The sequence below is a fragment of the Streptomyces sp. NPDC003284 genome, from assembly GCF_053589675.1.
The window spans coordinates 455,979-569,273 of sequence record NZ_JBSFSI010000002.1 but is presented as its reverse complement, the minus strand read 5'-3'; the positions used below and the strand labels follow the sequence as shown (position 1 = coordinate 569,273).

Annotated in this window: 99 protein-coding genes, 2 pseudogenes and 1 riboswitch (2 of these 102 running past the window's edge); of the genes and pseudogenes, 57 read left to right on the top strand and 44 right to left on the bottom strand. The window is 73.3% G+C overall.

Annotated features, from left to right (window positions below):
* The 5 genes from ACWDYF_RS06035 to ACWDYF_RS06015 all read right to left on the bottom strand — a co-directional run.
* Window positions 1–987, bottom strand: partial view of a hypothetical protein gene (locus tag ACWDYF_RS06035; RefSeq protein ID WP_389466898.1) — the 5' portion only. Its footprint begins 204 nt before the window's first position; the window shows 987 of its 1,191 coding nt (coding positions 1–987); it begins with the start codon at window positions 985–987; its stop codon lies off the left edge, out of view.
* 31 nt (window positions 988–1,018) lie between these two features.
* Window positions 1,019–2,056, bottom strand: a complete 1,038-nt coding sequence (locus ACWDYF_RS06030; RefSeq protein WP_381743707.1) for a C40 family peptidase — start codon at window positions 2,054–2,056, stop codon at window positions 1,019–1,021.
* Between the two features lie 258 nt (window positions 2,057–2,314).
* Window positions 2,315–3,349, bottom strand: coding sequence for a C40 family peptidase (locus ACWDYF_RS06025; RefSeq protein WP_381743706.1), 1,035 nt, complete (start codon window positions 3,347–3,349; stop codon window positions 2,315–2,317).
* 291 nt (window positions 3,350–3,640) lie between these two features.
* Window positions 3,641–4,990, bottom strand: a complete 1,350-nt coding sequence (locus tag ACWDYF_RS06020; RefSeq protein ID WP_381743705.1) for an NYN domain-containing protein — start codon at window positions 4,988–4,990, stop codon at window positions 3,641–3,643.
* Between the two features lie 60 nt (window positions 4,991–5,050).
* Window positions 5,051–5,290, bottom strand: a complete 240-nt coding sequence (locus ACWDYF_RS06015) for a hypothetical protein (RefSeq protein ID WP_018567422.1) — start codon at window positions 5,288–5,290, stop codon at window positions 5,051–5,053.
* Between the two features lie 154 nt (window positions 5,291–5,444).
* On the opposite strand from ACWDYF_RS06015, the gene ACWDYF_RS06010 reads away from it, so the two are divergent.
* Together ACWDYF_RS06010 and ACWDYF_RS06005 are read left to right on the top strand one after the other, a co-directional pair.
* Entirely contained in the window at window positions 5,445–6,197 is a 753-nt protein-coding gene (locus ACWDYF_RS06010; protein WP_389466901.1) for a rhomboid family intramembrane serine protease, read from the top strand.
* Window positions 6,194–6,475, top strand: a complete 282-nt coding sequence (locus ACWDYF_RS06005) for an Lrp/AsnC family transcriptional regulator (protein ID WP_018567420.1) — start codon at window positions 6,194–6,196, stop codon at window positions 6,473–6,475. The genes ACWDYF_RS06010 and ACWDYF_RS06005 overlap by 4 nt, the downstream gene beginning before the upstream one ends.
* A 36-nt stretch (window positions 6,476–6,511) precedes the next feature.
* Here ACWDYF_RS06005 and ACWDYF_RS06000 read toward each other — a convergent pair whose 3' ends face one another.
* The 6 genes from ACWDYF_RS06000 to ctaE form a co-directional block, all read right to left on the bottom strand.
* Window positions 6,512–7,873 (bottom strand): aminotransferase class V-fold PLP-dependent enzyme, encoded by a 1,362-nt coding sequence (locus ACWDYF_RS06000; RefSeq protein WP_381743703.1) that lies wholly within the window; start codon window positions 7,871–7,873, stop codon window positions 6,512–6,514.
* Window positions 7,874–8,057: 184 nt separating this feature from the next.
* A riboswitch (SAM riboswitch) is annotated at window positions 8,058–8,174 on the bottom strand.
* A gap of 104 nt (window positions 8,175–8,278) precedes the next feature.
* Complete coding sequence (gene trpD / locus ACWDYF_RS05995; RefSeq protein ID WP_381743702.1) at window positions 8,279–9,343, bottom strand: anthranilate phosphoribosyltransferase; 1,065 nt, start codon at window positions 9,341–9,343, stop codon at window positions 8,279–8,281.
* Between the two features lie 161 nt (window positions 9,344–9,504).
* Window positions 9,505–11,145 carry a cytochrome bc1 complex cytochrome b subunit gene (qcrB, locus tag ACWDYF_RS05990; RefSeq protein WP_381743701.1) on the bottom strand — a complete coding sequence of 547 codons (1,641 nt, stop codon included), beginning with the start codon at window positions 11,143–11,145 and terminating at the stop codon, window positions 9,505–9,507.
* Window positions 11,142–12,200, bottom strand: coding sequence for a cytochrome bc1 complex Rieske iron-sulfur subunit (gene qcrA / locus ACWDYF_RS05985; protein ID WP_381743700.1), 1,059 nt, complete (start codon window positions 12,198–12,200; stop codon window positions 11,142–11,144). The genes qcrB and qcrA overlap by 4 nt, the downstream gene beginning before the upstream one ends.
* Window positions 12,197–13,006, bottom strand: coding sequence for a cytochrome bc1 complex diheme cytochrome c subunit (gene qcrC, locus ACWDYF_RS05980; RefSeq protein ID WP_389466906.1), 810 nt, complete (start codon window positions 13,004–13,006; stop codon window positions 12,197–12,199). The genes qcrA and qcrC overlap by 4 nt, the downstream gene beginning before the upstream one ends.
* A 62-nt stretch (window positions 13,007–13,068) precedes the next feature.
* Window positions 13,069–13,689: an aa3-type cytochrome oxidase subunit III gene (ctaE, locus tag ACWDYF_RS05975; protein WP_026252473.1), complete on the bottom strand. Its 621-nt coding sequence runs from the start codon at window positions 13,687–13,689 to the stop codon at window positions 13,069–13,071.
* Window positions 13,690–13,890: 201 nt separating this feature from the next.
* Between ctaE and ACWDYF_RS05970 the strand changes: the two genes are divergently transcribed.
* A complete protein-coding gene (locus ACWDYF_RS05970; protein ID WP_381743698.1) occupies window positions 13,891–14,289 on the top strand; it encodes a response regulator in 399 nt (132 codons plus the stop codon).
* A gap of 64 nt (window positions 14,290–14,353) precedes the next feature.
* Here ACWDYF_RS05970 and ACWDYF_RS05965 read toward each other — a convergent pair whose 3' ends face one another.
* From ACWDYF_RS05965 to ctaC, 4 genes are all read right to left on the bottom strand, one after another.
* Window positions 14,354–15,625, bottom strand: a complete 1,272-nt coding sequence (locus tag ACWDYF_RS05965; protein WP_018567412.1) for a L,D-transpeptidase — start codon at window positions 15,623–15,625, stop codon at window positions 14,354–14,356.
* Window positions 15,626–15,757: 132 nt separating this feature from the next.
* Entirely contained in the window at window positions 15,758–16,156 is a 399-nt protein-coding gene (locus ACWDYF_RS05960; protein WP_018567411.1) for a cytochrome c oxidase subunit 4, read from the bottom strand.
* Window positions 16,153–17,898: an aa3-type cytochrome oxidase subunit I gene (ctaD, locus tag ACWDYF_RS05955; protein ID WP_018567410.1), complete on the bottom strand. Its 1,746-nt coding sequence runs from the start codon at window positions 17,896–17,898 to the stop codon at window positions 16,153–16,155. The genes ACWDYF_RS05960 and ctaD overlap by 4 nt, the downstream gene beginning before the upstream one ends.
* Window positions 17,895–18,854, bottom strand: coding sequence for an aa3-type cytochrome oxidase subunit II (gene ctaC, locus ACWDYF_RS05950; protein WP_018567409.1), 960 nt, complete (start codon window positions 18,852–18,854; stop codon window positions 17,895–17,897). Before ctaC ends, ctaD begins: the two co-directional genes overlap by 4 nt.
* A gap of 521 nt (window positions 18,855–19,375) precedes the next feature.
* On the opposite strand from ctaC, the gene ACWDYF_RS05945 reads away from it, so the two are divergent.
* Window positions 19,376–20,800 carry a cysteine desulfurase/sulfurtransferase TusA family protein gene (locus ACWDYF_RS05945; RefSeq protein ID WP_389466910.1) on the top strand — a complete coding sequence of 475 codons (1,425 nt, stop codon included), beginning with the start codon at window positions 19,376–19,378 and terminating at the stop codon, window positions 20,798–20,800.
* Between the two features lie 62 nt (window positions 20,801–20,862).
* Here ACWDYF_RS05945 and ACWDYF_RS05940 read toward each other — a convergent pair whose 3' ends face one another.
* Window positions 20,863–21,837, bottom strand: a complete 975-nt coding sequence (locus tag ACWDYF_RS05940; protein WP_381743696.1) for a carbohydrate kinase family protein — start codon at window positions 21,835–21,837, stop codon at window positions 20,863–20,865.
* A 131-nt stretch (window positions 21,838–21,968) separates the two neighbouring features.
* Between ACWDYF_RS05940 and ACWDYF_RS05935 the strand changes: the two genes are divergently transcribed.
* The gene (locus ACWDYF_RS05935) at window positions 21,969–22,214 is read left to right on the top strand and encodes a hypothetical protein (protein WP_037893496.1); all 246 of its coding nucleotides are present in this window, start codon (window positions 21,969–21,971) and stop codon (window positions 22,212–22,214) included.
* Window positions 22,215–22,441: 227 nt separating this feature from the next.
* Window positions 22,442–24,190 carry a hypothetical protein gene (locus tag ACWDYF_RS05930; RefSeq protein WP_389466914.1) on the top strand — a complete coding sequence of 583 codons (1,749 nt, stop codon included), beginning with the start codon at window positions 22,442–22,444 and terminating at the stop codon, window positions 24,188–24,190.
* Between the two features lie 118 nt (window positions 24,191–24,308).
* Here ACWDYF_RS05930 and erpA read toward each other — a convergent pair whose 3' ends face one another.
* Entirely contained in the window at window positions 24,309–24,665 is a 357-nt protein-coding gene (gene erpA, locus ACWDYF_RS05925) for an iron-sulfur cluster insertion protein ErpA (protein WP_018567404.1), read from the bottom strand.
* 284 nt (window positions 24,666–24,949) lie between these two features.
* Here erpA and nadA point away from each other — a divergent pair, with 284 nt between their 5' ends.
* The gene (nadA, locus tag ACWDYF_RS05920) at window positions 24,950–26,134 is read left to right on the top strand and encodes a quinolinate synthase NadA (protein ID WP_389466916.1); all 1,185 of its coding nucleotides are present in this window, start codon (window positions 24,950–24,952) and stop codon (window positions 26,132–26,134) included.
* A 262-nt stretch (window positions 26,135–26,396) separates the two neighbouring features.
* Window positions 26,397–28,991, top strand: a complete 2,595-nt coding sequence (locus tag ACWDYF_RS05915) for a GmrSD restriction endonuclease domain-containing protein (protein ID WP_389466918.1) — start codon at window positions 26,397–26,399, stop codon at window positions 28,989–28,991.
* A gap of 149 nt (window positions 28,992–29,140) precedes the next feature.
* Here the strand turns inward: ACWDYF_RS05915 and ACWDYF_RS05910 are convergent, their stop codons facing one another.
* Complete coding sequence (locus ACWDYF_RS05910; protein WP_389466921.1) at window positions 29,141–29,920, bottom strand: alpha/beta fold hydrolase; 780 nt, start codon at window positions 29,918–29,920, stop codon at window positions 29,141–29,143.
* 158 nt (window positions 29,921–30,078) lie between these two features.
* Between ACWDYF_RS05910 and ACWDYF_RS05905 the strand changes: the two genes are divergently transcribed.
* Window positions 30,079–30,474, top strand: a complete 396-nt coding sequence (locus ACWDYF_RS05905) for a winged helix-turn-helix transcriptional regulator (RefSeq protein ID WP_381743690.1) — start codon at window positions 30,079–30,081, stop codon at window positions 30,472–30,474.
* Window positions 30,475–30,583: 109 nt separating this feature from the next.
* Here the strand turns inward: ACWDYF_RS05905 and ACWDYF_RS05900 are convergent, their stop codons facing one another.
* The 5 genes from ACWDYF_RS05900 to ACWDYF_RS05880 form a co-directional block, all read right to left on the bottom strand.
* Window positions 30,584–33,715: an efflux RND transporter permease subunit gene (locus tag ACWDYF_RS05900; protein WP_389466924.1), complete on the bottom strand. Its 3,132-nt coding sequence runs from the start codon at window positions 33,713–33,715 to the stop codon at window positions 30,584–30,586.
* Between the two features lie 202 nt (window positions 33,716–33,917).
* Window positions 33,918–34,601, bottom strand: coding sequence for a response regulator (locus ACWDYF_RS05895; protein WP_018567398.1), 684 nt, complete (start codon window positions 34,599–34,601; stop codon window positions 33,918–33,920).
* Window positions 34,598–35,947: a sensor histidine kinase gene (locus tag ACWDYF_RS05890; protein WP_389466927.1), complete on the bottom strand. Its 1,350-nt coding sequence runs from the start codon at window positions 35,945–35,947 to the stop codon at window positions 34,598–34,600. Before ACWDYF_RS05890 ends, ACWDYF_RS05895 begins: the two co-directional genes overlap by 4 nt.
* A gap of 359 nt (window positions 35,948–36,306) precedes the next feature.
* A complete protein-coding gene (pspAA, locus tag ACWDYF_RS05885; protein ID WP_018567396.1) occupies window positions 36,307–36,585 on the bottom strand; it encodes a PspA-associated protein PspAA in 279 nt (92 codons plus the stop codon).
* A gap of 37 nt (window positions 36,586–36,622) precedes the next feature.
* Window positions 36,623–37,426: a PspA/IM30 family protein gene (locus ACWDYF_RS05880; protein WP_381743688.1), complete on the bottom strand. Its 804-nt coding sequence runs from the start codon at window positions 37,424–37,426 to the stop codon at window positions 36,623–36,625.
* 254 nt (window positions 37,427–37,680) lie between these two features.
* Between ACWDYF_RS05880 and ACWDYF_RS05875 the strand changes: the two genes are divergently transcribed.
* The 3 genes from ACWDYF_RS05875 (at window position 37,681) to ACWDYF_RS05865 (ending at window position 40,356) form a co-directional block, all read left to right on the top strand.
* Window positions 37,681–38,310, top strand: a complete 630-nt coding sequence (locus ACWDYF_RS05875; protein WP_389466930.1) for a DUF3043 domain-containing protein — start codon at window positions 37,681–37,683, stop codon at window positions 38,308–38,310.
* Window positions 38,311–38,390: 80 nt separating this feature from the next.
* Window positions 38,391–39,095 carry a class I SAM-dependent methyltransferase gene (locus ACWDYF_RS05870; RefSeq protein WP_389466996.1) on the top strand — a complete coding sequence of 235 codons (705 nt, stop codon included), beginning with the start codon at window positions 38,391–38,393 and terminating at the stop codon, window positions 39,093–39,095.
* Between the two features lie 208 nt (window positions 39,096–39,303).
* On the top strand, window positions 39,304–40,356 hold the full coding sequence (locus tag ACWDYF_RS05865; protein ID WP_389467001.1) for a S1C family serine protease: 1,053 nt from the start codon (window positions 39,304–39,306) through the stop codon (window positions 40,354–40,356).
* Between the two features lie 127 nt (window positions 40,357–40,483).
* On the opposite strand, the gene ACWDYF_RS05860 is transcribed toward ACWDYF_RS05865, so the two are convergent.
* Window positions 40,484–40,702, bottom strand: coding sequence for a hypothetical protein (locus ACWDYF_RS05860; RefSeq protein WP_018567391.1), 219 nt, complete (start codon window positions 40,700–40,702; stop codon window positions 40,484–40,486).
* Between the two features lie 174 nt (window positions 40,703–40,876).
* Here ACWDYF_RS05860 and ACWDYF_RS05855 point away from each other — a divergent pair, with 174 nt between their 5' ends.
* On the top strand, window positions 40,877–42,088 hold the full coding sequence (locus ACWDYF_RS05855) for a bifunctional adenosylcobinamide kinase/adenosylcobinamide-phosphate guanylyltransferase (protein WP_389466933.1): 1,212 nt from the start codon (window positions 40,877–40,879) through the stop codon (window positions 42,086–42,088).
* A 52-nt stretch (window positions 42,089–42,140) separates the two neighbouring features.
* On the opposite strand, the gene ACWDYF_RS05850 is transcribed toward ACWDYF_RS05855, so the two are convergent.
* Entirely contained in the window at window positions 42,141–43,232 is a 1,092-nt protein-coding gene (locus tag ACWDYF_RS05850) for a class I SAM-dependent methyltransferase (protein ID WP_389466935.1), read from the bottom strand.
* 265 nt (window positions 43,233–43,497) lie between these two features.
* On the opposite strand from ACWDYF_RS05850, the gene cobT reads away from it, so the two are divergent.
* The 3 genes from cobT (at window position 43,498) to ACWDYF_RS05835 (ending at window position 47,685) form a co-directional block, all read left to right on the top strand.
* On the top strand, window positions 43,498–44,637 hold the full coding sequence (gene cobT, locus ACWDYF_RS05845) for a nicotinate-nucleotide--dimethylbenzimidazole phosphoribosyltransferase (protein WP_389466937.1): 1,140 nt from the start codon (window positions 43,498–43,500) through the stop codon (window positions 44,635–44,637).
* Between the two features lie 107 nt (window positions 44,638–44,744).
* Window positions 44,745–46,574, top strand: coding sequence for a phosphatidylglycerol lysyltransferase domain-containing protein (locus tag ACWDYF_RS05840; protein ID WP_389466939.1), 1,830 nt, complete (start codon window positions 44,745–44,747; stop codon window positions 46,572–46,574).
* A gap of 91 nt (window positions 46,575–46,665) precedes the next feature.
* A complete protein-coding gene (locus tag ACWDYF_RS05835) occupies window positions 46,666–47,685 on the top strand; it encodes a hypothetical protein (protein WP_389466942.1) in 1,020 nt (339 codons plus the stop codon).
* Between the two features lie 578 nt (window positions 47,686–48,263).
* Here ACWDYF_RS05835 and ACWDYF_RS05830 read toward each other — a convergent pair.
* Window positions 48,264–49,019 (bottom strand): annotated as a pseudogene (locus ACWDYF_RS05830) (hypothetical protein); the annotation flags it as partial.
* Between the two features lie 79 nt (window positions 49,020–49,098).
* Between ACWDYF_RS05830 and ACWDYF_RS05825 the strand changes: the two are divergent.
* Both ACWDYF_RS05825 and ACWDYF_RS05820 read left to right on the top strand, forming a co-directional pair.
* Complete coding sequence (locus ACWDYF_RS05825) at window positions 49,099–49,932, top strand: adenosylcobinamide-GDP ribazoletransferase (protein ID WP_389466945.1); 834 nt, start codon at window positions 49,099–49,101, stop codon at window positions 49,930–49,932.
* 113 nt (window positions 49,933–50,045) lie between these two features.
* The gene (locus tag ACWDYF_RS05820; protein WP_389466947.1) at window positions 50,046–50,816 is read left to right on the top strand and encodes an RDD family protein; all 771 of its coding nucleotides are present in this window, start codon (window positions 50,046–50,048) and stop codon (window positions 50,814–50,816) included.
* Here ACWDYF_RS05820 and ACWDYF_RS05815 read toward each other — a convergent pair.
* Entirely contained in the window at window positions 50,776–51,228 is a 453-nt protein-coding gene (locus ACWDYF_RS05815; RefSeq protein ID WP_389466950.1) for an endo alpha-1,4 polygalactosaminidase, read from the bottom strand. The genes ACWDYF_RS05820 and ACWDYF_RS05815 overlap by 41 nt on opposite strands.
* 233 nt (window positions 51,229–51,461) lie before the next feature.
* On the opposite strand from ACWDYF_RS05815, the gene ACWDYF_RS05810 reads away from it, so the two are divergent.
* The 7 genes from ACWDYF_RS05810 (at window position 51,462) to ACWDYF_RS05780 (ending at window position 62,163) form a co-directional block, all read left to right on the top strand.
* Window positions 51,462–52,997 carry a leucyl aminopeptidase gene (locus ACWDYF_RS05810; RefSeq protein ID WP_389466953.1) on the top strand — a complete coding sequence of 512 codons (1,536 nt, stop codon included), beginning with the start codon at window positions 51,462–51,464 and terminating at the stop codon, window positions 52,995–52,997.
* A 268-nt stretch (window positions 52,998–53,265) separates the two neighbouring features.
* A complete protein-coding gene (gene lpdA, locus ACWDYF_RS05805; RefSeq protein WP_018567381.1) occupies window positions 53,266–54,654 on the top strand; it encodes a dihydrolipoyl dehydrogenase in 1,389 nt (462 codons plus the stop codon).
* 61 nt (window positions 54,655–54,715) lie between these two features.
* A complete protein-coding gene (sucB, locus tag ACWDYF_RS05800; protein ID WP_389466956.1) occupies window positions 54,716–56,512 on the top strand; it encodes a 2-oxoglutarate dehydrogenase, E2 component, dihydrolipoamide succinyltransferase in 1,797 nt (598 codons plus the stop codon).
* A 219-nt stretch (window positions 56,513–56,731) separates the two neighbouring features.
* Window positions 56,732–57,355: a GntR family transcriptional regulator gene (locus ACWDYF_RS05795; protein WP_018567379.1), complete on the top strand. Its 624-nt coding sequence runs from the start codon at window positions 56,732–56,734 to the stop codon at window positions 57,353–57,355.
* Window positions 57,356–57,616: 261 nt separating this feature from the next.
* Window positions 57,617–60,319, top strand: a complete 2,703-nt coding sequence (gene aceE / locus ACWDYF_RS05790) for a pyruvate dehydrogenase (acetyl-transferring), homodimeric type (protein WP_381743671.1) — start codon at window positions 57,617–57,619, stop codon at window positions 60,317–60,319.
* Window positions 60,320–60,461: 142 nt separating this feature from the next.
* Window positions 60,462–61,559 (top strand): helix-turn-helix transcriptional regulator, encoded by a 1,098-nt coding sequence (locus ACWDYF_RS05785; RefSeq protein WP_389466960.1) that lies wholly within the window; start codon window positions 60,462–60,464, stop codon window positions 61,557–61,559.
* An 85-nt stretch (window positions 61,560–61,644) separates the two neighbouring features.
* On the top strand, window positions 61,645–62,163 hold the full coding sequence (locus ACWDYF_RS05780) for a DUF4240 domain-containing protein (RefSeq protein ID WP_018567376.1): 519 nt from the start codon (window positions 61,645–61,647) through the stop codon (window positions 62,161–62,163).
* A gap of 96 nt (window positions 62,164–62,259) precedes the next feature.
* Here ACWDYF_RS05780 and ACWDYF_RS05775 read toward each other — a convergent pair whose 3' ends face one another.
* The gene (locus tag ACWDYF_RS05775) at window positions 62,260–63,078 is read right to left on the bottom strand and encodes a peptidoglycan recognition protein family protein (RefSeq protein ID WP_389466963.1); all 819 of its coding nucleotides are present in this window, start codon (window positions 63,076–63,078) and stop codon (window positions 62,260–62,262) included.
* Between the two features lie 356 nt (window positions 63,079–63,434).
* Between ACWDYF_RS05775 and ACWDYF_RS05770 the strand changes: the two genes are divergently transcribed.
* A complete protein-coding gene (locus ACWDYF_RS05770; protein WP_381743667.1) occupies window positions 63,435–64,628 on the top strand; it encodes a MarP family serine protease in 1,194 nt (397 codons plus the stop codon).
* 20 nt (window positions 64,629–64,648) lie between these two features.
* Here ACWDYF_RS05770 and ACWDYF_RS05765 read toward each other — a convergent pair whose 3' ends face one another.
* Window positions 64,649–65,215 (bottom strand): GNAT family N-acetyltransferase, encoded by a 567-nt coding sequence (locus ACWDYF_RS05765; RefSeq protein ID WP_389466966.1) that lies wholly within the window; start codon window positions 65,213–65,215, stop codon window positions 64,649–64,651.
* A 94-nt stretch (window positions 65,216–65,309) separates the two neighbouring features.
* On the opposite strand from ACWDYF_RS05765, the gene ACWDYF_RS05760 reads away from it, so the two are divergent.
* Both ACWDYF_RS05760 and ACWDYF_RS05755 read left to right on the top strand, forming a co-directional pair.
* Entirely contained in the window at window positions 65,310–66,206 is an 897-nt protein-coding gene (locus ACWDYF_RS05760) for a TIGR01777 family oxidoreductase (RefSeq protein WP_389466969.1), read from the top strand.
* A gap of 207 nt (window positions 66,207–66,413) precedes the next feature.
* Entirely contained in the window at window positions 66,414–67,895 is a 1,482-nt protein-coding gene (locus tag ACWDYF_RS05755) for an NAD(P)/FAD-dependent oxidoreductase (protein ID WP_389466974.1), read from the top strand.
* Between the two features lie 849 nt (window positions 67,896–68,744).
* Here ACWDYF_RS05755 and ACWDYF_RS05750 read toward each other — a convergent pair.
* Entirely contained in the window at window positions 68,745–70,283 is a 1,539-nt protein-coding gene (locus ACWDYF_RS05750; protein ID WP_389466979.1) for a regulator, read from the bottom strand.
* Between the two features lie 244 nt (window positions 70,284–70,527).
* On the opposite strand from ACWDYF_RS05750, the gene lipB reads away from it, so the two are divergent.
* The 4 genes from lipB to ACWDYF_RS05730 all read left to right on the top strand — a co-directional run bounded on the left by lipB (window position 70,528) and on the right by ACWDYF_RS05730 (window position 73,761).
* A complete protein-coding gene (gene lipB, locus ACWDYF_RS05745; RefSeq protein ID WP_381743658.1) occupies window positions 70,528–71,328 on the top strand; it encodes a lipoyl(octanoyl) transferase LipB in 801 nt (266 codons plus the stop codon).
* 141 nt (window positions 71,329–71,469) lie between these two features.
* A complete protein-coding gene (gene lipA, locus ACWDYF_RS05740) occupies window positions 71,470–72,435 on the top strand; it encodes a lipoyl synthase (protein ID WP_018567368.1) in 966 nt (321 codons plus the stop codon).
* A gap of 294 nt (window positions 72,436–72,729) precedes the next feature.
* Window positions 72,730–72,930 (top strand): SCO2195 family GlnR-regulated protein, encoded by a 201-nt coding sequence (locus tag ACWDYF_RS05735; protein ID WP_018567367.1) that lies wholly within the window; start codon window positions 72,730–72,732, stop codon window positions 72,928–72,930.
* Window positions 72,931–73,056: 126 nt separating this feature from the next.
* On the top strand, window positions 73,057–73,761 hold the full coding sequence (locus tag ACWDYF_RS05730; protein ID WP_389466982.1) for a DUF4191 domain-containing protein: 705 nt from the start codon (window positions 73,057–73,059) through the stop codon (window positions 73,759–73,761).
* Between the two features lie 111 nt (window positions 73,762–73,872).
* Here the strand turns inward: ACWDYF_RS05730 and ACWDYF_RS05725 are convergent, their stop codons facing one another.
* Window positions 73,873–74,340, bottom strand: a complete 468-nt coding sequence (locus ACWDYF_RS05725) for an RDD family protein (protein WP_078509958.1) — start codon at window positions 74,338–74,340, stop codon at window positions 73,873–73,875.
* 207 nt (window positions 74,341–74,547) lie between these two features.
* Between ACWDYF_RS05725 and glnA the strand changes: the two genes are divergently transcribed.
* Complete coding sequence (gene glnA / locus ACWDYF_RS05720) at window positions 74,548–75,957, top strand: type I glutamate--ammonia ligase (RefSeq protein WP_018567364.1); 1,410 nt, start codon at window positions 74,548–74,550, stop codon at window positions 75,955–75,957.
* A gap of 139 nt (window positions 75,958–76,096) precedes the next feature.
* Here glnA and ACWDYF_RS05715 read toward each other — a convergent pair whose 3' ends face one another.
* Window positions 76,097–76,366: a hypothetical protein gene (locus ACWDYF_RS05715; RefSeq protein WP_381743655.1), complete on the bottom strand. Its 270-nt coding sequence runs from the start codon at window positions 76,364–76,366 to the stop codon at window positions 76,097–76,099.
* Window positions 76,367–76,617: 251 nt separating this feature from the next.
* Here ACWDYF_RS05715 and ACWDYF_RS05710 point away from each other — a divergent pair, with 251 nt between their 5' ends.
* The 4 genes from ACWDYF_RS05710 (at window position 76,618) to ACWDYF_RS05695 (ending at window position 80,223) form a co-directional block, all read left to right on the top strand.
* Window positions 76,618–76,872, top strand: a complete 255-nt coding sequence (locus ACWDYF_RS05710; RefSeq protein WP_381743653.1) for an SCO2583/SCO2584 N-terminal domain-containing protein — start codon at window positions 76,618–76,620, stop codon at window positions 76,870–76,872.
* A gap of 87 nt (window positions 76,873–76,959) precedes the next feature.
* Entirely contained in the window at window positions 76,960–77,883 is a 924-nt protein-coding gene (gene htpX / locus ACWDYF_RS05705; RefSeq protein ID WP_381743651.1) for a zinc metalloprotease HtpX, read from the top strand.
* 2 nt (window positions 77,884–77,885) lie between these two features.
* Window positions 77,886–78,470, top strand: coding sequence for a PspA-associated protein PspAB (pspAB, locus tag ACWDYF_RS05700; protein WP_018567360.1), 585 nt, complete (start codon window positions 77,886–77,888; stop codon window positions 78,468–78,470).
* Window positions 78,471–78,489: 19 nt separating this feature from the next.
* Window positions 78,490–80,223: an alpha/beta fold hydrolase gene (locus tag ACWDYF_RS05695; RefSeq protein WP_389473933.1), complete on the top strand. Its 1,734-nt coding sequence runs from the start codon at window positions 78,490–78,492 to the stop codon at window positions 80,221–80,223.
* A gap of 50 nt (window positions 80,224–80,273) precedes the next feature.
* Here the strand turns inward: ACWDYF_RS05695 and ACWDYF_RS05690 are convergent, their stop codons facing one another.
* Window positions 80,274–80,591 (bottom strand): hypothetical protein, encoded by a 318-nt coding sequence (locus ACWDYF_RS05690; protein ID WP_389473935.1) that lies wholly within the window; start codon window positions 80,589–80,591, stop codon window positions 80,274–80,276.
* Between the two features lie 203 nt (window positions 80,592–80,794).
* Complete coding sequence (locus ACWDYF_RS05685; RefSeq protein WP_389473937.1) at window positions 80,795–81,685, bottom strand: polysaccharide deacetylase family protein; 891 nt, start codon at window positions 81,683–81,685, stop codon at window positions 80,795–80,797.
* 154 nt (window positions 81,686–81,839) lie between these two features.
* On the opposite strand from ACWDYF_RS05685, the gene ACWDYF_RS05680 reads away from it, so the two are divergent.
* The 7 genes from ACWDYF_RS05680 (at window position 81,840) to ACWDYF_RS05650 (ending at window position 87,576) form a co-directional block, all read left to right on the top strand.
* Window positions 81,840–82,202 carry an arsenate reductase family protein gene (locus ACWDYF_RS05680; RefSeq protein WP_064532721.1) on the top strand — a complete coding sequence of 121 codons (363 nt, stop codon included), beginning with the start codon at window positions 81,840–81,842 and terminating at the stop codon, window positions 82,200–82,202.
* Between the two features lie 206 nt (window positions 82,203–82,408).
* Window positions 82,409–83,437, top strand: coding sequence for a glutamine synthetase (gene glnII, locus ACWDYF_RS05675; RefSeq protein ID WP_382852384.1), 1,029 nt, complete (start codon window positions 82,409–82,411; stop codon window positions 83,435–83,437).
* Window positions 83,438–83,648: 211 nt separating this feature from the next.
* Window positions 83,649–83,792, top strand: coding sequence for a hypothetical protein (locus ACWDYF_RS05670; protein ID WP_158679335.1), 144 nt, complete (start codon window positions 83,649–83,651; stop codon window positions 83,790–83,792).
* 6 nt (window positions 83,793–83,798) lie between these two features.
* Entirely contained in the window at window positions 83,799–84,440 is a 642-nt protein-coding gene (locus ACWDYF_RS05665; RefSeq protein WP_389473940.1) for a winged helix-turn-helix domain-containing protein, read from the top strand.
* Between the two features lie 109 nt (window positions 84,441–84,549).
* Window positions 84,550–85,560, top strand: a complete 1,011-nt coding sequence (locus ACWDYF_RS05660; RefSeq protein WP_389473942.1) for an SDR family oxidoreductase — start codon at window positions 84,550–84,552, stop codon at window positions 85,558–85,560.
* Window positions 85,561–85,645: 85 nt separating this feature from the next.
* The gene (locus ACWDYF_RS05655; protein WP_389473944.1) at window positions 85,646–86,938 is read left to right on the top strand and encodes a sensor histidine kinase; all 1,293 of its coding nucleotides are present in this window, start codon (window positions 85,646–85,648) and stop codon (window positions 86,936–86,938) included.
* Complete coding sequence (locus ACWDYF_RS05650; RefSeq protein ID WP_037893464.1) at window positions 86,923–87,576, top strand: response regulator transcription factor; 654 nt, start codon at window positions 86,923–86,925, stop codon at window positions 87,574–87,576. Before ACWDYF_RS05655 ends, ACWDYF_RS05650 begins: the two co-directional genes overlap by 16 nt.
* Window positions 87,577–87,610: 34 nt before the next feature.
* Here the strand turns inward: ACWDYF_RS05650 and ACWDYF_RS05645 are convergent, their stop codons facing one another.
* Window positions 87,611–88,732 (bottom strand): epoxide hydrolase family protein, encoded by a 1,122-nt coding sequence (locus tag ACWDYF_RS05645; protein WP_389473946.1) that lies wholly within the window; start codon window positions 88,730–88,732, stop codon window positions 87,611–87,613.
* An 88-nt stretch (window positions 88,733–88,820) separates the two neighbouring features.
* Complete coding sequence (locus ACWDYF_RS05640) at window positions 88,821–90,266, bottom strand: MFS transporter (protein WP_389473948.1); 1,446 nt, start codon at window positions 90,264–90,266, stop codon at window positions 88,821–88,823.
* Between the two features lie 51 nt (window positions 90,267–90,317).
* Here ACWDYF_RS05640 and ACWDYF_RS05635 point away from each other — a divergent pair, with 51 nt between their 5' ends.
* The 6 genes from ACWDYF_RS05635 to ACWDYF_RS05610 all read left to right on the top strand — a co-directional run bounded on the left by ACWDYF_RS05635 (window position 90,318) and on the right by ACWDYF_RS05610 (window position 96,395).
* Window positions 90,318–90,902, top strand: a complete 585-nt coding sequence (locus tag ACWDYF_RS05635) for a CGNR zinc finger domain-containing protein (RefSeq protein WP_381743631.1) — start codon at window positions 90,318–90,320, stop codon at window positions 90,900–90,902.
* A 148-nt stretch (window positions 90,903–91,050) separates the two neighbouring features.
* A complete protein-coding gene (locus tag ACWDYF_RS05630; protein ID WP_389473951.1) occupies window positions 91,051–91,551 on the top strand; it encodes a tetratricopeptide repeat protein in 501 nt (166 codons plus the stop codon).
* Between the two features lie 46 nt (window positions 91,552–91,597).
* A complete protein-coding gene (locus tag ACWDYF_RS05625; protein ID WP_381743628.1) occupies window positions 91,598–93,517 on the top strand; it encodes a hypothetical protein in 1,920 nt (639 codons plus the stop codon).
* Between the two features lie 131 nt (window positions 93,518–93,648).
* On the top strand, window positions 93,649–94,536 hold the full coding sequence (locus ACWDYF_RS05620; RefSeq protein ID WP_026252462.1) for a metal-dependent hydrolase: 888 nt from the start codon (window positions 93,649–93,651) through the stop codon (window positions 94,534–94,536).
* A complete protein-coding gene (locus ACWDYF_RS05615) occupies window positions 94,533–95,600 on the top strand; it encodes a PDR/VanB family oxidoreductase (RefSeq protein ID WP_389473953.1) in 1,068 nt (355 codons plus the stop codon). Before ACWDYF_RS05620 ends, ACWDYF_RS05615 begins: the two co-directional genes overlap by 4 nt.
* A gap of 105 nt (window positions 95,601–95,705) precedes the next feature.
* The gene (locus ACWDYF_RS05610; protein WP_389473955.1) at window positions 95,706–96,395 is read left to right on the top strand and encodes a TetR/AcrR family transcriptional regulator; all 690 of its coding nucleotides are present in this window, start codon (window positions 95,706–95,708) and stop codon (window positions 96,393–96,395) included.
* Window positions 96,396–96,423: 28 nt separating this feature from the next.
* Here ACWDYF_RS05610 and ACWDYF_RS05605 read toward each other — a convergent pair whose 3' ends face one another.
* Together ACWDYF_RS05605 and pulA are read right to left on the bottom strand one after the other, a co-directional pair.
* Complete coding sequence (locus ACWDYF_RS05605; RefSeq protein WP_381743622.1) at window positions 96,424–96,786, bottom strand: 5-carboxymethyl-2-hydroxymuconate Delta-isomerase; 363 nt, start codon at window positions 96,784–96,786, stop codon at window positions 96,424–96,426.
* Between the two features lie 34 nt (window positions 96,787–96,820).
* Entirely contained in the window at window positions 96,821–99,562 is a 2,742-nt protein-coding gene (gene pulA / locus ACWDYF_RS05600; RefSeq protein ID WP_389474005.1) for a pullulanase-type alpha-1,6-glucosidase, read from the bottom strand.
* A gap of 428 nt (window positions 99,563–99,990) precedes the next feature.
* On the opposite strand from pulA, the gene ACWDYF_RS05595 reads away from it, so the two are divergent.
* From ACWDYF_RS05595 to ACWDYF_RS05570, 6 genes are all read left to right on the top strand, one after another.
* Window positions 99,991–101,280 (top strand): extracellular solute-binding protein, encoded by a 1,290-nt coding sequence (locus tag ACWDYF_RS05595; RefSeq protein ID WP_381743620.1) that lies wholly within the window; start codon window positions 99,991–99,993, stop codon window positions 101,278–101,280.
* A 161-nt stretch (window positions 101,281–101,441) separates the two neighbouring features.
* A complete protein-coding gene (locus ACWDYF_RS05590) occupies window positions 101,442–102,440 on the top strand; it encodes a carbohydrate ABC transporter permease (protein WP_381743618.1) in 999 nt (332 codons plus the stop codon).
* A gap of 12 nt (window positions 102,441–102,452) precedes the next feature.
* The gene (locus ACWDYF_RS05585; RefSeq protein WP_381743617.1) at window positions 102,453–103,367 is read left to right on the top strand and encodes a sugar ABC transporter permease; all 915 of its coding nucleotides are present in this window, start codon (window positions 102,453–102,455) and stop codon (window positions 103,365–103,367) included.
* Window positions 103,368–103,444: 77 nt separating this feature from the next.
* Complete coding sequence (locus tag ACWDYF_RS05580) at window positions 103,445–105,106, top strand: glycoside hydrolase family 13 protein (RefSeq protein WP_389473959.1); 1,662 nt, start codon at window positions 103,445–103,447, stop codon at window positions 105,104–105,106.
* 25 nt (window positions 105,107–105,131) lie between these two features.
* Window positions 105,132–106,160 (top strand): LacI family DNA-binding transcriptional regulator, encoded by a 1,029-nt coding sequence (locus ACWDYF_RS05575; RefSeq protein ID WP_018567338.1) that lies wholly within the window; start codon window positions 105,132–105,134, stop codon window positions 106,158–106,160.
* Between the two features lie 122 nt (window positions 106,161–106,282).
* On the top strand, window positions 106,283–107,158 hold the full coding sequence (locus tag ACWDYF_RS05570) for a phosphatase PAP2 family protein (RefSeq protein ID WP_389473963.1): 876 nt from the start codon (window positions 106,283–106,285) through the stop codon (window positions 107,156–107,158).
* Window positions 107,159–107,164: 6 nt separating this feature from the next.
* Here ACWDYF_RS05570 and ACWDYF_RS05565 read toward each other — a convergent pair whose 3' ends face one another.
* The 3 genes from ACWDYF_RS05565 to ACWDYF_RS05555 all read right to left on the bottom strand — a co-directional run bounded on the left by ACWDYF_RS05565 (window position 107,165) and on the right by ACWDYF_RS05555 (window position 111,288).
* A complete protein-coding gene (locus tag ACWDYF_RS05565) occupies window positions 107,165–110,161 on the bottom strand; it encodes a bifunctional [glutamine synthetase] adenylyltransferase/[glutamine synthetase]-adenylyl-L-tyrosine phosphorylase (protein WP_389473966.1) in 2,997 nt (998 codons plus the stop codon).
* Between the two features lie 167 nt (window positions 110,162–110,328).
* On the bottom strand, window positions 110,329–110,847 hold the full coding sequence (locus ACWDYF_RS05560) for a P-loop NTPase family protein (protein ID WP_389473969.1): 519 nt from the start codon (window positions 110,845–110,847) through the stop codon (window positions 110,329–110,331).
* 9 nt (window positions 110,848–110,856) lie between these two features.
* Window positions 110,857–111,288, bottom strand: coding sequence for an Imm10 family immunity protein (locus ACWDYF_RS05555; protein ID WP_389473971.1), 432 nt, complete (start codon window positions 111,286–111,288; stop codon window positions 110,857–110,859).
* An 89-nt stretch (window positions 111,289–111,377) separates the two neighbouring features.
* Here ACWDYF_RS05555 and ACWDYF_RS05550 point away from each other — a divergent pair, with 89 nt between their 5' ends.
* Complete coding sequence (locus ACWDYF_RS05550; protein WP_389473973.1) at window positions 111,378–111,650, top strand: hypothetical protein; 273 nt, start codon at window positions 111,378–111,380, stop codon at window positions 111,648–111,650.
* A 17-nt stretch (window positions 111,651–111,667) separates the two neighbouring features.
* On the opposite strand, the pseudogene ACWDYF_RS05545 reads toward ACWDYF_RS05550, so the two are convergent.
* The 3 genes and pseudogenes from ACWDYF_RS05545 to ACWDYF_RS05535 all read right to left on the bottom strand — a co-directional run.
* Window positions 111,668–111,925: pseudogene (locus tag ACWDYF_RS05545) on the bottom strand (UTRA domain-containing protein); the annotation flags it as partial.
* Between the two features lie 140 nt (window positions 111,926–112,065).
* Window positions 112,066–112,629: a ricin-type beta-trefoil lectin domain protein gene (locus ACWDYF_RS05540; protein WP_381743606.1), complete on the bottom strand. Its 564-nt coding sequence runs from the start codon at window positions 112,627–112,629 to the stop codon at window positions 112,066–112,068.
* Between the two features lie 183 nt (window positions 112,630–112,812).
* Window positions 112,813–113,295: the 3' end of an NB-ARC domain-containing protein gene (locus ACWDYF_RS05535; protein ID WP_389473975.1), read on the bottom strand. Its footprint extends 1,173 nt past the window's final position; 483 of the gene's 1,656 nt are visible here — the last part of the coding sequence; its start codon lies off the right edge, out of view — the gene reads right to left on this strand; its stop codon occupies window positions 112,813–112,815.

The following is a 113,295-nucleotide window of genomic DNA, read 5'->3' as shown; positions in this document are numbered from 1 at the left end:
GGCGAGGCGGGTGGAGTCCTCGGCGAAGCCGAAGTCCTTGTCGGTGGGCAGCGCGGCGGGGACGTGCCCGTCGGCCACGGCGTGCTGGAGTTCCGGCGCGGCCTGCTCGGGGGTGCGCCCGGAGTCGCGGTAGCCGACCCAGTCGGCGTAGCCCTCGGAGAGCCACAGCGGGGTGGCGGCGTCGGTGTGGGCGCGGGTGGCGACATGGGTGGTCTCGTGGGTGAGCACGACCTGCCGGCCCAGCGGGCCCAGCAGGCTGTACGCGTCGGGGTTGACGACGACCCGGTCGGCGGGGGCCCGCCCGCTGCCCCCGGCCTCGCCGGTGGTGACGGCGGCGATGCCCCGGTAGTCGTCGGCGGGCGAGCCGAGCAACGCGGCCATGGCGTCCAGCGAGCCGGGGACCAGGACGACCACCCGGCGGCTCCAGTCGGTGCCCCAGGCGTCCGACACGGCGGGCACCGCGTGGTCGGCGAGGGAGGCGTAGTCGCGCAGCGAGCGCGTGCTCTGCCCGACGCCGAGGACGATGCTGCTGCGGCCCCGGGCCACACCCACGGTGCCCTGGTCCCACAGCTGCTGCGCCGCGTCGCGCGCCGGACGCTCGGAGTCGACGTACCACGCGCCGTCGGCGGCGGTGGACAGGGTCAGGGTGCGGCCGACGATGACGGGGGCGGTGTCGTAGCCGGTCACCCGGTAGCTCAGCTCGGCGTCGGCGGTGGCCGTGGCGCCGCTGCGGCGCACCGCGGTCACGCGGTAGGACCAGGCGGTGAACGGCACGGACCGCAGCCGGGTGTACGGGGTGCGGGTGCCGGTGGTGGCGTAGGCCGCCGCGTCGTGGTGGAGGACCGCCGCCGCGCGGGTGTCGAGCAGGTGCTGCACCTGCGCGCGGGCGGTGTCGGCGGCGCTCGGCCCGCCGCACGCCGTCAGCGAGGCGAGCAGCAGGCACGCCGCCGCCACCGCTCGTCCCCGTACCCGTCCGCGCCCGGCCATTGCCCGATCGTACGGCGGCGCCGGGGCGCCGTCAGACCCTGGTGACCGACGAGATCGGCAGCATGTTCACGGGGTCGTAGCGCACCGGGGCGCCCGGGTGCGGGGCGTGGATCACCCGGCCGCCGCCGACGTACATGGCCACGTGGCTGGCGTCGGAGCGGTAGACGACGAGGTCGCCGGGCCGGGCCTGGGAGAGCGGGATCTGCCGCCCGGCGTAGCGCTGCTCCTGCGAGGTGCGCGGCAGATGCACCCCGGCCTGTGCGTACGCCCACTGCATGAGGCCCGAACAGTCGAAGCCGGAGGGGCCGTTGGCGCCCCACACATAGGGGCGGCCGAGCGCGGAGCGGGCGGCGGCGAGGGCGGCGGCGGCGCGTCCGGAGGCGGCCGGACCGGCGTCGGGCCCGGACAGGAGGTCGTCGCGGCCGGAGCGGGAGACGCTGGTGTAGGCGTCGCGCTCGGCGCGGGTGAGGGAGTTCAGCAGCCGCCGGGCCTGGGCCAGTTTGCGTTCCACGGTGTGCTTGTGGGCGGCGACGGCGGTGCGGCTCTTCTCCAGTTCGGCGAGGGCGGCGGTGGCCTCGGCGCGCTGCTGGGCGAGCGAGCGCAGCGCCTGGCGCAGCGCCTGGAGTTCACCGGCCTGGTGCGCGCCGATCCGGTCCAGGGTGCTCGCCCGGTCCAGGTACTCGGCCGGGTCGCGGGAGAACAGCAGCGCCAGGGACGGGTCGATGCCGCCGGAGCGGTACTGCGCACCGGCCACCGAACCGATCGACTCGCGCAGGGTGTTGACGCGCTGCTGCCGGCGGGCGATGCGGTCCTGGGCGTCGTGCACCTGGCGGCGCAGCGCGTCGGCGTGTTCGTCGGCCCGGTCGTAGTCCTCGGTCGCCTTCTCCGCCTCGTGGTAGAGGCGGTCCACCTCGGCCCGGGTCCCGCCGTGCGGTGCGGCGGCGGCCGGGGCGGCGGCCGGCAGCGCGCCCAGGGCCGCGGCGGCGGCGGACAGCACGGTGACGGCGGCACGGGCGGCACCGGTGCCCCGGTCGGGACCGGACGGTGCAAGACGGCGATGGGACCCCACGGGAAGCCGAACTCCCTCCACTGGTCAGCACGGACGGTCTCCCCTCGGGCCGCGGGTGCGGCGCGGTGCGCCACGGCGGTGGGGGAAACGCGGCCGACAGTAGCCGCGTCGGCACGCACCGGCCAAAGACCTCGGCGGGCGTACGACACGGCGCCCCGCCTCCGACACAGGTCAGGGGCGGGGCGCGGGGTCAGCGTGCGTTGATGCGATTCGCCCGTTCGGGCGGTGTGACGGCGTGCCGGTGGAGCCGGTTCGGACTCAGATGCGGACGCCGAACTGGAAGGGCATGTTGCCGATCGCCTCGTAGCGCACGTTGGCGCCGGTGTGCGGGGCGTGCAGGACCATGCCCTTGCCCGCGTACAGGCCGACGTGGTGCAGGTCGCCGTAGAAGAGCACCAGGTCGCCGACCTGGAGCTGGCTCTGCGAGTAGATGCGCTGGCCGGCGTTGGCCTGGGCCTCGGAGGTGCGCGGGATGGAGACGCCGGCCTGGGCGTAGGCCCAGGAGGTCAGGCCCGAGCAGTCGAAGGAGGACGGGCCGGTGGCGCCGTAGACGTAGGGGGTGCCGATCACGCTCTGGGCGGCGGAGAAGGCGGCGCCCGCGTGGCCGCTGCCGGGCGTTATCTTGCCCATGGAGACGCGCTCGGTGCCGCGGGTGGCGCGGGACTGCTCGGCCTGGGCGAGCTGCTGCTTCTCCTGCGCGGTCAGGGTGTTGAGGAGCTTCTGCGCCTCGGCCAGCTTGCTCTGGACTTCCTTCTTCTTGTTGCCCAGTTCGGTGCGGGTGGCCGAGAGGTCCTTGAGCTTGCCGGTGGCCTCGGCGCGCTGCTGGGCGAGCTGGCGCTGCTTGTCCTGGATCTTCTTCAGGGAGTCGGCCTGCTGCCCGCTGACCTGGCTGAGGGTGGCCGCCTTGTCCAGGTACTCGTCCGGGTGGGACGAGAGGAAGAGCTGGAGGGAGGGGTCGATGCCGCCGCTGCGGTACTGGCCGGCCGCCATCGAACCGAGGCCGTCGCGCAGCTTGTTGAGGTCCTGCTGACCGCGGGCGACGTTGTCCTGGATGGTGGAGATCTCCTTCTGGAGCTTCTCCTGCTTCTCCTTGGCCCCGTTGTACTTCTCGGTGGCCTGCTCCGCCTGCTCGTAGAGCGCGTCGACCTTGGACTTGACCGCGTCCTTGCTCGGCTTCTCGCTCGGTGCCGCGTTGGCCGCCTGCGCGCTGATCGCGACGGCGGCGGCTGCCGCGGTGGTGAGCATGGTCACCCGGGCACGGCTGGGCTGTTTGGGTCGACGGTGGGACGCCACGGAAGCGAGCTCCTTCTTGTGAGTGATCACCCGCTCGGAGGTTCGAAGCCAGACCCTAGTGACCTCATCGTGATGAATTCAAATCCTACCGACAAGAAAACCCGTCACGCACCGCATTCTTTGCCAGGAACTCACCAGGGGTGAGGCCCGGTTGACGCTACGTCGCGTGACGGTTCCGTCAATTCGGGCATCAAACCTCTCCGTTGCGAATGAGCAGGAGATCGTCTTATGTCCGGAATCATCCGCATCGCGGACGCTCTCAGCCGCGGACGCTCTCGGCCGCAGACGTTCTCAGCCGCGGAACAGGCGCTTCAGGAGCATCGCCGACGCCACCGGCCGCGCCCCCGCCCTGGCGACACCGTCGGCCACCTCGCGGTCGGTCGAGGCGACGATGACCGGCCGGCCCGGCGGCTCGGCCCGCACCAGCTGGCGGATCAGCTCGTCGGCGGTGACCCCCGGTTTGGAGAACAGCACCCGCACCCCGCGCGGCGGCGCGAGCAGCACCGGCGCCGCCAGCTCCGCCCCGTCGAAGACACAGGTGACCTCGGCGCCGGTCTGCGCGGCGAGCTGCGAGAGCTGCCCGAGCAGGCGCAGCCGCTGCTTCTCCAGCGGCATCTGCGGATAGCCGGTCTTGGTGACGTTGTAGCCGTCGACGACCAGATGCGCCTGCGGCAGCGCCAGCAACTGGTCCAGGATCGCCGGGTCGTGCTCGGACAGCGCCCGCGCGGCGATGTCCTTCGGCGTCATCCGGCCCGGCTCCACCGCGTCCACGGTCTCGGCCGGCCGTACGGACACCGGCGGCAGCGCGAGTTCGCGCCGCAGCCCCTGCGCCGCCTCCAGCACGGTGTCCAGGAGCAGCCGCACCCGCATGTCCTCGACGCTGCGGCCCTCGCGCGCCGCCTTGCGGGTGGCCTCCAGGGCCGCCTCCGCCTCGCCCAGCCGGGCCTTGAGGCGCCGGTTCTCGCTCTCGGCGGCGGACACCTGCACCTGCCCCTCGGCGCGCACGCTCTCCGTCTCGCCGCGCGCCTTGCGCAGCGCCGCCTCGCCGCGCTTGACGTCGCTGAGCGCGGCGCGCAGCTTGCGGTGCAGCGCCTCGGTCTCCCGGCGGGCCGCGTCCAGTTCGGCGCGCAGGCGCTCGGTCTCGGCGCGGGTCTGCTCGCGGGCCCCGGCGAGCTGCTCGCGCAGCCGCTCCAGTTCGGCCCGGCTCTCCTCGTCGGCGCGCTCGGCGTGCGCCCGCAGCGCCTCCTCACCGGCGGCGGTCACCAGCTTCACCCAGCCGGCGGGGCGCAGCACATAGGCGGCGGCGGCCACGTCGAGCGGGTCGGCGGCGGGCGGCGGCGCCCCGGAGTCCAGGGCGCCGCACAGCTCGCCCTGCGCCTCGCGGAACTTCTCCCCGACCCGCTGCCGGAACAGCGGGTCGGTCTCCAGCGCCGCCGCCATCGCGTTGCCCGCGAACTTGGCGCGGCGGTTGGGCGCGAACCGGGCGTACTGGCGTAGCTGCGCGGGCAGCTCACCGACGGTCAGTTGCCCGAAGGCGTCGGCCACGATCTGCACGACCCGGCGCCGTACGCCGTCGGGCAGCGGACGGTCCAGCACCTCAGCGGCGCCGTCGCCCGGCTCCCCGCCTTGTGTCTGCGCCATCCGTCACCCCAATGCGTCACGGGATCCCCGCGGGGACCACCTGTGCGGGGCCCGCTCCGCTCAGGAGCCGGCGCCCGGCCTGTCCACGAGTTCCACCTTGTCCACGGCGTTGCACCAGCGGCAGCGCACCGACTCGATGGTCTCACTGACGACCTCGCGCTCCTCGACCGTGGGCTCACCGGCCAGGTCGAGGTGGACGTACTCGACGACCTTCGACGAGCGCGTCACGTCGAAACGGGTGAGGTTGCCGCACAGCGTGCAGCGCCACCGCGTCGTGGCGGTCGGCAGGGGAACCGTCATCGTGGCTGCTCACTTTCCTTCCGGGACCGTGCCGCGCCGGTGTCCCCGGAGCGTCGGCCGTAACCCTACGGCCTGGGAGCCACTCGGCGCCCGGCTGTCCACGGCGGCGAGGCGCTGTGTGCGGATGCGTCCCGTTACGCCATGCTCTGTGCACATGACCAGCTCCAGGAACGCGGTGCCCGCCCGAGTCCTCCGGGTCCTGCGGGCGGTACGGACCACGCGCGCGCCGGTGACAAGTGCGATGCTCGTCCTGTGCTGCCTGGTCTTCGCGATGAGCCCGGCCTCCGGCCTGATCCCGTCCTACGGCACCGGGCACGGACTGCTCCTCGCCCAGCAGGCGTACTTCCGGCGCTGGGGCGTGGTCCCCGCCGACCTGTTCTCGGGCTCGGCGCGGGCGGCGCTCACCCCGGCCACGGCGCTGTTCGTGCACGGCAGCTGGGTGCATCTGCTCGGCAACATGCTCTTCCTGCACGTCTTCGGCGCGATGACCGAGCAGCGCCTGGGCCGGGTCCGCTTCACCCTGTTCTACCTGGGCTGCGGCTATCTGGCCCTGCTGGGGTACGCCGCCGCGCACGCGGACTCCGGCCAGACCCTGGTCGGGGCGTCGGGGGCGATCTCGGCGGTGCTCGGCGCCTTCCTGTACCTGTTCCCGCGGGCCCGGGTGACGAGCCTGCTGCCGTTCCTGTTCTTCCTGCCGCTGCGCCTGCCCGCCTGGGTGGTGCTGCCCTTCTGGGCGGCCCTCCAGTGGCTGGCCGCGGGCCGGGCAGGCGACGGGCCGGGCGTGGCGTACCTGGCCCATGTCATCGGCTTCGGCCTCGGCTTCGGCTGCGCGTGGGCCGCCCACGGGCGCACGGCTAGAGTGAAGGTCAGCCCCGCTCCGGCCCCCGAGGGAGAGAACCAGCCGTGATCACCGCGATCGTCCTCATCAAGACCAGCGTGGACCGGATCCCCGAGATCGCCGAGCGGATCGCCTCGCTGGAGAGCGTCAGCGAGGTCTTCTCCGTCACCGGCACCTACGACCTGATCGCCATGGTGCGGGTGGGCCGGCACGAGGACCTGGCGGAGATCATCCCGGGCCGGATCAGCAAGATCCCCGGGGTGGAGGCGACGGACACGCACGTGGCGTTCCGTACGTACTCGCAGCACGACCTGGAGGCGGCGTTCGCCATCGGTCTGGACTCCTGACCTCCGGCCGGTCTGCCGCCTCCGGGGCCGCGCGCCTCACACCGCCGGGACGCAGCGGCCGTCCTCCGTGCGGTAGCGCCACTTGGCACCGTCGCTGACCAGCTCGCGCACCGCCGTCACGAAGCGCTCCACGTGCTCGTCGGGGGTGCCCGCGCCGAAGCTGACGCGGATCGCGTTGAGGGACTTCTCGCCGGGCGCGGCCTCGGGGGCACCGCACTCGCCCTGGGTCTGCGGGTCGCTGCCGAGCAGGGTGCGCACCAGCGGGTGGGCGCAGAAGAGCCCGTCGCGCACGCCGATGCCGTACTCGGCGGAGAGCGCGGCGGCGAAGTGCGAGCTGTTCCAGCCCTCGACGACGAACGAGATCACACCGACCCGCGGGGCGTCGTCCCCGAACAGGGAGAGCACCCGCACCTGCGGGACCGCGGCCAGGCCCTCGCGGACCCTGTCGATGAGGTGCTGCTCGCGGGCGACCAGCGTGTCGAACCCGGCCTCGGTCAGCGCCTTGCAGGCCGCCGCGATGGAGTAGGCGCCGATGACGTTGGGCGAGCCGGCCTCGTGGCGGGCGGCGCTGTCGTGCCACTCCACGTCCACTCCCCCGTCGGTGCGGCGGGACACCCGGCGGCTGGCGCCGCCGCCCGCGAGGTAGGGCTCGGCCTCGCGCAGCCAGTCGGCGCGTCCGGCCAGCACGCCGGAGCCGAAGGGGGCGTACAGCTTGTGCCCGGAGAAGGCGATCCAGTCGACGTCGAGGTCCTTGACGGACACCGGGTGGTGCGGGGCGAGCTGGGCGGCGTCCAGCACGATCCGGGCGCCGTGCGCGTGGGCGGCGGCGGCCAGTTCCCGTACCGGCCACAGTTCGCCGGTGACGTTGGAGGCGCCGGTGACGCAGACCAGGGCCGGGCCGTAGGGCTCGCGGTCGGCCAGCGCCCGCTCCAGCGTGGCCACGGCCTGCTCCGGGGTGCGCGGGGCGTTCAGATAGGTCACCTGGGCGTCGCGCCAGGGCAGCAGCGAGGCGTGGTGCTCGGTCTCGAAGACGAACACCCGGCAGTCGGCCGGGACCACCCGGGCCAGCAGGTTCAGCGAGTCGGTGGTGGACCGGGTGAACACCACCTGGTCGTCCGCGCGGCAGTCCAGGAACTCGGCGACGGTGCGGCGGGCGTTCTCGAACAGGTCGGTGGAGAGCTGGGAGAGGTAGCCGGCGCCGCGGTGCACGCTGCCGTAGTACGGCGCGTAGGCGGCCACGTCGTCCCAGACCCGCTGGAGCGCGGGGGCGCTGGCCGCGTAGTCGAGGGCGGCGTAGGTGACTTCGCCGCCGGTGACGAGCGGCACGGTGACATCCCGGCCCAGAACGGGCAGCGGGGCACAGACGGACTGGTCGGCGGCAGCGGTGGAGACAGACATGGGGGAACTCCCGTGAAGGCAGGGTGAACCGACCGCGCGAGCCCGGCACGGGGCACCGGCGCGGAAGGGTGAAGTGGGTGTGCGGAGGCGGGGCTCGACGCCCTAACGCATTCGCTTGCTCACGGAAGGCTCCCTCGACCGACCAGGACCCCTGGCCCCGCACTTCCCCGGGAAGCGCGCGAGGGGTCCGCGCTTGCCGTAGACCTCGCTGCCTACGACCTGGTCTTCACCCGGGGCACCCCGCCACGGACGGAGGGTTGCCGGACAGCCGGCCGGGGCCACATGGCTGTCACTCATGACCTGGTGCCATCCTGCCACACGATCTTCTGTGCGCAAGGCGCGGTCCGGATCGTGGACCGCGCCCCGCGTCACCTCACCGCGTGCGGACGCGCACCGTGGGGGCGCTCAGGCGTTGCTGGCGGCCACCCAGCGCTCCAGCGTGCCCCGGGCCGCCCCGGAGTCGATCGACTCGGCGGCCCGCGCCATACCGGCCCTGATCCGCTCCGCCAGCGTCCCGGAGCCCGGCTCCAGGGCGACCAGGGCAGCCGCCGAGTTCAGCAGCACCGCGTCCCGTACGGGACCGTGCTCGCCGTCCAGCAGGCGGCGGGCCACCTCCGCGTTGTAGGAGGCGTCGGCGCCGCGCAGCGCCTCCACCGGCACCAGGTCGAGGCCGACGTCGCGGGGGTCGAAGCGCTCCTCGGTGACCGTGCCCTCGTGCACCACCCAGACCCGCGAGGTGGCCGTGGTGGTCAGCTCGTCCAGGCCGTCGTCGCCCCGGAAGACCAGGGAGGAGTTGCCGCGCTCGGCGAAGACGCCCGCCACGATGGGCGCCTCGTGGGCCACGGCCACACCGACCGCCTGCGCCTTCACCTGGGCCGGGTTGGTCAGCGGGCCCAGCAGGTTGAACACCGTGCGGATGCCCAGCTGGCCGCGGGCCGCGCCCACATGGCGCAGCGCCGGGTGGAACTTCACCGCGAAGCAGAAGGTGATCCCGGCCTCCTCGGCGACCTCGGCGACCCGGCGCGGCGTCAGATCGAGGTTCACGCCCAGCTTCTCCAGCACGTCGGAGGCGCCGGAGGCGGAGGACGCGGCCCGGTTGCCGTGCTTGACGACCTTGGCGCCGGTGCCCGCCACGACGATCGAGGACATGGTGGAGATGTTCACCGTCTTGGCGCCGTCGCCGCCGGTGCCGACGATGTCGACGGTGGCGCCGGGCACCTGGATCACCTTGGCGTGCTCGTACATCGTGCGCACCAGGCCGGTGATCTCCGCGACGGTGGCGCCCTTGGCGCGCAGCGCCACCGCGAACCCGGCGATCTGGGCGTCGGTCGCCTCGCCGCCCATGATCCGGTCCATGGCCCAGGCGGTGTCGTCGGCGGTGAGGTCTCGGCGGTCCAGCAGGCCGTTCAGCAGGACGGGCCAGGAACGGCCCGCCGCGGTGTCGCCTCCAGCGGGGGTCACAGCGCTCATAAGCCGCTCCTGATCCGGTGTCCCGGCCGGTGTTCCGGGCCATGGGACGGGGGGTGTCGTATCACCGTCCACCCTATCCAGCCCGGAGGACGGCGAAGGGCCCCGTCCGGGGTTCGGACGGGGCCCTCCGGCCTGGCGTGGCGACGCTCAGGGGTCAGTGATCAGTGGTGGCCGTGGCCGCTCGTGATCTCCTTGTACTCCTCGACGGTCGGCTTCGAGATCTGGCTGTCCTCGCCGTAGTACGCGTTGCTGAGCTTGGCGCGCAGCTTCTCCGTACCGCCGACCTTGCGCTCGACACCGTTCTCGTCCACCGTCGGGCCGATCTCGGCCGGCTCGTACTGGTGGTGGGCGGTGAGGGTGTACAGCTGCTCCTGGCTGAGCGGCTCGTGGACCTCGATGAACTCACCGTGCGGCAGGCGCTTGATGATGCCGGACTCGCGGCCGTGCAGCACCTTCTCCTTGTCCCGGCGCTGGAGGCCGAGGCAGATCCGCTTGGTGATCACGAAGGTGATGACCGGGACCACGAAGAACGCGATCCGCACGAACCAGGTGATGGCGTTGATCGACAGGTGGAAGTGGGTGGCCCACAGGTCGTTTCCACCGCCGACCAGCAGCACGAAGTACCAGGCGATCCACGCGGCGCCGAACGCGGTGCGGGTCGGGACGTTGCGCGGGCGGTCCAGGATGTGGTGCTCGCGCTTGTCGCCGGTGACCCAGGACTCGATGAACGGGTACACCGCGAGGGCGATGAGGACCACACCGAAGAGCACCAGCGGGATGAACACGCCCAGGACCAGCGTGTGGCCCCAGAAGTTGATCTCCCAGCCGGGCATCGCGCGGATCAGGCCCTCGGCCATGCCCATGTACCAGTCGGGCTGGGCGCCGGTGGACACCTGGTCCGGCCGGTAGGGGCCGATGGCCCAGATCGGGTTGATCTGCGCGATCGCCGCGACGGCCGCGACGGCGCCGAAGACCAGGAAGAAGAAGCCTCCGGCCTTGGCCATGTAGACCGGCAGCAGCGGCATGCCGACGACGTTGTTGTTCGTCTTGCCGGGGCCCGCGAACTGCGTGTGCTTGTGGTAGAAGACCAGGATCAGGTGGCCGACGACCAGGCCGAGCATGATGCCCGGCAGCAGCAGGATGTGGATCGAGTAGAACCGGGCCACGAAGTCGTGGCCGGGGAACTCGCCGCCGAAGAGGAAGTACGAGACGTACGTGCCGACGATCGGCACGGACAGGATCGCGCCCTCCATGAAGCGGACACCGGTGCCGGACAGCAGGTCGTCCGGGAGCGAGTAGCCGGTGAAACCGGTGAACATGCCCAGGACGAACAGCAGGAAGCCGAACATCCAGTTGATCTCACGCGGCTTGCGGAACGCGCCGGTGAAGAACACGCGCATCATGTGCACGAACATGCCGGCGAGGAAGATCAGCGCCGCCCAGTGGTGGATCTGCCGGATGAGCAGACCACCGCGCACCTCGAAGGAGATGTGCATGGTCGAGTTGAACGCTTCACTCATCAGCTGTCCCTGGAGCGGGACGTAGCTGCCGTGGTACACCACCTCGTTCATCGACGGGTGGAAGAACAGCGTCAGATACACACCCGTGAGGATGATGATCAGGAAGCTGTAGAGGCAGACCTCACCCAGCATGAACGACCAGTGGTCGGGGAAGATCTTGCGCATGTTGGCCTTGGCCAGGCTGTAGATGCCCAGCCTGCCGTCGGCCCAGTCGGCGAGCTTCTCGCCGGCCGGTGCCTTGCCGCGCGAGCGGTTCGGCTCGTTGCTTGCTGCAGTACTCATCCGCGCTCCCAGAATGCAGGACCGACGGGCTCCTCGAAGTCGCCGAGCGCTTCGAGGTACCCCTCGCTGTCCACGCCGATGCGCAGCTGCGGCAGGGCGTGACCGGCCGGGCCGAAGATGACTCGGGCACCGTCGGAGAGGTCGAAGGTGGACTGGTGGCACGGGCACAGCACGTGGTGCGTCTGCTGCTCGTACAGGGAGATCGGGCAACCGACGTGGGTGCAGATCTTCGAGTAGGCCACGACGCCCTGGTACGACCAGTCCAGCTCGCGCTTGTCCTTGATGTTGTCCGGCTGGAGCCGGACGATCATCAGGGCGGCCTTGCCGATCTCGGTCTGGAAGTCCTCGTCCGTCTCCTCCAGGCCCTCGGGCTTGGCGAAGGTGAGCGAACCGACGATGACGTCCTCGGGACGCAGCGGCTGGTTGGTGTTCATGTTGACCAGGCGCTTGCCCTTGGCCCACAGGGTGTGCCGCAGCGTCTCCTTGGGCAGCGGGCCCAGGTCGCGCAGCAGGAACAGACCGGACAGCGGCACCAGGGTGAGCGCGCCCAGCATGGTGTTGCGGATCAGCGGCCGGCGGCCGATCGCGGACTCCTTGGCGCCCTGCTTGAAGTCGGCGTGGACCTTCGCGCGGACCTCGGGGGACGCCTCGATCGGGTGACGCTCGTCGGCGACCTCGGCGTCCGACATCAGCGTGCGGGCCCAGTGGACCGCGCCCGCGCCGATGCAGAACAGCGCCACGCCCAGCGTCAGACCCAGCGCGAAGTTCATCGCGCTGATGTGCCCGAGCGGGAAGACGTAGATCGACTTGTCGTTCGGGATGGTCACGTACGAGGCGATGAAGCCCGCGGTGGCCAGCATGGAGACCGTGAACAGCATGGCGACGACGCGCTCGGACCGGCGGGCGGCCTGCTCGTCGATGTCCTGGATCCGGTGCTCGTGGGGCGGCAGGCCCGGGTCGGCGAACGGGTTCTTGTCGTCCGCGACCTCTGCGGCGGTGTGCGCCGCGCCCTGCTCAGCAGGCAGGTTCTCTTCTGGGATGTCTTGGGTACTCATGACTTCTTGGCCTTTGCGGTCCGAGCGGCGACCCACACGGCGACGGCGACCAGCGCGCCCAGTCCGAAGATCCACGCGAACAGACCCTCGCTGACCGGCCCGAGGCCACCCAGTTCGAGACCGCCGGGGTTGTCCGAGTTGTCGCTGTTGACCGCGTTCAGGTACGCGATGATGTCCTTCTTGTTCTTCTCCGACAGGGTCGTGTCGGGGAAGGAGGGCATGTTCTGCGGGCCGGTCTGCATGGCCTCGTAGATGTGCTTCGGGTCGACACCCTTGAGGTCCGGGGCGAACTTGCCGTGCGTGAGCGCACCGCCCTTGCCGGTGAAGTTGTGGCACTGGGCGCAGTTGGTGCGGAACAGCTCACCGCCCTTGGCGATGTCCGCGCCCTCCGGGCTGTACTGGTTCGTCGTCGGCACGGCCGGGCCGGCGCCCAGGGAGGCGATGTACGCCGCCAGCTGGTCGATCTCGGCCTGGGTGTAGATGACCTTCTTGCGCGGGACCTGCGCGCCGGGCTGCTGGGCCGGCATACGGCCGGTGCCCACCTGGAAGTCGACTGCCGCGGCGCCCACGCCCACCAGGGACGGACCGTCAGTGGTGCCCTGACCACCGGTGCCGTGGCAGCTTGCGCAGCCGACCTGGTAGAGCTTCTTGCCCTCCTCGATGGTGAGGGACTGAGCCGACTCGTCGGCCTTCGCCTTGCTCGCGGGCGCGAACGCGGTGTACAGCCCCCCCGTGGCCGCCAGCGCGAGAAGGAGGACGACGACCGCCGCCAGCGGATGGCGTCGTCGTGCGGAGAGCTTTTTCACGGATTACCCCGGTGTCAGGATCTTCTGCGTCGATGCTTTGCGGACTGGGATCGGTTCGTCGGCTACTTGATCAGGTAGATCGTGGCGAAGAGGCCGATCCAGACGACATCGACGAAGTGCCAGTAGTAGGACACGACGATGGCCGCGGTCGCCTGCTCGTGGGTGAACCTCTTGGCCGCGTAGGTGCGGCCGAGGACCAGCAGGAAGGCGATGAGACCGCCTGTCACGTGCAGGCCGTGGAAGCCGGTGGTCAGGTAGAACACCGAGCCGTACGGGTCGGAGGAGAGGGAGAGCCCCTCCTCCTTCACCAGGCTCGTGTACTCGTAGATCTGACCGCCGATGAAGATCGCACCCATGATGAAGGTGACGATGAACCAGCCCCGGAGCTTCTTCACGTCACCGCGCTCGGCGGCGAAGACGCCGAGCTGGCAGGTGAGCGAGGAGAGCACCAGGATCGTGGTGTTCACCGACGAGAAGGGGACATTGAGGCTGTCCGCCATCTCCTTCCAGTGCGCCGGACCCGTCACCGATCGCAGGGTGAAGTACATCGCGAAGAGGGCCGCGAAGAACATCAGCTCGGAACTCAGCCAGATGATGGTTCCGACGCTGGTGAGGTTCGGCCGGTTGACCGACGGGTGCGCGTGCCCGGTTTCTACTGTCGTTGCTGTCGCCACGACCGACATTATGTCGGTCGCTTATCCCGCCCTCACTCCGGGGGGTGCCGTTCGGAGTGTCTGTGGGGTGTGTCCAGCCCGTATGGCCCATCGAAGGGGTGTTCCAGGCGGTGTTGGCGGGGTGGCCGAGGGAGTAGCATCCGCGCCATCGGTACCCGGAAGTTCCCGAACATTGCTGTGTCTTCTCGAGTCAAGATGCGTGGAGGAACAATGCAGGCGACCGCCACGGTGCTGGTCTACAGCGACGACGCCGACACCCGGGAGCAGGTGCGGCTGGCCACCGGCCGGCGGCCGGCCCAGGACGCGCCCCTCGTGGAGTTCGTGGAGTGCGCGACGCCGGCGGCGGTCCTCGCCGAGCTGGACAGGGGCGGGATCGACGTGTGCGTCCTGGACGGCGAGTCCGTCCCGATGGGCGGCATGGGGATGTGCCGCCAGATCAAGGACGAGGTCTTCCGCTGCCCGCCGGTGCTGCTGCTGATCGGGCGGCCCCAGGACGCCTGGCTGGCCACCTGGAGCCGGGCGGACGCGGCCGTGACCCTGCCGGTGGACCCGGTGGAGTTCGCGGGCGCGCTGGCCGCGCTGCTGCGCCGCAAGGCTCTCGTCGCCTGAGCGCCCGGGGCGGGCCGCGGCCACTGACCGCGGACCGCCCCGGGGCAGGCCCTCGTACGGCCTCTCAGAGGCTCTGCGGGCGCAGCCTGGACTGGTCCGCCTGCGGGCTGCCGGCCTGCGGACCGCCGCTCAGGGCGCTGCCCTGGAGCCACTTCTGCCAGGACAGGTTCCAGTCGCCGTAGCCGTTGTCGAACAGCTCCATCGGGTCGCCCTTGGAGTTGACGACCTGCACGACGTCGCCCTCGTGGATGTGGTCGAAGAACCACTTGGCGTTCGGCGTGCTCATACCGGTGCAGCCGTGGCTGACGTTGGCGATGCCCTGGGAGCCGATCGACCAGGGCGCGGCGTGCACGAACTCCCCGCTCCAGGTCACCCGGGTGGCGTAGTAGACCGGCAGGTCGTAGGAGTCCGTCGAGCCCGCGGCGATGCCCACGGTGGAGCTCTTCATCCGCACGAAGTACTGCTTGGCGAGGACCACCTTGACGCCGTTGCGGGTCTCGAAGCCGGGCTTGCCGGTGGTGACCGGGATCTCCTTGATCTTCTCGTCGTTGCGGTAGACCGTCATCGCGTGCGTGGCCGCGTCCGTGACGGCGACGACGCGGTCCCCGGTGGTGATGGTCAGCGGCTTGGCGCTGCCGCCGTAGAGCCCGTCGGCGATCCGGATGTCCTCCAGGGTGCTGCGCACCTCGACGGTGGCGTTCGCGGGCCAGTAGTCGCGGGGCCGGTAGTGGAGCTGCTTGTCGTCCACCCAGTACCAGGAGCCCTGCACGGCGGGTGTGGAGCGCACCTGGAGGCCGCGCTCCACGATGGCGCGCTGCGCCTTGTCCTTCACGGGCTGGTCGAGTTCGGCCACAAGGGGCTCGCCGACGCCGTAGGTGCCCGCCTCCGGGCCGAACTCGATGTTCAGGCGCCGGGTGGTGGCGGGCTTGCTGGTGTCGAAGGTGAGGACCTTGCGGCCGGGTGCGCCGTCGTCGTTCTCGGTGCGGACCGTGAGCGTGTAGTGGGCGCCGGCGGCCAGCGGCGAGGTGCTGTGCCAGCGGCTGCCGTCGGCGGCGAGTTCGCCCGCGACGTGCCGTCCGGTGGCGTCCTCGGCGCTGACGTCCGTGAGGTGTCCGTCGGAGCCCGTGGCGGTGACCACCAGGGGCTTGTCCGGGTCAACCTTCTTGCCGGCCTCGGTGGGCCCGCTGAAGGTGATCTGATCCGCCGCGTCGTACGGGTCGGCGGCCAGCGGGTTGCCGTCCGCGCCGCAGGCGGTGACGCCCGCGCCGAGGGCGACCACCAGCAGAGTGCAGCTGAGACCGGCCTTTGCGCCCCGGGAGAACAGTTCGGTGCTCATGGCAGCACGCTAAGGAGCCCCGTCAACTCCGGCACGGTGGATCGTCCGTCCGGGGGACGCCGGTACGACAAAAAGAGGGAACCCGGACACTCGTTCGATGGAGTGCCCGGGTTCCCCGAAGTGCGCCCTGTGCTACTGGGTGCGGTTCTCACCGCGGTAGTACTCGAAGACCCAGCCGAACAGACCGATCAGGATGATCGGAGCGCCGAAGTACAGCAGCCACCAGCCCAGGGCCACGCCCAGGAAGGCCAGCGCGCCACCGACGCCGAGCGCGAGCGGCTGCCAGCTGTGCGGGCTGAAGAAGCCCAGCTCACCGGCGTCGTCCGCGACATCGGCCTCCTTGTCGTCCTGAGCGCCGGCGTCGACCCGCTTGGCCGTGAAGCCGAGGTAGAAGCCGACCATGATGCTCAGGCCGAACGAGAGGAAGAGCGCCGTGGTACCGGCCGGCTCCTTCGACCACACGCCATAGACGATCGCCATGACGAGCAGGAAGACGCTCAGCCAGATGAACATCTTGCCCTGGATCTTCACTTGCCGGCCTCCTTGCCGCCGGCGACGGCAGCCTTCTCGGACCCGCCGTGACCGGCGTTCTCCAGCTGGTCCAGCGCGGCGATCTCCGGGTGGTGCAGGTCGAACGCCGGGGATTCACTGCGGATCCGCGGCAGGGTGAGGAAGTTGTGCCGCGGCGGCGGGCAGGACGTCGCCCACTCCAGGGAGCGGCCGTAGCCCCACGGGTCGTCCATGTTGACCGGCTTGCCGTACTTGGCCGTCTTCCACACGTTGTAGAAGAACGGCAGGATCGACAGGCCGAGCAGGAAGGAGAAGATCGTCGACACCGTGTTCAGCGCGGTGAAGCCGTCCGCCGCCAGATAGTCCGGGATACGTCGCGGCATGCCCTCGGTGCCCAGCCAGTGCTGCACGAGGAAGGTGCCGTGGAAGCCGATGAACAGCATCCAGAAGGTCATCTTGCCCAGGCGCTCGTCCAGCATCTTGCCGGTGAACTTCGGCCACCAGAAGTGGAAGCCGGAGAACATCGCGAAGACGACCGTGCCGAAGACCACGTAGTGGAAGTGGGCCACCACGAAGTACGAGTCGGAGATGTGGAAGTCCAGCGGCGGCGCCGCCAGGATGACACCGGTCAGACCACCGAAGGTGAAGGTGATCAGGAAGCCGGTCGCCCACAGCATGGGTGTCTCGAAGGAGAGACTGCCCTTCCACATGGTGCCGATCCAGTTGAAGAACTTCACACCGGTCGGTACCGCGATCAGGAAGGTCATGAAGGAGAAGAACGGCAGCAGCACACCGCCGGTGACGTACATGTGGTGCGCCCACACCGTCACGGAGAGGCCCGCGATGGAGATCGTGGCACCGATCAGACCCATGTAGCCGAACATCGGCTTGCGGGAGAAGACCGGGATGACCTCACTGATGATGCCGAAGAACGGCAGGGCGATGATGTACACCTCTGGATGGCCGAAGAACCAGAAGAGGTGTTGCCACAGCAGTGCTCCGCCGTTGGCCGCGTCGAAGATGTGCGCACCGAACTTGCGGTCCGCCTCCAGGGCGAACAGCGCGGCGGCCAGCACCGGGAAGGCGAGCAGGACCAGCACCGCGGTCAGCAGCACGTTCCACACGAAGATCGGCATGCGGAACATGGTCATGCCGGGCGCGCGCATGCAGATGATCGTGGTGATGAAGTTGACCGAGCCGAGGATCGTGCCGAAGCCGGAGAAGGCCAGACCCATGATCCACATGTCGCCGCCGATGCCCGGCGAGTGCACCGCGTCGGAGAGCGGCGCGTAGGCGAACCAGCCGAAGTCGGCCGCACCCTGCGGGGTGAGGAAGCCGCCCACCGCGATGAGCGAGCCGAACAGGTAGAGCCAGTAGGCGAACATGTTCAGCCGGGGGAAGGCCACGTCCGGCGCGCCGATCTGGAGCGGCATGATCCAGTTCGTGAAGCCGGCGAACAGCGGCGTCGCGAACATCAGCAGCATGATCGTGCCGTGCATCGTGAACGCCTGGTTGAACTGCTCGTTCGACATGAGCTGGAGGCCCGGACGGGCCAGCTCGGCACGCATCAGCAGCGCCATGACGCCACCGATGCAGAAGAACGCGAACGACGTCACCAGATAGAGCGTGCCGATCGTCTTGTGGTCGGTGGTCGTCAGCCACTTCACCACGACGTTGCCGGGTTGCTTGCGCCGGACCGGCAGCTCGCTCTCGTATGAGCCCGCAGCCGCCGCGGCACCCTGAGGTTCGTTGAGGATGCTCACAGGTTGTTCGTCTCCCGGTTCTTCTCGTGGCTCGTCTGCGCGATGCCGGCGGGAACGTAACCGGTCTGCCCCTTCTTAGCGAGGTCCTTGAGGTGCTGCTCGTAACGCTCCGGCGAGACGACCTTCACGTTGAACAGCATCCGGGAGTGGTCCTGGCCGCAGAGCTCGGCGCACTTGCCCTTGAAGGTGCCCTCCTGGTTGGGGGTCACCTGGAAGGAGTTGGTGTGGCCGGGGATGACGTCCATCTTCATCAGGAACGGGACCACCCAGAAGGAGTGGTTCACGTCCCGCGAGGTGAGGATGAAGCGGACGGTCTTGCCCTTCGGCAGCCACAGGGTCGGGCCCGGGTTGCCGGTCTGCGGGTTCCGGGTGCCCGGGGTGCCGTAGTCGTAGACACCGCCGGCGGCGGCCGGGAAGTCCTTCTTGAACCGGTCCGGAATGGCCGTCAGGTTCTTGTCGGTCTTCGCGTCACCCGCCGAACCGGCGACCGGCGTGACGTAGTTGAAGGCCCAGCTCCACTGGTAGCCGACCACGTTGACCGTGACGTCGGGCTTCTTCGATTCGTCGAGAAGCTTCGACTCGTCGCGGGCCGTGAAGTAGAAGAGCACCGAGACGATGATGAGCGGGACCACCGTGTACAGGGCCTCGATGGGCATGTTGTACCGGGTCTGCGGAGGTACCTCGACCTTGGTGCGGCTGCGCCGGTGGAAGAAAGCACTCCACAGGATCAGACCCCACACCAGCACGCCGACCGCGATCGCGGCGGCCCAGGACCCCTGCCACAGGGAGAGGATCCGCGGAGCCTCTTCCGTGACCGGGGTGGGCATACCCAGCCGGGGGAAGTCCTTGTATGTGCAACCGGTTGCGGTCGCCAGGACCAGGCCCGCAGTCAGTGCCTGCAGCAGCTTCCGCCGCATCGGGCGCCGCGGCGAGCGGTCGGAGCCGTTGGGACTCACGTAGCGCCTTCCCGAGAGTCTCGCCCGCGCGGTTGGCTGCGGCCTGCCTTCTCGCTGGTCGGTCGCCGCCCTGCGTCGGGCAGGGGTTTGGATGTTTATGCGGACCAAACCCTACTGGACGCCTTCCGGCGGGTCGCGGGGAGGGGGGCCCAACGCGCCGCGGGTCACGCCGACGGGTGGGATGCCCTGAAGTGGGGCGCTTCGCCGGGGCGTGCCGGGCGCGCACCGGGGTGCCCAACGGGGCGGGCGTAGGCCGTTCGTGGCGAATGGGGGGCAGGCGGGGGCGGGTGCGGGACGGGCGGGGCGAACGGGACGGGTGGGGGCCGGTCGGGGCGGAGGCGGGCGTTCCGCACCGGCGCGGCGGTGCGGGGGCGGGCGCGGGGCGGTGGGAGCGGAGGCAGGCGGTCCGCACCGGCGGGGCGGTTCGGCTGCGGGCGCGGGGCGGTGCGGGGGCGGGCGCGGGGCTGGCGTGGTGCCTCCCGAGGTTCCCCGGTGCCCGGCGGGGCGCTTAGCGTGAACCCGTGCCCTACTTCGACGCCGCTTCCGCCGCTCCCCTGCACCCCGTCGCCCGCCAGGCCCTGCTCGCCGCGCTCGACGAGGGGTGGGCCGATCCCGCGCGGCTCTACAAGGAGGGGAGGCGCGCGCGGCTGCTGCTGGACGCGGCGCGCCAGGCGGCGGCGGAGGCGGTGGGATGCCGGGCCGACGAGCTGGTGTTCACCTCGTCCGGCACCCGGGCCGTGCACACCGGTGTCGCGGGGGCGCTGGCCGGGCGGCGTCGGGTCGGACGTCACCTGATCGTGTCAGCGGTCGAACATTCCTCGGTGCTCCATTCGGCGGAGGTCCACGAGGCGGCGGGCGGGACGGTCGGCCGGGTCGCGGTCGACCGGCACGGCGCGGTGAGCGCCGGTTCCTACGCGGCGGCGCTCGGCCCGGACACCGCGCTGGCCTGCCTCCAGTCGGCCAACCACGAGGTGGGCACCGAGCAGCCGGTCGCCGAGGTGGCCGAGGTGTGCCGCGCCGCGGGGGTGCCACTGCTGGTGGACGCGGCGCAGTCGCTCGGCTGGGGGCCGGTCGGCGGCGACTGGTCGCTGCTGACGGCGAGCGCCCACAAGTGGGGCGGGCCGTCCGGGACCGGGCTGCTGGTGGTGCGCAAGGGCGTGCGGTTCGCCCCGCGGGGACCGGCCGACGAGCGGGAGTCGGGCCGGGCGGCCGGATTCGAGAACCTGCCGGCGATCGTGGCGGCGGCCGCCTCGCTGCGGGCGGTGCGGGCCGAGGCGGCGGCCGAGGCGGTACGGCTGCGGGAGCTGACCGAGCGGATCAGGGCGCGGGTGCCGGAACTGGTGCCGGACGTGGAGGTGGTGGGCGACCCGGTGCACCGGCTGCCGGGGATCGTCACCTTCTCCTGTCTCTATGTCGACGGGGAGACCCTGCTGCACGAGCTGGACCGGGAGGGCTTCTCCGTCTCCTCGGGCTCCTCCTGCACCAGCAGCACGCTGACCCCGAGTCATGTGCTGCGGGCGATGGGGGTGCTGAGCGAGGGCAACGTACGGGTGTCGCTGCCCGCCGGGACGGCGGCCGAGGACGTCGAGCGGTTCCTGTCGGTGCTGCCGGGCGTGGTGGCGGGCGTACGGGAGAAGCTGGGGGTGGCGGCGCAGGCGCCGGGGGCGGGGCCGCGCGAGGCAGCGGGCGCGCGTACCGGTGCCGGAGAAGGGGCCCGTGCCGGGGAGCTGGTCCTCGACACGCTCGGCAGGCGCTGCCCGATCCCCGTCATCGAGCTGGCGAAGGTCATCGGGGACGTGCCGGTCGGCGGCACGGTCCGGGTCCTCTCGGACGACGGGGCCGCGCGCCTGGACATCCCGGCGTGGTGCGAGATGCGGGGGCAGGAGTACGTCGGCGAGGAGCCGGCGGACGAGGGCTCGGCCTACGTCGTCCGCCGGGTCTCCTGACGGCCGGTCCGCCACGCGGGGCGGACCGGCGCGCGGATGCGGTCGGGCCGGGCGGGTGCGGGTCAGGCGAGGTGGGCGCGGACCTCGCCGGCCGCCTCGTCGCCGTACGCCTTGGTGAAGCGCTCCATGAAGTGGCCCCGGCGCAGCTGGTACTCCTGGGTGCCCACCGTCTCGATCACCAGGGTCGCCAGCATGCAGCCGACCTGGGCGGCGCGCTCCAGGGAGACGCCCCAGGCGAGGCCGGACAGGAACCCGGCGCGGAAGGCGTCGCCGACACCGGTGGGGTCGGCCTTGCGCTCCTCGTCCGCGCAGCCGACCTCGATCGGGTCCTCGCCGGTGCGCTCGATGCGCACGCCGCGCGCGCCGAGGGTGGTCACCCGGTGGCCGACGCGGTCCAGGATCTCGGCGTCGCTCCAGCCGGTCTTGGTCTCGATGAGGCCCTTCTCGTACTCGTTCGAGAACAGGTACGTGGCGCCGTCCAGCAGTATCCGGATCTCGTCGCCGTCCATCCGGGCGATCTGCTGGGAGAAGTCGGCGGCGAAGGGGATGGAGCGCGAGCGGCACTCCTCGGTGTGCCGGAGCATGGCCTCCGGGTCGTCGGCGCCGATCAGCACCAGGTCGAGGCCGCCGACGCGGTCCGCGACGGTCTTCAGCTCGATGAGGCGGGCCTCGCTCATCGCACCGGTGTAGAAGGAGCCGATCTGGTTGTGGTCGGCGTCGGTGGTGCACACGAAGCGGGCGGTGTGCAGGGTCTCGGAGATGCGGACCGAGGCGGTGTCGACGCCGTGCCGGTCCAGCCAGGCGCGGTACTCGCCGAAGTCGGATCCGGCGGCGCCGACCAGCACCGGGCCGGTGCCGAGCTGGCCCATGCCGAAGGCGATGTTGGCGCCGACGCCTCCGCGCCGCACGTCCAGCTGGTCGACCAGGAAGGAGAGCGAGACCGTGTGCAGCTGGTCCGCGACGAGCTGGTCGGCGAATCGGCCGGGGAAGGTCATGAGGTGGTCGGTGGCGATGGAGCCGGTGACTGCGATGCGCACGGCGTGGACGCTCCTGGTGGGCGGAGGGACTGACAGTTCACGCTACCCGTTCGGCGCGGAGTGCTGAAGCGGGCGAAACTACCCGATAGTAGATCTTTCTCGGCGGGGTGTGCCGTGCTTACGGTTCCCTCATGACGAACGAAGAGCTCCATGCCGTTCCCGTCCGTACCGCCCCGGGCGGCGATCCGGGCGGCGACCTGGACGGTGATCTGGCGTCGCTGCGCGGGGACGGCGCCCGGATGGCCCCGCGCTGGTCGGCTCCCGCCCGGAAGGCCGGAGCGGACCCGACGGCGGTGTCCCCCGCCCGCATCCACGGCGTATCGGTCCCGGACACGTCCGCCCGGCTGCTGGAGGGGATGTCGGAGTACGGCGACTGAGCGGAGTGCGGCGCCCGAGCGGTCACGGGTCCGTTGCGGGAGCTGTCGCGGGATCCGTCGCGGGATCCGTCGCGGGATCCGTCGCGGCGGGTGGAACCGGGCGCTCCTCCGGCGCGTCCCATCGCTGTCCCCCGTGAGGGGGATACGGGACACGACCCGTCGGCCGTCGACTTTGTCAGGGCCGGGTCAGGGTCACCGGACGGCTGCGCAGGCGAAGGAGCGATGCGGTGAACACCGAGCGACCGGACCACGAGGACGCGGCGAAGGCGGCGACCGCGGATGCCGCGGGGCCCGCGGGCGGTGCCGGCGGCGGGCAGGACGACCGCGGCGGCGGTGACGACGGCAGGGGCGGCGGCGGAGGCGGTGACCGCGACGGCGGGCGGAGCCCGGACGACGGGGGCGGCGGGCGCTTCCGGCGGGGCCGTCCGCCGCTGGTCGCCGCCTCGGTGGCCGCCGCCGTGCTGCTGGCGGGCGGCGGCGGGACGTATCTGGCCATGGGCGCGACGGGCGGCTCCGGCGACGGCCGTACGGGCGCCGCGGCGTCCGGCGGCCACAGCACTCCCCCGCCGCTGGCGCTGGACGACCACACCGCGACCGCCGCCCGGTCGGCACCGGGCACGGACGGCGCGGGCCCCGCCGGTGGCTCGAACGGCGGCTCGAACGGCATCGCGCCCGGTGAGCCGGACCCGTACGGCACCACGTACCGGGCGGCGGGCGCCCTGCCCGAGGGGCCCGGTTCGGCTCCGGTGTACGCGGCGCGGGGCGAGGTCACCCGCGAGGAGGCGGCGCGGCTCGCCGCGGCGCTCGGGGTGGCGGGCACTCCGGTGGCCGACGCCCAGGGGTGGCGGATCGGGAACGTCAAGGACGGCGCCGGTCCGGTGCTGCGGGTCGGCCGGGCGGCGCCGGGGACCTGGACGTTCGACCGGTATCTGCCGGGCACCGACGACTGCAAGGGCCTGATGTGCCGCCACGACCCCGCCGCGCCCGCCGCGCACCCGGTGAGCGAGGCCGCGGCACGGAAGGCGGCGGCCCCGGTGCTGAAGGCGGCGGGACAGGACGGCGCGTCGGTGGACGCGAGCCGGACGCAGGGCGCCCAGCGGGTGGTCGAGGCCGATCCGGTGGTCGGCGGGCTGCCCACGCAGGGCTGGACGACCAGCCTGACGCTCGGTCCGCAGGGCGAGGTGCTGGCCGCCGGCGGGCAGCTGAAGGCACCGGTGAAGGGCGACACGTACCCCGTGCTGGACGCGCGCCGGACGCTGGACCTGCTGAACGCGGCGCCGGGCACCGGCGGGGGCGGCGGCATCGGCGGGTGCGCCGCTCCCGTACCGCTGGAGGACCCGGCGAAGGACCGTACGAAGGACCGGCCGACGGCGCCGTGCGACCCGTCCGCCACGGGCGGGAAGACGGCCGGGGGCCCCTCCTCCGCCCCGGGCGGCGGTACACGGACCACCCTGACCGTCGAGAAGGCCGTGTTCGGGCTGGCGGCGCACCCCTCCGGGGGGCGGCAGACGCTGGTGCCGTCCTGGCTGTTCCAGGTGCGCGCGGCGGCCGGGCAGTCCCCGTTCACGGTGACGTATCCGGCCGTCGACCCGAGGTACCTGACCACGCCCGCCCCGCCGTCCGGGCAGCCGGAGCCCCGGCCGAGCGGACCGGGCGCGACCACCGCCCCGGCCACCCGTGAGGTGCACCCGGCCGGGTACAGCGTCAGCGGCGACGAGCTGACGGTGACCTTCGAGGGCGGCGTGTGCGCCGACTACCGGGTGTCGGCGAAGGAGGACTCCGGGCGGGTGACCGTCACGGTGACCGAGACGCCCTGGCAGGGCAAGGTCTGCATCATGATCGCCAAGGTGTACCACCGGACCGTGCACCTGGACCGGCCGCTCGGGGAGCGGACGGTGGTCGGCCCGGACGGCCGGGCGATCCCGTCCCGGGCCGCGGGCGCCGGGCTGCCCCAGTCGGGGACGCCGGTGCGGTGACCGGGGCGCCGGGCCGGGCGGCGCGGCGCGGTGAGGAACAGCGGAAGGCGGCAGCCCCTGGGGGGCTGCCGCCTTCCGTCGTTCGTCTGTTCGCTTCCCGTCGCGGCGGGGGTGCGGCTCAGCTGAAGGAGTCGCCGCAGGCGCACGAGCCCGTCGCGTTCGGGTTGTCGATCGTGAAGCCCTGCTTCTCGATGGTGTCCACGAAGTCGACGGTGGCGCCGCCCAGGTAGGGGGCGCTCATGCGGTCGGTGACGACCTTGACGCCACCGAAGTCCTTCACGACGTCCCCGTCGAGGGAGCGCTCGTCGAAGAAGAGCTGGTAGCGCAGGCCGGAGCAGCCGCCGGGCTGGACGGCGACCCGCAGGGCGAGGTCGTCGCGGCCTTCCTGGTCGAGCAGGGCCTTGACCTTCGCCGCGGCGGCGTCGGTCAGGACGATGCCGTCGGTGACGGTGGTGGTCTCGTCCGATACGGACATCTACATCTCTCCCGGGTTGTACGGAGACTGCTTGCCGACGAGTTCAACCGGTGGGGCCACGCATTCATTCCGGGCCGGGCGCGTGCTTTTCGGTGTTCCACGCGGCTCCACGCGCGTGCCGCTCGTCCCGCTCGTCCACTTCATGCTCGCACATACCCGAAAGTGCGCGCAGTGGCCGGGCGCCGGGATTCACGTCACATCGACACGATGGCCATCGTCAAAGTGACGTGAAGCGGTTATGATAGATAGCGTCAATTAGACGAAAAGTAGAAAGGGTGCGTGTCGTGACCACCGCCCAGACCCAGGAGCTCGACGTTCAGCCGACGCCCCTCGCCCTGTTGCTGCTCGGCCGCGAGGCCGACCCGAGGAGCGAGCGCGGCGTCGAGTGCCCCGGCGACCTCCCCGCAGCGTCCGACCCGGACCTCGTGGCGCGCGCCCGCGCGGCCAAGGAGAAGCTCGGGAACAAGGTCTTCGTCCTCGGCCACCACTACCAGCGCGACGAGGTCATCCAGTTCGCCGACGTCACGGGCGACTCCTTCAAGCTGGCCCGGGACGCGGCGGCGCGGCCGGAGGCCGAGTACATCGTCTTCTGCGGTGTGCACTTCATGGCGGAGTCCGCGGACATCCTGACGAACGACGCGCAGAAGGTGGTCCTGCCGGATCTGGCGGCCGGCTGCTCGATGGCCGACATGGCGACGGCCGAGCAGGTCGCCGAGTGCTGGGACGTGCTGACCGAGGCGGGCGTCGCCGAGCAGGTCGTCCCCGTCTCGTACATGAACTCCTCGGCCGACATCAAGGCGTTCACCGGGCGGCACGGCGGCACCATCTGCACCTCGTCGAACGCGGAGCGGGCCCTGGAGTGGGCCTTCCGGCAGGGCGAGAAGGTCCTCTTCCTGCCCGACCAGCACCTGGGCCGCAACACGGCGGTGCGGGACATGGGCATGTCCCTGGAGGACTGCGTCGTCTACAACCCGCACCGGCCGAACGGCGGGCTGAGCGCCGAGGAGCTGCGCGCCGCGAAGATGATCCTGTGGCGCGGGCACTGCTCGGTGCACGGCCGCTTCAGCCTGGACTCGGTGAACGACGTCCGCGCCCGCATCCCCGGGGTGAACGTCCTGGTGCACCCCGAGTGCAGGCACGAGGTGGTCTCCGCCGCGGACCACGTCGGCTCGACGGAGTACATCATCAAGGCGCTGGAGGCGGCCCCGGCCGGTTCCAAGTGGGCCATCGGCACGGAGCTGAACCTGGTCCGCCGCCTGGCGAACCGTTTCGCCCCCGAGGACAAGGAGATCGTCTTCCTCGACAAGACGGTCTGCTTCTGCTCGACGATGAACCGCATCGACCTCCCCCACCTCGTCTGGACCCTGGAATCCCTGGCCGAGGGCACCCTCGTCAACCACATCCAGGTCGACAAGGAGACGGAGACCTACGCGAAGCTGGCGCTGGAACGGATGCTGGCGCTGCCGTAGCTGCCGTAGGGACCCGAGAGACGACAAGGGGCGCCCCCGACCGCTGCACGGCGGCCGGGGGCGCCTCTTTCGCGCCACGATCGGGGGAACGGTTCCCGATACCGAGGGCAGGCGTCACGGTGCGCCCGACGATTTCACGGAGCCCTGCGGCTTCCCCGACCGGACCATGGGCGGCGAAACCGCGCACTACGCTCGTGACAGAGAGACGTCACAGGGCGCGAGGCCGCCGGGCAGGACGTTCACAATCGAGGGGGGCCGCTCCTTGCGCGCGCAAGAGATCACCTTTTTGAAGCTCGTTCAGGGGGAGAAGCAGTTTCAGGTACCGCTCTACCAGCGGACCTACAGTTGGACGCGCAAGCAGTTGGAACGGCTGTGGGACGACCTGAGCGATCTGGTCGAGCAGCAGCTCGAAGGCGGCAGGCCCGCCTCGCACTTCCTCGGCTCCGTCGTTCTTGCCCCGGGCCAGTTGCAGGCCGGAGGAGTGCAACGCTGGCTCGTCGTGGACGGGCAGCAGCGGATCACGACGATCATGCTGGCGTTCACCGCGTTGCGCGACCACATCAGGGATTCGGCGGCCGACGGCTCCGCGCGAACGGCCGACCGCATCCACCGCCAGTACCTCGTCAACGAGTTCCTGGAGGGCGACGAGCACTTCCGGCTGCTTCCCACCCAGGCCGACCGGGCGTCCTACGGAGCCTGCGTCTCCAACAGCCCCCGTTCGGGCGGCGCCGACAACATCGGAGCCTCCTACCGGTTCTTCCGCGGCGTGCTGGCGAGCGGCCAGGAGCAGCACGGCGCGGAGTGGACGAACGCGGTGGAGATCGCTCTACGGGATCTGCTCTCCATCGTGGAGATCACCGCCGAGCGCGGTGACAACGTGTACCGGATCTTCGAATCGATCAACAACACCGGCGTCGGCCTCAGCCAGAGCGACCTGCTCCGCAACTATGTGTTCATGCTGCTCCCGGGCCGGGGGGAGCGTGTGTACGAGCAGCTGTGGCTGCCCATGCAGCAGCAATTGGGGCCCAAGAATCTGGAACTCCTCGTCTGGCTCGACCTCGTCGTACGCGGCGAGAGCAAGACGAAGCAGACCGACATCTACCGCGTTCAGCAGCAGCGACTCGAACCGCTGGCGGGGAACGAGGAGGCGCTGGAGAAGGAGATCAGCGAGCTCGCCCGGCGCGCCGAGCTGCTGGGGCGGATCCTCGATCCCGCCCTGGAGCCGCATGACGAGCTGCGCCGGCAGCTTCGCCACCTTGCCCGCTGGGGCGGACGGATCCACTATCCGATCGCACTCCACCTGCTCGATCTCGTGGACGCCGGGCGCGCCCAGGCCGACGAGGCGGCGAAAGCCCTCGGCTACGTGGAAGGATTCCTGGTCCGCCGCATGCTGTGCCAGACCAGCACCCAGAGCCTGAACCGGCTCTTCATGTCGATGCCGGGTGACATGGAGGCCGACCGCCCGGCCGCGGAGGCGGTGCAGCGCTATCTCTCGGGCCGGCGCCGCGGCTGGCCCACCGACGCCGAGGTGGCCGCAGGGATCCGCAGCAAGCCGTTCTACTGGAACGGACAAGCACCGCAACGTGCGTACGTCCTGGAGCGGCTGGAGGAGAGTTACGGCTCTGCGGAGCCCGTGGACTTCAAGCAGGCCAAGTTCACGGTGGAGCACGTGCTGCCGCAGCGGCCGGCCCAGGCCTGGATCGATGTCCTCGCCGAGGATTCGGACGACGGCCAGACTCCTCAGGAACTGCACGATCTGCTGGTTCACACCTTGGGAAACCTGACGCTCTCGGCCGAGAACACAAAACTCTCCAACCACCCCTTCCAGCGGAAGCAACAGATCCTGGAAGCGAGTTCGCTCCGGATGAACCAGGAGATCGCCGGGACACGCCGGTGGGGCCGCAGAGAGATCCTGGAACGTGCCGACAACCTGGCGGCGCGTGCCGTCTCCCTGTGGCCCGGCCCCGAGGGCGAGCAACGCGCCGACAGCGATGAGTGGACGGGATGGGCCGATCTGCGCGCCGCGCTGATCGCCATGCCCACCGGCACCTGGACCACTTACGGGGACATTGCCGAACTGATCGGCAGCCACCCTGTCTCCGTCGGCAACTTCCTCGCCACGAAGGCCGGCGTGCGGGGGGCCTACCGGGTCCTGACCGCCGCCGGACGGGTCTCCGCTTCATTCCGCTGGCCGAACGACGAACACGGCGGCAACCCTCTGACGCTCCTCCACGCAGAAGGGGTGCCGTTCGACTCCAGCGGGAAGGCGCGCAGTTCCCATCGCCTGACCGCGGAGGACCTCGCATCGCTCCTGGGCAAAGAGGTGCCCGAGATCGGAACGTCCAGCAGCTCCCCCGATCAGGTGGCCCCGGGCAGCACGTTCGATGCGCGTGCCGCGCGCTTCACCGAACTGCTGCGGGCGAACCGGCCCGACGCCGCCGACGCCATCCTCGCGTTCCTCCAGTCATGGAAGGCGCTCGCGCCCGGCTGCCATCTCGACTACGGCAAGGCGACCGAGACGAGCTGCTTCCTGATGCTCCGCAAGGAGTCCGCGTCCCGTGCCGCCGCCATCTGGCCGTTCACCCTCTACCCTGTGTTCGGCACGGTCGAGGTCGTCTTCCAGTACATGCGTTCCAGGCCGCCTTTCGACGACAGCGGACTGCGTCAGGAATTCATGTCCCGCCTGAATGCCGTCCCGGGGATCGAGCTGGCAGAGGCGAAGCTCGAACTGCGCCCGTCGTTCCCTCTCGAGGTGTTGGCGGATCGTTCCGAGGAGATCGCCGGGATCATGTCCTGGTTCGTCCAACAGGTCGTGGCGTACGAACCAGCGGACGAGCAGGGACAAGTCTCCTTCTGAGACGTCGTTCCAGTTGACGGGTCGGCGGTGGCCGATGAGGGCTGCGGTGATGCGGGCGAAGGCGAGGGGATGCCCGGCCCTTCGCTCGTAGCGGCGGTGCAGCCCGGCTCGTTGGAGCGGGCGGATGCGTGGCCCGGGTTCACCGTCCGTCAGTGGCGGGCCTTGTCCGGCTCGTCGGCGCCGTCGCGGGCCGGATGCCGGCCGGGAGTGGATTCCAGGAGCAGTTCGCTCAGGGCCGACGGCATAGTGATCATGCAGTCGTGTCCGGTCGGCAGTTCCCGTATCCGTGCCGGGGAGCCGTTGGGCTGTGTCGCGGGGACGGGCCGCCGCACAATGCCCTCCGGCTCCGCGCCGACACAGTGGATGTGCGTACGCGGAACCGAGTCCGAGGCGGGGTTGTCCAGCCGGACCGGTTGCCGCAGGCAGTCCACCGGCTGGTCGGAGAGCGTCGCACGCAGCCATGCCATGTCCGCCGGGTCGGTGACCCCGAACAGCCCGAAGGGCGCGGGCAGCTCGGGCAGCGGCGGGATGCGCCAGCCGTTGCCGGACCCGGCGGCCAGGTCGATCAGGTTCTGGGTCATGGGCTGCACGTCGACGGCGGTCTCGCCGTGCTCCGGGACCATCGCGTCCAGGTACACCAGATGCGCGATCCGTTCCGGCACCTCGTTGGCCACGGACGAGACGACCAGCCCCGCGTAGCTGTGCCCCACGAGCACCACCTCGCTCAGGTCCTCCTCGCGGATCAGCTCCACGACGTCCTCGACATGCGTGTCGAGCCCCACCTCGGGGCCGAGCAGGTGTGCCTTGTCGCCGTAGCCGGTCAGCGAGGGCGCGAACACGCGGTGTCCGGCCGCCTCCAGCAGGGGGGCCACCCGCTCCCAGCACCGGCCGCTGTGCCAGGCACCGTGTACCAGCAGAAAAGTTGCCATGAGGGGATGTCTCTTCCTCTTCGGGGCGTGACGGCACGGGACCATCACGGTTCCTGTTCGTGCCTCGGTACTCTTGGGGAACCGTGATAATCGTGCTGCACCTGCCGCACCCCGATCAATAAGGCACATTTAGGTGCCCTGGTTCTCTGGAGGTAACCATGGACGGCACAGCGGGCGGCGCGTCGCGGGCGGCACAGCCGGAGGACCCGTGCAAGGCCCGTGAAGTGCTCGGCATCGTCGGCGACAAGTGGTCGCTGCTGATCGTGCGCAACCTCAGCCAGGGGCCACGCCGCTTCACCGAACTCAAGCGGGCGGTCGACGGGATCAGCCAGCGCATGCTCACCGTCACCCTGCGCGGCCTGGAACGCGATGGGATCCTCACCCGGACCGTCCGCAATGTCATGCCACCGCACGTCAGTTACGAACTCACTCCGATGGGCAGGACCCTCCGCGAAGCCACCGCACCCCTGCTGGAGTGGAGCATCGCCCACCTGACCCGCATCGACGCCGCCCGCGCCGCGTACGACGCCCGCCCCGGCACCCCGCCCGCCTGACCCTGACCCCTGACCGCGGGCCTGTCCGTGGCGCCCCGGGCGGGGCACGCGCGAAACGAGACGGCCGGGCCTCCGCGGAGGTCCGGCCGTCTCTGGTGGTGAGGGGGTGTCAGACGCCCGCCGGTTCCAGGTCTTCCGTCTCCGTCCTGGTGGTCCGCTTCGCCTCGCGCTTCTCGGCCCGGCGTTCCTTGCGGAGTTCGAGCATGGCGTAGAGGGTCGGGACGAGGAGGAGGGTCAGGAGGGTGGAGGTGATCAGGCCGCCGATCACGACCACGGCGAGCGGCTGGGCGATGAAGCCGCCCTGGCCGGTGACGCCGAGGGCCATGGGGAGCAGGGCGAAGATCGTCGCCAGGGCCGTCATGAGGATCGGGCGGAGGCGGTGGCGGCCGCCCTCCACGACGGCCTCGACGACGCCGTAACCCTGTCGGCGGTACTGGTTGATGAGGTCGATCAGCACGATCGCGTTGGTGACCACGATGCCGACCAGCATCAGCATGCCGATCATCGCGGGCACGCCCAGCGGGGTGCCGGTGGCGATGAGCAGGCCGAGCGCGCCGGTGGCCGCGAACGGGATGGACACCAGCAGGATCAGCGGCTGGGCCAGCGAGCGGAAGGTCGCCACCAGCAGCATGAACACGATGGCGACGGCCGCCAGCAGGGCCAGGCCCAGGTTCTTGAAGGCGTCGTCCTGGTCGGAGGTGACACCGCCGATCTCGGCGGTCGCGCCCGCCGGGAGGTCCAGCGCCTTGACCTTCGACTGGAGCTTGGAGCTGACCGCGCCGGTGTTGTCACCGACCGGCTTGGCGGTGACGGTCGCCGCGCGCTGGCCGTCGATACGGGTCATGGAGACCGGCCCGTCGACCAGTTCGACGGTGGCGATGTCACCGAGCTTCACCGGACCGAGCCGCAGGTTCCGCAGCTGGGACAGCGTCTCGGCGGGCTTCGCCGACTTGATCACGATGTCCCGCTCGGTGTCGCCCAGGACCGCCTTGGCGGCCGTGGTGCCGCGCACCGCCTGGGCGACGGCCGCGCCGAGGGTCTGCTGGGTGAAACCGGCCGCGGCCGCCTTGTCATTGGCCCGCACCGAGACGCGGGGCACGCTCTGCGACAGGTCGCTGGTGACGTCGCTGACGTCGTCGAGTCCGGCGACCGCCTTGCGGACCTGCTCGGCCGCGTCCCGCAGCGACTTCGCGTCCGGCGCCTTGACGACGACCTTCAGGTCCTGGTCGCCGAAGCCGTCACCGGCGTTGACGGTGGTGGTGCCGATGCCGGACAGCTTGTGCAGCCCGGACTCGATGTCCTTGCGGACGTCCTCGGCCGAGGCGGAGTCCTCCAGCATCACCTGGTAGGAGGCGTGGTTGGCGTCCGTGGAGCCGCCGAAGGCCGCCAGGAAGCCGGAGGAACCGACCGTCACCTGGTAGTCCTTGACGCCCTTGGTGCCGGAGAGCAGCTTCTCGACCTTCTTCGCCTGCGCGTCGGTGGCCGCCAGGCTGGTGCCCGGCTTCAGCTCCTGCTTGACGCTGAGCACCTTCTGGTCGCCCGGGTCGAAGAAGTTGGTCTTCAGCAGCGGCGCCAGGCCGAAGGTGCCGACCAGCACGACCACCGCGATCAGCACACTGGTGAGGCGGCGGCGGGTCGCGAAGCGCAGGACCGGCACGTAGAAGCGCTGGAGACGGCTGTCGGCCTCCTTCTCCTCCGCCTTGCGGCGCGCCTCCGCCGGATCGGCGGGCGTGTTCTTCGGGGCGCGCAGGAACCAGTACGACAGGACCGGCACGACCGTCAGCGACACCAGCAGCGAGGCCAGCAGCGCCACCGTCACGGTGATGCTGAACGGGCCGAACAGCTCGCCCACCAGACCGCCGACCAGCCCGATCGGCAGGAACACGGCGACCGTGGTCAGCGTCGAGGAGGTCACCGCCCCGGCGACCTCGCGCACGGCGCCCAGGATGGCCTCGCGGCGCTCCTCGCCGTAGCCGAGGTGGCGGCGGATGTTCTCCAGGACCACGATCGAGTCGTCGACGACCCGGCCGATGGCGATGGTCAGGGCGCCCAGGGTCAGGACGTTCAGCGACAGGTCGCGGGTCCACAGGACGATCAGGGTGATGACCACGGAGAGCGGGATCGAGACCGCCGTCACCAGCGTGGAGCGCAGCGACGCCAGGAAGACCAGGATGACCAGGACGGCGAAGAGCAGACCGAGCGCGCCCTCGGTGGTCAGGCCCTCGATGGACTTGGAGACGGCCGGGCCCTGGTCGCTGACCGTGGTGATCTTCGCGTCGGAGCCGAGGCTCTTGCGCAGCTCGGGCAGCTTGTCCCGGACGGCGTCCGAGACGGCGACCGCGCTGCCGTCGTGGTCCAGGGTGACCGCGACAGCGAGGCTGGGACGGCCGTCGGTACGGGTGATGGAGTCGGCCTTGGCGGGCTGCTGCCGCACGGTGGCGACATCGCCGAGACGGGCCGGTGCCTTGCCCGCGCCGGGGCCGGCCTGCCCGGCACCGGCCTGACCGGTGATCCGCAGGTCCTCGATCTGCTTCAGCGAGGTGAACCCGCCGCCGACCTGGACGGTCCGGCCGGCGCCGCCCTCGTCGAAGGATCCGGCCGGGACGGTGGCCCCGCCCGCCTGGAGCGCCTGGGCCAGATCGGCGGTGGTGAGGCCCGCACCGGCGAGCTTCGCGTCGTCGGGGGTGACGGTGACCTGGAGGTCGCGTACGCCGTCCACGGTGACCTGGCCGACGCCGTCGACGTTCTTCAGGGCCGGGACGACCGTCCTGTCGAGCTGGTCGGCGAGCGCCTGCTGGTCCTTGCCGGAGGTCACGGCGAGGACCACGGTGGGTATGTCGTCGGTGGAACCGGCGACGACCTGCGGGTCGACGTCGTTCGGGAGCAGGGCGCGCGAGCGGTTGACGGCCTGCTGGACGTTGGCGACGAGCTGCTGGGTGTCGTTGCCGTACTCGAAGGACGCCGTGATCACGGCGCTGCCCTCGCTGGCGGTGGCGGTGACGCCGGTGATGCCGTCGACGGCCTTGATGTTGTTCTCTAGGGGCTCGACGACCTGCTTCTCCACGACGTCCGGGGAGGCACCCTGGTAGGGCGCGAGGACGGACACCACGGGAAGTTCGATGCTGGGCAGCAGCTGCTGCTTGAGCTGGGGGATCGCGATGGCCCCGAAGACGAGCGCGACGATCGAGATCAGCCCGATCAGCGCCCGCTGCGCGAGGCTGAATCTGGACAGCCAGGACATGGGTCAGGGTCTCTCTTCTGTGAGCGCCGGGAGCGGCAGGAGCGGCACGGGCGCGCAGCAGCGCCCACCCCTACACCCTCGGGCATGGACACCCGGTGATCCGTAGCCCCCTGGTCCAATTCCGCGCGGTACGCCTACTCCGGCCGCAGTACGCCCGGGTAGAGGCCGCTCCACCCCTGGATGTACCGGGGGTGGAGGGGGCTCAGTCCACCCGGGGGCGGACCAGACCGGACTCGTAGGCGATCACGACGAGCTGGGCGCGGTCGCGGGCGCCCAGCTTGGCCATGGCCCGGTTGACGTGTGTCTTCACGGTCAGCGGGCTGACCGTGAGGCGTTCGGCGATCTCGTCGTTGGAGTGGCCCCCGGCGACCTGGACGAGCACCTCGCGTTCGCGGCCGGTGAGCGCGTCGAGGCGGGCGGAGCGGACCGGGTCGCGGCCGTCGTCCGTGCCGTCGCCCTGGGCGAGGAAGCGGGCGATGAGGCCCTTGGTGGCCGCCGGGGACAGCAGGGCCTCCCCGGCGGCGGCTGTGCGGATGGCGTGCAGCAGTTCCTCGGGTTCGCTGCCCTTGCCGAGGAAGCCGGAGGCGCCCGCGCGCAGCGACTGCACCACGTAGTCGTCGACCTCGAAGGTGGTCAGGATGACCACGCGGACCTGGTCGAGGGCCGGGTCGGCGCTGATCAGGCGGGTGGCGGCGAGGCCGTCGGTGCCCGGCATCCGGATGTCCATGAGGACGACGTCGGCGCGCTGCTCCTTGGCCAGGCGCACCGCCTCGGTGCCCTCGGTCGCCTCGCCGACCACCTCCATGTCGGGCTCGGAGTCGACGAGCACGCGGAAGGCGCTGCGCAGCAGTGCCTGGTCGTCGGCGAGCAGGACACGGATGGTCATACGGGGTCCCCCGGGGCGCGGGTGCGGGTGCGGGCGGTGCGGGGACCGGTGCCGGGCTCACCGGGGGTGCGGGTTCCGGTGGTTCCGGTGCCGCCGGAACGGGCGGTCGTGCCGGTGCCGCCGGTACGGGCGGTCGTGCCGGTGCCGGTGCCGGTCCTGACGGGAAGGATCGCATGGACGCGGAAGCCGCTGCCGTAGCGGGGGCCGGTGGTGAGGGTGCCGCGCAGGGCGGTGACCCGCTCGCGCATGCCGAGCAGCCCGTGGCCGCCCCCGTCGGCGCCGGGGGCGCCGTCCGCGCCCGCGCCGTCGTCCAGCACGGTGATCTCCACGTTCGGTCCGACCCGTACGACGCTGACCTCGGCCGCGGCCCCGCTGCCCGCGTGCTTCTGCACATTGGTCAGGGCCTCCTGGACGATGCGGAACGCGGCCAGGTCGACGGCGGCGGGCAGCGGGGCGCCGCCGTCGGAGCGGGCGACCTCGACGCGCAGGCCCGCGCTGCGGAAGGTGCCGACGAGGTCGTCGAGCCGGTCCAGGCCGGGGGCCGGTTCGGTGGGGGCCTCGGGGTCGTCGGACTGCCGCAGCAGCCCGACCGTGGCGCGCAGTTCGTTCAGCGCGGAGCGGCCGGCCTCGCGGACATGGGCGAGGGCCTCCTTGGCCTGGTCGGGGCGCTTGTCCATGATGTGGGCGGCGACCCCGGCCTGCACATTGACCAGCGCGATGTGGTGGGCGACCACGTCGTGCAGGTCGCGGGCGATGCGCAGGCGCTCCTCGACGACGCGGCGGCGGGCCTCCTCCTCGCGGGTGCGTTCGGCGCGCTCGGCGCGTTCGCGGATGGCGCTGACGAAGGCGCGGCGGCTGCGGACGGCGTCGCCGCCCGCTGCGGCCATGCCGGTCCAGGCGAAGATGGCGAGGTTCTCCTGGGCGTACCAGGGCTCGGGGCCGCCGAGCATGGCGGCCCCGGTCAGCACGGTCATGGTGGACAGGCCCAGGCGCCAGGTGGTGGGGCGGTCGGTGGTGGCGGCGACGGTGTACAGGGCGATGACGGCCGCCATGGCGACGGGCGCGCGCGGGTCGCCGGTGAGGCAGCCGGCCAGCGAGACGGCGCCGGTGACCGCGAGCACGGCGCGCGGGGCGCGGCGGCGGAAGACGAGCGCGGCGGCGCCGAGCGCCATCAGCACCAGGCTGATCGGTTCCGGATGGCGCACCGCCCAGCTGACGCCGTGCTCGCCGCGCGGCTCCACGAAGGAACCGGCGACCATGCAGATCAGCGCTCCCGCGGCGATGGCCGCGTCCAGCGCGAAGGGGTGCGCCGTCAGCCGGCTGCGCATGCGGTCGAGGGGGCTCACGCCTGCCAACGGTACGGGGAGCACACCGGACACGGGCACGTCCGGCGGGAAGCGGGGCGGGGGTGGCCCGTGGGGCCCGTGGGCTGCGGAGAGGTGCGCGGCCGACCGGCCAGCCGGTGCGTGCGACCGGCGGGGCCGCGTGGGGCTCTCGCACGGGGTGCGTGGGTGTGGAGAGCCGCGACCCCGCGGTCCGGTGTACGACCGTCCGAGAACTACGGGCCGGGCCATCGGCTCCCGCTCGCGCAAGCCGCCCACGGCCGGGGACCGACGCTCCGTTCACCGCGCGCCGCGTGTTCCCCCGGCGCGGGCGCCCTGCCCGGCGGCCGGACCCCGGGCGGGGGCCGGGCACCGAGCGGGGTTCAGTTGGGGATGAGGCCGTCGTCGCTGAGCATGGCGCGTACGTCGTCCAGGCCGGCGTCCGGGGCGGGCAGGATCAGCTCGGACGGCTCCAGGGCGTCGTCCGGGAGGGGCTCGCCCAGCTCCCGGACCTTGGTGAGGAGGGCGGACAGGGTCCGGCGGAAACCGGGGCCGTCGCCCTTCTCCATCTCGGCCAGGAGCTCGTCGTCCAGCTCGTCCAGTTCGGCGAGGTGGTCGTCGGCCAGCCTCACCTGTCCCTCCCCCATGATCCGTACGATCATGTCGCCCTCCTCGGCGGGGTGGCCGGGGCCACGGTGCTCATTGCTTGTCGAAGCGCGGGGTGTCCTGCGGCTGCTGCTGGGACTGGGGCTGGGCCTGACCCTGGCCGCCCTCGATGGCCTGGCGGTCGGCGGAGGAGCCACCGGCCAGCTCGGCCTTCATGCGCTGAAGCTCCAGCTCCACATCCGTACCACCGGAGATGCGGTCCAGCTCGGCGGCGATGTCGTCCTTGGCCATGCCGGTGGGGTCGTCCAGGGCACCGGAGGCCAGCAGCTCGTCGATCGCACCGGCGCGGGCCTGGAGCTGCGCGGTCTTGTCCTCGGCACGCTGGATGGCCAGGCCGACGTCGCCCATCTCCTCGGAGATGCCGGAGAACGCCTCGCCGATCCGGGTCTGCGCCTGGGCCGCCGTGTAGGTCGCCTTGATGGTCTCCTTGCGGGTGCGGAAGGCGTCCACCTTCGCCTGGAGCCGCTGGGCCGCCAGGGTGAGCTTCTCCTCCTCGCCCTGGAGCGTGGAGTGCTGCGTCTCCAGGTCCGTCACCTGCTGCTGGAGCGCGGCACGGCGGGACAGCGCCTCGCGGGCGAGGTCCTCACGGCCGAGCGCGAGCGCCTTGCGGCCCTGGTCCTCCAGCTTGCCGGACTGCTGCTGGAGCTGGTTCAGCTGGAGCTCCAGGCGCTTGCGGCTGGTCGCCACGTCGGCGACGCCGCGGCGGACCTTCTGGAGCAGCTCAAGCTGCTTCTGGTACGAGTAATCGAGGGTTTCGCGCGGGTCCTCGGCCCGGTCAAGGGCCTTGTTCGCCTTCGCGCGGAAGATCATCCCCATACGCTTCATGACACCGCTCATGGGCTTCGCGCGCCCCCTTCTGACGGACTCCAGCTCACAGCTCTGCGACAGAACCCACAGTACGGGCCCTGCAACCATTACCGCACTGTTCGGGAACGGATGCGGTCATCCCCAAGGACGACTGACCGCGTTCCCGATCCGGCGTAGGGAGTAGGTGACCCCGACTGTGGGCCCGGCCGGAGTGCGGACCGTCTTCCCCCTGTCCCCTTAAGACGTCCGGTGTTGCCGGATCGTTCCCCACCGGGCTGGGGTCCATGCGGGTCGAGCCCGTACCCTTGGGATTTGTGTTCCGTAGCCGTGCCAAGGAAGAGAAGGCGCCGGTCGCCGAAAAGACGACGGTGAGCATCTCCAAGCAGCCCCGTGACCCGCAGGCGCCCAAGGGCCGCCCCACGCCGAAGAGGAGTGAGGCCCAGGGCCAGCGCCGCAGCGTCGCCAACACGCCGACCAACCGCAAGGAGGCCGCCAAGCGGCAGCGCGAGGAGCGCCGCGTCCAGATGGAGCGCCAGCGCCAGGCGCTGGCCAGCGGCGACGAGCGCTACCTCCCGGCCCGTGACAAGGGCCCGGTGCGCAAGTTCGCGCGCGACTTCATCGACTCGCGGTTCAACGTCGCGGAGTTCTTCCTGCCGATGGCCGTGGTCATCCTGGTGCTGAGCATCGTGCGCGTCGGCTACCTGCAGAACCTCGCGCTGCTGCTGTGGCTCGTGGTGATCGTGCTGATCGTGCTCGACTGGGTCCTCAGCGTCTTCCGGCTGAAGAAGCGGCTGGCGGAGCGCTTCCCGGACCAGAGCCGCAAGGGCGCCGTCGCCTACGCGCTGATGCGCTCCCTCCAGATGCGCCGGCTCCGGCTGCCCAAGCCGCAGGTCAAGCGTGGAGAGCGGCCCTGAGTACGACCGCTTTCTCCGGGGGCGCGGCCGACGCCTGGCTCCAGAAGCTGGGCGGGCTGCGTGACGTCGTACGGCAGGAGCTGGTCGCCCGGCAGCTCGACGAGCAGATAGCGGGGCGTTTCCCGGTCGGGCAGCGGCTGCGGGTGCTCGACGTCGGGATGGGCCAGGGCACCCAGGCGCTGCGGCTGGCCCGTGCGGGGCACCAGGTCACCGGCCTGGAGCGCGACCAGAAGATGATCGCCGTGGCGCGGGAGGCGCTGGCCGCCGAGCCCGAGGGCATCCGGGCGCGGATGCGGATCGTCGAGGGCGACGGCCAGGACACCGGGGTGCACTTCCTGCCCGGCAGCTTCGACGTCGTGCTCTGCCACGGCGTGCTGATGTACGTCGAGGAGCCCGACCCGCTGCTGGCGGGGCTGGCCCGGATGCTCGCGCCGGGCGGTCTGCTGTCGCTGCTGGTGCGCAACGCCGACGCGCTGGCGCTGCGGCCGGGGCTGACGGGCGACTGGCCGACCGCGCTGGCCGCGTTCGACTCGACGGTGTACCGCAACCGGCTGGGCCTGGACGTACGGGCGGACCGGCTCGCCGATCTGACCGCGACCCTCGCGGGGATCGGCGCGCCGCTGCACGCCTGGTACGGGGTGCGGGTCTTCACGGACACGGCGGCGGACGGCGCCGAGCCGCCGGCGGACGTGGCCACGCTGCTCGACACGGAGGAGCGGGCCGGCCGGACCGACCCGTACCGCGCGGTGGCGGCGCTGCTGCATCTGTGCGGGGTGCGCGGCTAGGGCCGCCCGGTCCCTCCCCCGGGCAGGCCGCCTCGGCCGCCCGATCGGGTGCGTCGGCAGGGCCCGGTGTCCGTCCCGGCGACAGACTCGGCTCATGGACGCTTTCCGCAGCCGTACCAGCCCCGTCAGCCGTGCCGGCAGTGCCGCACCCGGCCGTACGCGCACCCGTGGCCGTCCCTGTGTCCGGGGCCGCCGGACGACCGGTCCGCTGGTCGCGCTCGTGTGCTGTGCCGTCGCGCTGGCCGGGTGCAGCGGTTCCGCCGGGCCCGAGGAGACGGCGGCCTCCGGCGCCCCGACACCCTCCTCGGGCGGACGGCAGGTGGCCGCCCCGGCGGCGGCGGACGACCTCCAGAGCGACTACCAGCGGGTGATCAAGGAGGTGCTGCCCTCGGTCGTGCAGATCCAGGCGAGCCGCGACCTCGGCTCGGGGGTCGTCTTCGACGACAAGGGGCACATCGTCACCAACGCGCACGTCGTCGGGAACGAGAAGCGCTTCCGCGTCACCACGGCGGGCAGCGAGGAGACGCTCACCGCGACCCTCGTGTCCGCCTATCCCGAGCAGGACCTCGCCGTCGTCAAGCTGGACAAGGTGCCGGACGGGCTGAAGGCGGCCGCCTTCGGGGACTCGGACAAGGTCGCGGTCGGGCAGATCGTGCTCGCCATGGGGTCGCCGCTGGGTCTTTCGTCGAGCGTCACCCAGGGGATCGTGTCGGCGACCGGGCGGACCGTCAGCGAGGGGCAGAGCGGCGGCGGCACGGGGGCGACCATCGCCGACATGGTGCAGACCTCGGCGGCGATCAACCCCGGCAACAGCGGGGGCGCGCTGGTGAACCTGGACGGCCAGGTCATCGGCATCCCGACGCTCGCCGCCACCGATCCGCAGCTCGGGGGCAGCGCGGCGCCCGGCATCGGGTTCGCGATCCCCTCGTCCATGGTGAGGACGATCGCCGGGCAGATCGTGAGGTACGGCAAGGTCGTCGACTCGGGGCGGGCCGCGCTCGGCATCACCGGGCGCACCGTCATCGACACCTCGTACCAGCCCGCCGGGGTCGCGGTCGTCGAGGTGAAGTCCGGTGGCGCGGCGGACCGGGCGGGGATCCGGCCCGGCGACATCATCCTCAAGGTCGGCGGCACCGGCATCACCGACATCACCTCGCTGTCGGAGGCGCTGGCCGGGGACAGGCCGGGGCAGCGGACGAAGGTGACGTACTCCCGCGACGGCGCCGAGCGGACGGTGGACGTGACGCTGGGCGAGCAGTGAGCGTGAGCGGGGCCCGGCACGGGGGCGGCCGTCGGTGGCCGCCGCCGCGCCGGGACCGTCCGGTGGGCCGGGACCCGTCCGGCGGGCCGGGACCGTCCGATGGACCCGGTCCGCGAGGCCCCGGGCCCTACGCCTGGGCCTGGTCGGCGTGCAGGCTCATCGGACCGTAGATCTCGGCGGTGTCCTCGAACAGCCGCACCTGGTCCGCGCCGCCGTCGGCCAGAGCCTTCCAGTTCTCCCCGATCCAGGACTCGGCATCGCCCTGCGTGGTGAACTCCTCCGGCTCCACCGCGGGCTGGACCTCCGTCCCGTCGGCCGTCTCGAACCGCCACGTCCATGCCGCCATGTACGCCTCCCTGATGCGAGCACACGAGTACGGGCACACGTCTGCGGGCGCACTGCGCACCCACTGCACACACTGCCCATCGGCGGCCGGATCACGCGGAGCATGATCCGGTTCCCGCCCGGAGCAGCCTAGCCGGATGCGCACGACCCGCACCGGCACGGGAAAATCGGGTCCGTGGACGTGACTCTGCTCGGTACCGGTGCCCCCGCGGGGCTGCCCCGCCCCCACTGCCCGTGCGCGGCCTGCGCGACGGCCCTCGGTGCGCAGGCCCGCGCGGCGACGGCGCTGCTCGTGGACGGGTCGCTGCTGCTGGACCTGACGCCCGGCGTGGCGTTCGCCGCCGCTCGGGCCGGGCAGTCGCTGGGGCAGGTGGCCCAGGTGCTGCTGTCCCATCCGCACGACGGTCCGGCCGTGGAGGTGCCCGCCGGGCTGCCGCAGCCGGGCCGGGTGCCGGACGGGCGGGAGCTGGCGCTGCTGACCGGGCACCGGGTGCGGGCGGTGGCGCTGGACGCGCCGGGCACGGGGTACGCGGTGACCGGGCCGGACGGCAAGCGGCTGCTGTACCTGCCGCCGGGCGGCGCCCCGGCCGGTCTGGAGGAGGGTTCGGTACCGGCGTACGACATGGTCGTCGCGGATGTGACGGGGCGGCCGGACGCGCTGGCGAAGCTGCGGGCGGTGGGGGCGGTGGGGCGGGCGACCGATGTCGTCGCGGTCCATCTCGACCACGATGTGCCGCCGGGTCCCGAGCTGTCCCGGCGGCTGGCGGCGGCCGGGGCGCGGGCGGTGCCGGACGGCAGCACGCTGGTGATCGGGGCGTACGAGAACATGGCGGCCGTACCGGACGTGCCCCGGCGCACGCTGGTGCTGGGCGGGGCGCGTTCGGGCAAGTCGGTGGAGGCCGAGCGGCGGCTGGCGGCCTTTCCCGACGTGCTGTACGTGGCCACCGGCGGCACCCGGGGCGGGGACACGGAGTGGGCGGCGCGGGTGGCCCTGCACCGGGAGCGGCGGCCGGGTTCGTGGCGTACGTCCGAGACGTGCGACCTGCTGCCGCTGCTCGCGCAGGACGGTCCGCCGCTCCTGATCGACTGCCTGTCGCTGTGGCTGACGGACGCGATGGACTCCGTGGGCGCCTGGGACGACGCGGAGTGGGCGGACGGCGGTGAACGCGCGCTGCGGGAGCGGACGGCCGCGCTGACGTCGGCGGTCCGGGCCGCCCGGCGGACCGTGGTCGCCGTCTCCAACGAGGTCGGTTCGGGCATCGTCCCGGCCACCGCCTCGGGCCGCCGCTACCGCGACGAACTGGGCCGGCTGAACGCGGCCTTCGCCGCCGAGTGCGAGCAGGTGCTGCTGGTGGTGGCGGGCCAGGCGCTGCGCCTGCGCGGCTGAGGCGGCGGAAGCGGCGGAAGCTGCCGCGGCGGGTCCGCGCGGGTGGGACGGCTCAGACGGGTCCGGCCGTGTCGCGGCGGGCGACGAGCCGGTAGGTGTTCGAGCAGCCCGGGGTGCGGCGCAGCAGCGGGGCGAGGGCCAGATCGAGCAGGGCGGCGAGGTCGACCAGCGGGCTGGTGGCGGCGGCGAGGACCGTGCGCAGCGCCCGGCGCGGGGTGCTGGGCGGGGTCTGCCGCCAGGGGGCGTCGGGGGCGGGCAGCAGGCGGGCGAGGGCCAGGGCGAGGGCGGCCGACAGGTCGTTCGGGGTGTGCGGGGTGCGGTGGTCGGTGACGAGGACGGTGCAGCCCGCGGACTCCAGCGCGGCGCGCAGGTTGCGCACGGGCGGCAGGTGCAGATGGCGCGGCTGCCCGTGCGGCAGCCACCACTTGCCGAGCAGCAGGGCGAACGCGCTGCGCGGGTCGGGCAGTTCGATCAGGAGGTGGCCGCCGGGGCGCAGCGCGGTGAGGGCGCCGCGCAGCTCGGCCCGGGGGTCGGGGGCGTGGGAGAGGTGATGGAACATGCTGACCACGTCGTAGCGTCCGCGCAGCCGTTCGGCCACGCGCGGGTCGGACAGATGGCCGATGTGCGCCTCCTCGATCCGCCCGGCCGCGCGCGCGGCCTCCACCCGGGGCGTGGGGTCGAGCCCGTCGAAGGAGGTGTACGGGAAGATCTCCCGGGCCGCGGCGGGGAAATGGGCGTGGCCGGTGCCGACGTCGAGCCAGCTCTCCGGTTCGCCCACGTCGCGCATCAGATGGGCGTCCCAGCGGTGCCTGCGGTGGCTGCGGCGGGCGGCGAGCACCGGGTCCGGCAGTGCCCCGGGGTCGCTCTCGTCGAAGTCGCGGTGGTAGAAGGCGAGTCCGGCCGGGGTGAGCCGGGGGTTCTGGAAGGCGTGCCCGCAGTCGCGGCACTGGTCGAGCGCGAATCTGCCCGGCTTGCGCTGGAGCAGGTCGGGCGCGCTCAGCCGGGTGCGCAGCCGGGCCGAGCCGCACCAGGGGCAGTCCGCGCGGCGCGGCTCGTGGAACCGGTCGGTGCCCTGGGCGAGTTCGGCGGCGTACCCGATGCGGCGCGGGTCGTAGACCCGCGGGGCGTACGGCAGGGGCGGCATGGTCGGCTCCCGGTGGGCGAGCGGGCGTACGGCGGGGAGCGGCCGGGGCGGCCGGTCGTGCGGCCACTGTCGACAATTCCCTGCAAAAGGGAACGTATGGGATCCGTGTCGCGGCCGGGAAGACGCCGTACGGGTGTGCCGGCGGCTCGGCGCGCGGAGGCGACGGCGTCGGCGTGCGGGGGTGGCGGCGTCGGCCGTGCGGGGGCGGCAGCGTCTTCGGGACGTGGGTCGGTCCCGTTCGGCCGGGGCCGGTACTGTTCGGCGAATGAGCTCGCTGAATCTCGACGACTTCTCCGATCTGATCGAGCGCCCCGACGGCGGAGTGCGGCGTGACGCCGAGGCGCGCCGGGAGCGTCAGGTCGTGCCGCCCGGTGCGCTGGGCCGCCTCGACGACCTGGGTGAGTGGCTGGCCGCGGCCCAGGGCGCCGTACCGGTGCGGCCGGTCGAACAGCCGCGCGTCGTGCTCTTCGCCGGTGACCACGGCATCGCCGCGCTCGACGTGTCGGGCCGCCCGGCGGGCACCGCCGCGCAGTCGGTCCGGGCGGTGCTGGAGGGCGCGCGGCCGGTCTCCGTGCTGGCCCGGCGCCAGGGCGTGCCGGTGCGGGTGGTGGACATGGCCCTGGACTGCGAGCCCGGGGCGCTGCCCGAGGACGTCGTACGGCACCGGGTGCGGCGCGGCAGCGGACGCATCGACATCGAGGACGCGCTGACCCCCGAGGAGGCCGAGGCCGCGTTCCGGGCCGGGGTCGCGGTGGCCGACGAGGAGGCCGACTCCGGTACGGACCTCGTGGTGCTCGGTGACGTCAGCGTGGGCGGGACGACGGCGGCGGCGGTGCTGATCGCCGCGCTGTGCGGGACGGACGCGTCGGTGGTGACCGGCCGCGGCGGCGAGGCGATCGACGACCTGGCCTGGATGCGCAAGTGCGCCGCGATCCGGGACGCGCTGCGCCGGGCGCGGCCGGTGCTCGGGGACCAGCTGGCGCTGCTCGGGACGGTCGGCGGGGCCGATCTGGCGGCGATGACCGGCTTCCTGCTCCAGTGCGCGGTGCGCAAGCTGCCGGTGATCCTGGACGGCGTGGTCTCGGCGGCGTGCGCGCTGGTGGCGCAGCGGGTGGCCTTCCGGGCGCCGGACTGGTGGCTGGCCGGGCACGTCAGCGGGGAGCCGGGACAGGCCAAGGCGCTGGACCGGATGGCGCTGGAGCCGCTGCTCGACCACGCCGTACGGGTCGGGGAGGGCGCGGGCGCGCTGCTGGCGCTCCCGCTGGTGCGGGCCGCCGCGGACCTGGCGGCCGAGCTGCCCGAGACGGCGCCCGCCGCCGACGACGAGACCGACGCCGCCGCCGGGACCGTCGCGGCCGCCGCCGCTCCGGAGGACGAGCCCACGGACTACTCCGGCCTGGACTGACGCGCCGGGCGCGGGAGCGGGACACGGCTCGGGGTGCGGGACACGGCGCGGTGCGGTGCGACGCGCGTCCGTACCGTGCCGCACTGCCATGCATATGATCCGTATTCATGGGAGATGCCCGAATCGAGCCCGTCCGTTCCGCCAGTCAGGGCAGCCCCGGCGGGTGGGGAGGGCGGGGTGGTCCGGACGGCCGGGGCGGCGCGACCTCGCGGCGGGCCGCCGCGTGGGCCGTCTGGTATCTGCGGGCGGTCGCGTTCGTCGACTTCCTCAGCGCGGTGTGGGTCTCCCTGGGCCAGGACGTACGGCGGCACAACCAGGAGAACCTGTTCACCCCGTACCTGCTCACCGCCGGCTTCGCCTCCGGGGTGTTCGCCGCCTTCCTGGCCGTCACCATGCGGCGGCGCAAGCGGGCCGCCTGGATCCTGAACCTCGGTCTGAGCGCGCCGTTCCTCGGGCTGTTCGCCGTCGCGATGACGCTGCCGGAGATCCGCGGCTCCGCGCAGAACTGGGTCTCGCTGGTCCTCACCGCCGCCTTCGTGGCCGCCCTGCTGCTCGGGCGGCGCGAGTTCTACGCCAAGGGCGACCGCGCCAACCCGAAGCTCGCCGCCCTCGTCGCGACGGCCGGGCTGCTGACCGCCTCGCTGCTGGCCACCCTGCTGGTGACGGTCACCAACCAGGCGCCGGACGCGGCCCGTTCGACCTGGCCCGAGCGCTGGCACTACGGCACGCTGCGGCTGGTCTCGGTGGCCGCGCCGGAGGCCAGGTTCCCCGGGATCGCCACCCCGCCCTGGGCGGACGTCTCCGTCAACGTGCTGTCCACGGCGCTGGTCCTCGCCGTCCTGTACGCCGCCTTCCGCTCCCGGCGCGCCGTCGACCCGCTCACCGAGGACGACGAGAAGCGGCTGCGCGAGCTGCTGGACCGGCACGGCGAGCGGGACTCGCTCGGCTACTTCGCGCTGCGCCGCGAGAAGAGCGTCGTGTGGTCGCCGACCGGGAAGGCGGCCGTCGCCTACCGGGTGGTGGGCGGGGTGTCGCTGGCCTCCGGGGATCCGCTGGGCGACCCGGAGGCGTGGCCCGGCGCCATCGGGCCGTGGCTGGCCGAGGCCAGGGCGCACGGCTGGATCCCGGCCGTGATGGGCGCGGGCGAGGAGGCGGGCACGGTGTACGCGCGCCACGGCCTGGACGCCCTGGAACTGGGCGACGAGGCGGTGGTGGAGGTCGCCGACTTCACCCTGGAGGGCCGGGCCATGCGCACCGTGCGGCAGGCCCACAACCGGGTGCGGCGGGCCGGGTACACCGTGCGCGTACGGCGGCACGAGGACATCCCGGCGGACGAGATGGCGTCGCTGGTGCGGCGGGCGGACGACTGGCGGGACGGGCCCACCGAACGCGGCTTCAGCATGGCGCTGGGCCGGCTCGGCGACCCGGCCGACGGCCGCTGCGTGATGCTGGAGTGCCACGACGCGCACGGCGCTCTGCGCGCCCTGCTCTCCTTCGTGCCCTGGGGGCCGCACGGGCTGTCCCTGGACCTGATGCGCCGTGACCGGGACGCCGAGAACGGCCTCATGGAGTTCATGGTCATCGAACTCCTCGGCCGGGCGCGGGAGGTCCACGTCACCCAGGTCTCGCTGAACTTCGCGATGTTCCGCTCGGTCTTCGAACGCGGGGCGCGGCTCGGGGCCGGTCCGGTGCTGCGCGTGTGGCGCTCGCTGCTCGGCTTCTTCTCCCGGTGGTGGCAGATCGAGTCGCTGTACCGCGCCAACGCCAAGTACCGGCCGGTGTGGGAGCCGCGGTTCCTGCTCTTCGAGAAGAGCGCGGACCTGCCGCGCATCGGCCTCGCGGCGGCCCGCGCGGAGGGCTTCCTGACCACCGGTCCGGCGGTGCGCGGACTGCCGGAGTGGCTGCGCCGCCGGGGGCGGCTGGAGACCCGGCGATGAGGGCGGGGACGCCGGGACCAACGGGAGCACCGGAACCGCAGGGGTCGCCGGGGTCGCGGCAGCGGTGCGCCGGGCACGGCGTACGGGCCTGATGGGGCGCGCCGTCCGCCGGGTCGGCGCCGAGTGGGCGCGGGTGTACGGCGCCGTGCGCGGCCCGCTGCTGGGGCGCGGGCCGCGTGCGGTGCCGATGACGCTGGCCGCCGTGTGCCTGACGGCGCTGCTGTACTTCGCGCAGCACCGGCCGTGGGGGGACGCCCTGGTGCGGCGGACCGGTGTCGTACGGGCCGACGACCCGCTGTGGCGGGCCCTGCTGCACACCCCGCTCTCGCTGTGCGTCCCGGCGCCCGACCTGCCGGTGTGGGGTGCGCTGGCGCAGGTCCTGTGTGTGTTCGGCGTCGCCGAGATCTGCCTCGGCCGGCCGCGCACCCTGGCCGTCGCCTACGCCGCCACGCTCACCGGCACGCTGTACGCGCGGCTCGGCCTCGCCCTGGGCCCGCACCACCCGCTGGGTCTGCCGCCCGCCGACGCGCACGTCGTCGACACCGGCCCGTCGGCGGCCGTCGTCGGGCTCGCGGTGTACGTCGGCCTGCGCCACGGGGCGTACCTCACGGCGGGCGCGGTGACCGCGGCCATGGCCGCCGAGGCCGCCCTGAAGGACAACCTCGCGGGAAAGGAGCACCTGGCCGCGATCGCGGGCGCGGCACTGCTGTACGCCGCCCCGGCGGCCCTGCGCCGCACCCCCCGCCGCCCACCGCCTCCCCCGCCGACGACGGCAGCGGCGGCAGCGGCGGCCTGCGGCACCGCTTGCCGCGCGGGGGCGGAGACGGAGGCCGGGCCGGGGACCGGTCCGGGTGGTGTCGCCGGTCGTGGTCCCGGAGGCCGGGTCGGCCGGGGCGGCCGGGGTGGTGGATCCGGTCGAGCGGGCGGGGCGTGCGCCGGGACGGAGCCAGGGTCTGCGGCCGCGGCCGCCGGGCCGGAGCCCGGGACGGCGTCCGGGCGCGGGGCCGCCGTCTGGGTCCGGGCCGGGACAGGCGCGCGGAACACCGCCGGGGCGGGGGGCAGTCCGACGCCCGGAGCGGGCCCGGCGTCCGGCCGCGTCCATGACACCTGACCCGGCGCCGCACCACGCACGGCAGACGCCGGGCTCCGGGTCCCCGGCCAGGAGGACGCGTCCGGGCCGAGCGCCCGAGCCGGACCGGCACCCAAGCCGGGCCGTACCCGCACCCGCACCACGGCAGAGCCAGGCAATCCGGTCCAGGCCGCCTGCCGCGTGCTCGCGCCGGGGTCACGCCCTCAGCCGAACCTCGCCCCGCACCCGGCTCCGGCTCCGCGTCCGGGCCGCAGCTTCCGCCCTGACCGGACCGAGCCGGACCTACCGAACCGAACCGGACCTCAGGACGGCGCCAGGCCCCACCCCGGCCTCCCCTCACACACACCCGGTCCCGGCCCCGCCGCACCGCTCGCGCCGGGTCCGGCACAGGACCGGCCTCAGGTCCGGGCCGTGCCCCCACCCGGATCCCGGCCCTTCCCCCGGCCTCGTTCCTTCCCTCGGCTCCCTCGGTCTCGTCCCTCCCCCGGGTCTGTTCCCGGCTCCGCGTCCCGGACGGGGGCTCCGCCCGGTTCCGGGCCCGGGGCGGGGTCCGTCTCCGGGGTGGGGCGCGGTTCCGTCAAGGGGGGCGGGCCCGCGGTCGGGAGGGCGGGCGGGGCTGTGGTCGGTTTGCCGGCGATCCAGTCCTGGAAGGCGCGGCGGGGTGCCGTCCAGCGGCGGTCGTGGCGGTGGGCGCGGAGGGCGGCGCGGGCGCGGGCGCGCGGGCGGTGGCGGTAGAGGTGCCGGGCCCAGTAGGAGCCGGGCCGGGCCAGCCGGACGGCGCCGACCAGGGCGACGAAGGGCACGATCACGCCGAAGACCGCCAGGCGCAGCTTGCCCTTGCCGAGCGCCACCAGGGAGAGGAGGAAGTTCGCGGCCACGCCCGCGATGACCGTCCCGCGGTCCTGGAGTTCACCGGGGGTGACGTCGTTGACGCCGAACGGGGAGAACCCGGCGAGGACCAGTCCGACCAGGGCCGCGGTGAGGACCACCACCTCGACGCTCTTGCGGCCCTCCTCGGTCCAGTAGACGTCGTCCAGGTGCAGCAGCAGCGCGAACTCGTCCAGGACGAGACCCACGCCCGTACCGAAGATCACCGCGAACACCGAGGCGCCCACGCCGTGCCTGCTGCTGGTGGCAATCGCGCCGAAGCCGCCCAGGACGGCGAGGACGACTCCGGGGACGACATGGTGGATGTGCAGCCCGCCCGCCTTGACGTTCCCGAAGGGGCCCCGGCCGGCCCGGATGAGACGGGTGATGACACGGGTGATCAGGAAGGTGGCGACGAACGCGCCCAGCGCCAGGAGCAGGGGCAGTTTGCCGGGTTCGACGATGTTGCGGTACAGCCAGTGCCCCATGGACAGCAGTCTGCCCCGTCCGCCGGGCGGTCGCCCGCCCACCGGCCCGCCGCGCGCGCCCCTCCCGTAGTCTGCCCGCGTGTCCGACCCCTCGTCCCCGTCGCCCGCTCCGTCCTCCCCTGCCTCTCCCCCACGGGACTCCTCGTGGACGCACGGGCCGCGGTTCGCCTTCGGCACACTGACCGTGCTGCCGGTCCGGGTGCACCGCTGGGACCGGGGGGCGGCGCGCGGGGGGATGCTGTGCGCGCCGGTCGCCGGGCTCGTGGTGGGCGTGGCCGCGGCGGGCGCCGGGCTGCTGCTGCACCTGCTCGGGGCCGCTCCGCTGCTCGCCGCCGTCGCCACCGCCGCCGTGCCCGCCGTCCTGACCCGCGGTCTGCATCTGGACGGGCTCGCGGACACCGCCGACGGGCTGGGCAGCGGCAAGCCCGCCGCGGACGCGCTGCGCATCATGAAGCAGTCGGACATCGGCCCCTTCGGCGTGATCACCCTGCTGTTCGTGCTGCTCGCCCAGGTGGCCGCCCTCACCCAGGCGTACGCCGGCTCATGGGCGCGCGGCGCGCTCGCGGCCGTCGTCTCCGCGGCCGCCGCCCGGCTGGCGCTGACCCTGGCCGCGCGCACCGGGGTGCCCGCCGCCCGGCCCGAGGGGCTGGGCGCGGCCGTCGCCGGGGTGGTGCCGGTGCCCGCCGCGCTGGCCGTGGCGCTCGCCGTCACCCTGGCGGCGGGCGCGGCGGGCGCGGCCCTCGGCACGGGCACCGCCTGGCGCGCGGCCGCCGCGGTACTCGCCGCGCTCGGCGCCGCGGAACTGCTGCTGCGGCACTGCACGCGCCGCTTCGGCGGAGTGACCGGCGACGTCTTCGGCGGCCTCGCCGAGACGGCGGCGACCTGTGCGCTGCTCGTCGTGTCACTGGGCTGAAACGATTCCCGCCGGACCCTTCGGCCGCCCGTCCCCCGCTCGCTAGTCTGAACGGCGGAACAGACAACGGGTGACGGGATCGGGGGACGTCTGTGCCGAAGCTGCGCCGTGTCATGGCCTGGTTGATCGACTTCGCGCTGATGGTCGCGGCGGCCTCCGCGCTCGCCGTGCTCACCTTCCACCGGATCGCCGCCCTGGTCACCGACGTACCCGAGCTGGCCACGCGCGGCGGCCTGGATCTGCTCGGCTCGCGCGGTGACGTCGTCGGCAGCTCCGAGCACCTGGGCCTCTCGCTGTGGAACAAGGCCGTGCTGTACGTGGAGCAGGGCTTCGCGCTGCTGGTGCTCGCCACCTTCCTCTACCAGTGGGCCTGTCTGACGCTGGCCGGGCGCACGGCGGGCAAGGCGCTGCTCGGGCTGAAGGTCGCCCCGCTCTCGACGCTGTCCCGGCGGGGCCGCTCGGCCGCGGTCCGGGCCGCCGTCACCACCGCGGCCGACGTCGCCGTCTACGCGGTGGCCTGCGTGCTGCTGATCGAGGGGCACTTCCTGCTGTCGGTGCTGGTGTGGGCGGTGGCCGTGCTGCTCTTCCTGGTCAACGCGCTGCCGGTGCTGTTCCCCGGCCGGCGCTCGCTCGCCGACCGGCTGGCGCGGACGTCGGTCACCGGGCTGTGGCTGGGCGCCGCCCCCGGCGCGCCGCTCCGCACCGCCCCGGACCTCACCGCCCCGGACGCACTGCCGGGTCCGGCGTTCCCGCCGCCCGCCGCGCCGGGGTTCCCGCCGCCCGGCGGCGGCCCGGGATTCCCTCCCCCGCCCGGCCCGGGGTTCCCCCCGTCGGGTACGGGGTTCAGCACGCCCGGCGCCACGCCCCCAGCACGTACTTCTTGAGCAGGGAGCTCAGTTCCAGCTCGCGGGACCGCAAGCAGAAGCGGCCGGTGGGCAGTTCGTACTCGGTGTGGCGGAGCTGGTCGGCGGCGGTGAGCGGGAATCCGGTGCGGCGGATGTCGAACCAGCGCTCGCCCTTCCAGCCGTTGCCCTCGCCGAGCACCGAGGCGGGGAAGCGTCCGGCGTCGGGCCGGAAGTCCTCCCAGGCGCCGGTGGAGACGTAACAGATGACCTCGCGGTCCGCCGGGGACGCGGTGGCCTTCCCCGCACGCGCCTTGCCCTCACCGCCGCTCCCGCCGGACCGGGCGGGTGGTGGGGTGATCCGTGGGGGTGTGCACCATTCGATCGTCGCCGATGCCCCACCGCACCCCGCCGCCAGGGCAGTTGGCTTCCCGGCGGCGTCCCGCGCACGCATGGTGCGGCGGTGCGCGGGGCATCCGGTGACGGCCGTGCCGCCGCCGGGTGAAGACCACGCGACGGATCGGCGTGCGGACGCGCGTAGGCTCGTGCCGGGTGATTGCCTGCCCGGGTGCAGACCGCACCGCAGATGGAGTCGGGTCCGACAGGGCCTGAGGTCGGTCGTCGGGCCCGGTCGACCCACCCGTATTCGGCCAACCACCTTTCACAGGGAAGCGAGAAATCACCACCGTGACTGCTCTCACTCTCAGCACCGCCGCGGCGCCCGGCCTGCGCGCCGACGCGATCGTCGTCGGTGTCGCCAAGGGCACATCCAGGTCCGGGACCCTGGTCCTCGCACCGGGCGCCGAGGCCGTCGACGCGGCCTACGACGGCAAGCTCGCCGCCGTCCTGGAGACCCTCGGCGCCTCCGGGGCCGAGGGCGAGGTCACGAAGCTGCCCGCGCCGTCCGGCTTCAAGGCCCCGCTCGTCCTCGCGGTGGGCCTGGGCGCCGAGCCCGAGAAGGACGCCGGGTTCGACGCCGAGGCGCTGCGCCGGGCCGCCGGTGTGGCCGCCCGCGCCCTCACCGGTGCGAAGAAGGCCGCGTTCGCGCTGCCGCTCGCGGACGCCGCCGACGCCGGCGCGGTCGCCGAGGGCGCGCTGCTGGGCGCGTACTCCTTCGACACGTACAAGGAGGAGGGCAAGGACGCCAAGCGCCGTGGCGGCAAGGCGCCGCTGGCCGACGCCGTGCTGCTCGGCGGCAAGTCCCGCGACAAGGCGTTCAAGGCGGCGATCGAGCGCGCCACCGCCCTCGCCGAGGAGCTGAACCGCGCCCGCGACCTCATCAACACCCCGCCCAACGACCTGAACCCGGCCTCGTTCGCCGCCATCGCGCAGGACGCGGCCAAGGCGCACGGCCTGAAGATCCAGGTGCTGGACGAGAAGGCGCTCGCCAAGGGCGGCTACGGCGGCATCCTGGGCGTCGGCGCCGGTTCGGCGGCCGGGCCGCGCCTGGTCAAGCTGTCGTACACCAGCTCGAAGGCGAAGAAGCACCTGGCGCTCGTCGGCAAGGGCATCACCTACGACTCGGGCGGCATCTCGCTCAAGCCGGCCGGTCACAACGAGACGATGAAGTGCGACATGGCCGGTGCCGCCGCGGTCTTCGCCGCCGTCGTCGCCGCCGCCCGGCTGGGCCTGGAGGTCAACGTGACCGGCTGGCTGGCGCTGGCCGAGAACATGCCCTCCGGTTCCGCCACCCGCCCCGGTGACGTGCTGCGCATGTTCAGCGGCAAGACGGTGGAGGTGCTCAACACCGACGCCGAGGGCCGGCTGGTGCTCGCGGACGCGCTGTGGGCCGCCTCGCAGGAGAAGCCGGACGCCATCGTGGACGTCGCGACGCTGACCGGCGCGATGGTGCTGGCGCTCGGCAACCGCACCTTCGGGATCATGGCGAACGACGACGCGTTCCGCTCCGCGATCCACGAGGCCGCCGAGGAGGTCGGCGAGGAGGCGTGGCCGATGCCGCTGCCCGAGCACCTGCGCAAGGGCATGGACTCCCCGACCGCCGACATCGCCAACATGGGCGAGCGGATGGGCGGCGGCCTGGTCGCCGGTCTGTTCCTGCGCGAGTTCATCGGCGAGGGCATCACCTGGGCGCACCTGGACATCGCCGGTCCGGCCTTCAACGAGCAGGGCCCCTTCGGCTACACCCCCAAGGGCGGCACGGGCAGCGCGGTGCGCACCCTGGTCCGGCTGGCCGAGCTGACGGCCGCGGGCGACCTGGGCTGAGGCCCGCTCCCGCACCGCGGCGGCCCCGGGTGCCCGGCGCACCCGGGGCCGCCGCGTCCGGCGCACGGCGCGCCCCCGCGTCCCGGTGCGTGCGGCGGGTGGTATGTCTCACACCCCGGCCCCGCGTCTCGTTCACCCCCGACAAGTGCGAAGATGGGCGTCGGCAGGACAGGGCCCCCACCCAAAGGGCCGAAGAACGAGCGGCCGGACACAAGCCGCCCGCCGGTCACCGACGACCGGCACGGCGCACATGCATGGAGGACGTGACGTGGCGAACGACGCCAGCACCGTTTTCGACCTAGTGATCCTCGGCGGTGGCAGCGGCGGTTACGCCGCGGCCCTGCGCGGGGCGCAGCTGGGCCTGGACGTCGCCCTGATCGAGAAGGACAAGGTCGGCGGTACCTGCCTGCACAAGGGGTGCATCCCCACCAAGGCCCTGCTGCACGCGGGCGAGATCGCCGACCAGGCCCGCGAGAGCGAGCAGTTCGGTGTCAAGGCCACCTTCGAGGGCATCGACGTCCCGGCCGTCCAGAAGTACAAGGACGAGGTCATCTCGGGCCTGTACAAGGGGCTCCAGGGGCTCATCGCCTCCCGCAAGGTGACGTACATCGAGGGTGAGGGCCGGCTGTCCTCCCCGACCTCCGTCGATGTCAACGGCCAGCGGATCCAGGGCCGCCACGTCCTCCTGGCGACCGGTTCCGTGCCGAAGTCCCTGCCCGGCCTGACCATCGACGGCAACCGCGTCATCTCCTCCGACCACGCCCTCGTGCTGGACCGGGTGCCGAAGTCCGCGATCATCCTCGGCGGCGGTGTCATCGGCGTCGAGTTCGCCTCCGCGTGGAAGTCCTTCGGCACCGACGTCACCATCGTCGAGGGGCTCAAGCACCTCGTCCCGGTCGAGGACGAGAACAGCTCCAAGCTGCTGGAGCGCGCCTTCCGCAAGCGGGGCATCAAGTTCAACCTGGGCACCTTCTTCGAGAAGGCGGAGTACACCCAGGACGGCGTCAAGGTCACCCTCGCCGACGGCAAGGAGTTCGAGGCCGAGGTCCTGCTCGTCGCCATCGGCCGCGGCCCGGTCTCCCAGGGCCTGGGCTACGAGGAGGCCGGGGTCGCCATGGACCGCGGCTACGTCCTGGTCGACGAGTACATGCGCACCAACGTCCCGACCGTCTCGGCCGTCGGCGACCTGGTCCCCACCCTCCAGCTCGCGCACGTCGGCTTCGCCGAGGGCATCCTGGTGGCGGAGCGTCTGGCCGGTCTGAAGACCGTCCCGATCGACTACGACGGTGTCCCCCGGGTCACGTACTGCCACCCGGAGGTCGCCTCCGTCGGCATCACCGAGGCCAAGGCCAAGGAGATCCACGGCGCGGACAAGGTCGTCGCCCTGAAGTACAACCTGGCGGGCAACGGAAAGAGCAAGATCCTCAAGACCGCGGGCGAGATCAAGCTCGTCCAGGTCAAGGACGGTGCCGTGGTCGGCGTCCACATGGTCGGCGACCGCATGGGCGAGCAGGTCGGCGAAGCGCAGCTGATCTACAACTGGGAGGCGCTGCCGGCCGAGGTCGCGCAGCTCATCCACGCCCACCCGACGCAGAACGAGGCGCTCGGCGAGGCCCACCTGGCCCTGGCCGGCAAGCCCCTCCACTCCCACGACTGAGCCTTCGGTCAACGGGCGCGACGACACAGACTTCCGTACTTCGTAAGGAGCAACCGAAACCATGGCGGTTTCCGTAACCCTGCCGGCGCTCGGCGAGAGCGTCACCGAGGGCACTGTCACCCGCTGGCTGAAGGCCGAGGGCGAGCGCGTCGAGGCCGACGAGCCGCTGCTCGAGGTCTCGACCGACAAGGTCGACACCGAGATCCCCTCGCCGGCCGCCGGTGTGCTGGCCTCCATCAAGGTCGCCGAGGACGAGACGGTGGAGGTCGGCGCCGAGCTGGCCGTCATCGACGACGGCTCGGGCGCCCCCGCCGCTGCCGAGGCGCCCGCCGCCGAGGCCGCTCCCGCCCCGGCCGCCGAGCCCGCCCCGGCCCCCGCCGCCGAGGCTCCCGCCGCCCCGGCCCCGGCCCCTGTCGCGGAGGCGCCCGCCGCCCCCGCCGGTGGCGCCGAGGGCACGGACGTGGTCCTGCCCGCGCTCGGTGAGTCCGTCACCGAGGGCACCGTCACCCGCTGGCTGAAGTCGGTCGGCGACTCCGTCGAGGCCGACGAGCCGCTGCTCGAGGTCTCCACGGACAAGGTCGACACCGAGATCCCGGCGCCCACCTCCGGTGTGCTCCTGGAGATCGTGGTCGGCGAGGACGAGACCGCCGAGGTCGGCGCCAAGCTCGCCGTCATCGGTGCCCCGGGTGCCGCTCCCGCGGCCGCCCCGGCTCCGGCCGCCCCCGCCCCGGCCCCCGCGGCCCCGGCCCCGGCTCCGGAACCGGCCGCCCCGCAGGCTCCCGCGGCCCCCGCTCCCGCCCCGGCCCCGCAGGCTCCCGCCGCTCCGGCCCCGGCCCCGCAGGCCCCGGCCGCCCCGGCTCCGGCGCCCGCCCCGGCCCCGGCCGCCGCTCCGGCCGCCCCCGCCCCGGCCGCCCAGGCGACCGACGACGGTGCCTACGTGACCCCGCTGGTGCGCAAGCTCGCCGCCGAGAACGGCGTCGACCTGGGCGCCGTCAAGGGCACCGGCGTCGGCGGACGCATCCGCAAGCAGGACGTGCTCTCCGCCGCCGAGGCCGCGAAGACCCCGGCCGCCGCCCCGGCCCCCGCCGCCGCTGCCGCGCCCGCCGCGAAGAAGGCCCCCGCCCTGGAGGCCTCCCCGCTGCGCGGCCAGACCGTGAAGATGCCGCGGATCCGCAAGGTCATCGGCGACAACATGGTCAAGGCCCTGCACGAGCAGGCGCAGCTGTCCTCGGTGGTCGAGGTCGACGTGACCCGGCTGATGCGGCTGCGCGCCCAGGCGAAGGACTCCTTCGCGGCGCGCGAGGGCGTCAAGCTCTCCCCGATGCCGTTCTTCGTCAAGGCCGCCGCGCAGGCGCTGAAGGCCCACCCGGCCATCAACGCCAAGATCAACGAGGCCGAGGGGACCATCACCTACTTCGACACCGAGAACGTCGGTATCGCGGTGGACTCCGAGAAGGGCCTGATGACCCCGGTCATCAAGCACGCCGGTGACCTCAACATCGCCGGTATCGCCAAGGCCACGGCCGAGCTGGCGGGCAAGGTGCGGGCCAGCAAGATCACGCCGGACGAGCTGTCCGGTGCGACCTTCACCATCTCCAACACCGGTTCGCGCGGCGCGCTCTTCGACACGATCATCGTGCCGCCGGGCCAGGTCGCGATCCTCGGCATCGGTGCCACGGTCAAGCGTCCGGCCGTCATCGAGACCGAGGAGGGCACGGTCATCGGCGTCCGCGACATGACCTACCTGACCCTCTCCTACGACCACCGCCTGGTGGACGGCGCCGACGCGGCCCGTTACCTGACGGCGGTCAAGGCGATCCTGGAGGCGGGCGAGTTCGAGGTCGAGCTGGGCCTCTGACCTGTCCGCTCCCCGCAGGGAGCTGGTGCGGCGCCCCCGTCCGGAGCACTCCGGGCGGGGGCGCCGCCGTTTGCCGTTTCTTGGCCATCACGGCGTGTAAGCCTCGTCTCACCTGCGTGAAAGCGCCCGTATGCGCCCTTCCGCCGTGCGCGGACCGCCGTATTGTCTAAGCGTCAATGCCCCCGGGGGCCGTCTTCGGTCCCGTTCTAAGGAGCCTCCATGACCGCGCCCGTCGTCCACTCGCTGCGCGAGCAGATCCGCGAGCACATCGTGGAGGGGATCGTCAGCGGGCGCTGGAAGCCGGGCGAGCGGATCGTGGAGCGGCGGATCGCGACCGAGCTGGAGGTCAGCCAGACGCCGGTGCGGGAGGCGCTGCGCGAGCTGGAGTCGCTGCGGCTGATCGAGTCGGCGCCCAACAAGGGCGTCCGGGTGCGCAATCTGACCGCCGCCGACCTGGAGGAGAGCTACCCGGTCCGGGCCGGTCTGGAGGCCATAGCGGCGGAGCTGGCCGCCGGACGGCTCGCGGAGGACTGCTCGGCCCTGGAGCCGCACGTGTCCGCGCTCTACGAGGCCGACCGGCGCGCCGACGGGACGGCGCAGGTGCGGCACACCGTGGGCTTCCACCGGGAGCTGGTGCGCGCGGCCGGGAACTCGGTGCTGCTGCACACCTGGGAGGGGCTGGGCATCGAGGTGTTCACGGCGCTGTCGATCCGCTGGCTCGGCACGGTGCAGCAGTCGTACGCGGAGGAGCACGAGGAGCTGGTGCAGGCGTTCCGGCGGCGTGATCCGCGGATCGCGGAACTGGTCAAGGCGCATGTCCTCGGGTGCGCTCCGCGCCCCTGACGCCAGTCGAGCACTTCCCCGCTCACCTGCGGAAACAGTTCGAAAATGCGGCACGGCGTGCCTGTCCGAAAGGCACCGGGTGCCGACTTTCTCGGAATCGAGAGGTTTTCCCCCTCAACCCTTTGATCGATCATCGATCAGGGGGTTACAGTCGGCGACGGGCTCTGACCAGGGCCCTCCGCCCTGTCCTGCCAAAGACCTAGGGCACCCCCGAACCCTTACCAGATGAGGGAACCCCCTTCGACTGAGGAAGGCGGCGACATGACCGACCCCAACGCCATCCAGCCGAGCGAGCTCGACCAGCTCCCGGACCGCGACCCCGAGGAGACCGCCGAGTGGCGGGCCTCCCTGGACGCCGTCGCCCAGGCGGCCGGGCCGCACCGTGCGGCGTACCTGATGCGCCGCACGCTGGAGCGCGCGGAGGGCACTGGTGTCGCCCTGCCCAAGCTGCTGGAGACGGACTACGTCAACTCCATCCCGACCGCCGCGGAGCCGGCCGTCCCCGGTGACGAGGCCCTGGAGGCCCGTATCACCGCGTGGAACCGGTGGAACGCGGCGGCGATGGTGACCCGTGGCTCCAAGTACGGCGTCGGCGGCCACATCGCCACCTTCGCCTCGGCGGCCTGGCTGTACGAGACCGGCTTCAACCACTTCTTCCACGGCAAGGAGGGCGACGGCTCCGGCGACCAGCTGTACATCCAGGGCCACGCCTCCCCGGGCATCTACGCCCGCGCCTTCCTCGACGGCCGGCTCACCGAGCAGCACCTGGACAACTTCCGCCAGGAGGCCGGCGGCAACGGCCTGCCGTCCTACCCGCACCCGCGGCGCCTGCCCTGGCTGTGGGAGTTCCCGACCGTCTCCATGGGCCTCGGCCCGCTGTCGGCGATCTACCAGGCGCGCTTCAACCGGTACCTCACCAACCGCGGCATCAAGGACGTCTCGTCCTCGCACGTGTGGGCGTTCCTCGGCGACGGCGAGATGGACGAGCCGGAGTCGACGGCGGCTCTCGCGCTCGCCTCCCGCGAGGGTCTGGACAACCTGACCTTCGTCATCAACTGCAACCTCCAGCGCCTGGACGGCCCGGTCCGCGCCAACTTCAAGATCGTGCAGGAGCTGGAGGCCCAGTTCCGCGGCGCCGGCTGGAACGTGGTCAAGTCGCTGTGGGGCACCGCCTGGGACGAGCTGTTCCAGCTCGACACCACGGGCGCGCTGCTGCGCCGGCTGCGCCAGGTGCCGGACGCCCAGGTCCAGACGTACCAGACCCGGGACGCCGCCTACATCCGCCAGGACTTCTTCGGTGCCGACCCGGCGCTGGCCGAGATGGCGAAGCTGCTCAGCGACGACAAGATCGTCGAGTGCTTCCACTTCTCCCGCGGCGGCCACGAGGCCCGCAAGGTCTACGCCGCGTACAAGGCGGCCCTGGAGCACAAGGGCGCCCCGACGGTGATCCTGGCCCAGACGGTCAAGGGCCACACCCTCGGCGACGGCTTCGCCTCGAAGAACGCCAACCACCAGATGAAGAAGCTGACGGTGGACGAGTTCAAGGCGATGCGTGACCGCCTCGACCTGCCGATCAAGGACAGCGACTTCGTCGACGGCCAGGTGCCCTACGGCCGCCCCGGCGCCGACTCCCCCGAGGTGCGCTACCTCCAGGAGCGCCGCGCGGCCCTCGGCGGCCCGGCCCCGGCCCGCCGCGTGCACCCGCTCGCGCCGCTGCCCGCCCCCGCCGACAAGGCGTTCGCCGCCTTCGACAAGGGCTCCGGCACCCAGAACGTGGCCACCACCATGGCCTTCGTCCGCCTGGTCAAGGACCTGGTCCGCGACAAGGAGACGGGCAGGCGCTGGGTGCCGATCGTCCCCGACGAGGCGCGCACCTTCGGCATGGAGAGCCTCTTCCCGTCGCTCGGGATCTACTCCCCCAAGGGCCAGACGTACGAGCCGGTCGACCGCGACCAGCTGATGTACTACAAGGAGGCCAAGAACGGCCAGATCCTCAACGAGGGGATCACCGAGGCCGGTTCGATGGCCGACTTCATCGCCGCTTCGTCGTCGTACGCGACGCACGGCGAGGCGATGATCCCGTTCTACATCTTCTACTCGATGTTCGGCTGGCAGCGCACCGCCGACCAGATGTGGCAGCTCGGCGACCAGCTCGGCCGCGGCTTCCTCGTCGGCGCGACGGCCGGCCGCACCACGCTGACGGGCGAGGGCCTCCAGCACGCCGACGGCCACTCCCCGGTCATCGCCGCGACCAACCCGGCGGCGCTCTCCTACGACCCGGCGTTCGCGTACGAGATCGCGGTCGTCGTCAAGGAGGGCCTGCGCCGGATGTACGGCGAGGCGGCCGAGGGCGAGGACCAGAACGTCTTCTACTACCTCACCGTCTACAACGAGCCGCTGCCGCAGCCGGCCAAGCCGTCCGGTCTCGGTATCGACGAGGGCATCGTCAAGGGCCTGTACCGCTTCAACACGGCGGAGTCGGCCGGTCTGTCCGCCCCGGTGAACGCCCCGCGGATCCAGCTGCTCGGCTCGGGCACCGCGATCCACTGGGCGCTGACCGCGCAGCGGCTGCTGGCCGAGGAGTGGGGCGTGGCCGCCGACGTGTGGTCCGCGACCTCCTGGACCGAGCTGCGCCGGGACGCTCTGGAGGCCGACGCGGCGCTGCTGCGCGGCGAGGAGCGGGTGCCGTACGTACGGCAGGCGCTCCAGGGCGCCGAGGGCCCGGTGCTGGCCGTGTCCGACTACATGCGCCAGGTCCCGGACCAGATCGCGCAGTGGGTCGAGCAGGACTGGTCCTCGCTGGGCGCCGACGGCTTCGGCCTGTCGGACACCCGTGACGCGGCCCGCCGCCACTTCGGTGTGGACGCCGAGTCGATCGTCGTCGCGGCGCTGGCCCAGCTGGCCCGGCGCGGCGAGGTGAAGGCCTCGGCGGTCAAGGAGGCCCGCGAGAAGTACGGCCTGTGAAGTACGGCCTGTGAAGTACGGCCCTGCGAAGTACGGCCTGTAAGGGCCGGGGGACGCGACAGGCGGCGGAGGGGTGCGGCAGCGGCCGTACCCCTCCGCCGCCGTCTTCGTCGTTGTCGGTGGGGCCCGGCATGATGGCCGTATGCGTGCCGCCCGGCTGATCAGGATGGTGCTGCTGCTCCAGGCGCGGCAGCCGATGACCGCCGCCGAGCTGGCCCGGGAGCTGGAGGTGTCGGAGCGGACCGTCACGCGGGACGCGCAGGCGCTGTCGGAGGCGGGGGTGCCGGTCTACGCCGACCGGGGGCGGGCCGGCGGCTACCGGCTGGTGGGCGGCTACCGCACCCGGCTGACCGGCCTGGCGCGCGACGAGGCGGAGGCGCTGTTCCTCAGCGGCGTACCGGACGCGCTGCGCGACATGGGGCTGGCGGACGCCGCCTCGGCCGCCCGGCTGAAGGTGTCGGCCGCGCTGCTCCCCTCGGTGCGCGACGCCCCGCGCACGGCGGCGCAGCGCTTCCATCTGGACGCCCCGGCCTGGTTCCGCGAGCCCGAGGTGCCCGAGCTGCTGCCCGCCGTCGCCGAAGCGGTCCGGGCCGACCGGGTCGTGACGGTGCGGTACCGGCGCGGGGCGGGCGAGGACGGCGGCGGGGCCGAGGTGACGCGGGAGCTGGAGCCGTACGGGCTCGTGCTGAAGGCGGGGGTCTGGTACCTGTGCGCGCGGGTCGCAGAGGCCCGTGCGGCGGGCGGGGAGCCGTCTTCCGCTCCCCCGGCCGCTCCCCCGGGGTTCCGCGTCTACCGGGTGGACCGCTTCACGGCGGTGGAGGCTCGGGAGGGGGACGGAGCGGGTGCGGACGGAGCGGGGTTCGCGCGGGACGAGAGCTTCGACCTGCCCGCGTTCTGGGCGGAGCGCGCCGAGCAGTTCGCCCGCTCGATCCTGCGCGCCGAGGCCGTCGTACGGCTGTCCGAGGAGGGTGCGCGGCGGCTGGCGCACGTCGTCGATCCGGTGGCCGCGCGCGCGGCGCTGGCCGGTGCCCCTCCCGCCGACGCGCGCGGGCGGCGCACGGTGACCCTGCCGGTGGAGTCCGAGGAGGTCGCCCACGTCCAGCTCACGGCACTCGGCCCCGAGGCGGAGGTGCTGGCCCCGCCGTCCCTGCGCGCCCGCCTCGCCCGCGACGCCCGGCGCCTGGCCCGGCTGTACGAGCCAATGGACGGGGACGAGGACGAGCCCATGGACGGGGACTGACCCGTGGACGGGGACGCGGCGGCGGACGCCCTTCCGCGGGCTCCACGTGCGGCGCGCGGGGGCAGGGCCGATGCTGGACACCGTGATGGACGAGACGGAGTTCTGGGAGCTGATCGACGCGACGCGCGGGGCCGCCGAGGGTGATCCCGAGGAGCAGGCGGACCTGCTCGTGGAGCGGCTGCTCGCGTTCGACCCCGAGCGGGTCCTGGACTTCGCCCGGCACTTCGAGTCCCGCTACCACCGTGCCTACCGCTGGGACCTGTGGGGCGCCGCGTGGGTGCTGCTGGACGGGGCCAGCGACGACGCCTTCGACTTCTTCCGGTGCTGGCTGATCGGCCAGGGGCGGGAGGTGTTCGAGGGCGCGCTGCACGACCCGGACGCGCTGGCCGGGCTGCTCGGCGACTTCGACGAGGAGATCGACGGCGACGCCGAGGAGCTGGGGTACGCGGCCGACGAGGCCTACGAGCAGCTCACCGGCACGGTCGCCCCCGACCTGGGCATCCCGCCCGCCCCGGCGGAACCGGAGGGCACCCCGGTCGCGTTCGAGGACGACGACGAGCTGGCCCGGCGCTATCCGCGGCTGTGGGAACGCTTCCGGGACTGACGGGCGCGCGGGACCGATGGCGCGCGGGCGGGCGGTTCCGGGGGCCGGGCGTACCGGGCCACGTGATCCCTGCCGAGCGGCTGCTGGGCCCGTGGGTCAGATACGGCCCTGGAGGCGCGCCGCCGTCTGCCGGATGGCGGGGAGGCGGACGGTGAGGGCGGCGCCCGGACAGTTGGTGCGGAAGCCGTCGGTGTGACCGGCCAGGGCCGGGAGCAGCGCGGTGGTGCCCGCGGTGTAGCGGGCGAGCCGGTTGCTGGAGACCAGGGCGACGCTGCCGCGCGGATCGACGCCCGCGAGGCCCAGTTTCCAGGCGGCCAGCGCGGCGATCGCGTCGGTCATGGCGCGCGGCACGGGCGTCCCCGCGGTGAACGTGCCGATGGCCGCGATGCCCGCCGTGCGGTGGTTGAAGCCCTGGGTGTGGGCGCCGGTGACCGCCCGGTCGACGCCCCCGGCGCGGCCCTCGTAGATCGTGCCGCAGCGGTCGACGAGGAAGTTGTAGCCGATGTCGTCCCAGCGGCGGGCACCGGTCTGGCCGGCGTAGAGGTGGCGGATGATCTGCGGGGCCTCGGCGCAGGCGTAGCCGTTGGGCGAGTCGGTGTGGTGGACGAAGACGGCGACGACCTTGTCGTCGTAGCGCGGGGGCGGCTGCACGCGCCGCGCGGTGGCGTCCAGCCAGGCCGAGCGGGGCACGATGCGCGGCCGGGGCGCTCCGTGCGCGACGGCGGAACCGGCCGGCGCCGCCTGCTCGGGCCGGGCGCCGGGCTCCTGCGCGTGCGCTCCGGCGTGCGCCCGTCCGGTCACGGTGCGGCCGACGCCCTCGGCGCCCAGCAGCAGCGCGCCGACGGCCGCGGCGGCGGGCAGGAGGCACAGCAGCGCGACGAGGGCGCGGCGCAGGCGCCGGGTACGACGGCGCACGGCCGTCAGCCGCCACGCCCCGTCCGGGCCGCCGCCGTTCCACCGGTTCCGGTTCCGGTCCCGTCCGCTCCACCGGCTCCGGGGCCCTCGCCACCGTCCGGCACTCCACCGCCACGGTCTTCGGGCCCGCTCGGGCGGCCCGGGATCTCCCACTCCACGCATGGCTTCACGATCACCCCCATCCGCGCCGTCCGCGATGTGTGCTGTGCCACCTGGTGGAACCATCGTCCTGGTCCGGGGCGTTTCTCCGGGTACACGTACACACGGCCGGTTCCCGGACCCCTGTGCGTGACCGGTCACGCCGCTCACCGGGTCCGTCCCGGGGCGTGTCCGGGTCCGAGAGAAAGGCGGCCTGCGTGGATCTGCTCGACCTCGTGCTGCTGCTGGTCGTCGTGCTGTACGCGGCGTCCGGCTACCGGCGCGGTCTGGTGGCCGGCTGTGTCTCGCTGGCCGGTTTCGTGGGCGGCGCGGCCGTCGGCGTCTGGGTGCTGCCGTGGGTGATGGACCTGGTCACGCGCGGGAGTACGGCGGCGACGGTGACCGCCGTGGTCACGGTCCTGGTGCCCGCGGTCGCCGGGCACGAACTGGCGGGGCGCCTCGCGCTGCGGCTGCGGAGCCGCCTGGAGGGCGCCGGCGGCGGCTCGCTGCGGGCGGCCGACGGGATCGGCGGGGCCGCCGCCAACGCGGTGGCGGTGCTGATCGTGGCCTGGGTGGCGGCGAGCGTCCTGGGCGCCTCGTCCTCCCCCGTGGTGACGACGGCGATACGGGATTCGAAGCTGCTGGGCGCCGTGCAGGACGCGATGCCGGACACCACCCCGGCCTGGTTCTCGCGGGCCACCTCCGCGCTGACCGAGGCGGGTTTCCCGCAGGTGTTCAACCCGTTCGAGAACGAACCGGCGGCCGGTGTCGCCCGGCCCTCCGGGGACAGCGTCACGGCGAGCGCGACGAACGCCGCCCGGCTCAGCACGGTGAAGATCGAGGGCTCGTCGGGCGACCAGGGCCGCGAGGGCAGCGGTTTCGTGTTCGCGCGCCAGCGCGTGATGACCAACGCGCACGTGGTGGCGGGCATCGACGCCCCGTACGTGCAGATCGGCGGCGTCGGGCACACGTACGCCGCGCGGGTGGTCCTGTTCGACCCGGACCGGGACGTGGCCGTGCTCTACGTCCCCGGGCTGCGCGCCCCCGTGCTGCGGTTCGACGACACCGCGGGGCGCGGCGACGCGGCCGTGGTCGCGGGCTATCCGCAGGACGGCGGCCTCGACCTCCAGGCGGCGACGGTGGCGAACCGGATCCGGGCCACCGGCCGGAACATCTACAACAGCGCCACCGTCACCCGGGAGATCTACTCGATCCGCTCCACGGTCCGGCCGGGCAACTCCGGCGGCCCGCTGCTGACCACGGACGGCCGGGTCTACGGCGTGGTGTTCGCCCGTTCCACCTCGGACGCCGAGACGGGGTACGCGCTGACCGCCGCCGAGGTCGCGGCGGACGCGCGGCGGGCGGCGGCCGCCACGGCGGCGGTGGACACGGGCCGACTCGTCGCCGCCTGAGGCAGCGGGCCGCGTGCGGCTCAGACCAGCGGACGGCCCATCAGGACGTCGTCGACATAGGCACCGTCCAGGAAGAACTCCCCGGGCTGGACGCCCTCCACGACGAAGCCCTCGGACTCGTAGAGCCTGCGGGCGGGGGTGTTGGGGCCCAGCACGCGCAGGGTGATGCGGCGGGCGCCGAGGCGGCGGGCCTCCTCGACGGCGGCGCGCACCAGGGCGCGGCCCGTTCCGGCGCCGCGGGCCTCCTCGGCGACGGCGAGGCCGCGTATCTGCTGGACGTGCGTGTTGGCGGCCAGTTCGGTGGGGTGGCCGAGGCGGACGTAGCCGACCGGGCGGCCGTCGAGTTCGGCGACCAGATGGTGGTCCGGTCCGGTGCGTTCGGTGAAGAACGGCGGGTACGGCTCCTCGGGGCGCGGCTGCACCGAGTGCAGCGGGGACCAGGTGGCCCCGTCGAGCCGGGCCAGGGCCTCTTCGTCCGCCGCTCGGGCCCGGCGGATGCGCGGGGCGGCCGGGGGCGTGTGGGCGGCACCGCCGGATATGGGGGCGCTGTCGGTGCTGTCGGTGCTGCTGTCTGTGCTGTCGGGCATGGGGGCACTGTAGGTGCGGCCAGGGTGGCTGTCCCGGGGATTTCCGTGGCGGGGCGCGGGGGTGGGAGGGGCATGCCGGGGCAGGATGGGGCGCATGGAACGTTCACGCATCGCGGTGGCCGGCGCGTCCGGTCTGATCGGCAGCGCGCTGGTGCGGTCCCTGGCCGCCGACGGGCACGAGGTGGTGCGCCTGGTGCGGCGGCCGGTGCGCGGCGCGGACGAGGTCCGCTGGGACCCGGAGCGGCAGTACGTGGACACAGCGGGGCTCATCGGCTGTGACGCGGTGGTCGATCTGGCGGGCGCGGGGGTCGGCGACCACCGCTGGACGGACGCGTACAAGCGGACGCTGCGCGACAGCCGCGTGCTCGGCACGGCGGCGCTGGCCGAGGCCGCCGCCGCCCTGGACACCCCGCCGCGGGTCTTCGTCGGCGGCAGCGCGATCGGCTTCTACGGCGACACGGGCGGGACAGCCGTGGACGAGGACGCGCCGCCCGGCGACGGGTTCCTGGCCGCGCTGTGCGTGGAGTGGGAGGAGGCGGCGGCCGCGGCGCAGGAGGCGGGCGTGCGGACGGTGTTCGCGCGCACCGGTCTGGTGGTGGCCCGTGAGGGCGGCGCGTGGGGGCGGCTGTTCCCGCTGTTCAGGGCCGGGCTCGGCGGGCGGCTGGGCGACGGGCGGCAGTACTGGTCGTTCATCGCGCTGCACGACGAGGTGGCGGCGCTGCGGCATCTCATCGACACCGAGTCGCTGTCCGGGCCGGTCAATCTGACCGCGCCCGAGCCGCTGACGAACCGTGAGATCACCGCGGCGATGTCCCGGGTGCTGCACCGGCCCGCGCTGCTGCCGGTCCCGGCGCCGGTGCTGCGGGCCGCGCTCGGGGAGATGGCCGGGGACGTGCTGGGCAGCGCGCGGGTGTTGCCGCGGCGGCTGCTGGAGTCCGGGTTCGTGTTCGCCTTCCCCGGGATCGAGGACGCGGTGCGGGCGACGCTGTGAGGGGCGCGGGGCGGCCGCGGGCGGCGGTGCCCTGGGGGCGGGCGCCGTGCGCGTGCGGCCGTATGCGACCGCCGTGCGACCGTGCCCTGTCCATGCGCGACTGTCCCTGACCGGACGGCGCCCTAATCTCGTGCCGAACTCGGGTATTCCTCAAGCCGGTCGAGGGCATCACCGCCCCACCGGTCGCGCAACCTCGAGGAGGGGCACGTGCTTGAGCCCGCGTACCAGGTGGATGTCGTGGTGGTGGGAGCCGGGGTCGCCGGACTCTCCGCGGCGCATCGGCTGACCAGCGCAGGAGTGACGACCGCGGTCCTGGAGGCCGCCTCCTTCGTGGGCGGTCGCATGGCGACGGAGAAGACCGACGGGTTCCGGCTCGACCGGATCGGACAGCCGCTGTTCACGTCGTATCCCCAACTGGCCCGCAGTCCCGGGCTGGACGCGCTCGTGCTGCGTCCCTTCGCGCCGGGGGTCCTGCTGCACCACGACGGGCGGCGCCACCGGGCGGGTGCCCCGGCGGGCGCCGGAAGCGCGCGGAGCGCACTGCATGCCGTGCGCGCCCTGGCGAGCGCCCCCCGTTCCGCGGCGCTGCCCGGCGGCCGGGGCGTCCGGGCCCTGCGTCCCGTGCCGCCGCCGCGGTCCCGGGCGGCCCGGCCCGACGACTTCGCCGCGCCCGGTTCCGCGGCACCGGCCCGGCCCGGCCGCTTCGCACCGGCGGCCGACCGCGCCCAGCCCTTCGGCATCGGCACCCCGCTGCGGGTGCGCGCCGCCCTGGCCCGGATCGCCGCCACCCCGGTCGAACGCCTCCTGGCCCGCCCGGACGTGCCCGCGGCCCAGGCCCTCGCGGAGCGCGGGCTGCCCGCCCGCACCGTCGACGGCTTCCTGCGGCCGCTGCTGTCCGCGCTGCTGTGCGACCCGGACCTCACCACGTCCAGCCGCTGCGCCGACCTGGCGCTGCGCGCCTTCGCCACCGGGCGGCTGTGCCTGCCGGAGGGCGGCGCGGAGGTGCTGCCGGAACTCCTCGCGAGCACGCTGCCGCCGGGCACCGTGCGCACCGGCGTGCGGGTCACCTCCGTGTCCACCAACACGGTGACCACGGCGGAGCACGGCGAGATCCGCTGCCGCGCGGTGCTGGTGGCCACCGGCGCGCGGACCGCCGCCACGCTGCTGCCCGGACTGCGGGTCCCCGGCTTCCACCCGGTGACCGTGGTGCACCACACCACGGACGAGCCGCCCGGGACGGGCGCGCATCTGCTGCTCGACGCGGAGCGGGGCGGGCCGGTCGCGCACACGGCCGTGGTGAGCCACGTGGACCCGTCCCGCGCCCCGGCCGGGCGCGCGCTGGTCTCCTCCACGGTCCTGGGCGCGCCGTCGGCCGACGTCGACACCGCCGTACGCCGTCATCTGGCCCGGCTGTACGGCACCTCGACCGAGCGCTGGGAGACGCTCGCCGTCCACCACCGCGCCGAGGCGGTGCCCGCGATGCGCGCGCCGCACGATCTGCGGCGGCCGGTGCGGCTGCTCGCCGGGCTCTATGTGTGCGGCGACCACCGCGACACCAGCACCCTCCAGGGCGCTCTGCACTCGGCCCACCGCGCCGCCGCCGCGATCCTCGCCGACCTCGGCACGGGCCGCCCGATGCACAGCGCGGACCCCCTCCCGACGACGACGCCACGGGCGGCGGCGGCCTGAGGGGGTCCCTCCGGGGGTGCGGGAGGAGACGGGGCCCTTGGGCCCGGGGGGCTGGGCCCAGGGCCGGTGGCCCAGAAGCCGGAGCCCGGTGGGCCGGGGGGGGGACTGGCCGGTGGGCCCAGGGTTCTCGCCCCCGCCGCCCCTTCCCGTCCCGTCCCCAGGGGCTTCGCCCCTTCGACCCCACCGGGGCTCCGCCCCTGGACCCCGGCGGGCTCGCCCGAGGGCACCCGGGCCAGCCCCTCGGCGGGGCGCAGCGGCGGCCCGCAGGGCCTCCCGGGACCGCCGCCGACGCGACCGGGTGGCCGGGCCGTGGACGGTCACGGCCACGCGGCCCGGTCGGCGCCGACGCGAGCCGCGCGGCCGGTCGGGCGCGACACGGACGGTGCCGGTGCCGCCACCGGGCCGCCGTCCTCGCAGCCGGGACAGTCACGGCGACGCGGTCCGGTCGGCGCCGACGGAAGCCGTACGGCTGTCCGGGCGCGGCCCGGCCGGTGCCGTGCCGCCCCGGCCGCGAGGACGGCGGCAGGTACCGCCCGCGACCGGCAGACGCCCACCGCCCGCCGCACCCGCGACCGGGACCACCACGCCGGTCCACCCGCCCGGCAGCGCCCTCCCGGCACCGCCCGCGCCCCGATACCCGGCCTCCCGCGACCGACCAGCACGCACCACGCACCACGCCCGCGAGCGGGCGGGCACCACCACGCCGACCCGCACGCCCGGCAGCCTTCCCGGCCACTCGGCGCGGGCCGCGCGCCGCGATGCCCCGGCCACACCCTCGGCCGATCCAGCCCGCGCCCCGCCGCCCGCCGCGCGACCGGCCGTCGCCCGCCCGCACCGCGCCCCGGCTTCTCAGCTCAGGGACGCCACCTTGTCGCGGTACGTGCGGACCGGGGGCGCGTCCTTGTAGGGCTCCAGGCGGCGTTCGAAGTCGCGGACGTACTCGTCGGCGCGGACCGAGCGCATGTCGGCGGCCTGGGCGGCGGCCTCGGCGCCCAGGCGGCAGGCCTGTTCGAGGTCGCCGAGGCCGAGGCGGGCGGTGGCGAGAACGACCCGGCTGAACAGGCGGCTGCGGGCGTACGCCGGGGCGCGGAGCTGGAGGGCGCGTTCGGCGTGCTGGGCGGCGGCGCGGTACTGCTGGAGGTCCCGGTGGCAGTGCCCCAGTTCGTCGGCGAGCTGTCCCTCGTCGTAGGAGCGCGCCCAGAAGGGCACCTCGTCGCCGGGCCTGGCCGCCTCCAGGGCGCGTTCGGCGCGGGCCAGCGACGCCGTGCAGGCGCGGACCTCGCCGAGCACCCCGTGCCCGCGTGCCTCGGCCGCGTGCAGCAGCGCCTGCACGGCGGGCGGCGCGGAGCCGCCGAGGCCCTGCTGCGCCACCCGGGCCAGCTGGACGGCCTCCCGCCCGTGCGCCAGGTAGACGGCCTGCCGGCTCATGGTGACCAGGACGTAGGCGCCGTAGGCCCGGTCCCCGGCGGCCTGGGCGAGCCGGAGCGCCTGGACGAAGTAGCGCTGGGCGAGGCCGTGCGCGGCGATGTCGTACGACGTCCAGCCGACGAGCCGGGTGAGGTCGGCCGCCGCCGCGAACAGGCGGCGTCCGGTCTGCTCGCCGTAGCTGCCGCGCAGCATCGGCTCGCACTCGTGCTCCAGATAGCGCACGAGGGCCTGCCGGGCGTGCCCGCCGCCGTACATGTCGTCGAGGCTGCGGAACAGCTCGCCCACCGAGCGCAGCGCGGCGATGTCCCCGGGGGTGACCCGGCGGCCGGGTTCCTGCTCGCTCTGGGCGCGCTCGGCCCGCCCGCGCTGGCGGGGCACGCCGGGGACCGGCTGCCCGGCCCCGGCGAGCGGGGGCGGCGCGGACGCGGCCGCGGGCGCGGGCCGGGACGGCGGCACGGCGGCCGTACGGCCCTGGGCGGGGACCCGGGGCGCGGCGGGCTGCTCGGTCCGGGCGACGCGGTCGTCGGCCCGCCCGATCAGCCAGTCGCGGCTGGGCACCACGAGCCCGGCCGGGGTGAAGGCGATCTTGCGGAGTTCGGCCTGGCTGCCGGAGTCCTTGCGCCACAGCCCGCTGACGATGTCGACGGCCTCCTCGGGGGCGGCGGCGAACTCCAGCCCGGCGTAGACCGGGGCGCAGGCGTCCAGGCCGAGGTCCTGCGCGGTGAGGCGGCGGCCCAGGCGCCGGGTGAAGACCTCGGCGATGAGGGCGGGGGTGGTCCCTCTGGGCTGCTGGCCGCGGAGCCAGCGGGTGACCGAGGTCTTGTCGTATCTCAGGTCCAGGCCGTGTTCGAGACCGAGCTGGTCCACACGACGGGCCAGACCTGCGTTGGAGAACCCCGCTTCTGCGATGAGCGCGGCGAGCTGGCGGTTGGGGGTGCGCTGCGCGGGTCGTTCCGTCATCTGCGGTGCGGTCTCCTGCCTTTCGGGCCCGCACGCGGGTGCGTGGTGCCCGGATTGCCTGTGAGCAGCCCTTATGGCCTCATGAACGGCGCGAATGTAGCGGAGAGTGAGCAGCCGGCCGCGCTCTTCGGCACCTATTCATCCGATCGTGTGAGGATTGCCCGCGCGGCTGACGCGCGGCGGCCGGACGTACAGTGGCGTGGGCGCACGACGCGCCTGACGACCTTCCAGGGAGGCGCTTGCCGTGGGTGAGGTGCGGTTCGTCCGCAGGGGATTCGGTGCCGAGGCCGTGGACTACCAGGAGGCCTGGGACGAGCAGCGGCGGGTGCACGCGGCCCGGTTCGCGGACGAGATCCCCGACACCGTGCTGCTGCTGGAGCACCCGCCCGTGTACACGGCGGGCCGGCGCACCCAGGACAGCGAGCGCCCGCTCGACGGCACCCCCGTCGTCGACGTGGACCGCGGCGGCAAGATCACCTGGCACGGCCCCGGACAGCTGGTCGGCTACCCGATCCAGAAGCTGCCCCGCCCGGTGGACGTGGTGGCGCACGTGCGGCGCCTGGAGGAGGCGCTGATCCGCACCTGCGCGGAGTTCGGCCTGGAGACCACCCGGATCGAGGGCCGCAGCGGGGTGTGGGTGCTCGGCGACCCGGTCGAGCTGCGGCCCGCGCTCGGCGGCCTCTCCCTCGACTTCGACCCGCGGCTGGCCGACGAGGAGTTCGACCCCCGGCTGAACGGTCCCGAGTACGCGCCGTCCAACGCGGGCCAGCGCCGCGAGGACCGCAAGATCGCCGCCATCGGCATCCGGGTGGCCAAGGGCGTCACGATGCACGGCTTCGCGCTGAACGTGAACCCGGACAACAAGTGGTTCGACAGGATCATCCCCTGCGGGATCCGGGACGCGGGCGTCGCCTCGCTCGCGGGCGAGCTGGGCCGGGACGTCACCATCGCCGAGGTGCTGCCCGTGGTCGAGCGGCATCTGCGGGACGTCCTGGAGAACGCCGACCTCAGGCCGCGCGCGGTCGAGAAGCCGGCGGCCGTCTGACGGCGCGGCCCGGCGGACCCGCGGCACTCGCCCGGCGACGGGAATGATCTCCGCGGGTCGAAGGTTGGCCTCACCGACAGGGCGCAAGGAACACGGGCGTACGCTGGGTACGCCGAAGAATCGAAGTTACAGGGAGCCGATGTGTCCGCAGTCGCACCCGACGGACGCAAGTTGCTGCGCCTGGAGGTCCGCAACAGCCAGACCCCCATCGAGCGCAAGCCCGAGTGGATCAAGACCCGGGCGAAAATGGGTCCCGAGTACACGAAGATGCAGAACCTCGTGAAGAGCGAGGGCCTGCACACGGTCTGCCAGGAAGCCGGCTGCCCGAACATCTACGAGTGCTGGGAGGACCGCGAGGCGACCTTCCTCATCGGCGGCGACCAGTGCACCCGGCGCTGCGACTTCTGCCAGATCGACACGGGCAAGCCCGAGGCGCTGGACCGTGACGAGCCGCGCCGCGTGGGCGAGTCCGTGGTCACCATGGACCTGAACTACGCCACCATCACCGGCGTCGCCCGCGACGACCTGGCGGACGGCGGCGCCTGGCTGTACGCCGAGACCGTGCGCCAGATCCACGCGCAGACGGCGGAGCGCGAGGGCGGCCGGACCAAGGTCGAGCTGCTCGCCCCCGACTTCAACGCGGTCCCCGAGCAGCTCGCCGAGGTGTTCGAGTCCCGGCCCGAGGTCTTCGCGCACAACGTCGAGACGGTCCCGCGGATCTTCAAGCGGATCCGCCCCGGCTTCCGCTACGAGCGCTCCCTGAAGGTCATCACCGAGGCCCGCGACTTCGGCCTGGTGACCAAGTCCAACCTCATCCTCGGCATGGGCGAGACCCGCGAGGAGGTCGTCGAGGCGCTGAAGCAGCTGCACGAGGCGGGCTGCGAGCTGGTCACCATCACGCAGTACCTGCGCCCGAGCGTGCGCCACCACCCGGTGGAGCGCTGGGTCAAGCCGCAGGAGTTCGTGGAGCTGAAGGAGGAGGCCGAGCGGATCGGCTTCTCGGGCGTGATGTCCGGGCCGCTGGTACGGTCCTCCTACCGCGCCGGGCGGCTGTACCAGATGGCGATCGAGAAGCGGGGCGCCTTCGTCGCCGCGCAGGCCGTCTGAACCGTCCGCGCCGCCTGACGCACCGTCAACCGCCGTGCCCCGCCGCCTCCGACGGGACCGCCGGGACTGTGTGAATTCGAGCACAAGAACTTACCGCTCAGTAGAGGCCGAGACGACGCGGTCCCGGGCGTCCCCGCAGATGAGGGCGCCGACCGGGGCCGCGTCGCCCTTTTGGCCCGCGATGTCAGGGCTTCACCGCTGTTTGACCGGTCGGTCACGCCCTGGTAACACCAGACAGTGACCCTGGTTCCACACCATCCGCGTCCGGAGCCGTTACGAGGGGGGACCTCCACCATGCAGGCCGCGCCCGTCCGCGCCACCGCCATCCCGTCCTTCTCGGTCGCACTCCGTGCGGTCGAGTCGCTGCTCATGAGCGGCGGCCAGCGCACCGCCCGCCGCAACGCCTGGACCTCCGTACTGGAGGACCGCCGCCGCGCCAAGGACCGGGTCGAGGCGCAGCGCGTCCTCGACCGCTTCCCGGCCGTGCGCCCGTAGCGCGCGCCGCGCCTGCGCCCGCAGCGCGCCCCGCCGTACGCCCGCGCCGTGCCCCGTCGCACGCCCGCGGCCGGACGCCGGGCACTGCGTCGTCGGCCACTCGCGGGGGCACGTAGACTTCGTGCCATGGCGAGGAAGGAAACCGCAGCCGAGGCTGCGAACCCGGGGCGACTGAAGCAGATCGCCCTGACGTACAAGATGACCCGCAAGGCCGATCCGAAGATCGGCCTCGTACTCGCGGCTGTCGGCATCGTCGTCTTCGGTGTCCTTCTCGGGATCGGCTTCTTGATCGGCCACCCCGTCTATCTGGGCATCCTGGGCCTCCTGCTCGCCTTCCTGGCGATGGCGGTCGTCTTCGGCCGCCGGGCCGAGCGGGCCGCCTTCGGGCAGATGGAGGGGCAGCCGGGCGCCGCCGCCGCGGTGCTGGACAACGTCGGCCGCGGCTGGACCACCACCCCGGCCGTCGCCATGAACCGCAGCCAGGACGTGGTGCACCGCGCGGTCGGCAAGGCCGGCATCGTGCTGGTCGCCGAGGGCAACCCGAACCGGGTGAAGACCCTGCTCGCCGCCGAGAAGAAGAAGATGAACCGCATCGTCGCGGACGTCCCCGTGCACGATGTGATCGTCGGCACCGGCGAGGGCCAGGTCGAGCTGAAGAAGCTGCGCACGACCATGCTGAAGTTCCCCCGTGTGCTGACCGGCCCCCAGGTCACCGCCACCAACGACCGGCTGCGCGCCCTGGGCGACCTGATGAGCAACATGCCGCTGCCGAAGGGCCCGATGCCCAAGGGCATGCGGATGCCGCGGGGCGGCGGCCCGAAGGCGCGCTGAGCCTTCCCCGGCGTACGAGCGGACAGCGTACGAGCGGCGTACGAACTGAGTAGAGCTGAGGGGCGCCCGGAGTGATCCGGGCGCCCCTCAGCTCTATTCGGCTCTACGCTCCTACAGCCGGACCTCGACCGTGCCCGCGAGCCGGTCGTGCAGGCCGCGGCCGTCGCGGTCCCAGATCAGCGCCGGGAGGGCCAGGAAGAGCAGCACTGTGCGCAGCAGGGCGCGCAGCGGCTGGACGCGGCCGGTGCCGAGGGCGACCACCCGCAGCCCGAGCAGCCGCTTGCCGGGGGTGCAGCCGACCGTGCCGAGGGTGAGCACCATCAGCACGAGGAGGATGAGCGGGCCCCACACCTGGGCCGCCTCGTTGTAACTGTCGGCGATGAGGCCGTATGCGATCAGGAGGCACAGGCCCCAGTCGACGGCGAGGGCGGCCAGCCGCCTGCCCGGCCGGGCGATCGAGCCGGGGCCCTGCTCCGGCAGTCCGAGCTGTTCACCCCGGTAACCGAAGTCGGCGCCCGCGTCCTCCATGGCCGCGCGCGGTCCGGAGAGCCACGATCCCACTGCTTGCCTGTTGTCCACCCGTCCACGGTACTGCGAGGCTGGAAGTGGGACGGCCGCCGGGGTGTCCACGGACGTGACCGCGCCCCGGCCGGTTAACTTCTGCGAAACAAATGGGTCACGCCCGGGAAATCACCCGTCCCTAGGGTCGAGGCACCGTGTGCCACCGCACTGGCCGCACGCACGATCTACCACCCCGGCGGGACGGTCGGGAGTAGGAGGAGCTGGATGTTCCAGAACGCCGACGAGGCCAAGAAGTTCATCGCGGACGAGGACGTCAAGTTCGTCGACGTCCGCTTCTGCGACCTGCCGGGCGTCATGCAGCACTTCACGTTGCCCGCCGATGCGTTCGACCCCGATGACGAGCAGGCGTTCGACGGATCCTCGATCCGCGGCTTCCAGGCCATCCACGAGTCGGACATGTCCCTGCGTCCCGACCTGTCCACCGCGCGGCTGGACCCGTTCCGCCGGGACAAGACCCTCAACATCAACTTCTTCATCCACGACCCGATCACGGGCGAGCAGTACTCCCGTGACCCGCGCAACGTGGCGAAGAAGGCCGAGGCGTACCTGGCGTCCACCGGGATCGCCGACACCGCGTTCTTCGGCCCCGAGGCCGAGTTCTACGTCTTCGACTCCGTGCGCTTCCGCACCGCCGAGAACGAGTCCTTCTACCACATCGACTCCGAGGCGGGTGCCTGGAACACCGGCGCGCTGGAGGACAACCGCGGGTACAAGGTCCGCTACAAGGGCGGCTACTTCCCGGTCCCGCCGGTCGACCACTTCGCCGACCTGCGCGCCGAGATCTCCCTGGAGCTGGAGCGCTCCGGCCTGAAGGTCGAGCGCCAGCACCACGAGGTGGGCACCGCGGGCCAGGCGGAGATCAACTACAAGTTCAACACGCTGCTCGCCGCCGCCGACGACCTCCAGCTCTTCAAGTACATCGTGAAGAACGTCGCCTGGCGCAACGGCAAGACCGCGACCTTCATGCCGAAGCCGATCTTCGGCGACAACGGCTCGGGCATGCACGTGCACCAGTCGCTGTGGAGCAACGGCGACCCGCTGTTCTACGACGAGGCCGGTTACGCGGGCCTGTCGGACACCGCCCGCTACTACATCGGCGGCATCCTCAAGCACGCGCCGTCGCTGCTGGCCTTCACCAACCCGACGGTGAACTCCTACCACCGCCTGGTGCCGGGCTTCGAGGCCCCGGTGAACCTGGTGTACTCGCAGCGCAACCGGTCCGCCGCGATGCGTATCCCGATCACCGGCTCGAACCCGAAGGCCAAGCGCGTCGAGTTCCGCGCCCCGGACGCCTCCGGCAACCCGTACCTGGCGTTCTCCGCGCTGCTGCTCGCGGGCATCGACGGCATCAAGAACAAGATCGAGCCGGCCGAGCCGATCGACAAGGACCTCTACGAGCTGGCGCCCGAGGAGCACGCGAACGTCGCCCAGGTCCCGACCTCCCTCGGCGCCGTCCTCGACCGCCTGGAGTCCGACCACGAGTTCCTGCTCCAGGGCGACGTGTTCACGCCGGACCTGATCGAGACGTGGATCGACTTCAAGCGCACCAACGAGATCGCCCCGCTCCAGCTCCGCCCGCACCCGCACGAGTTCGAGCTGTACTTCGACGTGTGACCGGCACCGCGCCGCCCGGCGCGACGCCCCAGGGAAACGCCCCCCGTGCAGTCCTCGCACGGGGGGCGTTTCCTCGCTTGGGGGGTGCCGGTCCTCGGTCCTCGGGGTGCCGGTGGGGGACCCGGGCCCGGCGCCGGTGTCACAGCACGATCACGACGACCGAGCTCTGGTTGTAGCCGAAGCCGTAGCCGTAGCCGTACCCGGGGCCGTAGAGGGCTCCGCGGTCGCCGCGGCGGCCGTAGCAGTTGCTGCTCCACCAGCCGCAGCTGCCGTGGGTCGCGGTGGCCGAGGTGCCGGCCGGTGCGGTGGCCGCCGAGGCGGTGCCCGCCGTGCCGATCGCCGCGCCGCCCGCCAGCAGGACGCCGGCGGTGGACAGTGCGAAGAGTCGCCTCGCGCGTGGTGCTTTCATGGAAAACCTTCCCTTCCACCCGCTCGTGCCGCTGGTACGGCTCCTCGGGTGACGTGCCGGAAGGCCGCGGCCGGCCGCAGCGCGCTCACTTGCAACGAGGCTAGCCGCCGCCGCACGACTCAGCATCTTGAGCCGAACGAGGGACGCGCCCGTGCAACCTTCCGGCGTCCGGCGGGTCTCCTACTGACGGAGCCGGTGGCGGCAGAAGAACGGCAGAAGACAGCAAGAAGACAGCAGAAGAGGTGACGGGCATGGCCGGACACGACGACTTCGAGCGGGAATTCGATCACCGCTGGGCGAGCGCCGCCGAGCACAAGGAGCCCTCCGCGCGGGCCCGTATGCTCGCCGCCCGCTGGAAGGACGCCCCGCCCGGCCCGGTCCCCTTCCGCGGCGACCCGGCCCCCGCGGCCCCCCGCCGCTCCTCCTGGATATCCACCGCCGCCGTCCTCGGCTCCGTGGCCGCCCTGATCGTCCTCATCGGCTACGCCCAGACCCACGGCGCGTAGCCGGCCGCCCGCCGAGCCGCCCCGCAGGTGCACACTGGAAGCGGGAGGGGACTTGTTCATGGGTGCCTTTCTGCGGGGTGATGGACGATGCAGAGCCGCTTCCGGAGCGACCGGCGGCTGACCGTGCGCATGGGGCTGACGCTGTTCCTGCTCGGGTTGCTGTACGTGGCGTTCGTGGCCGCGTTGATCGTGTTGCTGAAGTCGTGGGTGCTGGTCGTGGTGATCGCGGCGGGTGTGCTCATCGCGCAGTACTGGTTCTCCGACCGGATCGCGCTGTTCGCGATGCACGGGCGGGTGGTGGAGCCGGAGGAGTTCCCGCAACTGCACGCGGTGGTCGACCGGCTGTGCGCCATGGCGGACATGCCGAAACCGACGGTGGCCGTGTCCAGCATGGACATGCCGAACGCGTTCGCGACCGGGCGCAACCCGGACAACGCCGTGGTGTGCGTGACCACCGGGCTGCTGCGGCGGCTGGAACCCGCCGAGCTGGAAGGGGTCCTCGCGCACGAGCTGTCGCACGTGGCGCACAAGGACGTCGCGGTGATCACGGTCGCCTCCTTCCTCGGGGTGCTCGCGGGGCTGGTGGTCCGGTTCGCGTTCTACTCGGAGCTGCTGGGCGGACGGGGCCGCAAGGACCAGAACACGCTGGCCGTGTTCGCCGTGGTGATGGGGGTGTCGGCGGCCGTGTACGCGATCAGCTTCCTGCTGATCCGGGCGCTGTCGCGGTACCGGGAGCTGGCGGCCGACCGGGCGGCGGCCCTGCTGACCGGGCGGCCCTCCGCGCTGGCCTCGGCGCTGACCAAGGTCACCGGTGACATCGCCCGGATCCCCTCGGAGGACCTGCGCACCGCCCAGGCCTTCAACGCGTTCTACTTCACTCCGGCGCTGGGCTCCGACCCCGGTGTCGCCCGGCTCTTCTCCACCCATCCGAGCCTGGAGCAGCGGCTGGCCCAGCTGGGGCGGATCTCCGCCGAGCTGGGTGAGGCCGCCGCGCCGGGGAAGGCGGGCTGAGGATGGGCCTCCTGGACATCCTGCTCGGCCGCAGCAGGCCCGCCCCGCCCGACCTGGACCAGCTCTTCGCGCTGCCGTCCGCCGCGGTGACGCTCCAGGCGGCGACCGGCTTCACCCCGACCGGGCAGGGCGCGGTGTGCTTCGCCACGGTCGAGGGCGCGGCCTTCGAGCAGACCCACCGCGAGGTCCAGGCGCTCCTGGACGCGGACACCGACCGCACCGGGCCGCCGGTGGAGCTGTCCCGGGACTCCTACGGCTACTCCTGGCTGGTCTCCCACCGCGCCCCGGACCAACTGCCCGACCTGGTCAACGACCTGCACGCCGTGAACAGCGCCATGGAGGTCAACGGCTTCGGGCCCCAGCTGCTGTGCTCGCTCGCCGGATTCACCGACGGCACCGGCCGCCCGCTCGCGCTGGTGTACCTGTACAAGCGGGGCAGCTTCTATCCGTTCGCCCCGCTGCCCGGCCAGGAGCGGCGGCGCGACAACGCCCTGGAGATCCAGGTGAAGGCCGCCCTCGCCGGTGACCTGCGCATCGAGCAGGATCTGAGCCGCTGGTTCCCGGTCTGGGGCGCGCCGGGGCTGTGAACTGTGCGTGAATGGCGGGATGCCTGATCCGCACCGTCCCTCCCGCGTCCCGGACCCGTACGCCCTGCCCGGCCCCCCGCCCGGTTCCGCCGGCCCCCTCGGCACCGTCACCGCCTTCGTCCAGGAGTACGACGGCGAGGCGCTCAGCGGGGTCCACGCCCACGCCGGTGCCGTACCCGGGCGGCCCACGGCCGTGCTGCTGCACGGTGCCGGCACCGGGTGCGCGGCGCGGCTGCGGCCGCTGTTCGCCGAGTTCGCCGCGCACGGCTGCCCGGTGCTCGCCTTCGACTTCTCCGGGCACGGCTCCAGCAGCGGCGCGCTGAGCGAGCTGACCCTGCGGCGGCGCTTCGCGCAGGCGGTCGCGGTGATCGACGAGCGGGTGCCGCAGGACGGGCCGCTGGTGCTGGTGGGCTTCAGCATGAGCGGGCAGACCGCGGCCGACCTGGTACGGCACTACGGGGACCGGGTGTCCGGGCTGGGCCTGTGCGCGCCCGCCGTCTACGCCGCCGAGGCGTGGGACGTGCCGTTCGGCACCGGGGACGGCGCCTTCAGCGAGATCATCCGCCGCCCCGGCTCCTGGCGCGCCTCCCCCGCCCTGGACGCGCTGCGCGCCTACGAGGGCCGGGCGGTGCTCGCCGTGCCCGGCACCGACGACGTCATCCCGGCCGAGGTCACCGAGGCCGTGCAGGACGCCCTGGCCGCCCGCGCCCGGTCGACCCGCCTCGACGTGCCCGGCGCCGGGCACCGGCTGGGCGAGTGGTTCCACGACCACGCCGGGGACCGGCGGGACTTCGTGAGCGCGGTGCTCGCCGGGCCGGACGGCCGCGGCTGGGGCGCGACCCGGGCGTGGGTGGCCCGGCAGCTCCCGCCCGGCCGCTCGGTGCGCGGCGCCGAGCGGCTGCGGGGCGGGTCCACCTCGCAGATGCGGGCGCTCACCCTGGACGACGGCGGCGCCCTGGTGCTGCGTACGGTCGTCCGGCCGTTCTTCCGCCGCCACGCCCCCGCGCTGCTGTCCCGTGAGGCGGCGGTCCTGGCGCTGCTGGCCGGTGAGGCGGGCGTCCCGGCGCCGGAACCGGTCGCCGTGGACGCCGCCGCCGAGCACTGCGACCATCCGAGTCTGCTGATGTCGGCGCTGCCGGGCCGGGTGCGGGTGGACGAGCCGGGCCCGGCCGAGCTGGGGCGGCGCCTGGAGCTGCTGGCGGCGCAGCTCGTCCGCGTCCACGCCGTCGTACCGCGGGCGCCGCACGAACGGCCGCGGGCCTACGAGGCGTGGACGCCGCCGGAGCGGGTGCGGGCCCGGCCGGGTGAGCTGTGGGAGCGGGCGGTGCGGATGCTGCGCCGCGAGCCGCCCGCGTACGAGGGCTGCTTCCTGCACCGGGACTTCCACCCGGGGAACGTGCTGTTCACCGGGGCGGGCCCGGACCTGCGGATCAGCGGGGTCGTCGACTGGGTGGAGACGTCCTGGGGCCCCGCCGATCTGGACGTGGCGCACTGCGCGACCGCGCTGGCGCTGCTGCACGGCCCCGGCCACGGGCTCGCCTTCGCGGACCGCTACGAGGCGCACGGCGGACGCCGTCTGGCCCGGGGGCGCGACCAGTTGTACTGGCGGCTGCTCGACGCGCTGCACTACGCGCCCGGCACGGACCGGCTCGCCGGGCCCTGGCGCGAGCTGGGCCGCGCCGACCTCACGCCCGCGGTGCTGGGCGACCGGCTGGAGGCGTATGTCGCCGGGCTGCTGAAGCGGTACGGCTGAGCCGCCCGCCGGGTGCGCGCGGCGCCCGGGGGCGGCCGGTCCGGGCCGGGTCAGCGGGCGTAGCGCATCAGGGCGCGGACCATGTGGCAGGTGGTGGCGGACGGCGGGTGGACGCCGATGAGTCCGGCGGTGGCGCCTATCGTCTCGTCGCGGGCCTGGCCCGGCTGGACGCCGGAGTCGAGCAGGGCGATGGCGAGCCGCATCGCCTTCAGGCGGCGGTTGTGCGTGACGTACCACTCGCGCGGGCGGCCGGGCGGCAGCGGGCGCTTGTGCACGGGCGCGTAGGGCCGGTCGAGCGGGACGGGGCGCTCGGCGGTGGACTGGGTCGGCAACGGCTTCGGCTCGGGCTTCAGTGTGGCGGCGGACACCGGCATCCTCCTGTCGCGAGGGGGCGCCGGCCGGGGAACGAGACCCCGGTGACGCCCTCGAACACTGACTCCATTCTACCGCCGGGCACTGACAACGGCAGGGTCGTGTACCCGCGTAAAGCCCCAGGTGAGCAGGGAAATTGTCGCCGCGTCACCCGCGGTTCGCAGGGGGCGCGCGGGACGGGAGAAAATCGAACAGAGGCTTACCGGGCGGGCGGCTGGATGTAGTCCTCCAGGCGGGCCACGGTGAAGCCCTGCTCCTGGATGCGCTTGAGCATGTTGGCGAACATCGTCGTCATGGTCGTGCCCTTGAGTTCGGAGGGCCCGCGGAAGTGGGCCAGGATGATGTCGCCGGGGCGCAGCTTCTTGTCCGCGGTCTGGTACTGCATGTTGCGGATCTGCATGGACTCCCGCCACCAGACGATCGCCCGGGGCCCGCACGCGCTCACCGCCGCCTTGGTGTCGGCGTTGTAGGCGCCGTAGGGCGGCCGGAACAGCAGCGGAGCGGTGCCGTACTGCTGGGTGAGGATCTTCTGGTCGCCGCAGATCTCCTGCTTCTGGCGGGACAGCGGGAGGGTGTTCATGACGGGGTGGTGCAGGGTGTGGTTCTGGATGTGGTTGCCCAGCTCCTGCAACGGCTTGAAGTACGCGTAGTCCGACTTGGCCGCGTCGTTCATCAGGAACATCGAGACCGGCACCTTCAGGTCCCGCATCATCCGGATGAACCTGGGGTCCTTCTCCTGCCCGTCGTCCAGCGTGATGAAGACGATCTTCTGCGAGGTCGGTATGTGGGTGAGGACCGGGACGGTGCCGTGCGCGGAGAGCTTGACGGGCTTGTCGGCCGGGGGCGCGGGGGCCGCGGGCAGGGGCTTGAGCCCCCACTTGTGCCAGGCGGCGGCACCGGCCGCGGTGTCCCGGTGGGCACCGGCCGTGGGCGCGGGGCCGCGCGTGGCGCCCGTGGACCCGGTGGAGCCGCCCGGTTCGCCGCCCCCGTCCCCGCTGCCGCCCGTGCCGCAGCCGCCGGCCGTCAGCGCCAGGACGGCCGTGCCCGCCAGCGCCCCGTAGAACCTGCCTGCCCTGCTGTGCCGCTTCACCGCGCCGTTCTCCCTCTGCTGTGCGTACGCATGCCGTACGGGCATCCGTGAGGAAGACGAGTCGTACGCGCGTGCGGTGCCGTTTCCGGCCACCCGAACCGTACGGAGGCCCGGCGGCGGGTCCGCCGGGGACGGCGGCGGCTACCGTGGCCGCATGGAGATCTGGATCAATCCGGCCTGCTCGAAGTGTCGCGGCGCGATCGGCGTGCTGGACGCCGAGGGCGCCGAGTACACCGTGCGCCGCTATCTGGAGGACGTACCGACCGAGGACGAGATCCGGACGGTACTGGCCCGGCTCGGGCTCGAACCGTGGGACATCACCCGCACCCAGGAGGCCGCCGCGAAGGAGCTGGGCCTGAAGGACTGGCCGCGCGAGGACGCCGCGCGCGGGCGCTGGATCGCCGCGCTGGCCGCGCACCCGAAGCTGATCCAGCGGCCGATCATCACCGCCGACGACGGCACGGCGGTGGTGGGGCGGACCGAGGAGGCGGTCCGGGACGCGCTCGGCCGGGGCTGACGGACCGGGCGGCCGCCGGTTCGCGGACGCGCCGCCGCTCCCCCGGTAACACGGGGTTCACACTCGGGCAACGGCCGGGAAACCGGCTGTTGACAGGCTGCGGGTATCCACCGCGACGCACCGGTGCCGCCGCCCCGCCAGGGCGGCCCGGCGGCACCGCACCGCATCGCGCGTGCACCCGTGACACCCCGAAGGATGTGGCCCCCGTGAGCTTCAAGGCTGAGTACATCTGGATCGACGGCACCGCGCCGACGGCCAAGCTGCGTTCCAAGACGAAGATCCTCAGCGACGACGCCCAGGGGACCGAGCTGCCGCTGTGGGGCTTCGACGGGTCCTCCACCAACCAGGCCGAGGGCCACTCCTCCGACTGCGTGCTCAGGCCGGTCTTCTCCTGCCCCGACCCGATCCGCGGCGGCGCCGACCTGCTCGTCCTGTGCGAGGTCCTCGACACCGACCTCACCCCGCACGGGTCCAACACCCGCGCCGCGCTCGCCGGTACCGCCGAGCGGTTCGCCGCGCAGGAGCCGGTCTTCGGCATCGAGCAGGAGTACACCTTCTTCAAGGGCTCGCGCCCGCTCGGCTTCCCCGAGGGCGGCTTCCCCGCCGCGCAGGGCGGCTACTACTGCGGGGTCGGCTCCGACGAGATCTTCGGCCGCGACGTGGTCGAGGCCCACCTGGAGAACTGCCTCAAGGCGGGCCTGGACATCTCCGGGATCAACGCCGAGGTCATGCCGGGCCAGTGGGAGTTCCAGGTCGGGCCGCTCGCCCCGCTGGAGGTCGCCGACCAGCTCTGGGTGGCCCGCTGGCTGCTCTACCGCACCGCCGAGGACTTCGGCGTCTCCGCGACCCTGGACCCCAAGCCGGTCAAGGGCGACTGGAACGGCGCGGGCGCGCACACCAACTTCTCCACCCGGGCCATGCGCGAGGGCTACGAGGCGATCATCACCGCGTGCGAGGCGCTCGGCGAGGGCTCCAAGCCGCTGGACCACGTGAAGAACTACGGCGCGGGCATCGACGACCGGCTCACCGGGCTGCACGAGACCGCCCCCTGGGACACCTACCGCTACGGCGTCTCCGACCGCGGCGCCTCGGTCCGCATCCCCTGGCAGGTCGAGAAGGACGGCAAGGGCTACATCGAGGACCGCCGTCCGAACGCCAACGTCGACCCGTACGTCGTGACGCGGCTGCTCGTCGACACCTGCTGCGCCGCGCTGGAGAAGGCCGGCCAGGTCTGACCCGTACGGCAACCCCGGGGCGTCCACCGTGTGGTGGGCGCCCCTCGTGCTGTCCGGGAAACCGTCCAAGCAGTGAGAGGAGGGTCCTGCCGGGGCGCGGCGTCTGCTTCAATGGAGCCATGGCCAGCTTCCAGAAGTACAGCGCGACGGGTCGCCATGACCTCGAGCCCTTCTGGCCTTCCCGTCAGCACCACGACTTCGACCGGGTGTGTTGCCGCGCGACGATCGCGCGGGCCCTGTAGAGCCGTACACCCCGGTCTCCGGCCAGCGCACCACGACGTACGTCCCCGGCGCCCGCGACCACGAACTCGCCGCCGCCGTCCCGACCGACGAACTCGACGCGCGAAAGAGCTGACCTCTCATGGCGACCTCTCGTTCTCTGACCACCGCCGCCCTTCCCGCCGCTTCCGGATCCGCCGCCTCCCCCGCCTCCCCCGCGCCCGCCGCCCGGCACCGGCTGCGGGCCGTGGACCGGGACGAGGTCGTGGACGTGACGGAGTTCCTGCCGCCGGGCGCCACCTGGCTGCCGGCCCCGCAGCACACCCTGCCCGCCCTGCCGGGCCGCCCGCCGATGATCGGCTACCTGGTGCTGGTCCCGGCCGACCAGCAGCCGCCGTTCCCGCCGGTGGCCGTGCCCGACCGCCCGCAGGCGGCCCCGGTGGTGACCGGCGGGGACACCGGTACCGCCGCCGTGGTCCCGGTGGGCGGCGATCCGCTGGTCCGGGTGGACACCGCACGGCGTGTCGCCGCGGTCGGCGGGCGCGAACTCGACCTCACCTACCTGGAGTTCGAGCTGCTCGCGCATCTCGTCGCGCATCCGCACCGGGTGCACACCCGCGACCAGCTCGTCACCACGGTGTGGGGCTACGGCCACGTGGGCGACGGCCGCACCGTGGACGTGCACGTGGCCCGGCTGCGCCGCAAGCTCGGCGCCGAACACCGCGCCGCCATCCAGACGGTGCGCCGGGTGGGCTACAAGTACGCCCCGCCGAGCGGCCGTTGAGCGGCCACTGACCGGCCGCTGAGCGGCCACTGACCGGCCGGGACGCACCCGCTCTGCCGACAGCAGAGCCCTGTTCCCTCCCGTGGCCGGACCGGGCACAGTCACCGGTATGAGACTTCTGGTGCTGGGTGGTTCGGATTTCGCGGGACGGGCCGTCGTCGAGGCGGCGGCCGGGCGCGGCTGGGACGTGACGGTCCTGAACCGGGGGCGGCGGGCGGTCGCCGCCCCCGGGGTGCGGTCGCTCGTCGGCGACCGCACCGCGCCCGACGGTCTTGCCGCCCTCGCCGCGGACAGCGGGGAGTGGGACGCGGTCGTCGACACCTGGTCGGCCGGGCCCCGCCCGGTCCGCGACGCGGCCCGGCTGCTGCGGGGCCGCGCCGGGCGGTACGTGTACGTCTCGACGTGCTCGGTCTACGCCTGGGCGCCGCCCGCCGGATACACCGAGGCGGCGCCGCTGGTGGAGGGCGCCGACCCGGACGCGGACGGCACCGACTACGCCCGCGACAAGCTGGGCGCCGAACTGGCGGTGACCGGCGCGTTCGGCGCCGGTGACTCGGTGCTGGTGCGCTCGGGGCTGATCCTCGGCCCGTACGAGAACATCGGCAGGCTGCCCTGGTGGCTCGGCCGGATCGCGCGTGGCGGGCCCGTCCTGGCGCCGGGACCGCGGGAGCTGCCGTTGCAGTACGTCGACGTGCGCGACCTGGCCGCGTGGATCCTCGGCTCGGTGGAGGGGGAGCTGAGCGGGCCGTACAACCTGATGAGCCCGCAGGGGCACGCCACCATGGGCGAGCTGCTGGACGCCTGCGCCGCGGTGACCGGCTCGGGTGCCGAGCTGCGCTGGACCGATCCGGAGACGGTCCTCGGCGCGGGCATCGAGCCGTGGACCCAGCTGCCCGTGTGGACGCCCCCGGGCAGCGCGGAGCACGACGCCCTGCACGCCGCCGACGTCTCCCGGGCGGTCGCGGCCGGACTGCGCTGCCGCCCGGCCGCCGAGACGGTCGCCGACACCTGGCGGTGGCTGTGCGACACCGGCGGTGTCGCCCCCCAGCGCCCGGACCGGCCCCCGGTGGGCCTGGACCCCGAGGTGGAGGCGAAGGTGCTGGGCCTCGGGCGGCTCTGACACCGCGGGGGTGGTGCCGGATACACCCCTCGTCCGGGGGGCCGGCCCCGTGACGGGCGCCGTCGGGCCGGGCGAGACTTGCCGCATGGACACGAAGAGCGGGCAGGGTACGGGGGACGGCCGGGGCGCGGCCGGGCGGGCACGGACGGTGGCGGCGGCCGGGCTGCGGGGACTGCTGCTCGCCGTGGTCTCGCTGACCGGATCGATCACGCTGTTCGTGCTCGCCGTGCTGTCGATCGCCTTCGTGCCGCTCGGCATCGGCTTCCTCACCACCCCGCTGGTGCTCGGCGGCGTCCGGGCGTTCACCGACTGGCGGCGGCTGGTGGCCGCCGAGTGGTGCGGGGTGCGGATCCCGGCGGTGTACCGGCCGCTGCCCGAGGGCGCCGGGCCCTTCCGGCGCACCCTCCTCCTGCTGGGCGACCCGGCGACCTGGCGCGGCCTCGGCTGGCTGCTGACCGACATGACGGCCGGGTTCGCCACCGCGCTGCTGCCCGCCGCGCTGCTGCTCTACCCGCTGGAGGGCTTCGCGCTGGCGGCCGGGCTGTGGCGGGCGTTCACGGACGGCACGCACACCGGGTACTGGTACGCGTTCGTGCCCGTCTCCGGCCAGGCGACCGCGTTCGGCGCCGCCGCCCTCGGCGCGGCCCTGCTGGCGGCCGCCTGGCGCCTCACCCCGCTGCTGCTCAAGAGCCACTTCCTGCTCACCCGCTCCGTGCTCGGCGGCGGCAGCGGCGAACTGGCCGAGCGGGTACGGGTGCTGACCGAGACCCGGCGCGACGCGGTCGACACCTCCGCCGCCGAACTGCGGCGCATCGAACGCGATCTGCACGACGGCGCGCAGGCCCGGCTGATCGCGATGGGCATGGACCTGGGCACCGTGGAGGCGCTCATCGACCGCAGCCCCGAGCAGGCCAAGGAGCTGCTGGCGCGGGCCCGGAAGAACTCCGCCGACGCCCTGGTCGAACTGCGCGACCTGGTGCGCGGCATCCACCCGCCGGTGCTGGCCGAACGCGGACTCGGCGACGCGGTACGGGCGTTGGCGCTGCGGATGCCGGTGGAGACCGAGGTGACCGTGGAGCTGCCGGGCCGGGCCGACGCCCCGGTGGAGTCGGCCGCGTACTTCGCGGTCAGCGAGGTGCTCACCAACGCCGTCAAGCACGCCGACGCCCACCGGGTCTGGGTCGACCTGCACCACCGCGACGGTATGCTGCGCATCGCGATCACCGACAACGGCCGGGGCGGCGCGGTGATCGGGGCCGGTTCGGGCCTGGCCGGGATCGAGCGGCGGCTGGGTACGTTCGACGGCGTCCTGGCCGTCAGCAGCCCCGCGGGCGGCCCCACCATGGTCACCATGGAGATTCCGTGCGTGTTGTCCTAGCCGAAGACCTGTTCCTGCTGCGGGACGGGCTGGTGCGGCTCCTCGAAGCCCATGACTTCGAGATCGCGGCGGCGGTCGGGTCCGGCCCCGAGCTGGCCCGCGCGCTGGCCGAGCTGGAGCCGGACGTCGCCGTCGTCGACGTACGCCTGCCGCCCACGCAGACCGACGAGGGGCTCCAGTGCGCGCTGCGGGCCCGGCAGGAGCGGCCCGGTCTGCCGGTGCTGGTCCTCTCCCAGCACGTGGAGCAGTTGTACGCGCGCGAGCTGCTGGCCGACGGCAACGGCGCGGTGGGCTATCTGCTCAAGGACCGGGTCTTCGACGCGGCGCAGTTCATCGACGCGGTGCACCGGGTCGCCGCGGGCGGTACGGCGATGGACCCGCAGGTCATCCAGCAGTTGCTGGCGAGGCGTTCGGGTCCGGACCGGCGGCTGTCCCGGCTGACGCCGCGCGAGCTGGAGGTGCTGGAGCTGATGGCGCAGGGCCGGTCGAACACCGCCATCGCGCACCAGCTCGTGGTCACCGAGCGGGCCATCGCCAAGCACACCTCCAACATCTTCGCGAAGCTCGGCCTGGAGGTCTCGGACGACGACAACCGGCGGGTGCTGGCCGTCCTCGCCCATCTGGACCGCGACCGCTGAGCCCGTCGGTGCGGCAGCCGTCCCGGCCGGGCGGTCAGCGGAACAGGCGGAAGAACCCGCGCACCTGCTCGACCAGCGACTCCGGCTGCTCCAGCGCGGCGAAGTGGCCACCGTGCGGCAGCTCCTCGTACCAGCGCAGGTCGGTGAACCGCAGCTCGGCCTCCCGCCTCGACGGGCGGGTGATGTCGCGCGGGTAGACCGACAGCCCGGACGGCGCGGTCACCCTGTCCCGGAAGCGGGCGAAGCTCTCCGCGTACAGGCGCGCCGACGAGGTGGCCGACGCGGTGAACCAGTAGACCGAGATCGCGTCGAGGATCGTCTGCCGCGGCAACGCGTCCTCGGGACGGCCGCCGTTGTCCGTCCACGCCCAGAACTTCTCGGCGATCCACGCGGCCTGCCCCGCCGGGGAGTCGGTGAGGCCGTAGCCGAGCGTCTGCGGCCGGGTCGCCTGGATCGCGGAGTACCCGCGGCCGGTGCGCCGCATCTCCTGCTCGGCCCGGAGATTCGCCAGCTCCGCGGGCGTCGGGTCGTCGAACGTGCCCGCCGCCACGGATCCCAGGTTCAGGTGGACGCCGGCGACCCGCTCGGGCGCCACCTCGCCCAGCGCACCCGAGACCGCCGAGCCCCAGTCGCCGCCCTGCGCGCCGTACCGTTCGTACCCCAGCGAGACCATCAGCGTGTCCCAGGCGCGCGCGGTGCGCGTGACTCCCCACCCGGTCGTCGACGGCTTGTCGCTCCAGCCGTACCCGGGCAACGACGGCGCGACCACGTGGAACGCGTCCGCCGGGTCACCGCCGTGCGCGCGCGGGTCGGTCAGCGGGCCGAGGACCTCCAGGAATTCGAGCACCGACCCCGGCCACCCGTGTGTGAGCACGAGCGGGAACGCGTCCGGCTCCGGCGAGCGGACGTGCAGGAAGTGGATGCCCAGCCCGTCGATCGTGTCGCGGTACTGCGGGAACGCGTTCAGCCGCTCGGCGAACCCGAAGTCGTAGTCCTCGGCCCAGCTGCGGCAGAGCTCCTGCGCATACGCCAGCGGCACGCCCTGTGACCAGTCGTCCACCGGCTCGCGCTCGGGCCACCGTGTCCGTCGCAGCCGTTCCCGCAGGTCCGCGATCTCGGCTTCGGTGACACTGACCTCGAACGGCTCGGCGGACATGGCAGGGCTCCTCACTGGTCACTGGTCACTGGTCACGGCATTGTCGGATCAGATGCGGGTCAGACGCAGGTCAGAGGCAGGCGGGCCGTCATCGCGGGCTCCCGCGCGCGGCGTCGGGTCCGGGGCGGCGGCCGGGGGCGGGGCGCCGGGTCAGGCCGAGGACGAGCCCGGCCAGGGGCAGTGCCGCGAGCACGGCGAGGGCCACCCGCGGCGGCACGATGCCGGACAGACCCGCGACGGCGGCCGGACCGATCCCGCCGCCCAGGGCGTTCATGGAGTTGAGCAGGCCCTGTGCGGTGTCGCGGTCGTCCGCGGCGACCAGGTCCGGCGCGAGGCCCACCAGTACGGCCTGGGCGCCGGCGAACCCGCACACGGTCGCCGCCGTGCCGACGACGACCGGGACCGGCCCGGAGCAGACCGCGGCCACGAGCACGCCGACGACAGTGAGCGCCGCGAGCCCGGCCGACACCTGCCAGCCGGTGAACCGGTCGGTCAGGGTGCCGACCAGCCGCCCGGCCAGGACCGAGCAGGCGGCGGCCGGGACCAGGAACATCCCGGCCTCCAGGGGGCCACCGCCCGTGGCCTGCTCGATCAGGGACGGGGCGCGGAACAGCACGCCGTAGTAGCCGGCGAAGACGGTCCCGCCGATGAGCCCGGCCGCCAGGAAGCCGCGGGACGCGATCACCCGCCGGGGCACGAACCCGTCGGGCCTGCTCCGCACGCGCCACCACAGTCCCACGGCGGCGAGCGCCCCGACGGCGGCCACGGCGAGCGTGACCGGAGCGGGCAGGCCGACCGAGTGCGCCTGAAGCAGGGTGATCAGGGAGCCGGCGAGGACCGACAGCACGGCCGCGCCGACGAGATCGAGTCGCCCGGCCGGGCCGCTCCGCCCGCCGCCACCGCTCCGCGCCGGCATGTGCCTGACCGGCAACGCGACCGGCAGGAGGGGCAGGGCGAGGACCGGGAGCGCGAGCACGGCACGCCACCCGAGCCACTCGGTCACCGCACCGCCCAGCAGTGTCCCGCACCCCGACGCCGTCGCACTGGCGGCCGCGATGATCCCCAGGGCGCGGATCCGCTCCCGCCCGGGAAGGGCGGTGGCCGCGGCGAAGACGGCGATCATGGTCGCGCCCGCCCCGGCGCCGCCGATCAGCCGTCCGACGATCACGACCGACAGCGTCGGCCCGGCTCCGGCGAGCGCGGAGCCCGCGGCGAGCGCGACGACCCCGGCGACGAGGACCTGGAAGGGGCTCCGGCGGAACAGCAGCCGGCCCGCGACCGGCATCGCGAGCGCGCAGGTCAGCGACCACGCGGCGAGAATCCACGCGGTGGCCCCGAACGGCACCGCGAGTGCGCGGCCGATGGCCGGGAGGGCCACCGACGGTGCTCCCAGTGCCACGTACATCGGCAGCACCAGCATCCCCAGAGCCAGCCCCAGCCGACGCCCGTCCGGGGCGTCGGTTCGCTCCGGTGCCGGGCCCCCTCCGGGCCCGGCCGTCTGCGGCATCGCGCTGTGCCGGGTGTGTGGTGACACGTCAAACCTCCTTCGGGTGTAACATTAGGGAGCAGTGAGGAGACACGTCAAATGCAGAATGCGTATTACAGCCCAGAGGTGGTCCAGACCGCCGTCGACCTGGCCAACACCTTGCGGCCGGTCAAGGGGGAGGACACGCTCGAAACCGTGGAGCAGCTCCGGGACTTTCTCGACGGCCTTCCCGCGGCCGGGCGTTCACGTCCGGCCGCGGACCGGGGCACCGGGCCGCACCACCTCACCCGCGCCGACCTGGCGGAAGTCCGCGCGCTGCGCGAGACGGTGCGTGCGGTGCTCGAACGGGCGGACACGGACCCGGCCGGGGCCGCGGCTCTGATCAACGACGGCCTGCGCCGCAGCCGCGCCACCCCGGTACTGCGCCATGAGGACGACCGCTGGTGGACCGAGGTGGCCTCCGACACCGACCGCTGCTCGGCGCACCTGGCCGCGACCTTGCTCAGCGCACTGGCCGCCGTGATCGCCACGCTCGGCCCCGCTCGTCTCGGCGTATGCGCCGGACCGGCCTGCCGGGCCACCTTCGTGGACCTCTCGCGCAACGGCTCTAAGCAGTACTGCACCCGGACCTGCGCGCACCGGGCCAGCGTCGCGGCCTACCGGAGCCGGCGCGGCCCGCGCTGAGCACCGGCAGCCGGCCCCGCCGGGCCGGCTCCGGGGTTCCGTCCGAGCCCCACTACACTCCCCCAGCGCCCCTTGCCCCTCCGGAGCGACAACGGCGAGGAGCGGCACTGCGACACAGCAGGACTCGACACGGAACGAGAGTGGCCCGATGGACCAGGACTGGGAAGACCGCATGACCGCCGCATGGGCCCGCTTCGGGGAGCTTCCCGAGAGCGCGGCGCCCGCGTTCCGGGCGGAGATCGACGCGCTCGTCGCGGAGTTGCCCGAGGACAGCCCGCTCGGGCCGTTCGAGCGGGCCTGCGCGTGGGACTCCACCGGGCACTCGGACCGGGCGGTGCCGCTGTACCGGGAGGCGCTGGCGCGCGGGCTCGACGGCTACCGGGGCCGCCGCGCGAAGATCCAGCTCTCCAGTTCGCTGCGGAACACCGGGCACCCGGCGGAGGGCGTCGAGCTGCTCACCCCCGAACTGGACGCTCCCTCGGACGAGTTGGACGACGCGGTGCGTGCCTGCCTGGCGCTGTGCCTGTCGTCCCTCGGCCGGGACCGCGAGGGCCTGTCCCTGGTGCTGGGCGCCCTCGCCCCGCATCTGCCGCGCTATCAGCGGTCGATGGCCAACTACGCCCGGCTGCTGGTGGCTTCGGACGGCTGAGGCACGGGGGCGGTGACCAACCGCTCGTTTGCTCGTTCTGCTGGACGTGCAGTCACAGGACGTCGCCCCGCGCCACCCCCGTTCCGCCTCCCGTCCCGCCGCCGGTGTCGAGCAGGCCGAGGCCGCGCTCGTCGAGCACTATCCGCGGCTGGTCCGGATCGCCTATCTGGTGCTGCCGCCGGGACTCGGCCGCAGCAGGCGCGTCCTGAGCGCGCACTCGCTCACCCAGCGGGCGCTGCCCCGGGGCCGGTCGGCGGCGTCCGCGATCCCGGCGCAGTCGCGCGGCGACGACGGCGACCCGGGCTACGCCTATCTGCGCCGCCAGGTGCTCCGTACGGCGCTGGAGGCGGGCCGGGCGGCCAAGCGCGGACCGTGGCCCCGGCGCGCCGCGCTGCCGCCGCTGCTCCCGCAGGTGTGGGGGCTGCGGCTCTTCCCGCGCTCGGGCGGGGCCGACGAACTCGCCCTGGACCAGCGGCTGGCGTCCCTGCCCGCCCCGGCCCGCGCCGCCTATGTGCTGCGCGGTCTGGAGCGGCTGCCGGACGCGGTCGTGCGCCAGGTGCTGGCGTCCGCGGGCGTGGCCGACCCGGGCGCCGCGCTGCGCCAGGCCGACCGGCTGCCCGCCCGGCACGCGCTGCTGGAGTCCCCCGAGTTCGATCCGTGCTCGCTCCAGGCGCGGCCCACCGATCTGCTGCGGCGCAGGCAGCACACCCGGGCGGCGCTGGCCGCCGCGGCGGCGCTCGCGGTGTGCGGCGCGCTGGTGGCGCTGCCCGGCGGCGGCTGGGGTCCGGACGGCGCCGCGGCGCCCGCCTACGCGCAGAACCCGGCCGCCGAGGCGGCCCTCGACCCGGGCCGGCTCACCCGGGCCGCCCCGGCCGCCTGGCGGACCTCGGCCCGGCTGGACTTCTCGGTGTGGCCGGCCCGCGGCGACCTGACCGGTGACACGGCCCTGCTGCGCCGGGCGCTGGCCGTGTGGGCGCGGCCCGGCGGCGCGGTCCGGGTCTCGGCGACGCCCGGCACCGCCTCGGGCGGCCCCGCCGGACCGCCGCAACTGCTCTACGCCGGGACCGTCGACGCCGCGCGCGTGGTGATCCTCCACGACGGGCTGCGCATCGTCCGCTACGCCGAACCGCAGGGCTCCACGGCCGGGGCCGCCCTCGACTTCGCCCGGGTGGACGGCGCGAGCGGCCCGGAGGCGTCGGCGGTGGTGCTGGACCGCTCCGACGGCAATGTGCGCTATCTGACGGCGCCCTGGGTCCGCGCGGCGGCCCAGCGCGATCTGCTGAAGCCGTCGTCCGCCGCGCTGGACCTGGGTCTGTCGGACGGGGTGACCGGCCCGCTGGCCGGTACCGCGCGGCAGACCGGGGCGTGCACCTCCTGGCGGGTGCTGCGGCTGACCGGCGACGGCGGCAGCCAATTGCTGAGCGATCTGGGCGAGCTGGTGCCCGCCCGGCTCACCACGGGGCGCCCGGCGGCTCCGCACGGCGCGGCGGGCGCGGCGGGGCTGCGTGCCTGGGCGCCGTTCGCCTGCGCGCTGGGCGCGGTGCGCGGGCAGGGCGTACGGTCGGTCAACGCCTGGCGGTTCGCCGAGCAGCCGCTGCCCGGATCGGGCGGCACGGCCGCGTGGGTGTGCACCCGGACGGAGACCTGGCGCGGCGCCGGTCCGCGGGTGCTGGCCCAGGTCCGGGTGCCCGGCGGGACGTACGGGGCGGTCGCGGCCAGGGCCGAGGACGTACCGGCGTGCGGCGCCCGCGATCCGCATGTGCTGGCCGGGGTGCTGTGGAAGTCGAGGACGGACACCTGGTACCTGCTCGCGGCCGGTGACGCGGACACGGCCTCGGTCACCGCGACCGGCGGGGTCTCGGCGACCGCGTCCGGTCCGCTGCTCGCGGCGCGGGCGGAGCAGGGCACGCGGGCGGAGCTGAAGGGCACTCTGAAGGGCGGCGGCGCACTGGAGGCGCTGCACTAGCGCGCCGGAGTCACCGCACCAGAGGGTGCCGGGCCTGTCGGACCCGGCCACCGGCCCACTTACTGACATCAACGTCAACAAGGTGGCGCCAAGGGGTTCCCGGACGCCCTACCCGTCAGTACATTGACGCCATGTCTCACACGCAGGACCGGGTGCCGCTCAAGGCACGGAAGGTGTCCTTCTCCTGGGAGGGCACACCACTGCACTGGGTGCCCGGGGACCCGTTCACCTCGCACACCATCAATGTGCTGCATCTGCTGCTGCCCGCCGGGGAGCGCTGGTTCGTGCACGTCTACAAGCAGGTGCTCCCGTACATCCGCGACGAGCGGCTGCGCGAGGACGTCCTCGGGTTCATCGGGCAGGAGGCGATGCACTCGCAGGCGCACGACGAGGTGCTGCCGCACCTGAGGGAGCTGGGGCTCGACCCGACCCCGTACACCGCGCAGGTGGACTGGCTGTTCGAGAAGCTGCTCGGCGACCGCACGCTGCCGCCCGGCGCGGCCCGGCGCTGGTGGCTGATGGAGCGGGTGGCGCTGATCGCGGCGATCGAGCACTACACCGCCTTCCTCGGGGACTGGGTCCTCAACGCGAGCGAACTCGACCGGCGCGGCGCCGATCCCACCATGCTGGACCTGCTGCGCTGGCACGGCGCCGAGGAGGTCGAGCACCGCTCGGTCGCCTTCGACCTGTTCCAGCACGTGGACGGCAACTACCGGCGGCGGGCCCGCACCTGGGCGACGGCCTTCACCGCGCTGGTCTTCCTGTGGCAGCGCGGGGCCCGGTTCTTCATGGAGAACGACCCGACGCTGCTCGACGGCAGGGCCCGGCTGCGCGACTTCCACCGCGCCGGCCGCCGCGGCACCCTGCCCGCCACCGGCGCCATGCTGCGCTCCATACCCACCTACCTCGCCCGCGGCTACCACCCCTCCCAGGAGGGCTCGACCGAGCAGGCCGTCGCCTACCTCGCCGCCTCCCCGGCGGCGCTCGCGGCCGAGCAGGCCCAGAAGGAGACGGCGTGAGCCCGAAGCCGCCGAGGCTGCGGACGCTCCTGGCGGTCGCGGGCGGCGCCGTGCTGGCGCGCCGCGCCCTGCGCCGCCGTATCCAGGCGTCCCCGCTGTGGCCGCTGCCCGCCCTGGACGAGCCGGTCTCGGGCCGGCCGCGCACCCGTGCGCTGCGGCTGCTGGTCACCGCGCGCGAGACGGTCGCCGAGGGCGTCGTACGGCTGCGCCTTGAGGGGCACGGCCTGCCCCGCTGGGAGCCCGGCGCCCACCTCGACCTGGTACTGCCCTCCGGACTCGTACGGCAGTACTCCCTGTGCGGCGACCCGGCGGACGACTCGTCGTACACCGTGGCCACCCGGCTGATCGAGGACGGCCGGGGCGGCTCGCGCGAGGTGCACGCACAGCTCGCCGAGGGCACCGAGGTGGAGGTGCGCGGCCCGCGCAACCGCTTCCCGCTCACCGCGGCGGACTCCTACGTCTTCGTCGCGGGCGGCATCGGCATCACCCCCCTGCTGCCCATGCTGCGGGCGCTCGGCGAGCACACCCCCTGGCGGCTGCTGTACGGCGGACGCAGCCGGGCCTCGATGCCGTTCCTGGCGGAGCTGGCCGAACTGGACCCGGACGGCACCCGGGTGACCGTGGCCGCCGAGGACGAGCACGGCCGCCCCGACCTGGACGCGCTGCTCACCGGCCTCCCGGCGGGCACCGCCGTCTACTGCTGCGGGCCGGAGGGCCTGATGGCGGCGGTGGCGGAGCGGCTGCCCGAGGGCACCGCACTGCACCTGGAGCGGTTCGCGCCACGCGCCGCGGCGGGCGGCGACCATGCCTTCGCGGTGGAACTGCGGCGCAGCGGGCGCACGGTGACCGTCCCCGCGGACACCACCGTGCTGGCCGCCGTGCGCACCGCGCTGCCGGACACCGCGTACTCCTGCGAGCAGGGCTTCTGCGGGACCTGCCGCCAGCGGGTGCTGGAGGGCGAGGTCGACCACCGGGACGAACTGCTCACCGACGCCGAACGGGACGACTCCGTGCTGATCTGCGTCTCCCGGGCGCGCGGCGAGCGCCTGGTGCTCGACATGTGAGGCACGGCGTGCGCCGGCCGGGGCGGCGGACCGCGGGACGGACCGGACGAACACCGCGGCCGGTCCGGACCGTTCGCGGCCGGATCCGGTCGGTAGGGTGGGCACATGACCACCGGGGTACGGCGCAGGATGGGAGTCGAGGAGCGACGCGAGCAGTTGATCGGCGTCGCCCTCGAACTGTTCAGCGGGCGCTCCCCCGACGATGTCTCCATCGACGAGATAGCGTCGGCGGCGGGCATATCGCGCCCGCTGGTCTACCACTACTTCCCCGGCAAGGTCAGCCTGTACGAGGCGGCGCTCCAGCGGGCGGCGGACGATCTGGCCGACCGGTTCACCGAGCCGCGCGAAGGCCCGCTGGGGCTGCGGCTGCTGCGGGTGATGCGCCGCTTCTTCGACTTCGTGGACGCGCACGGGCCCGGCTTCTCGGCCCTGATGCGGGGCGGCCCGGCGGTCGGCTCGACCACGGCCAACGCCCTTGTCGACTCCGTCCGGCAGGTGGCCTACGACCAGTTGCTGTCGCATCTCGGTGTGCAGGACCCGCCCGCGCGCCTGGACCTGGTGGTGCGCTCCTGGATCTCCCTGGCCGAGTCGACGGCGCTGCTCTGGCTGGACGGCCGCCGGGTGCCGCGCGCCGAGCTGGAGGTCCAGCTCGTGCACGACTTCGCCGCGCTGCTGGCCGTCGCCGCCGCCCAGGACGAGGAGCTGACCGCGCTGCTGCGCGGCGTGTTCACGGCGGAGCCGGCCGACGGCCCCTTCGCGGACCTGCTCGGCCGGCTCCTCCGGCTCGCCTCCTAGCCAGGACCTGCGCGCAGGACGCCGGTCCTCAGCTCGCCGTCTCGTCCTTGCGGTAGGACGCGTCGAGGTCGCGGATCTCCGCCGAGGCGTGCAGGACCAGGCCCTCGACGGGCCGCACATGGGCGCGCAGCGCCTCCAGGACCGCTTCCGCCAGCCGTGCCTTGGTCTCCTCGGTGCGCCCGGCCAGCAGACCGACGCTGACGTGCACGATCGCGTGCCCCTCGGCGTCCGGGCCGACGACGGTGTCCTCGGTCCTGCGGAACTGCGTCGTGCAGGCCGGGGGCCTGGCCGCCGCGATCTCGACGGTCCGCGCGTGCACCTCGCGGGCGAACGCGGCCCGGTCGAAGGCGTCCGCGAGCGGCGCGGAGTAGTCGACGGTGATCTGCGGCATGAGCACTCCTTGTGGCTACGGCGACGGGGTCACCCTAGTGCGCGGTGAACACCGCGACCGTACGGGCCGGGACGGTGAACGTGCCGGTGGCCGCCGCGCAGGACGCGGTCCGCGCCACCGGGTCCGCGCCCGCCGCCTGCACCGGGTGCAGCCGGCAGCGCGTACCGGCGAGCGCGGGCACCCGCTGCTCCTGCCGCTGCGGGGTGGCGTTGAACACCACGACGAGGCCGCCCAGGCGCATGGTGATCACGCCGGGGGTCTCGTCCGGGCCGGACAGCGGGAAGGACAGCCGGGACTGCACCTGCGCGGCCGTCGCCGACGAGAAGGCCCGCTCGCCGGTGCGGATGCGCAGCAGGTCGCGGTAGGCGGCCGAGGCGCCCTCGATCTGTGCGCAGCCGACCCGGACGGAGGCCAGCAGCGGTGCGGCGTAGGGCCACTTGTCCCGGTTGGCCGCCGCCGGGGGCAGGCCGCGGCCGAAGCCGTTGCCGTCGGCGCAGTCCCAGTGGACGGCGTTGAACCAGTCGCCGCTGTCGTAGGAGTCGCGGTCCAGGGACTTGGAGCGCAGCAGGTCGGTGCCGGCCTGGGAGAGCGCCGGTCCCTGGGAGAGCGCGGCGGTCGCCATCGCCAGGACCTGCATCCGGGCCCGGTCGGCGGCGGACGTGGCGGCGGGCAGCTTGTAGGCGAGGGCGTCGAAGAGGGTCTCGTTGTCGTGCGCGTCGGCGTAGGCGACGGCGTCCCCGGGGGCGGCCGCGTAGCCCGCGGGCGCGCCGTTGTAGTCGACCTCCGCCCCGGTGACCTGCTTGCCGCCGGAGTCCGTGAAGCGGTAGCGGGCGAGGCTGCCGCTCAGCCCGACCTTGATCAGGTCCTGGTGGTGCAGCAGCCGGGCCCGCTGCTCGGCCGGTGTGCCGTTGGCGGTGGAGGAGTTGGGGTCGGTGAAGAGACCGGAGGCGAAGCCCTGGACGCCGGGGTCGGCGTCGAAGGGGCTGCCGCCGCGCACCGCGTCGCGGGCCCGGTCGGAGAAGGTGGCGATGCCGGTGCCCGCCATGTTCTTCTGGGTGGCCTGCACGAAGCGGGCGTCGTCGGCCGCCTCGCCGAAGTTCCAGCCCTCCCCGTACAGGATGATCTTCTTGCCGTCGACGCCGTCCTTCGCGGGCGTCAGGGCGTCCAGCGCCCGGCGGACGGCGAGGATGTTCGCCTTGGGGTGGTGGCCCATGAGGTCGAAGCGGAAGCCGTCGACCTTGTACTGCCTGGCCCAGGTGACGACGGAGTCGACGACGAGCTTGCCCATCATGGTGTTCTCGGGCGCGGTGCCCGCGCAGCAGGTGCTGGTGGCCACCGAGCCGTCGGCGAGCAGCCGCTGGTAGTAGCCGGGTACGACCTTGTCCAGGACGGAGGTGTCCGCCTGGCCCGCGGCGGCGGTGTGGTTGTAGACCACGTCCATGACGACCCGCAGCCCGTCCCGGTTGAGCGCGCCGACCATCCGCCGGAACTGGACCGTGCGGGCGGTGCCGTCCGGGTCGGTGGCGTAGGAGCCCTCGGGGACGGTGTAGTGGTAGGGGTCGTAGCCCCAGTTGTAGGCGTCGCGCGCCGCGGTCGCCGCCACGCACGCCTGCTGCCGGTCGGAGTCGGCCGGCCAGGCGGCCGGGTCGCAGCCGGGCACCGCCTGGTCGGCCTTCTTCTCCGGGACGGTGGCGATGTCGAAGGCGGGCAGCAGGTGGACGTAGGAGGTGCCCGCCCGTGCCAGGTCCCGCAGGTGCCGCGAGCCGTCGCCGCCGCGGTCGGTGAAGGCCAGGTAGGTGCCCCGGTGGGTGGCGGGGACGGTGGGGTCGGCGACGGAGAAGTCGCGGATGTGCAGTTCCTGGATCTGCGCGTCGCGCAGCGGTACGGCCTTCGGCTTGGCCAGTCGGGACCAGCCGCCGGGGGCGAGCGCGGGGTCGTCCAGGTCGGTGACGAGGCTGCGGGCGCTGTCGGCGGTCAGGGCGAGCGAGTAGGGGTCGGTGACCTTGTTGGTGACGATCCGGCGGACGCCGGGCGCCCACACCGTGACGACGTACCGGTAGGGCTTGTTCTTCCAGGACGCCGGGCCGGTGACGGACCAGACGCCGGTGGTGTCGTCGCGGTGCAGGGGGACGGTCCTGCCGTCCAGTTCGAGGGCGGCGGTGCGCGCGGTCGGCGCCCAGACGCTGAGTGTCGGGCGGCCGCGGTGGAAGACCGGGCCGAGGCGCGCCTTCGCGGCGGCGGTGCCGTAGAGGTCGTCGAGGACCCCGGCGAGCTGGACGCCGGTCGCCGCGAGGACGGTGCCGTCGGCGGCCCGCTGGGTGGCGACGACCTGGCCGCGCAGCGCGTCGCGGACCAGGCCGCGGTCGCGCGGGTCGACGGACCAGGCGGTGTGGTTCCTCAGGTGCGGGAACCGCGCCTTCTGGGCGGTGCTCAGCACGGTCCTGGTCAGGCGCAGGCGGCGGGTGTCGTCGCCGTCCGGTCTCGCGCCCCGGAGGGTGACCGAGCCGTCGCGGGAGGCGAGGAGCTGGGCGGAGGCGGCGGTGGCCGGGCCGTTCCAGGCCACGGTGGACCGGTCGATCCAGACGGCCTCGGAGGTGGTCAGGCCGAGGGCGGAGGCCGCGCGGGCGGCGGCGGGCCGGGGGGCCGCGGGCGGTGCGGCGGCCTGGGCGGTCAGGGGCTGGAGGAGGACGGCGGCGAGCGTGGCGGCGACGGCGGCCACGGCCCGTCCGCCGCGTCCGGCGTGGTGGGGGCGGCGCCCGGGGGGCGCCGGCCGAATGGGTGTCACGGTGGGTGGGCTCCTTGCGACGACGGCTCGAACGGGCCCGTGTCCGCGCGTACTTCGGCTGCGCGGCCGGACGCCGGGCGAGACCGTATCCCCGGTGAATCGCTTGCAGCAAGAGTCATGAAAACCATGGAAAGAAATTTCAGGAACAGCTTTCCGACGCACGCTCACGCGACCCGGCGGGGCCGCATCCCCGCGCCCCCGCCGCGCGGGCAGTACGGGTCCACCGGCGATCGGACCCGACACCCTGCGGTAACGAAAATGTCACGCTTGCCGGACCGTGCGGAAATTTTCTTGCAACATCTTTCGCAAGGGATTGCAGCCTTGCTACGTTCCTCCCGCGCCCGGCGGCCGTCGATCGGGACCGACGGCACCCACGGTCCTCCCAAGGGATGATCCGGGCCCATATCTAGGGAGTTCATATGCGACGTGGCATATCGATCGCCGCCGCGGTCACCGTGGTCGCGCTGGCCGCCTCGGCCTGCGGCGGGTCGGACAGCGACTCGTCCGGCAAGCCGAAGGACCCCAAGGACGTCTCCGGGACGATCACGTACTGGGACACCTCGGACGCGGCGACCGAAGCCCCGACGTACAAGGCCCTGGTCAAGCAGTTCGAGGCCAAGTACCCGAAGATCAAGGTGAACTACCAGAGCGTCCCGTTCACCGACGTCGAGCAGAAGTTCAAGTCGGCCGCCAAGAGCGGCAAGGGCGCGCCCGACGTGGTCCGCACCGACGTGGGCCTGATGGCCGAGTACGCCTCGCTGGGCTACATCGCCCCGCTCGACGGCACCCCGGCCCTCAAGGACACCGCCGACTTCACCGCCACGCCGCTGAACACCGCCAAGTACAACGGCAAGACGTACGGCGTCCCCTCGGTCACCGACACCCTCGGCCTGCTCTACAACAAGAAGCTCCTCCGGCAGGCCGGTATCGCCGAGCCCCCGGCCACCTGGGACGAGTTCATCGCCGACGCCAAGACCATCAAGCAGAAGACCGGGGCCTACGGCACCTACGTCAACCCGGACTCCTACTTCCTGCTCCCGCTGCTCTACAGCAACGGCGCGGACCTGGCCGACCCGTCCGCCAAGAAGATCACCATCAGCGACGCCGCCGCCGTCACCGCGCTCACCACCGCGAAGAAGATCAACGACGAGGCGTCGATGAAGGTCGACTTCGCGAACGCCTACCAGAACATGCAGACCGCCTTCAAGAACGGCAAGGTGGCCATGCTGATCCAGGGTCCCTGGTCGGTCGGCGACGACCTGACCGGCAGCGCGTTCAAGGGCGACGAGGCCAACCTCGGCTTCGCCTCCGTCCCGGCGGGCGCCGGCGGCAAGGCCCAGGCCCCGACCGGCGGCCACAACCTCACGGTCTACCAGGGTTCGGGCAACCTGGACGCCAGCTATCTGTTCACGCAGTTCATGACGTCCACCGAGAGCCAGATCGCCGTCGCCAAGGGCACCGGCACCCTGCCGACCCGCACCTCGGCGTACACCTCCGAGGTCACCGCCGACCCCAAGATCGCCGGCTTCAAGCCGCTCCTGGAGCGGACCGCCCGCCCGCGCGTGGCCCTGCCGCAGGTCGGCTCGCTGTTCACCCCGCTCCAGCAGAACTACGTGAAGGTCCTCCAGGGCGACCAGTCGGTCGAGGGCGGCCTCGACGCCACCGCGAAGGAGTTCCAGAAGCTCCTGCCCGGCTACTCCGTCGGCTGACCCCACCCGCCGCAGCCGCACCCGCCGTCGCCGCACGGCGGCCGAAGACACGCAGCCCCGGGGAAACGACTCCCCGCTGCCGCCCCGACCGGGGCTCCCCGGGGCCGCGGAACGACCCGACCTCGTCCCCGAGAGACTCGTCCCCGAGAGAGCCGATGACCATGACGACCGCAGCGAGCACCGGAGACGACCGCACCCGAGCGGGCGGTGACCGGCCCCCGCGCCCCGCCCGCGCCTCGGCGCTGCGGCGGTCCTGGGACACGTACTGGTACGCCTGGGCGATGGTGACCCCGGTCGCCCTCGTGATCACCGTGCTGGTGCTGTACCCCCTGGGCTACGGCTTCTACCAGTCGCTGACGAACGCCAACGAGTCCAACGTCGCCAGCACCATCGGCGCCTTCCACCGGCCCGCCACCTACGACTTCGTCGGCCTCGACAACTACTGGCACGTCCTGTCCGGCGCGGACGGCGACTTCTACCCGCGCCTGGTGTGGACGGTCGTGTGGACCGTGTCCTGCGTGGTGCTCCAGGTCGGCCTGGGCATGGCCCTCGCGGTGCTGCTCAACCGCGAGATGCGGCTGCGCGGCTTCTACCGCGCCATGCTGATCCTGCCGTGGGCCGTGCCCTCCTTCATCGGCGTCTTCGCCTGGCGGCTGATGCTCAACTCCCAGTACGGCGTCTTCAACGAGGTCATCACGGCCTTCGGCCTGCCCGCGCAGAACTGGCTGGGCACCCCGCTGGCCCAGAAGGCCGCCGTCATCATGGTCAACGTCTGGATCGGCATCCCGTTCAACATGGTCGCGCTGCTCGGCGGGCTCCAGTCCATACCCAAGGAACTGTACGAGGCCGCCGAGATGGACGGCGCCTCCCCCTGGCAGCGCTTCGTGAACATCACCCTGCCCGGCCTCAAGCCGGTGTCGAACACCGTGATCCTGCTGGGCTGCATCTGGACGTTCAACATGTTCAACGTCATCTACCTGCTGCTGGGCAACAACACCACCGGCGACACCGACATCCTCGTCACCTTCGCCTTCCACAAGGCCTTCAACGGGATCTCGGACTACGCGGGATCGGCCACCTACGGGATCATCATCCTCGCTCTCCTGCTGGCCTTCTCGACCTTCTACCGCCGCAGCACCCTGAAGTCCGAGCAGGCGTAAGGAGCCCTCGCCATGACCGCAGCCACGCACGAGAGCGGCCCCGCCGCGCCCGCCGCCCCCGCCCGGCCCGCCGCCGCCCCGCGCCCGCGCAGGGTGCGCGGCCGCCAGGAGCGCGCCCCCTGGGTCTCCGTCGTCCTGCACGCCACCCTGGTCGGCGCCACCGTGATCGCCGCGTTCCCCGTGGCGTGGATCCTGTTCATCTCGCTGGGCCCCAAGAACGCCTGGCAGGAGCCGGGCCAGGTGCTCAGCCATCTGAGCCTGCACAACTACACGGATGTACTGGCCCATTCGGACCTGGCGAAGTGGTTCCTGAACACCGTCGTCGTGGCGGGCGGCACCACCCTGCTCGGCGTCTTCCTCGCCTCGACCGCCGGGTACGCCGTGTCCCGGATGCGGTTCCCGGGCAGCCGCCAGCTGATGTGGACCTTCCTGGTCACCCAGATGTTCCCCAGTATCGTATTGATCGTGCCGCTCTATCTGCTGATGTCCGAGTTGCACCTGCTGGACAACTACCTCGGGCTGATCCTGGCGTACGCGACCACGGCGGTGCCGTTCTGCGCCTGGATGATGAAGGGCTACTTCGACACCATCCCCAAGGAGATAGACGAGGCGGGCCGGGTGGACGGGCTCACCCCGATCGGCACCTTCTGGCGGCTGATCCTGCCGCTGGCCAGGCCGGGCCTCGCGGTGACCGCGTTCTACAGCTTCCTCACCGCCTGGGGCGAGGTCGCCTACGCGACGCAGTTCATGCAGTCCGACCACTACACGCTCGCCGTCGGCATCCGCACCTTCGCGCAGGACCAGCGCCCCGACTGGGCGTGGACCTCCGCCACCGCGATCATCATCACCATCCCGGCGGCCCTCGTGTTCATGCTGGTCCAGCGCAGCCTGGTGTCCGGTCTGACGGCCGGCGGCACCAAGTCCTGAGCGCGGCCCGGCCGGCGGCCCCTCCCGCCGCCGCGCGCACGCGCCCTGTCGTTCCCCTCGCACCCCTAAGGGAATCCATGACCCAGCACGTCACCGACACCGCCCCCGCCGAAGCCCCCGCCGCCGCCGCGCGCCGGGAGTGGTGGCGCGACGCGGTCATCTACCAGGTCTACCCGCGCAGTTTCGCCGACGGCGACGGCGACGGGATGGGCGACCTGCCCGGCATCCGGGCCCGGCTGCCCTACCTGCGCGATCTCGGTGTCGACGCCGTCTGGCTGTCCCCGTTCTACGCCTCCCCGCAGGCCGACGCGGGCTACGACGTCGCCGACTACCGGGCCATCGACCCGATGTTCGGCACCCTCACCGACGCCGACGACCTGGTCCGCGACGCCCACGCGCTGGGGCTGCGCGTCATCGTCGACGTCGTCCCCAACCACTGCTCCGACCAGCACGAGTGGTTCAAGCAGGCGCTGCGCGAGGGCCCAGGCTCCCCGCTGCGCGACCGCTTCCACTTCCGCCCCGGCAAGGGCACCGGCGGCGAACTGCCGCCCAACGACTGGGAGTCCATCTTCGGCGGCCCGGCCTGGACCCGGGTGACCGAGCCGGACGGCACCCTGGGCCAGTGGTACCTGCACCTGTTCGCGCCCGAGCAGCCCGACTTCAACTGGGAGCACCCGGCCGTCCACGACGAGTTCCGCTCCATCCTGCGGTTCTGGCTCGACCTGGGCATCGACGGCTTCCGCATCGACGTCGCCCACGGCCTGGTCAAGGCCGCCGGACTGCCCGACATCGGCCACGACGAGCAGGTCAAGCTGCTGGGCACCCAGGCCGTGCCGTACTTCGACCAGGACGGCGTGCACGAGATCTACCGCAGCTGGCGGCGGATCCTGGAGGAGTACGCCGGAGACCGGATCGCGGTCGCCGAGGCGTGGACGCCGACCGTGGAGCGCAGCGCCCTGTACCTGCGCCCCGACGAGCTGCACCAGGCGTTCAACTTCTCGTACCTGACCACCGGTTGGGACGCCGACGGGCTGCGCGACGTCATCGACCGCTCGCTGCGCGCCATGAACGCCGTGCACGCGCCCGCCACCTGGGTGCTCTCCAACCACGACGTCGTACGCCACTCCACGCGGCTGGCGGCGGACGACGGCGCCGACGGGCTGCGCCGGGCCCGCGCGGCGACCCTGCTGATGCTGGCGCTGCCCGGCTCGGCCTACCTCTACCAGGGCGAGGAACTGGGCCTGCCCGAGGTCGTCGACCTGCCCGACGAGGTGCGCCAGGACCCGGCGTTCTTCCGCAGCTCCGGCCAGGACGGCACCCGCGACGGCTGCCGGGTGCCGCTGCCGTGGTCCGGGCAGGAGCCGCCGTTCGGCTTCGGTCCCGTCGAGGGCGGCCCGAGCTGGCTGCCGCAGCCCGCCGAGTGGCGGGAGCTGACGGTCGAGGCGCAACAGGGCGACCCGGACTCGACGCTGGAGTTCTACCGCGGCGCGCTCGCCGTGCGCCGCGAGCACCCGGCGCTCGGCGCCGGGACCCGGATCACCTGGCTGGACAGCCCCGAGGGAGTGCTCGCCTTCCGCCGCGACACCGGCGAGGGATCCTTCGTCTGCACGGTCAATCTGACCGCCGCTCCGCTGGCCGTGCCCACCCCCGGCACCCTGCTGCTGGCCAGCTCAGACGTGGTCCCCGGCCCCGACTTGACGCAACTGCCCCGCGACTGCGCCGTCTGGTGGGCAGTCTGACATGCAACCGGTACAGTCCACTCCTGTGACCACACGGCTTGCCGACATCGCCGCGCAGGCGGGGGTGAGCGAAGCGACCGTCAGCCGTGTCCTGAACGGCAAGCCGGGCGTCGCCTCCACCACCCGCCAGTCCGTGCTGGCCGCGCTCGACGTCCTCGGCTACGAGCGTCCGGTGCGGCTGCGCCAGCGCAGCGAGGGTCTGGTGGGCCTGATCACCCCGGAGCTGGAGAACCCCATCTTCCCGGCGCTCGCCCAGGTGATCGGGCAGGCGCTGACCCGGCAGGGCTACACCCCGGTGCTCGCCACCCAGACACCCGGCGGGTCCACCGAGGACGAGCTGACCGAGATGCTGGTGGACCGCGGGGTCGCGGGCATCATCTATGTCTCCGGGCTGCACGCCGACACCACCGCCGACATGGAGCGCTACGAGCGGCTGCGCGCCCAGGGCGTGCCGTTCGTGCTGGTGGACGGCTTCTCCCCGAAGGTGCAGGCGCCGTTCATCTCCCCCGACGACCGCGCGGCCATGACGCTCGCGGTCACCCATCTCGTCTCGCTGGGCCATGTCCGCGTCGGGCTGGCCCTCGGGCCGAAGCGCTTCGTGCCGGTGCAGCGCAAGATAGAGGGCTTCGTCCGCGCCGTGCAGGACCAGCTCGGCCTGGCGCCCGACCTCATCGAGACGGAGCTGGTGCAGCACTCCCTGTACACGCTGGAGGGCGGCCAGGCCGCGGCGACGGCGCTGATCGCCCGCGGCTGCACCGCGGTGGTGTGCGCCAGCGACATGATGGCGCTCGGCGCCATCCGCGCGGGCCGCCAGAACGGCCTGGCCGTCCCCCGGGACCTCTCCGTGGTCGGCTTCGACGACTCCCCGCTGATCGCCTTCACCGACCCGCCGCTGACCACGATCCGCAAGCCGGTCCCGGCGATGGGGCAGGCGGCGGTGCGCACCCTGCTGGAGGAGGTCGGCGGGACGCCCGCGCCGCACAGCGAGTTCGTGTTCATGCCCGAACTGGTGGTCCGCGGCTCGACGGCGTCGGCGCCCCGGGCCCGGTTCTAGCCCCGCCCACCGGCCTGTTCCCGCACCGGATCCGGGTGGATGCGGCATGCGGACAACATGCGGGCGGGGCCGGGCCGCGGGATGAGGGCCGCGGGACGGCTTTTCTGGCAGACTCTGCGGCTATGGGTGATACGACCGTGCGCCGACCGGAAGATCCCGAAGAGGCCCGTCCGTACCCCGTCACGGACACCGGACGCCCCTGGCCCGGGAGACCGGCGCGCCTCCCGCGCCGGCCCCGCATCTGGTTCGAGATCCTGCTGATCGCGGTCAGTTACTGGACGTACTCGCTGATCCGCAACGCCGTCCCGGAGCAGAAGGCCGCCGCCCTGCGCAACGCCGCCTGGGTCTGGCGCACCGAGCACCATCTCGGCATCGCCGCCGAGCAGTGGGTCAACCACACGGTGAACGCGGTGACTTGGCTGGTCGTCGGGATGAACTACTACTACGCGACGCTGCACTTCGTGATCACGGTGGGTGTCCTGGTGTGGCTCTACCGCACCCACCCCGGCCGGTACGCGGCGGCCCGGCTCGCGCTGTTCGCGACCACGGGCGTGGCCCTGCTCGGCTACTACCTGTATCCGCTGGCGCCGCCCCGGCTGATGTCCGGCGGCCGCTTCGTCGACACCGTCCAGGTCCATCACACCTGGGGTTCGATGGCCTCCGGCGACCTCAAGCACATGTCCAACCAGTACGCCGCGATGCCCTCCATGCACATCGGCTGGTCCCTGTGGTGCGGGCTGACTCTGCTGGCCCTGACCACGGTCCCGTGGGTGCGGGTGCTGGCCGCGCTCTATCCGGTGGCCACGCTGGTCGTCATCGTCGCCACCGCCAACCACTTCTGGCTGGACGCCGTCGGCGGTGTGCTCTGCCTCGCCTTCGGCTTCACCGTCGCCCGCCTCTGGTACGGGGCTCTGCCGCACGCCCTGCCCAGGACGGCGCCGCGGCGGGGGCAGGGGCAGGGTCGCAGTCGTACGGGACTTGAGGCTCAGGTGCCGTAGCACGGCTCAGGTGCCGTAGAACAGGGTCTCCATCACGGTCCTGGCGCGGCGCGCGGTGCGGCGGTAGGCGTCGAGCATGTCGCCGACGTGACCGGGCCCGTACCCGAGGTAGCGCCCCACCGCGGCCAGCTCCCGCGGCTCGGTCGGGAAGGTGTCGCCCGCCCGGCCGCGCACCAGCATCACCGCGTTGCGCACCCGGGTGGCCAGCACCCACGCCTCGTCCAGGACGGCGGCGTCCTCCTCGGTGACCAGACCGGCCGCCCGCGCCGCCGCGAGGGCCTGCCGGGTGCGGGTGGTGCGCAGCCCGGCCACCTCGGCGCCGTGCCGCATCTGGAGGAGCTGCACGGTCCACTCCACGTCGGAGAGGCCGCCGGGCCCGAGCTTGGTGTGCAGCTTGGGGTCGGCGCCCCGGGGCAGCCGCTCGGACTCCATCCGGGCCTTGAGCCGCCGGATCTCGCGCACCGCGTCCTCGTCGAGGCCGGCCGCCGGGTAGCGCAGCGGGTCGGCCAGTTCCACGAACCGCCGCCCCAGCTCTTCGTCCCCGGCCACCGGCTCGGCCCGCAGCAGCGCCTGCGACTCCCACACCAGCGACCAGCGCCGGTAGTACGCCGCGTACGAGGTGAGGGTGCGCACCAGCGGGCCCGACTTGCCCTCCGGGCGCAGGCCGGCGTCGATGAGCAGCGGCGGGTCGGCGCTGGGGAGCTGGAGCAGCCGGCGCATCTCGGCGACGACCCGGTTGGCGGCGTCGGCGGCCTCCCGCTCGTCGGCGCCCTCGCGCGGCTCGTGCACGAACAGGACGTCGGCGTCGGAGCCGTAGCCCAGTTCGTGGCCGCCGAAGCGGCCCATGCCGATGACCGCGAACCGGGTCGGCAGGGTGTCGCCCCAGCCGCCGCGCACGACCGCCCGCAGGGTGCCCGCGAGGGTCGCGGCCGTCAGGTCGGAGACCGCGCCGCCGACCTGGTCGACCAGGGGGCCCTGGTCGGTCTCGGCGGGCTGGGCCTCGGTGCCGTAGGAGCCGACGATGTCGGCGGCGGCGGTGCGGAACAGCTCCCGCCTGCGCACCCCGCGGGCGGCCGTGACGCCCTGCTCGGCGCTCTCGGCGCGGCCGACGGCGGCCAGGATCTCCTGCTCCAGCTGGGCCCGGCCGCGCGGTCCGAGTCCGCCCCCGCCGTCGCCGAGCAGCGCCACCGCCTCCGGTGCCCGCATCAGCAGGTCGGGGGCGAGCCGCCCGGCGGACAGGACCCGGGCGAGGTTCTCGGCGGCGGCGCCCTCGTCGCGCAGCAGCCGCAGGTACCAGGGGGTCTTGCCTAGCGCGTCGGAGACCTTGCGGAAGTTGAGCAGTCCGGCGTCCGGGTCGGCGGAGTCGGCGAACCAGCCCAGCAGCACCGGCAGCAGGGTGCGCTGGATGGCGGCCTTGCGGGTGACGCCGGAGGCCAGGGCCTCCAGGTGGCGCAGGGCGGCGGCCGGGTCGGCGTAGCCGAGCGCGACCAGCCGTTCGCGGGCCGCCTCGGTGCTCAGCCGGGCCTCGCCGGGGGCGAGCTGGGCGACCGCGTCGAGCAGCGGCCGGTAGAACAGCTTCTCGTGCAGCCGCCGTACGACGCCGGTGTGCCGCTTCCACTCGCGGGTCAGCTCGGCCACCGGGTCGGCGCGCAGCCCCAGGGAGCGGCCCAGGCGCCGCAGTCCGGCGTCGTCCTCGGGCAGCAGATGGGTGCGGCGCAGCCGGTAGAGCTGGATGCGGTGCTCCATGAAGCGCAGGAAGCGGTACGCCTCGTCGAGCCGTCCGGCGTCCGCGCGGCCGACGTAGCCGCCCGCCGCGAGGGCCTGGAGGGCGTCGAGCGTGGTGCCGCTGCGCAGCGAGGGGTCGGCGCGGCCGTGCACGAGCTGGAGCAGCTGCACGGCGAACTCGACGTCGCGCAGTCCGCCCGGTCCGAGCTTCAGTTCGCGCTCGACCTCGGCGACGGGGATGTTCGCCACCACGCGGCGGCGCATCTTCTGCACGTCGGCGACGAAGTTGTCCCGTTCGGCGGCCTGCCAGACCAGCGGGGAGAGCGCCTCGACGTAGGCGGCGCCCAGCTCGGCGTCCCCGGCGACCGGGCGGGCCTTCAGCAGCGCCTGGAACTCCCAGGTCTTGGCCCACCGCTGGTAGTAGGCGAGGTGGCTGCTCAGGGTCCGCACCAGCGGTCCGTTGCGCCCCTCGGGCCGCAGATTGGCGTCGACCGGCCAGATGCTGCCCTCCACGGTCGTCTCGGAGCAGATCCGCATCATCCGCGCGGCGAGGCGGGTGGCGGCGCGCAGCGCCTCGGTCTCGTCGCCGCCCTCCTCGGCGCTCTCGCCGACGAAGATGACGTCGACGTCGGAGACGTAATTCAGCTCGTGGCCGCCGCACTTGCCCATGGCGATGACGGCGAGCCGGCACCGCGCGGCGTCCTCGGGGGCCTCTTCACCGGCGATGCGCAGCGCGGCGCGCAGGGTGGCGGTGGCGAGGTCGGCCAGTTCGGCGGCGGTCTCGGCGATCCCGGTGGTGCCGCAGACGTCGCGGGCGGCGATGGACAGCAGGCAGCGGCGGTAGGCGACGCGCAGCGCGACGGGGTCGTCCGCCCCGGCGAGGCCGCGCTCGAACTCCTCCACGCCCGGGTGCAGGTCGCGCGGCTCGTAGGTGACGAGCGCCTGCCAGTCACCGGCGTGCCGCGCCAGGTGCTCGCCGAGCGCGGCGGAGGCGCCGAGCACGCCGAGCAGCCGGTCGCGCAGCGGTTTGGCCGCTATCACCGTGTCCAGCAGTTCCCGCCGGGCGGCCGGGGCGGGCTGCGCCTCCAGCAGCCGGACCAGTCCGTCCAGCGCGAGATCGGGGTCGGCGGTGGCGCCCAGCGCCTCCAGCAGCACCGGGTCGTCGCGGACCAGGGCCAGCTCCGGGCTGTCCAGCCTCCGCTCGGCGGCCGAGGCATCGGTGAAGCCGTGCCGCAGCAGCCGTGTGAAGGTGCTGCTCCTGCGCCCCGGCGCCGTCATCCCGGTCTCCCGTCGGATCGAGGTGGTCCTGGCCAGAGCGTAGCGGCAGGCGGGGGTGTCGGCCGGGGGGTGTCGGCTGCGGGCGGGGCGGGCGGGCGCCGTGGCCGCGCCCTGCCCGACGGTCAGAGGCCGTGGGGCGGGATCCGGAAGCAGGGGCAGGCCGTCGCTCAGAGGCCGTCCAGCCAGGCCACCGTGTCGGCGGGGCGCCCGAAGCGGTGGACGGTGAGCGGGCCGAAGCGCGGGTCGCGCGTACGGCGGGCCACCTCGCGGCGGCGGGGCCCGTGCTGCGCCCAGGACCACCACACGGGGTGCTCACGGCTCAGCCACCCCCGCCAGGTCTCCCGGTTGCCGCCGAACAGCGCCTCCCGGGTGACCGTGCGGCGCAGGGAGCGGCGCAGCACGCGGGGCATGACCACGCGCCGGGGATAGTCCAGCCAGAGCACGGTGTCCGCCCGCTCCCACAGCAGGTCGCGGACCTCCGGGTAGCCGAGGGAGTCGATGATCCAGCGGGGCCCGTCGGCGATCCCGCCCACGTCCTCGGCCAGCCGCCCGTTCACGGCCCAGCCGGGACCGGCGAAGTACAGCGCGTCCATCTCGTGGTACGGCACCCCCAGGCGGGCGCCGACCGACCGGGCGAGCGTCGACTTGCCCGCACCGGTGACACCCACGACCAGGATCCGCTGCACGGCGGCACCCTATCCGCGCGGCGGCGGGGCCGGGAAGGCGGTCTCCGGGCGGGCCTCCGGACGCCCGTATCCCAGGACGCGCGGCAGCACCTCCCGCATGCGCGCCACGTCCGCCTCCGGCGCTCGGAGCAGCACCTCGACCACCGGATCGGACAGCCCCAGATCCTCCAGCGACGCGGGGTCCAGCGTCACCCGCAGCACGTCCTCGTCCAGCACCACTTCCCGTACGCACCCGTAGGCGGTGCCCTGCCCCGGTGTGACCAGGCAGTACGTGTCCAGGCCCAGCGCCGTCTCCTGGGCGCCGGGCTCCTCGAAGTCACACATGAACAGCAACGAGAACGCCTCCGCGTCCTCCGACTCCGCCACCCCCGCCATCACGCAGTCGTCCGTCTCCGGATCATCGAGCCCGCAGGCGACCCGTGACGTGAACCTGTATGCCATGGGGGTGTTCTAGACGCTGCCCACCCGATGATCAAATCCATGCCGGTCCCGGCCTTGCCGGGCCGGTGGGGGCGGGCGATGCTGGACCGATGCCAGGGCAGCGCGGCAGAAGACGCCGGTCGCAGGACGAGGCGCGGCGGGCGGCTGCCCGGTTCGCGCCCGAGGCGGGCCGCTGGGAAGTGCTCTTCGAGACGCAGGACGAGTCGGAGTGGCACACCGGCCTGCGCCGCCTGCGGGCATCGGACCCGCGGATCGACTGGACGGCGGTGCGGATGGACCGGTTCTGCGGGCGCCTGACCCGGCCCACCACGTTCCGGCTGAGCCTCTTCGTACCGAAGGGCACGCCGCCGACCCGTTCCTGAAGGCGTCGCCGTACGGCTCAACGGCCCGCGTCGAAGTCGTACTCCAGGACGTACGAGGCGGCGTCGAGGGTCATCTCGTTGACCTCGACGGCGTGCCCCTCGGCCGCGTAGGCGGTCCGGCAGACGAGGATGACCGGAGTCCCCGCGGAGACGCGCAGCTCGGCCGCCTCGTCCTTCGACGGCATACGGGAACGGATCTCCTCGCGGAAGTGCACCGGCTCGTGGCCCAGTTCGGCGAGCCTGGCGTAGGTCCCGCCCGGCCCGGTGTCCTCCTTGCCTCCGGCTCCCGGTCGGGCTTCCCCGGGCCCGGATGCCGTCGTGCCCGGCTGCTCGTGCGGTCCGGAAGGCCGGTTCCGGGTGGGCTCGGGGCCCCGGGCGTCGTACGACGGCCGGGGCCCTTGCATCGCCTTGCCGGCTATATGCCGGGGTTGATCGGGGTGTCGCTGTCGGAGTGGTGCCAGTCGAACTGCAGGGTGAGGTCGGGAGCGGGGCTCACTCCGTGGCCGAACAGGTGGTAGGAGTTGCGCGGTCCGGGCACGCCCGTGTTCGCGAGGCACGCGCCGGCGCCGTTGCAGACGGTGCGGTCGGTGCCGAGGGTCCAGCGCTGGTGGGAGTCGTTGCCGTTGCAGTCCCGGGCGGAGGCGTCCGGCCCGTCGCTCGGGCCGGACGCCCAGTGGGCCCACAGACAGCGGCCGTCGTTGGTGCTGTGGATCAGGCCGTTCTCGTCCCAGAACCAGAACTGGTTCCACGAGCCGTCACAGGGCCGCAGCACGACCGGACGGCCATCGCCGTTGACCTGCCGCAGTTCGTCCATGCAGTAGTACGTGCCGCCGCCTGTCGGTCTGGTGAGCGAGGCCAGAAAGCCGTAGGCGTAGGGCTGAGGGCTGGCCGGTGTGGCGTCGGCAGTGGCCGGCAGGCCCAGGCCCAGGCCGAGTGCCAGTGCCAGTGGGGCGACGATCCTCTTGATGAAGCGCTTCATCAGGTCCCCTTTCTTACCCGGGTGTCGGACGTTCGTGTCGATCCGAGTGCGGGCCGGTGCGTGGGCATGCGGCTCCTCGCACACGGGCGGCACCGGCCGACGCGGGTCAGCCTCACGTGGGGCACCGGCTCCGGGCGAGCATCCCGAACGAACCCGAACAGCGGCGGTCCCGCGCCTGGTGGTCTACGTCGGTTCCAGAGCGGCGCCGTGGCGCCGGGCCGGCTCCGCGTCCCTGACCGGGCGTTCCGGGAGGAGGGCCCGGCGGGGCAGCCCCCCGGCCGGGCCGGTGGCCGTCCGCGGGGTCCGGGCGTGGCATCGCAGGATCTCGGCCACGTCGCCGCGGTCGGTGTCCCTCAGATAGCCGCCGAGCGAGCGGGACAGCGCACACGCGTGTTCCGTACGGCCGATCTCGGCCGCACGGGCGGCGACGGCGACCGCCGAGGCCCACTCCCGCTCCAGCCAGTCGACGGCGGACTCCGGGTCCGGGAAGTGCGGGCGGGCAGCGAGGAGGCGCCCGGCGGACGCCGGGCCGGACATGGCCGCGACGGCTGCCGCCGCGGTGCCGCTGTAGTGCTCCAGCAGTCCCTCCAGGGCGGTGAGCTGGACCGAGTAGGGGTCTTCCTCCACGGTCAGGTCGAAGGCGAACTCCCGTACTCGGCAGGGGAA

Bases quoted from the DNA above. Each gene is read 5' to 3' on its own strand.
- trpD (WP_381743702.1), bottom strand. From the start codon at position 9,343: ATGAGCGCTGTGACCCCCGCTGGAGGCGACACCGCGGCGGGCCGTTCC.
- ACWDYF_RS05850 (WP_389466935.1), bottom strand. From the start codon at position 43,232: ATGCCGCCCCTGCCGTACGCCCCGCGGGTCTACGACCCGCGCCGCATC.
- ACWDYF_RS05965 (WP_018567412.1), bottom strand. From the start codon at position 15,625: ATGAGCACCGAACTGTTCTCCCGGGGCGCAAAGGCCGGTCTCAGCTGC.
- ACWDYF_RS05815 (WP_389466950.1), bottom strand. From the start codon at position 51,228: ATGCGTGCGCGGGACGCCGCCGGGAAGCCAACTGCCCTGGCGGCGGGG.
- ACWDYF_RS05820 (WP_389466947.1), top strand. From the start codon at position 50,046: ATGGCCTGGTTGATCGACTTCGCGCTGATGGTCGCGGCGGCCTCCGCG.
- ACWDYF_RS05895 (WP_018567398.1), bottom strand. From the start codon at position 34,601: ATGACCATCCGTGTCCTGCTCGCCGACGACCAGGCACTGCTGCGCAGC.
- ACWDYF_RS05665 (WP_389473940.1), top strand. From the start codon at position 83,799: ATGGCGACCTCTCGTTCTCTGACCACCGCCGCCCTTCCCGCCGCTTCC.
- ACWDYF_RS05860 (WP_018567391.1), bottom strand. From the start codon at position 40,702: ATGGCGGCATGGACGTGGCGGTTCGAGACGGCCGACGGGACGGAGGTC.
- ACWDYF_RS05635 (WP_381743631.1), top strand. From the start codon at position 90,318: ATGCAGAATGCGTATTACAGCCCAGAGGTGGTCCAGACCGCCGTCGAC.
- ACWDYF_RS05910 (WP_389466921.1), bottom strand. From the start codon at position 29,920: ATGGCAACTTTTCTGCTGGTACACGGTGCCTGGCACAGCGGCCGGTGC.
- glnA (WP_018567364.1), top strand. From the start codon at position 74,548: ATGTTCCAGAACGCCGACGAGGCCAAGAAGTTCATCGCGGACGAGGAC.
- ACWDYF_RS05835 (WP_389466942.1), top strand. From the start codon at position 46,666: ATGGGGCGCGCCGTCCGCCGGGTCGGCGCCGAGTGGGCGCGGGTGTAC.
- ACWDYF_RS05630 (WP_389473951.1), top strand. From the start codon at position 91,051: ATGGACCAGGACTGGGAAGACCGCATGACCGCCGCATGGGCCCGCTTC.
- ACWDYF_RS05760 (WP_389466969.1), top strand. From the start codon at position 65,310: ATGGAACGTTCACGCATCGCGGTGGCCGGCGCGTCCGGTCTGATCGGC.
- ACWDYF_RS05900 (WP_389466924.1), bottom strand. From the start codon at position 33,715: ATGTCCTGGCTGTCCAGATTCAGCCTCGCGCAGCGGGCGCTGATCGGG.
- ACWDYF_RS06020 (WP_381743705.1), bottom strand. From the start codon at position 4,990: ATGGCGCAGACACAAGGCGGGGAGCCGGGCGACGGCGCCGCTGAGGTG.
- ACWDYF_RS05970 (WP_381743698.1), top strand. From the start codon at position 13,891: ATGCAGGCGACCGCCACGGTGCTGGTCTACAGCGACGACGCCGACACC.
- ACWDYF_RS05710 (WP_381743653.1), top strand. From the start codon at position 76,618: ATGGCCGGACACGACGACTTCGAGCGGGAATTCGATCACCGCTGGGCG.
- cobT (WP_389466937.1), top strand. From the start codon at position 43,498: ATGAGCTCGCTGAATCTCGACGACTTCTCCGATCTGATCGAGCGCCCC.
- ACWDYF_RS05555 (WP_389473971.1), bottom strand. From the start codon at position 111,288: ATGGCATACAGGTTCACGTCACGGGTCGCCTGCGGGCTCGATGATCCG.
- ACWDYF_RS05610 (WP_389473955.1), top strand. From the start codon at position 95,706: ATGACCACCGGGGTACGGCGCAGGATGGGAGTCGAGGAGCGACGCGAG.
- pspAB (WP_018567360.1), top strand. From the start codon at position 77,886: ATGGGCCTCCTGGACATCCTGCTCGGCCGCAGCAGGCCCGCCCCGCCC.
- ACWDYF_RS05585 (WP_381743617.1), top strand. From the start codon at position 102,453: ATGACCGCAGCCACGCACGAGAGCGGCCCCGCCGCGCCCGCCGCCCCC.
- ACWDYF_RS05695 (WP_389473933.1), top strand. From the start codon at position 78,490: ATGCCTGATCCGCACCGTCCCTCCCGCGTCCCGGACCCGTACGCCCTG.
- ACWDYF_RS05595 (WP_381743620.1), top strand. From the start codon at position 99,991: ATGCGACGTGGCATATCGATCGCCGCCGCGGTCACCGTGGTCGCGCTG.
- ACWDYF_RS05785 (WP_389466960.1), top strand. From the start codon at position 60,462: ATGCGTGCCGCCCGGCTGATCAGGATGGTGCTGCTGCTCCAGGCGCGG.
- qcrB (WP_381743701.1), bottom strand. From the start codon at position 11,145: ATGAGTACTGCAGCAAGCAACGAGCCGAACCGCTCGCGCGGCAAGGCA.
- ACWDYF_RS05730 (WP_389466982.1), top strand. From the start codon at position 73,057: ATGGCGAGGAAGGAAACCGCAGCCGAGGCTGCGAACCCGGGGCGACTG.
- ACWDYF_RS05875 (WP_389466930.1), top strand. From the start codon at position 37,681: ATGCGGGTCGAGCCCGTACCCTTGGGATTTGTGTTCCGTAGCCGTGCC.
- ACWDYF_RS05840 (WP_389466939.1), top strand. From the start codon at position 44,745: ATGGGAGATGCCCGAATCGAGCCCGTCCGTTCCGCCAGTCAGGGCAGC.
- erpA (WP_018567404.1), bottom strand. From the start codon at position 24,665: ATGTCCGTATCGGACGAGACCACCACCGTCACCGACGGCATCGTCCTG.
- ACWDYF_RS05765 (WP_389466966.1), bottom strand. From the start codon at position 65,215: ATGCCCGACAGCACAGACAGCAGCACCGACAGCACCGACAGCGCCCCC.
- ACWDYF_RS05880 (WP_381743688.1), bottom strand. From the start codon at position 37,426: ATGAGCGGTGTCATGAAGCGTATGGGGATGATCTTCCGCGCGAAGGCG.
- ACWDYF_RS05905 (WP_381743690.1), top strand. From the start codon at position 30,079: ATGGACGGCACAGCGGGCGGCGCGTCGCGGGCGGCACAGCCGGAGGAC.
- ACWDYF_RS05620 (WP_026252462.1), top strand. From the start codon at position 93,649: ATGTCTCACACGCAGGACCGGGTGCCGCTCAAGGCACGGAAGGTGTCC.
- ACWDYF_RS05580 (WP_389473959.1), top strand. From the start codon at position 103,445: ATGACCCAGCACGTCACCGACACCGCCCCCGCCGAAGCCCCCGCCGCC.
- ACWDYF_RS05780 (WP_018567376.1), top strand. From the start codon at position 61,645: ATGGACGAGACGGAGTTCTGGGAGCTGATCGACGCGACGCGCGGGGCC.
- ACWDYF_RS05565 (WP_389473966.1), bottom strand. From the start codon at position 110,161: ATGACGGCGCCGGGGCGCAGGAGCAGCACCTTCACACGGCTGCTGCGG.
- ACWDYF_RS05750 (WP_389466979.1), bottom strand. From the start codon at position 70,283: ATGACGGAACGACCCGCGCAGCGCACCCCCAACCGCCAGCTCGCCGCG.
- ACWDYF_RS05590 (WP_381743618.1), top strand. From the start codon at position 101,442: ATGACGACCGCAGCGAGCACCGGAGACGACCGCACCCGAGCGGGCGGT.
- ACWDYF_RS05605 (WP_381743622.1), bottom strand. From the start codon at position 96,786: ATGCCGCAGATCACCGTCGACTACTCCGCGCCGCTCGCGGACGCCTTC.
- ACWDYF_RS05660 (WP_389473942.1), top strand. From the start codon at position 84,550: ATGAGACTTCTGGTGCTGGGTGGTTCGGATTTCGCGGGACGGGCCGTC.
- htpX (WP_381743651.1), top strand. From the start codon at position 76,960: ATGCAGAGCCGCTTCCGGAGCGACCGGCGGCTGACCGTGCGCATGGGG.
- aceE (WP_381743671.1), top strand. From the start codon at position 57,617: ATGACCGACCCCAACGCCATCCAGCCGAGCGAGCTCGACCAGCTCCCG.
- ACWDYF_RS05715 (WP_381743655.1), bottom strand. From the start codon at position 76,366: ATGAAAGCACCACGCGCGAGGCGACTCTTCGCACTGTCCACCGCCGGC.
- ACWDYF_RS05735 (WP_018567367.1), top strand. From the start codon at position 72,730: ATGCAGGCCGCGCCCGTCCGCGCCACCGCCATCCCGTCCTTCTCGGTC.
- qcrA (WP_381743700.1), bottom strand. From the start codon at position 12,200: ATGAGTACCCAAGACATCCCAGAAGAGAACCTGCCTGCTGAGCAGGGC.
- sucB (WP_389466956.1), top strand. From the start codon at position 54,716: ATGGCGGTTTCCGTAACCCTGCCGGCGCTCGGCGAGAGCGTCACCGAG.
- ACWDYF_RS06000 (WP_381743703.1), bottom strand. From the start codon at position 7,873: ATGTCTGTCTCCACCGCTGCCGCCGACCAGTCCGTCTGTGCCCCGCTG.
- ACWDYF_RS05570 (WP_389473963.1), top strand. From the start codon at position 106,283: ATGGGTGATACGACCGTGCGCCGACCGGAAGATCCCGAAGAGGCCCGT.
- ACWDYF_RS06010 (WP_389466901.1), top strand. From the start codon at position 5,445: ATGACCAGCTCCAGGAACGCGGTGCCCGCCCGAGTCCTCCGGGTCCTG.
- ACWDYF_RS05645 (WP_389473946.1), bottom strand. From the start codon at position 88,732: ATGTCCGCCGAGCCGTTCGAGGTCAGTGTCACCGAAGCCGAGATCGCG.
- pspAA (WP_018567396.1), bottom strand. From the start codon at position 36,585: ATGATCGTACGGATCATGGGGGAGGGACAGGTGAGGCTGGCCGACGAC.
- ACWDYF_RS05680 (WP_064532721.1), top strand. From the start codon at position 81,840: ATGGAGATCTGGATCAATCCGGCCTGCTCGAAGTGTCGCGGCGCGATC.
- ACWDYF_RS05795 (WP_018567379.1), top strand. From the start codon at position 56,732: ATGACCGCGCCCGTCGTCCACTCGCTGCGCGAGCAGATCCGCGAGCAC.
- ACWDYF_RS05655 (WP_389473944.1), top strand. From the start codon at position 85,646: ATGGACACGAAGAGCGGGCAGGGTACGGGGGACGGCCGGGGCGCGGCC.
- ACWDYF_RS06015 (WP_018567422.1), bottom strand. From the start codon at position 5,290: ATGACGGTTCCCCTGCCGACCGCCACGACGCGGTGGCGCTGCACGCTG.
- ACWDYF_RS05550 (WP_389473973.1), top strand. From the start codon at position 111,378: ATGCCAGGGCAGCGCGGCAGAAGACGCCGGTCGCAGGACGAGGCGCGG.
- ACWDYF_RS05935 (WP_037893496.1), top strand. From the start codon at position 21,969: ATGACGAACGAAGAGCTCCATGCCGTTCCCGTCCGTACCGCCCCGGGC.
- ACWDYF_RS05540 (WP_381743606.1), bottom strand. From the start codon at position 112,629: ATGAAGCGCTTCATCAAGAGGATCGTCGCCCCACTGGCACTGGCACTC.
- ctaE (WP_026252473.1), bottom strand. From the start codon at position 13,689: ATGTCGGTCGTGGCGACAGCAACGACAGTAGAAACCGGGCACGCGCAC.